A 115,343-nucleotide genomic window follows, 5' to 3' on the forward strand; every position below is an offset into this window, starting at 1 on the left:
AGTAAAGGTGTGGTGTTGGCACGGCTTGGCAAGGTTGAAAGCCGTGACGCGTCGGATGCATTGCGCGGTCAGCATTTATATGTTGACCGGGCGGCGTTACCGGATCTGGCAGATGATGAGATATATCATGCCGATCTGTTGGGGCTGGACGCGGTTCTGGAGGATGACAGCCTGCTTGGGCGCATTGATGCTATCCATGATTTTGGCGCTGGCAATGTGGTTGAAATCATACCACCACAAGGTTCAAGCATCATGTTGCCCTTCAGTGGATCGGCGCTGGTTAGGGTTGAACTGGATAAGCGACGTGTGATTCTGGCGCCTCCTGATGGGTTGCTTGACGGTGCCGAAGATGAAGCCGAAGATGGCGAGGCTGAGAAGGAAAATAACTGATGTCGGGAAACGAAATATCCGGGACAAAGTGGCAAGCGACAATCTTGACGCTGTTTCCAGATATGTTTCCAGGCCCTCTTGGACATTCTTTAGCAGGAAAATCGCTAAATGAAGGCATCTGGGGGCTAAAAACGCTGGACATTCGCGACTTTGCGCGCGATAAGCACCGGACTGTGGACGACACGCCTTTGGGTGGTGGTCTTGGTATGGTGTTAAAGCCAGATGTTGTTGATGCGGCCTTGCAGGCGGTAGCGGCAACGGCGGGACCGAGAATTTATCTGTCTCCGCGTGGCAAAATGCTGGATCAGGCGATGGTGCGTGATCTGGCGGCACAGCCCGGTGCGGTGTTTCTATGCGGCCGTTATGAAGGCGTCGATCAACGTGTTATCGATGCCCATGCGATGCAAGAAGTCAGTATCGGGGATTATATTTTGTCAGGTGGCGAAGTGGCCGCGCTGACAGTGATTGACGCAGTGGTGCGTCTGTTGCCTGGGGTTATGGGCAAAGCAGAAGGGCACCATGATGAAAGTTTTGAGACCGGGTTGCTGGAGCATTCGCATTTTACGCAACCTCGAGTCTGGAATGGCATCGAAGCACCAGAGATTCTGGGTTCGGGTCATCACCGCAGAATTGCCGAATGGCGGTTGGCGGAGGCAAAGAAAGAGACGCAGACGCGACGACCAGATTTGTGGAAACGCTATTTGGAGTTGCAAAGCAAGAGTAGTAAAGAGTAATGAAGCCTCACCTTTGAAGGTATGTCTTTGATGGCAAAGACGATGGCGTTAAATTGATAAGGGGAAACGACCGATGAATATCTTGGATCGTATTGGCAAAAAACAAATGGAAAAAGTGCTAGAGCAGCGCGAAATTCCCGAATTTGCACCTGGTGACACCGTCCGTGTTGACGTGAAAGTCATCGAGGGTAGCCGCGAGCGTATTCAGGCGTTTGAAGGCGTATGTATTGCGCGTAAAAGCGATGGTGTTGCCTCGTCCTTTACCATTCGCAAGCTGTCATATGGCGAAGGTGTCGAGCGTGTATTCCCGCTTTATGCCCCACAAGTCGCAGGCGTAACGGTTGTTCGTCGTGGCCGTGTGCGTCGTGCTAAGCTATATTATCTACGTGGACGTACTGGTAAAGCGGCGCGTATTGCTGAAAAAACAACCTATCGCGAGGCGTCTTCTTCCTGATTGGCTTGTCCGGTACGGGAAAACTCCTCGCCGGCAACCTATAAGGAACAAGACATGTCGGCTCCAAAAACGTTATTTGATAAAATCTGGGATGCGCATGTCGTGCATCAACAGGATGATGGCACGTGCCTGATTTATATTGACCGGCATCTTGTGCATGAAGTGACCAGCCCGCAAGCCTTTGAAGGTCTGCGCAATAATGGCCGCACTGTGCGTGCGCCGAATCGTACGCTGGCGGTTGCTGATCATAATATTCCGACCACCGATCGTTCCGAAGGCATTGCTGATGAGGAATCGCGGATTCAGGTGGAAGCGCTTGAGTCGAACGCGGCGGAATTCGGTGTTCCCTATTTTGGTATGAATGATATCCGTCAGGGTATCGTGCATGTCATTGGTCCCGAACAGGGCTTTACCCAGCCCGGCATGACCATTGTATGTGGTGACTCGCATACGGCAACGCATGGTGCTTTCGGGGCGCTGGCCTTTGGTATCGGCACCTCCGAGGTTGAGCATGTGCTGGCCACCCAGACATTGATCCAGAAGCCGGCGAAAAATATGCGAATCACGGTTGATGGCACGCTTGGTGCCGGTGTTACCGCCAAGGATGTTATCCTAGCCATTATCGGTAAATTGGGAACGGCTGGCGGAACCGGACATGTGATCGAATTCGCCGGATCGGTTATCCGTGGCCTGTCAATGGAAGGCCGGATGACGGTATGTAATATGGCTATCGAAGCAGGTGCCCGTGCCGGCATGATTGCGCCTGATGAAGCGACGTTTGACTATATCGCGGGCAAGCCAATGGCCCCGAAAGGTGACCTGTGGGACAAGGCTGTTGCCTATTGGCGCACTTTGCCATCGGATGAAGGCGCCCGCTATGATACCGAATTGGTGCTGGCTGCCGAAGATATTGGCCCGACAGTAACTTGGGGCACAAGCCCGGAAGATGCCTTGCCGATTGCTGGTGTCGTGCCCGATCCCGACGCCGAAAGTGACGCATCAAAGCGTGCGAAGATCGAACGCGCCATTGAATATATGGGACTGACAGCCGGACAGAAGCTGACGGAAATCAAAGTTGATACGGTGTTCATCGGTTCATGCACGAATAGCCGCATCGAAGATTTACGCGCTGCGGCACGCATTGCCGATGGGAGGGTTATTGCCGATGGCATGCGCGCCTTGGTTGTGCCGGGATCAGGGCTGGTCAAGGAACAGGCCGAAGCCGAAGGTCTGGACAAGATTTTTCAGGCGGCAGGTTTCGAATGGCGCGAACCAGGCTGTTCGATGTGTCTGGCGATGAATGCCGACAAACTGGCCGATGGCGAACGTTGTGCATCAACGTCAAACCGTAATTTTGAAGGCCGCCAGGGTCGTGGTGGACGGACGCATCTGGTGAGTCCAGAAATGGCTGTTGCGGCAGCGGTTACTGGCTATCTGACCGATGTCCGTGACATGGAAAGCTAGGGGAGACGAGCCAATGCAAAAATTTGACACACTGACCGGAATTGCGGCACCGCTTAATATTCTGAATGTCGATACCGATATGATTATCCCGAAGCAGTTTCTGAAAACGATCAAGCGGTCAGGTTTGGGCGTTAATCTTTTTGACGAGATGCGCTATACGCTGGACGGTGACGAGATCAGCGATTTTGTGCTGAATAAAGCGCCTTACCGTAATGCTGAAATTCTGGTGGCCGGTGATAATTTCGGCTGTGGTTCCAGCCGCGAACATGCGCCATGGGCATTGCTTGATTTTGGCATTCGCTGTGTGATTTCGACCAGCTTTGCCGATATCTTTTACAATAACTGTTTCAAGAATGGCGTGCTGCCAATCGTGGTTAGCGCTGACCAGCGCGACGCGCTGATGGCCGATGCATCGGATGTCGAAAATCCGGAATTGTCGGTTGATCTGGTGGAACAGACAATCAAACGCCCGAATGGGGTGACGATTGATTTCGATATCGATCCGTTTCGTAAGACATGCCTGCTGGAAGGGCTGGATGATATTGGCCTGACGCTGGAAAAAAGCAGCGCCATTGACAGTTATGAAAGTGAACGGCAAGCCAATCAACCTTGGTTGTAGATTAGGCTTGGCGTTTCGTCAGGCTAGACGCCACCATATGTAGCAAGAGGAAATATTATGGCATCTAATCGCAAAGTAATGGTGCTTCCGGGTGATGGTATCGGCCGTGAAGTGATGCAGGCCAATATGAAAATCATCGACTGGCTGGCGAAATATCGCTCGCTGGGCTTTGATCTATCCGAAGGCCTTGTTGGTGGTGCGGCCTATGATGCGCATGGCACTCCGCTGACCGATGAGACGCTGGCTGATTCAATGAGCGCTGATGCGGTGCTGTTTGGTGCTGTTGGTGGTCCGCAATATGACGATCTGGCATTCGAGTTGAAGCCCGAGCGCGGCTTGCTTCGGTTGCGCAAAGAGATGGATCTGTATGCGAATCTGCGTCCGGCGATTGTGTTTCCGGCTCTGGTTGATGCGTCATCGCTGAAACCCGATCTGGTATCAGGCCTTGATATCATGATTCTGCGCGAATTATGTGGCGGTTCGTATTTCGCCGAGCCACGCGGCATTGATGTGCGCGAAGATGGTAGCAAGCTTGGCTATGACACCAATGCCTATTCAACGCCGGAAATTGAACGTATTGGCCGTGTTGGCTTTGATCTGGCGCGCAAGCGTAATGGCCGTCTGACCTCGGTTGAAAAATCCAATGTCATGCATTCGGGCGTGCTATGGCGTGAAGTGATGATAAGATTGCATGGCGAAGAAGGTGAAGGTGTCGAGCTGTCGCATATGTATGCCGATAATTGCGCGATGCAGTTGGTACGCGCGCCAAAGCAGTTTGACGTGATCGTGACGGATAATCTGTTTGGCGATCTGTTGTCTGATTGTGCGGCGATGCTGACCGGTTCGCTAGGTATGTTGCCATCTGCATCGCTTGGCGATATTGATCCAGATACAGGCATTCCTGCGGCGATGTATGAGCCTGTGCATGGGTCAGCCCCAGATATTGCGGGTAAAGGCCTTGCCAATCCGCTAGCACAGTTCATGAGTTTTTCAATGATGCTACGGTACAGTTTTGGTCAGGCCGAAGAAGCCGATCTGCTGGAACAGGCGGTTAGCGATGCGCTGGCAGTCAAACGCACAGGCGATATCATGACGCCCGGTTGTGAACAGACTGGCACCGATGGCATGACCGCCGCGGTGATTGACGCCATGGATCGTCTAGCACGTTAATTGCTATATAATTTGACCTGAATTTGTCTGGCTTTGTCAAAGCCGGATTCGAGATATTAAGAGGATTTTGATATGGGATATAGAGTTGCCGTCGTTGGCGCCACTGGTGCTGTTGGACGTGAAATGCTGCAAACCCTTGCCGAGCGTAATTTCCCCGCCGACAAGGTCTATGCACTGGCATCGTCAAAATCGGTTGGCCGCGAATTGTCCTATGGTGAAGATGACATTGTGACAGTCGAAGCGCTGGATAAATTTGATTTTAGCACAGCTGATATCGCGCTGTTTTCGGCAGGTGGTGATACGTCAAAGGCCTATGCGCCAAAAGCAGGTGAAGCTGGTTGTATCGTGATTGATAATTCGTCAGCTTTTCGTATGGATGACGATGTGCCACTGATCGTGCCGGAGGTTAATCCCGACGCCATTGAAGGCACAACGGTAGCCAAGGGTGGCCGTAATATCATTGCCAATCCGAATTGTTCGACAGCACAGCTTGTGGTGGCGTTAAAGCCGCTACATGACGCATTTGGCGTGCGCCGTGTTGTGGTCTCAACCTATCAGGCAGTGTCAGGTGCCGGCCGTCCCGCAATGGATGAACTGTTCAATCAGACCAAGGGTATTTTTGTGAATGACGCGGTAAAACCCGAATTATTCACCAAGCAGATTGCCTTTAATGCAATTCCGCATATTGATGTGTTCATGGATGATGGCTTTACCAAAGAAGAATGGAAAATGAACGCCGAAACCAAGAAAATCTTGGATCCGTCAATTGATCTGGTCGCGCATTGCGTGCGGATTCCGGTCTTTATCGGCCATAGTGAAGCGGTCTTTATCGAAACCGACAAGCCGATCAGCGATAAATCGGCTCGGACGCTGTTGCGGGATGCACCGGGTGTGGTGGTGATTGATCATCGGGCCAATGAAGGCTATGTCACACCGCATGAAGCGGCTGGCGAAGATGCTGTTTATATCAGCCGGATCCGCAGTGATCCGACAGTCAAAAACGGCCTTGTTTTCTGGTGCGTTTCAGACAATCTGCGCAAAGGCGCAGCGTTGAATTCGGTGCAGATTGCCGAACTGGCTATCGAGCGCGGCATTTCCGGTCGCTAGGAAAACCCCGAACAGATGGTTCATCTGTGACGACGCATTTGGTCTATATAAATAAAGAGTATATCATCTAGCTGGTGGTTCTAAACAGATCCAGATTTTCCAGCAGTGCCAGCTCTTTTGGGTTGGGGCTTCGGGCAATCACGGCCTGGGCAAGATGGCTGGCGCGCGCGGTGGCATCGCTAAGAGGCACGCCCTGAACCAGCCCACCAGCCAGTAAGGATGTGAACAGATCACCACTGCCAGATATGCCAGCTAACCGTTTCTTATGTTGCCAGCTTTTATGGACTGAGCGCGTGATCAGAATGTCATGCACAAGATCATCATCATTGGTTATGCCAGTTGCGATAACGGCTGTCAGCCTCGCTTGCGATGCCAGCAGATGTTGTCCCGCCTTGATGGCGCTGTCACTGCCAGCAACGGGCATGCCTGATAGATAGGTAAGCTCGAACTGATTCGGGGTGATGATATCGGCCAGCGGTAGCAGCTGGTCAATCATCCGGTCAGCCAATGACTGATCGATATATAATGTATCGGCATCGCCTAGCACCAGATCACAGATATAGGTACCACTGGCCCCGGCAGCGCGCCAGTTGCTAATCAAGCTGGCGATATGGGCAATCTGATCGGCATGGCCAAGATAACCGCTGATGACAGCATCGATATCAGGGATAATATCGAGCGTCACCAGTCCATTCAGAATCGCGGCGATATGATCGGCTGGCGTCGCCTGACCGGCAAAGATACCATAACCTGGATGCGCGGCCAGCATGACGGTGTTTACGGCAAGCGGGTGAATGCCCATACTGGTCAGAACGGGCGTGGCAACACTATTGCCTACAAACCCATAGGTGACAGACGATTGAATTGATAAAATGCGCTTCATGAAGTGATCCTAGCGCTCATGATTGATCTAATGGCTACTTTATTTTGGATATGGTGTGAACTAATTCATTATGTCTATCGCTTTATAATTGACTAAAATAGGTGGGAAAACATATACCATCATAATTCCTAGTTAATGAGGCCTTTTATGTCAAAGCCGCGTCCCCTGTCGCCGCATTTACAAATCTATAAACCGCAGATGACATCGGTCTTGTCGATTTGTCACCGGGCTACAGGCGTTGTGCTGGCAACAGGAACCGGATTGGTGTGCCTGTGGCTGATCGCGCTGGCGCTTGGCGAAGACAGTTTTGCGCTGGCGACCATGATTATCCAGCATCCTTTGGGTCAATTTGTCCTATTCGGTTATTCGGCGGTTTTATTTTATCATGCTTGCAATGGCATTCGTCACCTGGCCTGGGATATGGGATATGGTCTGGAGATTCCGCAGGTATATGCGACTGGCCGTATTGTGCTTGCCGCGACGGTCATTCTGACTGGCATTTTCTGGTTTCTAGTGTAGGGCGAACCATAGCAATGGTAAAAAATTCAGACAAAACAATGCCAAGACCACGGGTTTCCGGATTGTCGCATTGGCGCTGGCAACGGATGAGCGCTGTCGCTGTTTTGATGTTGATGGCCTATTTTGTGTTTGTTGTGACACGGATTGGCACTTTGGATTATGCAGCGGCGCGCGCCTTTTTAGCAACGCCCTATCAGGCATTGGCGCTGGCATTGCTGGTTGTGATCGGGGTGTTTCATGGCACTTTGGGCGCCCATGTCGTTATTGAGGATTACGTACCCGTGAAATCTGGACGTCATGCTCTTATATTAACAGTGAGTATCATAATGGCGATTATTGCGGGGGCGAGTTTAATAGCGATTGCGTCAGTAGCCTTTTAGAAATGGGAAGCTATCTATATGCCTGATTATGAAATTGAAGATCATTATTACGATGTTGTTGTTGTTGGTGCCGGTGGTGCCGGATTGCGCGCTACGCTTGGGATGGCAACCGCTGGCCTAAAGACCGCCTGTATCAGTAAAGTGTTTCCGACGCGCTCGCATACAGTCGCGGCGCAAGGTGGTATCGGTGCGGCGCTTGATAATATGGGCGAAGGCGATAACTGGAAATATCACATGTATGATACGGTCAAAGGGTCGGACTGGCTTGGTGATCAGGATGCGATTGAATATATGTGCCGCAATGCCGCGCCTGCGGTGATCGAATTAGAGCATTATGGGGTACCGTTTTCACGTACCGAAGACGGTAATATCTATCAGCGTCCCTTTGGTGGTCATACGCTTGATTATGGAAAGAATATGGCGCGTCGTGCCTGTTCGGCAGCAGACCGTACCGGCCATGCTATTCTGCATACACTATATCAGCAATGTCTCAAGCATCAGGCGGCCTTTCACATCGAATATTTTGTGCTTGATCTGCTGATGAATGACGAAGGCGAATGTGCGGGCGTGATTGCTTTATGTATGGAAGATGGCAGTCTGCATCGGTTCTGGGGTCAGCAGACAGTGCTGGCAACAGGTGGTTATGGCCGCGTTTATTTCTCTTGTACGTCAGCGCATACATGCACCGGTGATGGCAATGCGATGGCACTGCGCGCCGGATTACCGCTACAGGATATGGAATTTGTCCAGTTTCACCCAACCGGTGTTTATGGTGCCGGTGTGCTTATTACCGAAGGTGCACGCGGCGAAGGTGGCTATCTGACCAATTCGGAAGGCGAACGTTTCATGGAGCGCTTTGCGCCGAATGCCAAGGATCTGGCAAGCCGTGATGTGGTAAGCCGGGCGATGACGATCGAGATCAATGAAGGGCGCGGTGTTGGCCCGAATAAAGACCATATCATGCTACATCTTGAGCATATCGATCCTGAAACATTGAATATGCGTCTGCCAGGTATCATGGAAACCGCGAAGATTTTCTGCGGTGTCGATATCACCAAAGAGCCGATACCGGTTCTGCCAACTGTGCATTATAATATGGGTGGTATTCCAACCAATTATAATGGCGAGGTTCTGGCCCCAACAGCCGATGATGAAAATCACGTCGTACCAGGTTTGATGGCTATTGGCGAAGCAGCCTGTGTTTCAGTGCATGGCGCCAATCGTCTAGGTACAAACTCACTGCTTGATATCATTGTGTTTGGCCGTGCCGCCGCAAAGCGCGCTGCCGAAACCATTACCCCCGGTGATGCGCCCCGCACGGCGCCGCAATCGGCAACTGACAAAGCGATTGCCCGCCTCGACAAGATGCGGCATGCCGATGGCGATGTGACCGCGGCCAGTATCCGGCTGGAAATGCAGCATGCCATGCAACGGCATGCGGCGGTGTTTCGTTCCAGCGAATCGCTGGCCGACGGGGTTGAGCGTATGGATGGTATCGCTGCGAAGATGGCCAAGATAGGCGTCAAGGACAAGTCGCTGATCTGGAACACCGATCTGATAGAGGCGCTGGAACTTGACAATCTCATAGGGCAGGCACTCGTGACCATCCGTTCGGCCGATCAACGGCAGGAATCACGCGGTGCACATGCTCATGAAGATTGGCCAGAGCGCGATGACGATAACTGGATGAAACATACGATTATGCGTCTTGACGAGCGCAATAAATCGGATCTGAGCTATCGTGGTGTCGTGATGAACACTTTGAGTAATGATGTGGCGCCAATTCCCCCTGCGCCGCGCGTATATTAGAGGCGTGATTGATGGCTGAATTTACCCTGCCTGCACATTCGAAAATAACCAAGGGCGAGGCCTATAAGGCGCCAGCTGATTCGAGTCGTGTCAAAACCTTTCAGATTTATCGCTGGTCGCCAGATGATGACCGCAATCCACGCATCGATAGCTTTGATATCGATCTGGATGATTGTGGGCCGATGGTGCTGGACGCGCTGATCAAGATCAAAAGTGAACATGATAGTAGCCTGACATTCCGGCGTTCATGCCGTGAAGGTATCTGTGGCTCATGTTCGATGAATATTGATGGCACCAATACTCTGGCCTGTCTGAAAAGTATCGATGATGTCAAAGATGATGTGAAAATCTATCCGCTACCGCATATGCCGGTGGTCAAGGATCTGGTACCGGATCTCAGCAATGCCTATCGGCAGTTGGCGTCAATCGAACCCTGGTTGAAAACCGACAAGACAGCCAGTGCAGATGGTGAACGCAAACAGTCTCAGGATGACCGCGAAAAGCTGGATGGTCTGTGGGAATGCGTGCTGTGCTTTAGCTGTTCGACAGCCTGTCCAAGCTATTGGTGGAATAGTGATGAATATCTGGGGCCAGCTGTTCTGTTGCAGGCCTATCGCTGGATTTCGGATAGCCGTGATGATTACAAGAAAGAACGCCTTGATGCGCTGGATGACAGCTTTGCTCTCTATCGGTGCCATACGATCATGAATTGTGCAAAGACCTGTCCGAAAGGTCTTAATCCCGGCAAGGCGATTGCCGGAATCAAAGGGGAAATGGCACGTCGGTAATGTCTGTACCGGTTTGCCGGTGACAGATATATCAATGTGACCATAACGGTGATGGCCGAGGTCAAACAACAACAGCATAGTCAGGCCATGCCCAGCAATATGGGGGTTTTGCCAAGCGTGGCATTGGATGCGCTGGTGGGCAAAGGCGATCTGCGTTTTGATGCCGGTCAGGCGGATGCGGCGCGGGCGCTGGATGATCTTGTTAGCCGGATTTCGTCATTTCAGACACCAAATCTGGGCCGCCGTCTTATGGGCCTATTTGACAAAACAACGCCAGTCATGCGTGGTCTTTATATTCATGGCGGTGTTGGGCGCGGTAAAACCATGCTGATGGATATGTTCTTTGATGCGCTTGATGTCGAAACCGACAGCACGTCGGGCGCGGCGGTGATGGGTAAATGGCGTCTGCATTTTCATGATTTCATGGTGCTGGCGCAGGATCTGATACACGCGGCACGTAAAACCAATCCGGATGCGCCGATAGAAGCGGTTGCCGATCAGCTGATCGCCCGCGGCAAAATTATCTGTTTTGACGAAATGGAAATACGCGATATTGCCGATGCGATGATTCTGGCGCGGTTATTTACCGCCCTGTTTGATCGTGGGGCGATTGTTGTTACCACCTCAAACCGGCATGCCGATGAACTGTATAAGAATGGTCTGCATCGTGACCGGTTTCTGCCGTTTATCGCTTTGCTGAAACAGCGTTGCGAGATGCTGGAAATCGGTGCTGGCACCGATTGGCGTGGTGCGCTTCTGGCTGGATTGCCAGCCTGGTTTCATCCCAATAATGAACGCGCGCGCGCGGCGCTGAATACATCTTTTGCGCAGGTCAGCGGGCATATGACGCCGCATGAAGAAATCGTGCGGGTTGCTGGCCGTGATATCGTGCTTGAGACCACCGCCGGTGATGTGGCGATGGTCAGTTTTGACGAACTTTGCGACAGGCCGTTGGCGGCGCGCGACTATCTGGCCATTGCAGGCCGCTTTACCGGCATTGTGATGCATGATGTGCCAGCTTTTACCGTCGATAATGAACATCTAGCACGTCGTTTTATGTGGTTGATCGATGCGCTATATGACCGTGGTCGCTTTTTTCTGGCCTCGTCTGCATTGGCGGTGGATAAGCTGTATAGCGGTGAAAAATGGCAATTTGAGTTTGCGCGAACACAGTCGCGACTTCGCGAAATGGCAGGTCGTGGCAAAAGCCATATTCCCGCTTCGGATTAACTTGGTTAGGTAGATAAACGATTGAACAAAAACACCGGATTAGGCTTGTGCAGGACATTATAATTCGGTAAACCCTCGCATATATCTGGTGATCGCCAAGCTTTGCACATTTGCGCTGGTGATTCGGTAAATACGCTCTGGAAATGGATGATACATCATGGCACGTAATAAAATCTCGTTAGTTGGTGCAGGCAATATTGGCGGTACGCTCGCGTTGCTGGCCGGATTAAAGGAGCTTGGCGATGTTATGCTGTTTGACATTGCCGAAGGTATGCCGCAGGGCAAGGCTCTTGATATCGCCCAGGCGAGCCCGATTGAAGGCTTTAACGCCAATGTAACAGGTTCAAATGATTATGCGGCATTGGCTGGAAGCGATGTTGTCATTGTCACCGCTGGTGTTGCCCGCAAGCCGGGCATGAGCCGTGACGATCTGATCGGGATTAATACGAATGTCATGAATCAGGTTGGCGCTGGCATCAAGGAGAATTGTCCAGATGCCTTCGTGATCTGTATTACCAACCCGCTTGATGTGATGGTCGGGGTGCTGCAAAAAGCATCGGGTCTGCCAACGTCAAAAATTGTCGGTATGGCCGGGGTTCTTGACTCGGCACGTTTCCGTTATTTTCTGGCTGAAGAATTTGCCGTGTCGGTCGAAGATGTCACAGCTTTCGTTCTGGGTGGCCATGGCGATACGATGGTGCCATTGGTGCGTTATTCGGCAGTTGCGGGTATTCCGGTGCCCGATCTTATCAAGATGGGCTGGTCAAGCGCCGAGAAGATTGACGAGATCGTTCAGCGCACCCGCGACGGTGGTGCCGAGATTGTCGGCTTGCTGAAAACAGGTTCTGCGTTCTATGCACCAGCTTCATCGGCGATTGAAATGGCGGATGCTTATTTGAAAGACAAAAAGCGTCTGTTGCCATGTGCTGCTTATGTTGATGGTGCCTATGGTCTGGACGGGCTGTATGTTGGTGTGCCGGTTATTCTGGGTGCCGGTGGTGTCGAGCGTATCGTTGAAATCGAATTGAATGAAGATGAACAGGCCATGTTTGACCGTTCAGTGTCCGCGGTACGGGCGCTAAACGAAATTGTGGCGAAACTCTAAGTGAAAAGGCGGGGCAAGTTCCCGCCCTTTTTTTTGAGTGTCCGAAATTAGGTCTTAATTAGGGATGTAAAAAATGAATATTCATGAACATCAGGCAAAACAGCTTCTTGGTGGTTTTGGTGTGCCAGTGCCACGTGGCAATGCGGTATTTTCCGTTGATGATGCCGTTAGTGCAGCAACTGAGCTTGGCGGTCCTGTCTATGTCGTTAAGGCGCAGATCCATGCTGGTGGGCGGGGCAAGGCCGGCGGCGTCAAAGTTGTAAAATCTGTCGATGCTGTCCGCGATGCGGCTGATGACATTCTGGGCAAGGTTCTGGTGACGCATCAGACTGGCCCCGAAGGTCGCGAAGTACGTCGGCTTTATGTTGAAGATGGCTGTGATATTGCCAGTGAATTATATATTTCCCTGCTGGTTGACCGCGCGAGTAGCCGCGTGACAATTATCGCATCAAGCGAAGGCGGCATGGATATCGAAGAGGTTGCCGCGAACCAGCCGGACAAGATTATTTCACTTGGCATCGATCCGGCAACAGGCTTGCAGCCGCATCATGTACGTCGCATTGCCCGTGTGCTGGGTCTTGAAGGCACAACAGCAAAGCAGTTACCAAGCTTTCTGGCATCACTTTACAAAGCCTTTGGTGATCTTGACGCCAGCCTGATCGAGATTAACCCGCTGGTGGTTACCGGTGCTGGCGATCTGCTGGCGCTTGATGCGAAAATGAGCTTTGACGATAATGCGCTTTACCGGCACAAGGATGTGCAGGAACTGCGTGACCTGACTGAAGAAGATCCAGCCGAAGTCAAAGCCTCCGAATTTGACCTCAACTATATCAAGCTTGATGGCGATATCGGTTGTATGGTCAATGGTGCAGGTCTGGCGATGGCGACGATGGATATCATCCAGCTTCATGGTGCTTCACCAGCCAATTTTCTGGATGTTGGCGGTGGTGCCACAACCGAAAAGGTCACCGAAGCGTTCAAGATCATTCTGACTGACGATAATGTGAAAGGTATTCTGGTGAATATCTTTGGCGGTATCATGCGCTGCGACATCATTGCCGAGGGTGTTGTGATGGCGGCGCGTAATCTGGGGCTGACCAAGCCGCTGGTTGTCCGGCTTGAAGGCACCAACGTAGCCGAAGGCAAAAAAATCATGGCCGAGTCAGGTCTTGATATCATTCCAGCCGATGATCTTGCGGATGCCGCCGCCAAGATTGTTGCAGCTATCAAATAAAGAGGCCGATATGTCAGTTCTTGTAAATAAAGATACACGCGTTATCTGCCAGGGTTTCACCGGAGCCCAGGGTACCTTTCATTCCGAACAGGCGATTGCCTATGGCACAAAGATGGTTGGCGGGGTAACACCCGGTAAAGGGGGGCAGACACATCTTGATCTGCCAGTCTTTAATTCGGTTGTCGAGGCGATGCGCGAAACCGAAGCTAACGCATCGGTTATCTATGTGCCGCCACCTTTTGCTGCGGATTCGATAATGGAAGCCATCGATGCTGGCATGCCCTTGATCGTCTGCATTACCGAAGGCATTCCCGTACTGGATATGGTCAAGGTAAAGCGGGCACTAGATGCCAGCAAAAGCCGCCTTATTGGCCCTAATTGTCCAGGCATCATCACCCCAGGTGAATGCAAAATCGGTATCATGCCAGGTCATATCCATAAACCGGGCAAGGTGGGTATCGTGTCACGTTCGGGCACGCTGACCTATGAAGCTGTGGCTCAGACAACAGCAGCCGGTCTTGGTCAGTCAACCTGTGTTGGCATTGGCGGTGATCCGGTTAATGGCACCAACTTTATCGATTGTCTGGAAATGTTTCTGGCGGATGACCAGACCGAAGCGATCGTGATGATTGGCGAAATTGGTGGTTCGGCCGAAGAAGATGCCGCCGCTTATTATATGGCGCAACCTAACCGGAAGCCGATTGCAGGCTTTATTGCTGGTCAGACAGCGCCTCCGGGGCGCCGGATGGGTCACGCTGGTGCGATTGTATCTGGTGGTAGCGGGGCTGCTGTTGACAAGATTGCGGCGATGGAAACTGCTGGTTTTGTGATGGCATCTTCGCCTGCCGCGCTTGGTGATGCTGTTATGACAGCGATTGGTAACCATTCTTCTTGAATATAAGTGAATAGTTTATACACTATGCCCCATAAACTGTGCCTATAAGCGATGGATAGACAGATATGCGTGATTCGGTAACCCCAAACCGTGACGAAGCCGATCATCAAAATGCTGATTCGCTAGATAGTAGTTTTCTATCTGGTGCCAATGCCACCTTTATTGCAGAAATGAGCGAAGCGTGGCGGCAAAATCCGCGCGGTGTCGATGCGTCATGGGCGCGTTATTTCGAACAGCTTGATGCGCTTGACGAGATTGAAGAAAAGGGGCCAAGCTGGGGCAATGGTTCAAGCCGTGTTGTCGGTGCCATTGATCCGGAGGCATCGATCAAGGCCGTGGCGGCGGCGCATAAGTCGAATGGCAATCTGAATGCCGGCAATATGCGGGCGGCGACGCTGGACTCATTGCGTGCCGTGATGTTGATCCGCGCCTATCGTATCCGCGGGCATCTGCTTGCCCAGCTTGATCCGCTAGCATTGGAAGAGCCGGAATTGCATCCAGAGCTTGATCCTGAAACCTATGGTTTTGGCGAAGATGACTGGGATCGCCCGATTTTCATCAATTATGTGCTGGGTCTGGAAACCGCAACCTTGCGCGAAATTATTGATGTGTTGCGCAAGACCTATTGCGGCACCATTGGCGTCGAATTCATGCATATTCAGGATCCTGCGCAAAAAGCCTGGATTCAGGAACGTATCGAAGCCATCGGCAACCGTACGGATTTCACCATCAAAGGTAAGCAGGCGATTTATGAACGTCTGGTCGATGCCGAAGAATTTGAACGCTATCTGCATAAGAAATATACTGGCACTAAACGTTTTGGCATGGATGGTGCCGAAGCGGTGATTCCGGCTATCGAACAAATTCTCAAGCGTGGCAACCAGCTTGGCCTTGGCGAAGCTGTTATCGGCATGGCGCATCGTGGCCGTCTGAATGTTCTGCATAATGTGCTGAGCAAGCCGTTTCGGGCGATCATTTCCGAATTTCTGGGCAATCCGGCAAATCCCGAAGATGTGGGTGGGTCGGGTGATGTGAAATATCACATGGGTGCATCGGCTGATCGCGTGTTCGATAATAGCCCGGTGCATCTGAGTCTGGCACCAAACCCATCACATCTGGAAATTGTTGATCCGGTTGTTGTTGGGCGGGTGCGGGCCAAACAGCAACAGCGTGATGACCATGACCGTACCGAAGTGCTGGGCATTCTTTTGCATGGTGATGCGGCCTTTGCCGGACAGGGCGTTGTTGGTGAAACCTTTGCCTTTTCGGATCTGCGTGGCTATCGCACCGGGGGCACGATCCATATCATTGTCAATAACCAGATCGGCTTTACCACCAGCCCGTCCTATTCACGTTCATCGCCATATCCGACTGATGTTGCTAAAATGGTGATGGCACCGATTTTTCATGTCAATGGTGATGATCCCGAAGCGGTTGTGCATACAGCACGGATCGCGATTGAATTCCGGCAGGCTTTCAATACCGACGTTGTTATTGATATGTTCTGCTATCGCCGCTTTGGCCATAATGAAGGAGATGAACCAGCCTTTACCCAGCCGCTTATGTATAAGGCGATTGGGCAGCATCCCTCGACACGTGATATCTATGCCCAGAAGCTGATAAGTGAAGGCGTGTTTGACAAAGCTGGTGCGCAAAAGGTCATTGATGACCGCATCAAGCATCTGGATGAAGAGTTTGAGGCTGGCACAAGCTATCGCCCGAATAAAGCCGATTGGCTTGAGGGTATGTGGTCTGGTATGCGCACGGCGCATGGCGATGTTCGCCGCGGCGAAACCGCTGTTGATATCGATGTGTTGCGCAAGCTTGGCGTCGATATGAACAAGGTTCCGGATCATATGCGGATCAATTCGAAATTGACGCGGATTCTGAAAGCGCGTGCTGACAATATCGAAAAAGGGTCTGGCATTGACTGGTCAACTGCCGAGCTTCTGGCCTTTGGTACCTTGATGCTGGAAGGCAATCCGGTGCGCCTATCCGGTCAGGATTCCTGCCGTGGTACTTTCAGCCAACGCCATTCAGTGCTGGTTGATCAGGATACCGAAGAACGCTTTGCGCCGCTGGCGTATTTGGCCGATGACCAGGCCCCGTTTGAAGTGATTGACTCACCATTATCCGAAGCCTCGGTGATGGGCTTTGAATATGGGTTTTCACAAGCCGAACCCAATGCGCTGGTCATGTGGGAAGCGCAGTTTGGTGATTTTGCCAATGGCGCGCAGGTTGTGGTTGATCAGTTCATTTCATCAGGCGAGGCCAAATGGCTACGGATGAGTGCGTTGGTTCTGTTGTTGCCGCATGGCTATGAAGGTCAGGGCCCAGAACATTCATCAGCGCGTCTTGAGCGCTATCTGCAACTATGTGCCGAGGATAATATGCAGGTGGTCAATTGCACGACACCGGCGAATTATTTTCATGTTCTGCGCCGCCAACTGAAACGTGATTTCCGCAAGCCGTTAGTGGTGATGACGCCAAAATCATTATTGCGTCATAAGGCCTGTGTGTCGGATTTGGCCGAAATGGCAAGTGGCACAAGTTTCCACCGTGTTCTTGATGAGCGTGATACCAAGGTCAAGCATGGTAAAGTCAAGCGGATCGTGATGTGTAGCGGCAAAGTCTATTATGATCTGGCCGCCGCCCGTGATGAAGCCAAGGCATGGGATATAGAAATTCTACGTCTGGAACAGCTATATCCGTTCCCGACAAAAGCCGTGATAGAAGCCTTGGAGGCTGTGCCAAACGCCAAGATCATATGGTGTCAGGAAGAACCCAAAAATATGGGTGGCTGGACATTCGTTCGTGATTTCATCGAAGAGGCGATGGAACAGGCTGGATCAAAGCAAAGCCGCCCGATCTATGCTGGACGTGCCGCTGCTGCGTCACCAGCGACAGGTAGCCTGTCACGACATAAGCTGGAACAGCAGACGCTAGTCGATGACGCACTTGGTTTTGATAAGCAAAGCGGCAGGGCCGCCGCAGAGTAAGTGAAGTGGCATCGTGTTGATGCCGATGCATATCCAATGCACCAAAGGAGGGTGCTTGTAATGGCAACCGATATTATTGTCCCGACTCTAGGCGAATCTGTTAGCGACGCAACGATTGCACGCTGGATCAAAAAAGCAGGTGATACGGTAGCCGCCGACGAACCCGTAGTTGAACTGGAGACCGATAAGGTGACGCTGGAAGTGCCCTCGCCTGTAGCTGGCAAGCTAAGCGAATTGGTCGTGGCTGAAGGTGATACGGTCGAAGTTGGCGCTGTATTGGCACGCGTTGAAGCCGGCAAAGGCGCACGCGCTGCCGCAGATAAAGCTGAGCCGGCAAAAGCCGAGCAAGCCAAGGCACCGGAAGCTAAAGCCGAAGCCATACCGGCAGATAAAGTCCCGACCGCATCCAAGGCCGATGCGCATCCGTTGTCGCCAGCCGTACGCCGCCTTGTTGAGGAAAATAATCTGAACCCGGCCAGCATTGTTGGTACGGGTGTTGATGGCCGTCTGACAAAAGCCGATGTGCTGGCGGCGATGAAAGCGCCAACGGCACCAACGGCACCAGCACAAGTAGCAAGCCAGACACCACGGCAAACACCGCGCGAGATTGATGCGGCGCGTGAAGAGCGTGTGCCGATGTCGAAATTGCGGCGGGTGATCGCAGGGCGTCTGAAAGAAGCACAGAATAACGCGGCGATGCTGACCACATTCAACGAAGTCGATATGACCGAACTTATGGCATTGCGGGCAAGTTACAGAACTGAATTTGAAAATACCCATCAGGTGCGGCTTGGCTTCATGGGTATGTTTGTGCAGGCGTCGGTTATGGCGTTGCGGGAATTTCCGGCGGTCAATGCCGAAATCGACGGTAACGATATCATCTATAAGAACTATTATAATATCGGTGTTGCTGTGGGCACGCCGCAAGGACTTGTGGTGCCAGTCATCAAAGGTGCCGAGGCGATGAATCTGGCTGAGGTTGAACGCACAATCGGTGATTTTGGCATGCGAGCACGTGACGGTAAGATTGCGCCAGACGATATGGCAGGTGGCACCTTTACCATATCGAATGGAGGTGTTTATGGATCTTTGATGTCGACACCAATTCTGAATCCGCCGCAAAGTGGAATATTGGGGATGCATAAAATTGAAAAGCGGGCGGTTGTGGTCGATGATGCCATCGTGATCAGACCAATGATGTATCTGGCGCTATCTTATGACCACCGGATCATTGACGGCCGTGAGGCGGTTTCATTTCTCGCCCGGGTTAAGGATCTGGTTGAGGATCCACGGCGTCTGTTGATTGGTGTTTAAAGGTTCCGATAATCCTGATCACGGGATGTTAGTTAAGGATAGATAATGACCGATAGTAATTTCGATCTGATTGTAATCGGCGCTGGACCAGGTGGCTATGTGGCATCCATTCGTGCCGCCCAGCTGGGCATGAATGTCGCCTGTATCGACCGGCGAGAAACGCTTGGTGGCACCTGTCTGAATGTTGGTTGTATTCCGTCAAAAGCGTTGCTGAACGCGTCAGAACATTATGCCAATGCGGCAGGTGATACGCTGGCTAATCTGGGTATTACGACGGGTGCTGTAAAACTTGATCTGGCTCAGATGATGGCATCAAAAGACAAGATTGTCGGCGATCTGACATCAGGCATCGATTTTCTGTTCAAGAAGAACAAGGTCACACGCCTTGTGGGTACGGCCCGCATTGATGGTGCTGGTGCGGTTACGATTACCTCGGGCAAGGATAAAGGTGCCTATAAAGCCGAGAATATTCTGATCGCGTCAGGTAGTCACCCTTCAAGCTTGCCCGGAATCGATATTGATGAAGACCGTATTGTCAGCTCGACAGGGGCTTTGGCGCTTGCCAAGGTGCCAAAGAAACTGGTTGTGATTGGGGCGGGTTATATCGGGCTGGAACTTGGCACCGTATGGGCGCGCTTGGGTGCCGAGGTTGAGGTGATCGAATTTCTGCCGCGTATCCTGCCAGGCATGGATTCGGAAATTGCCAAAAAATTCATGACCATTGCCAAAAAGCAAGGTCTGTCATTCAAGCTGAAAACGGCGGTAAAATCGGCCAAAGCCAGCAAGACTGGCGTGAGTTTGACGGTCGAACCTGCTGGTGGTGGTGATGCGGAAACAATCAAGGCTGATATCGCGCTGGTTTCTGTTGGACGCCATCCGGCGATTGACGGGCTTGGCGTTGATAAGATCAAGCTGGCGTTAAGCGAACGTGGCCGAATCAAAGTCGACGCCCGTTTTGAAACCAATATTGAAGGCATCTTTGCCATAGGTGACGTGATTGATGGGCCCATGCTGGCGCATAAAGCCGAAGAAGATGGTGTTGCCGCGGTTGAAATGATGGCTGGTAAGGCCGGGCATGTTGATTATGATCTGGTGCCAGGCATTGTCTATACGGCACCTGAAATCGCCACGCTTGGCAAAAGCGAAGATATGCTGAAAGAGGCTGGCATTGCCTATAAGGTTGGCAGTTTTCCATTTTCGGCCAATAGCCGTGCCCGCGCACAAGGGCATAGTGAGGGCTTTGTAAAGATTCTGGCGGATGCCGAAACGGATCGCGTTCTTGGCGTACATATTATCGGCCATGAGGCTGGTACGGTTATCCATGAATGCGCAACGGCAATGGCGTTCGGGGCATCATCCGAAGATATTGCCCGTACCTGTCATGGGCATCCGACGCTTAATGAAGCGGTCAAGGAAGCGGCACTGGCGGTTGATGGCCGCGCGATACATATGTAGTTCTGGCTATGCAAAGACCGGTTTTGATCTAGCGCAATTTGGCGCGTGGATGTGTTTCCTGATGCACTTTGACAAGATGCGCTTCATCAACATGCGTATAGAGTTGCGTTGTTGCCAAGCTGACATGGCCTAGTAACTGTTGTATGGCGCGTAAATCCCCTCCATTACCCAGCAGATGCGTCGCAAAGGCATGCCGCAAAGCGTGCGGCGTTACATGCGCTGGCAGATCAAGTTCGACCCGAAGCGATTCGACAAGTCGCTGTACCGCACGCGCGCCTAATGCGCCGCCGCGGCTGCTGACGAATAAGGGTTTGTCACTATCAAGGGCCAGGGGACACAGATCAATATATTCGTCCACCGCTTGGGCAGCGGCACGCAAAACCGGCACATCACGCATTTTGTTGCCTTTACCCATAATAGATAGCCAGTCGCCAAGTGGCGCGTCCTGACGCCGTAGGGATAATGCTTCGGAAATCCGCAAGCCGGCACCATAAAGCAGCATAAGCACGGCAAAATCACGCGCCTTGATCCAGTCATCGCCCCGACGCGCAAAAATCGCGGCAAGAAGTGCCTGTGCATCATCAACCGACAGGGATTTGGGCACGGTGCGTGGCGGGCGTGGCGCCCGAAGCCAGCTTAAGTCCGGCACATCAAGCAAATTCTGGCGGCTGGCAAAGCGCAAGAAGCTACGCAAGGCAGAGACGCGGCGGGCGATTGTCGTACGTGCCAGATCACGACCAGACATGCTGGCAATCCAACCCCGAAAAACGGTTCTGTTTGGACTGCTGGTCAATTTGTCGGGTTGAGTAGCAAGATAGCTTGTATAATCATCAAGGTCGGTTTCATAGGCGTCGATGGTATTGCGCCCATAGCGTTTTTCTTCGGCCAGCCATGCCAGCCATGCGGCACGATGCGCCGGCGTAATCATGAGCGATTGATCTCATATTCAAGCCGTGCTGCCATGGTCACTGCCAGCATTTCGGCCAGTAATATCAGCAGGTCAGTGCCCAGATTGGGCTGGAAACTGGTTTCGGTCTTGCCGCCAAGTGCCAGTACACAGCGTGACATGGGTTCGGCAAGTTGATCTGGAAGCCGGATAATCGCAACCGATGGCGCGCTCAGCTTTAAACCGGATTTTGCGGCTTCGCTAGGGTGGCCTAGAAACAATGATTGCCCTTCGAGGGCATCATTAATCACCTTGGCAGGCATAACGACGATATCGCTTTGCCTAGCAAATTGCAGCACGCTTTCACGCTCGATGAATAGACGACAAAACCGCAGATCAAAGATCGTCGGAAATTCCTGGGTGATGGCTTCGCACATGCCAGCGATGTCGGTGCTGGCCAGCAAAGCCAGCGTGGCGTGATGAAGACGCTGCCAATTGACCATATTTTCCGAGGCCACATGAAGCAAAGATTCATTCGCCTTGGACAGTCTTTGCGCTTCTTTGCGTGCCCGTGCGGCAATCGCTGGCGTTAAATCAACAATATTGACGCGATCCGGATCACCCGCATCAGCTTTCAGTGCAGACGCATGCTTATCCAGAAAATCCGGATTTTCGCTGAGAAAGCGTAAAACATCTTCGGCGGTGGGTTGATATCCGGATGAATCAGAAGGCATTATTTATACCCATATCTAGAGAATTGACTGACCTGTTCCCGCCCAGTCCGCCATGAACGCATCAAGCCCCTTGTCGGTAAGCGGGTGTTTATATAAAGCCCCCAGAATTTTTGGCGGGATCGTAACGACATCAGCACCCAATAAGGCGGCGTCAACCACATGCTGGGTGCTCCGCACCGAGGCCACAAGCACTTCGGTCTGCATATCGTAATTATTATAGATCGTGCAGATTTCCTCAATCAGCCCCATTCCATCAGCGCCCAGATCGTCAAGCCGTCCAACAAAAGGCGAAATAAAGGCAGCGCCTGCCTTGGCGGCAAGCAATGCCTGTCCGGGTGTGAAGCATAAGGTGACATTGACCTTGGTGCCAGCGTCGGCCAAAGCGCGACAGGTCATCAGGCCCGCTTCGGTAAGCGGTACCTTGACCGCGACATTCTTGGCAATAGCGGCCAGTTTCCGGCCTTCGGCCAGCATCGTGTCATGATCGGTGGCGGCGACTTCGGCGCTTACTGGTCCGTCGGTCATCTCACAGATTTCGGCAATGGTTTCGATGATATTGCGGCCAGATTTGGCAATCAACGACGGGTTGGTTGTGACACCATCAACAAAACCGGTTTTTATATAGGTTGCGATTTCCGCAACATCAGCGCTATCGAGAAAAATTTTCATCTGGTTTACCTTAAATACAATGAAAGCCTATCGCGATTTAGCTCTTGCGATTTGGCTGTTGTGACCGCAGTTTATCCCAAGGAAGGTTGCAAATCTATAACCATGATAAGCCTATGTTGAAAAGCCCCCATAATAGTGCAGACAAGAAGCGCCAGACGACTTGTATTTTGACATCGGAAACGGTGTCGGTTGCTGTTGCGGTGCCTATTGCTGGTGCCTATGACTATCTGCAGTCAAAGGGTACGCTGCAAGCAGCAGTTGCAGGTCAATCAGCGGCTGGAATTAGCCGTGGTACAATTGTGACAGTGCCTTTTGGTGGCCGGCTTGTGACAGGCATTGTCATGGGCGCAGGTGCTGGTGGCGTGGCACCGGAAAAATTGAAAGCCATTCATGCGGTGGCGCCACTTCCGACACTGAATGAGGCGTTTATCAGCTTTATAGAACGGGTTGCGGCGTGGACATTGGCACCTATCGGCGCGGTTGCAAAGATGGTGCTGAGTCAGCCACAAGCCTTACAAAGGCCGCCACAAACCACCCTGTTCACCCCCGCCAAGATCATGCCGGATGGAGTCCGTATCACCCCAGCGCGCCAGCAGGTGCTTGATGTGCTTGGCGATGCCGGGGCGATGACTGCTGCCGAACTGGCGCGCATCGCCAATGTAGGTAGCGGCGTGATCAGCGCGATGGCCAAAGCGGATATGCTGACTGCTATGCAGGTTTCGGCTGATCGCCCGCCACCGCCGCCGCAGACAGATCGCCCTAGTCTGACATTAACCGGTGAACAGCAAGCCGCCGCCGATATCATGGTGGCGGCCTGTGGCACGGGGTTTCACCCGTTTCTGCTTGATGGGGTCACTGGATCTGGCAAAACAGAAGTCTATTTCGAAGCGGTTAAAGCGGTACTTGATGCGGGCAAGCAGGTTCTCATTCTATTGCCGGAAATTGCCTTATCAAGCGGCTGGCGCTCACGGTTTGCGCGCCGGTTTGGCGTGGCGCCAGTCGAATGGCATTCGGATATTGGTAATAGCCAGAAACGCAAGGCATGGCGCTATGTGTTATCGGGCGAGGCGAAGCTGGTTGTTGGCGCGCGTTCGGCGCTGTTTCTGCCATTTTCCAATCTGGGCCTGATTATCGTCGATGAAGAACATGAACATGCCTATAAACAGGAAGATCAGACAATCTATCAGGCACGCGATATGGCTGTGGTGCGTGCGCATATTCAAAAATGCCCGATTATTCTGGCTTCGGCGACACCATCGCTGGAAAGTTGGGTGAATGCTGGCAAAACAGGTGAAACGCCGCGTTATCAGCATATTGGCTTGCCCAACCGGATCAAGGGAGCCGCCCTGCCAGCGATGAGCGCGATTGATTTACGCCAGACGCCGCCTGAGCGTGGTCGCTGGCTGGCACCACCGCTGGTCGAGGCGATTGCCACACGATTGGCGGCAGGCGAACAATCATTGCTGTTTTTGAACCGGCGTGGCTATGCCCCGCTAACCTTATGTGGCAGCTGCGGGCATAAATTAGTTTGTCCGAATTGTGATAGCTGGATGGTCGCGCATAAACTATCAGGCCAACTTCGGTGTCATCATTGTGGGCATCAGACCCGGCCAAGCAATCACTGTTCAGCCTGTGGTCAGGACGATACGATGCAGGCGTGCGGCCCCGGTGTCGAACGGCTTGCCGAGGAGGTGTTATGGCGGTTTCCCGATGCCCGTTTTGCCGTGCTATCAAGTGATACGGTCGGCACACCAAAGGCCGCGGACGCGTTTATCCAGTCGGTTATTGAGGGGGATGTCGATATTATCATTGGCACGCAAATGGTTGCCAAAGGGCATCATTTCCCCAATTTGACGCTGGTTGGTGTTGTTGATGCCGATCTGGGTCTGGCTGGCGGTGATCTGCGCGCTGCCGAACGAACGTTCCAGATGTTATCACAAGTGGCAGGCCGTGCTGGCCGCGAATCGCGCCCTGGCGAAGCAATGCTGCAGACGCTCGATCCCGAAAATCAGGTGCTTACCTGTTTGCTTGAGGGCAAGCGCGATGCGTTTCTGGCAATGGAGGCGCATGCGCGATCTTTGGCTGGCATGCCACCTTTCGGGCAGCTAGCGGCGCTGATTCTGTCGTCACATGATGAAAAACGGCTTCATGCGACGTTACGTCGCCTCGATCAGTCCAGACCGCATTTTACCGGTGTTGATATTTTTGGCCCGGCCATTGCCCCCATAGGGTTCCTGAAAGGGCGGCATCGGGGGCGGTTATTGATCCGCACCGATAGATCGGTTGATATTCAAGGAATTCTTCGCGATTGGCTGGCTGATTTTAAGCCAGATTCGGGAGTAAAACTGCACATTGATATTGATCCCTATAATTTTCTGTAAATGCGTTTTTGAAGCGATCGCGGTTTCTGGCCATGTGGTTTCTGTTTTGACGCATTTTTAGGCCGTTGAATGCTTGCGTTTCGGCTAGGGCTATGATAGCACCCAAGGCGTCGTCAAAAGTTGGTCGGGATGCCCCAACCGGCTGTAGGCACCAAAAGTTGTTCGTATCTTATCAGGATGAGGGTAAGTCTTTGAGTTTAGGCGCAACAGGTCTTGCAGGTCGTTACGCTGGTGCGCTTTATGCACTGGCAGATGATACCGGTAATTTAAATGAAATCGTGGCTGATCTAAATGATCTGGCCAAGCTTGTCGTTGAAAATGACGACATGAAAACGCTTATTTCATCGCCTGCCATTACCCGCAGTGAACAGCTGGCTGCTATCACCGCGGTTATGGAAAAGGCAGGTGCCAATGCGCTGACTATCAAATTCCTAAGTACGCTTGCCGAAAATGGCCGTCTCTATGTGCTTCCTGTAATTATTAGTGTGTTCCTTGATGAACATGCACGCCGCCAAGGTCAAATCTCGGCGGAGGTCGTTTCGGCTGTTGAACTTGATGCAAAGCGTAAGGCGAGTGTCGAAAAAGCAGTTGCCAGCCTGGCTGGTAGCGACAAATTATCGCTTTCAATGCGTGTTGATCCGTCCCTTATCGGGGGATTGGTTGTGCGGATTGGGTCTCAAATGATTGATACGTCAATCAAAACAAAACTTAGCAGGCTAGAAACAGCCATGAAGGGTGTAGCGTGATGGATATTCGTGCGGCTGAAATTTCAGCGATCCTCAAAGATCAAATTGCCAATTTCGGAAGTGAAGCCGAAGTTGCCGAAGTCGGCCGTGTGCTGTCAGTCGGAGACGGTATTGCCCGTGCGCATGGACTTGATGAGGTTCAGGCCGGTGAGATGGTCGAATTCGAAAGTGGTGTTAAAGGTATGGCACTTAACCTCGAATCGGACAATGTTGGTATTGTTATCTTTGGTGAGGACCGTTCCATTCGTGAAGGCGACGTCGTGCGCCGAACAGCGTCGATTGTAGATACGCCAACCGGACACGGTTTGCTTGGTCGTGTTGTCGATGCCCTTGGTAATCCGATTGATGGCAAAGGCCCATTGAAAGATGTCAAGCGTAGCCGCGTTGAGGTAAAAGCCCCCGGCATTATGCCGCGCCAGTCTGTGCATGAGCCTATGCAAACCGGTCTGAAAGCGATCGATAGCCTGATTCCTGTTGGTCGTGGCCAGCGCGAGCTGATTATTGGTGACCGTCAGACAGGTAAAACCGCAATCGCGATTGACGCCTTCATCAATCAGAAGTCAGTCAATGAAGCGGCTGGCAAAGATGACTCGAAGAAGCTGTTCTGTATCTATGTTGCTGTTGGCCAGAAGCGCTCAACCGTTGCGCAGATCGTGCGTTCGCTCGAAGAGCAAGGTGCGTTGGACTATACAATCGTTGTGGCTGCTACCGCGTCGGATCCGGCACCAATGCAGTTCCTTGCGCCTTATACAGCTTGTGCCATGGGTGAATATTTCCGTGATAACGGCATGCATGCCCTGGTTGTTTATGACGATTTGTCAAAGCAGGCGGTTGCCTATCGCCAGATGAGTTTGTTGCTTCGTCGCCCACCAGGACGTGAAGCCTATCCGGGTGACGTTTTCTATCTGCACTCACGTTTGCTTGAGCGTTCAGCCAAGCTGAATGAAAAGAACGGTTCAGGTTCACTGACAGCTTTGCCGGTCATTGAAACCCAGGCTGGTGACGTGTCTGCCTATATCCCTACCAATGTGATTTCGATCACGGATGGTCAGATTTTCCTTGAGACTGAATTGTTCTATAAGGGTATTCGTCCGGCTGTGAACGTTGGCCTGTCAGTTAGTCGTGTGGGTTCTGCCGCGCAGATCAAGGCGATGAAGCAGGTTGCCGGTTCGATCAAGCTTGAATTGGCGCAGTATCGTGAAATGGCCGCTTTTGCGCAGTTTGCTTCGGATATGGACGCTTCAACACGCGCTTTGCTTGCGCGTGGTGCCCGTCTGACCGAGCTTTTGAAGCAACCGCAATATAGCCCAATGCAGATTGAAGAACAGGTTGCTGTTATCTTTGCCGGTGTGAAAGGTTATCTGGATTCAATCGAGGTTTCTGATATCGGCCGCTTTGAAGCAGGTCTGCTTGACCATCTTCGCAGCACCGCATCAGATGTATTGAAAACCATTCAGCAAGAGCAAAAGCTATCTGACGACACCGAAGCCAAATTGGCGGCGGCAATCGAAGCCTTTCAGAAAAGCTTTTCATAAGCGTCGAACCTGAGACCCGAACGTAATACCCGTTGAGGGGGAGTTTAGCCGATGGCATCATTACAGGATCTGAAGACGCGAATCAAAAGTGTCAAGTCCACGCAAAAAATCACTGCCGCCATGAAAATGGTGGCGGCGGCGAAATTACGTCGGGCACAGGAATCTGCCGAAGCTGGACGTCCCTATGCGACACGTATGGGGCAGGTGATATCAAGTCTGGCGGCAAAAGCGAATAAGGAATCTGCGCCCGAATTGCTGGTTGGCAATGGAAAAGATCAGGTTCATCTGTTGGTTGTGATGTCTGCTGACCGTGGTCTTTGTGGCGGTTTTAATGGTTCGATCACACGGGCAACGCGTAATGAAGTCGCCCGACTTCGCAGTGAAAACAAGACCGTCAAATTATTTATGGTCGGCCGTAAATCTGCCGATGCTTTGCGTCGTGAACTTGGTGACATCTATATGGCGTCACTTGAAGGCATTCAGGGCACATCAGTGTCCTATGGTGACGCTGATTCAATCGGCCAGACCATCCGTGACGGATTTGAAGCTGGTGAATTTGACGTTTGTTCGATCATCTATAACAAGTTCAAAAGCGTGATCGCCCAAGAAGTTACGCATACACAGCTTATTCCAGCGCAGATCGACATGACCGAAGAAAGTGACACGCTGAGTGTCAGCTATGAATATGAGCCGGAAGAAGAAGAGCTTCTGAATGCGTTGCTTCCGCGTGGTATCTCTACGCAAATCTACAGCTCGTTGCTTGAATCATCAGCGTCCGAACTGGCCGCACGTATGACGGCAATGGATAACGCAACACGTAATGCTGGCGATCTGATTGACCGGCTTACATTGATTTATAACCGCACACGACAGGCGACGATCACCAAAGAACTGATCGAGATCATCTCGGGTGCTGAAGCTGTTTAAGCAGCTTTGTGAATATAGTGTGAAGACGCGTAACATATTTTGATTAGGAACAACCCGGTCGGGTAATGATGCCCAGATACGGATTTAGCCCGGAGTAACATAACCATGGCAACAAAATCAGTTGGTAAAGTCAGTCAGGTAATCGGCGCGGTCGTCGATGTGGTATTTGATGGTAGTCTGCCCGCAATCCAGAACGCGCTTGAGGTCGATAATAACGGCCAGCGCCTTGTTCTTGAGGTCGCACAGCATCTTGGCGAATCATCAGTCAGAACCATCGCGATGGACGCGACCGAAGGTTTGGTTCGTGGGGCCGCGGCAACCGATACAGGTGCCCCGATCACAGTGCCAGTTGGTCCGGAAACATTGGGACGTATTCTGAATGTTATTGGTGAGCCAGTTGACGAAGGCAAACCAGTTAAAGCAAAAAAATATTATCCAATTCACCGCGCTGCGCCGGATTATGTTGACCAGTCAACCGAAGCCGAAATTCTGGTTACCGGCATCAAGGTTGTTGATCTGCTCGCGCCTTATGCAAAGGGTGGTAAAATTGGTCTGTTCGGTGGTGCCGGTGTTGGTAAAACCGTCCTGATTATGGAATTGATCAATAACGTTGCGAAAGCACATGGCGGTTATTCAGTGTTTGCCGGTGTTGGCGAGCGCACACGTGAAGGAAATGACCTGTATCACGAGATGGTGGAATCAGGTGTTATCATGCCAGATGGCGAAGGCTCTAAAGCGGCGCTTGTTTATGGTCAAATGAATGAACCTCCAGGGGCGCGTTCTCGTGTGGCGCTGACAGGCCTGACATTGGCCGAATATTTCCGTGATGAAGAAGGCCAAGACGTGCTGTTCTTCGTTGATAATATTTTCCGTTTTACCCAGGCTGGTTCGGAGGTGTCTGCGCTACTTGGACGTATCCCATCGGCGGTGGGTTATCAGCCAACTTTGGCAACCGATATGGGAGCTTTGCAGGAGCGGATCACTACCACAAATAAAGGGTCGATCACTTCGGTTCAGGCGATTTATGTCCCTGCTGATGACCTGACTGACCCGGCACCTGCGGCGTCGTTCGCGCACCTTGATGCGACAACGGTTCTGTCACGTCAGATTGCCGAGCTTGGTATTTACCCTGCGGTTGACCCGCTTGATTCATCATCACGTATGCTGGATCCGCGGATTGTGGGTGATCATCACTATAGCATTGCCCGCCAGGTGCAAGAGGTGCTGCAGCAGTATAAGTCGCTACAGGACATCATCGCTATTCTGGGTATGGATGAATTGTCAGAAGAAGATAAGCTAACAGTTTATCGTGCGCGTAAAATCCAGCGCTTTCTGTCACAGCCATTCCACGTTGCCGAAGTCTTTACGGGTGCGCCAGGTAAATTGGTTAGCCTTGAAGATACGATCAGTGGCTTTGAAGGTATCATCAATGGTGATTACGATCATCTGCCAGAAGCTGCTTTCTATCTGGTTGGCACCATCGAAGAAGCCATCGAAAAAGGCAAGAAGCTGGCACAGGAAGCTGCCTAAATCAGGCATCATTTTGACCCTGTCATAAAGGAAACAGCGTTATGGCTGAGACAACACATCTAGAGCTGGTCACACCGGCGAAAATCATGGTGCAGATGGCAGCCGAAATGGTTGTTGCACCTGGATCAGAAGGCCTGTTTGGTGCCATGCCACGGCATGCACCAATGCTGGCCAATCTTGATCGAGGTGTTGTTGAAGTGCATGAAGGTGGCAAAATCATCAATCGCTATATGATTGATGGCGGCCTTGCTGATGTGTCTGGCGAAAGCGTGACGATTCTGGCCGAACGTGCCGAGGATCTTGATACTGCTGATGCAGCAAGGCTCAAGGAACGCGCCGCAAGCGCGCCTGAAGCAGAAGCTGATTTCCTGAATGCGGTGATTGCCGCGCTGTAAAGCTGTGGATACTGACGATTCAAAAAGGGCGCTATTGAGCGCCCTTTTGTGCATATAGTGCCAAACCAGATTAGGTCAGATCACCAAATTCAACCAAGATGCGTTCATATACCCCGCGTTTGAAGGGGACAGCCAGATCGATCAGTTCGGCCGCAGGCAGCCACCGCCATTCGCAGAATTCGGGTTCGGCTGTGGCAATATTGATATCAGCGTCACTGCCAGTAAAGCGCATCGCCATCCATTTCTGTTTCTGCCCTTTATATTTGCCTTGCCATAGGCGGTTCGCCAGTGGCAACGGAATATCATAATTCAGCCATTCGCTATGTTCTTTGATAAGTTCAGCGTCATTGGTACCGATCTCTTCACACATTTCACGCATGCAGGCGGCAATCGGTGTTTCGCCCGGGTCAATGCCGCCTTGGGGCATTTGCCAGGCTTCAGCACGGCTGTCAATGCGGCGTCCAGCAAAAACCTGACCATGTGGGTTAAGCAGGAAGATACCCACGCAGGGGCGATAAGGACGGTCATCATAGGCAGTTGTGATCTGGCTCATGAATTTGGCCTTAATACCGAGAAGGCGGATACACCCCGAATCAGATCAAGTGCACGGGCAAGCTGATAGTCGATTTCGTCCTGTTTGAACTTTTGCTCTGGCTGTGAGTCGGATGCGTCGGCTTCGTCATCTTCCTTACTATCTAACGCGCCTTTGAGATTTTCCTCGCGGGTGATGCCGCCTTCAAGCGTTTCAATCCGTGCCATGAGCACCTCGATATCAGGTTCGATGCCCTTGGCCTGAATCGAAATACCCGACGGTGTGTAATAGCGTGCTGTGGTCAGGCGCATGGCAGCGGTATTCGATACCGGAATTACCGATTGCACCGAGCCTTTACCAAATGAACGGGTGCCAAGAAGCAAGGCACGTTTGTGATCCTTTAGCGCGCCAGCAACAATCTCGGATGCCGAAGCCGATCCCGAATTAATGAGCACAACCATTGGCAGACCACGGGCGATATCACCTGAGGTGGCATAAACGCGGTTGCCCTTTTCGGGATCGCGGCCCCGTGTTGACACGATTTCCCCTTTTTCCAGAAAGGCATCGCTGACTGAAATAGCCTGATCCAGCAAACCACCAGGATTATTCCGAAGATCCAGAATCACACCTTTGAGGTTCCCGTCTTGCTGTTTGAACATATCATCAATGGCATCAATCAGGCCGGGGGTTGTCTGTTCGGAAAATGTGGTCAGGCGTACATAACCTATGCCATCAAAGATTTCATAACGCACCGATTTGATTTTGATTGAATCACGGATTAGCGACACATCGAACGGCTCGTCCTGAGCGCGTTGAACCTTGACTGTTACTTTAGACCCGATTTTGCCACGTAGCCGATCCACCGCATCGGATAGCGACATGCCAATAATCGATTCATCATCAACAGCAATGATATAATCTTCTGGCTGGATGCCCGCTTTGGCCGCAGGGGTGTCATCAATTGGTGACACGACTTTAACCATGCCGTTTTCCATAGTGATTTCGATGCCAAGGCCACCAAAACGGCCTTGCGTCTGCACCTTCATGGCGTTGAAATTATCAGCGTTCAGATAGGAAGAATGTGGGTCTAATGAGGTCAGCATGCCTTTGATAGCCGCTTCGATTAGATCGGTATCGTCCACCTCATCAACATAGCTCTCGCGCACGCGCTGGAAAATATCACCAAAAAGGCCAAGTTGTTGATAAACAGAATCATTCTTGTCAGCCCGCGCGGCGCTGAGCAGAGATACACCAAGGCCACCCGCGGCCATGACACCACAGATAAGCAGAATATACAGAAATCGGTGCTTTTTCTGGGTGCCAAAATTAGCGCGGCCAAAACTTGATCGTCCAGATCCTGCAGAATCAGAAAATAAAGGTCTTTGCATTATGCAAGCACTCCTAACCTATCGGTAAACAGCTCATTGGCCATAATGGCTGTATTTGTTATGCGTATATCGTGCCAGTCTGGCTCAGGCTATGCAAGCACAGCCACCTTTTAACGCATGCAATTATTTAGTAACAGAATAATATTAAGGTCGAAGCAAGGAATTCCCCGTCATCGCAGACGGCTGGGTAATACCCAGCATGGCCAGCAGACTAGGTGCCAGGTCTGCCAGCCGCCCATCTACCAGATTGGTGTCACTATCGCCATTTACAAGGATCAGCGGCACAAGATTCGTTGTGTGTGCTGTATGTGGTGAATTGGCTTCATCATCCCACATGATTTCACAATTGCCATGATCGGCGGTGACCAGCATTTGACCATGTTGTGCCCTAACCGCCTCGGCAAGTTTGCCTACACATTCATCGACGGTTTCAACCGCCTGAATGGCAGCGGCAAGATCACCTGTATGGCCAACCATATCCGGATTGGCAAAGTTGATGATAAGCAGATCATGCGCCTGTGTGCTCAAACTGTTCAAAGCTGTTTGCAGAACGCCTTCGGCGCTCATCTCAGGCTGCATATCATAGGTTGGAACGCTGGGTGATTGCACCATCTGGCGGTCTTCTTGCGGCAGGATGGTTTCTTTACCGCCATTAAAGAAAAAGGTCACATGCGGATATTTTTCAGTTTCGGCAAGGCGAAGCTGGCGCAAGCCAGCGGCGGCTACAACGGTGCCAAGCGTATCGTTAAGTTCGGTTGCCGGAAATAATGTGTCTACAAATTCATCAAGAGGTTCGGAATAGGATGACATGCCAATGGCCGATGCGATCATCGGAGGTCTGGCCGGAAAGTTGACAGTATCCGGTCTGAAAAAGGCATCAAGGATTTGGCGCGCACGATCAGTACGAAAATTCATCATGACAATGCCGTCACCATCATTCATGCCCGCATAGTCATCAATAACCGTCGCCGCAATAAATTCATCACTTTCGCCGCGATCATAGGCCTGTCTGATGGCGGCCATACTATCTGACGCCGGCGCATCGGCGCTCTGGCCATGGATTATGGCATTGAAAGCGGCCTCGGTGCGAGACCAGCGGTGATCGCGATCCATCGCATAATACCGGCCTATGACACTGGCCATGGTGACAGTGTCGGGCAGTTGTTCAAGAAAGGCCGGCATCGTATTGATCGCGGCCTTTGGTAGCACATCACGTCCATCGGTAAAGGCATGAACCGCGACTTTGACGCCGCGTGCGGCTAAGGCGTGGATAACGCACAGCGTATGGTCTTCATGCGCATGCACCCCGCCATCCGAAAGTAGCCCCATGATATGCGCGGTGCCGTCGGTTGCAATCAGCTGGTCGGCCAGTGCCATTAATTTGGGGTGGACGGCGAGTGATCCATCGGCTACGGCCGCACTGATACGGGGTAGGGTTTGCATGACAACACGCCCCGCACCAATATTCATATGCCCAACTTCCGAATTGCCAACCTGCCCATCGGGTAAGCCAACATCTATGCCCGAAGCTGCCACAAAGCTGTGTGGGCATGTGGACATAAGCTGATCAAAGACAGGAGTTTCGGCAAGCGCGACCGCATTATGCGATGGCTCAGGCCGATGCCCCCATCCATCCATGATGCATAGAACAACAGGGCTGTTATTTCCGTGATTTTCAGTCATAGAATTTTATAATCCTCTGATTGACTAAAGTATAGGCAGAAGCCATCAAATCTATGTGATCACCTCAACTTGGACGGTGATAAGGATGTCCACTCAAAATAGCTGTGGCGCGGTATAATTGTTCAGCAACCATCGCCCGAAACAGCATATGTGGCCAGATCGCTCGCCCAAAAGACAATGTTTTGTCAGCACGGGCCAATACAGCCGCACCATGGCCATCGGCACCACCAATGGCAAAACAGGCGCGTGAACGCCCTTCATCCTGCCAAAGTGATAAAAGATTCGCCAGTTCTTCGGATGAACAGTCGCGTCCCTTCGGATCAAAGGCCACAAGCGCCGCATCGGATGGTACATGTTTTAAAATACGGGCAGCTTCATCATCGCAACGCGCGGTGCCAGCTGGTAATTTTGAGTCGATCTCGCTGAGCTCGCCGCCAGCTGGTAGTCGGGCTAGCCATGCGCTGGTCAATGTGGCTTCTGGTGAAGTCCGGCCTTTGCCAACGGCAATAATATGCAACCGCATGATATATCCTGATCCTGATCAAGCAGGTGGGTTAGGCGTCGGCAGTTATGCGGACAATTTCTTCAACCCCGCCATCAGCCCACATACGCTCGATACCATAGAATTCGCGCACTTCGGGTCGGAACAGATGCACGATGACGTCATTGGCATCAAGCAAAACCCAGTCCGCCTGACGCATACCTTCAAGGCCGATGATATCAACATAGTTCTGTTTCAGTTTAAACTGCAGATGCTCAGCCATTGCCGCAACCTGTCGCGATGATGATCCGCTGGCCACGACCATGAAATCTGCCATGGCAGATTTACCTGCCAACGGGATGGTCTGAATATCAATAGCTTTGTCGTCGTTGAGGGAATCGGTAATGAGATTTAACACCTGATCGGCGTCTAATGAATGTTGCGCTTTAGAAATAGTATCTCTCCGTTATGACGTGCAAATTATATTATCTGGAATCCAGAGATTCATTATCCTCAGATATCATTGTACTACGTGGTTGATATTTGATCTAGTTTAATTAATGGCTAGCCGCCCAATGGGTATAGGCGCGATGACGGCACGCAGAGCCGTTGCCGAAGCCTTGTGCCGCTTACCTGCAATAAAGCACCAGCTAGCCCTGGCAAGGCGGCGTTGCGCCAATAGACCTGCCATGCGCGCTGGTTGTAGCCGTTGGGCTGGCAATTTGCGTCCAGCACTGATCGCCTGATAGGAAAAGCCCGGGCGGTCAATCACGGCCATGGGCATGAGTCTGCTGATCTCGCGGTAACGATACCAGGCGCTGAATTGTACCATATTATCGGCACCCATGATCCAAATAAACTGCGCATGTGGACAGGTTTGTTTTAACCATTTCAATGTATTATACGTAAGATGATCTGGCCGTTGTTCTTCTGGACTCAACACTTTGATCTGTGGATGATGTGCGGTGACTGTGCGGGCAAAATCACGCCTATGCGCCAGTGTCATCATCACATGACGATCTTTAAGTGGGTTTTGCGGTGTCACCAGCCACCATATCTGATCAAGACCAAGCGTGCGCAAGGCCAGCATGCTCATATGCAGATGGCCAGCATGCGCCGGATTGAATGAGCCGCCTAAAAGCCCTATTTTCAACCGTGTTTTGCTGTGAAAAATGGCCGGTAAGGGTGCTTTTGGAACTTCACGGACGTGTGTTGCCATGACCACGTACAATATATTTAAAGCTGGTAAGTTGCGCCGCGCCAACTGGGCCTCGTGCATGAAGACGCCCCGTGGCAATGCCAATTTCGGCACCCATGCCGAACTCACCACCATCGGCAAATTGGGTTGACGCATTCACCATCACGATCGCGCTATCGACACGCGCAAGAAAATGCTCGGCAGTGTCTGCATTTCCGGTGACAATGCTTTCGGTATGACCAGACCCATAGGTGCCAATATGAGCAATCGCGTCATCAACCGAATCGACAATTTTGACCGACAGGATGCTGTCCAGATATTCGGTGCGCCAGTCGGCTTCGGTGGCTTTGGTCATAGTGTCAACCAGATCACAAGATAATGCGTCACCGCGTAAGGCGCATCCGGCGTCGGTTAAGGCCGTGGCTATGCTGGGTAACATGCGGGTCGCAACATCACGGTGGATGAGCAGGGTTTCTGCCGCCCCGCATATGCCTGTTCGCCGCATTTTGGCATTGACGATGATCTGCTGTGCCATATCAAAATCAGCGTCAGCATCGACATAGACATGGCATATGCCTTCAAGATGCGCAAAGACGGGAACGCGCGCTTCGGATTGCACGCGCTCGACAAGCGAACGTCCCCCGCGTGGAATAATGACATCTATTTCACCTGCCGCGGCCAGCATCGCACCCACAATCGCACGATCAGCAGACGGTATCATCTGTACATTTGCGGCTGGCAGACCGGCACTTTCCAGCCCTTGAACCATCAGGCCAGCCAGCATGCTAGAGGTGAAATAGCTATCCGAACCACCCCGCAAAATGGCTGCATTGCCTGAAATCAGGCATAAAGCAGCAGCATCGACGGTTACATTAGGCCGTGATTCATAGATGATGCCGATAATGCCAAGTGGTGTAGCGACGCGTGCAATATCAAGCCCGTTTGGCTGTTGCCAGCGCGCCAGTTCACGCCCGATTGGATCATCAAGCGCGGCAATGGATTCGAGCCCGGCGGCCATCGCCTCGACGCGTTCGGCATTCATCGTCAACCGGTCGATAAAGGCAGCACTTATACTGTTTTCAGATGCCTTTTCAACATCTTTGCTGTTGGTTGTGATGATCGCGTCAGCATGTGCGCGGATCAATTCGGCGCTTTTCAGCAAGGCCGAACGGCGCGCATCATACGGGCTTTGGCCAAGCGTTTTTTGGGCGCGCCGAGCCGCTGTTACCAAGTCAGAGACAAGGGCTTTCGGGCTATCAAAATTATGCGACTGTTCGGTCATTATCGCATCTCCTCATCAGATGCTACGCCATTGTCGTTCATCACGATATTGTCAGCATGAATCAATTCATCACGACCACGATAGCCGAGAAGGGCTTCGATTTCACTGCTTTTATGCCCCTTGATACGGTCGGCATCATTGGCCGAATATGCCGAAAGCCCATGTCCGATGACAATACCATCACGGCTTTCAACAGCGATCAGATCACCGCGTTCAAAATTACCACCAATCGTGGTAACACCAGCAGGCAATAGTGAACGTCCCTGCCGCAAAGCTGTTATCGCGCCATCATCAATGACGAGCTTGCCTTTTGGTGACAAGGCACCCGCTATCCATTTTTTGCGTGCGGTTGGTGGTGATGCTTCGGCGGTAAAGATCGTATTGCGGGCGCCCGCGTCGATCGCGGTCAATGGGCGTGGATCGCGGCCATTACAAATAATCATGCTGCATCCGGCAGATGTGGCGATTCGCGCCGCTTCAAGCTTTGTGACCATGCCGCCAGACGCATAGCTGGCATTTGCGGTGCCAGCCATGTTCATGATATCAGGCGTGATGCTAGAGACCATGGCAATATGTTCTGCATTTTTGTCGTCATGTGGATTGACTGTATAAAGTCCATCAACATCGGACAACAGAACCAGCATATCGGCACCAAGCATCGCCGCGACGCGCGCGGCAAGACGGTCATTATCACCAAAGCGAATTTCAGCTGTGGCAACCGTATCATTTTCATTTACTACAGGTACAGCACCTAGCGACAGAAGCGCGGTTATCGTTGCACGGGCATTCAGATGTCGGCGACGAGTTTCGGTATCATCGGGGGACAGCAGAATTTGTGCTGTTTGGATATTATGGGTAGCAAGCGCCGTCATCCACGCATGTGCCAGCGTCACCTGACCAGCGGCGGCGGCGGCCTGTTTTTCCTCTAGCTGAAGCGTTTTCTGGCTAATGCCCAGATTTAGGCTACCAAGCGCAATAGCGCCGCTTGAGACAACGATAACTGAGGCGCCAGATGATTTTAGCGCGGCAATATCTTCGGAAATACCAGCCAGCCATGTCTGATTGATGGCGTTATTCTTATCATCGACAAGCAAGGCAGACCCCACCTTGATGACAACAATTCTGGCAGCTTTTAAGGCATCGATCGCCGTTTGCATATCATCAGATGCCATCGTGCCATTTTCTAGGGCGACCATGGCTCTACCTCTTGAGGTTTATTTTCTTCAAATGTGGCCTCTTCGATAATGCCAATAAGCGCGCGTAACACAGAGGTAACGCCTTCGCCGCTCACCGATGATAAAGGCAGGACGGTGCCAGCACCTTCGGCGCGCAAGGCGTCAGCTAGGTCTTCGGCATAATCTGGTGGTGTCGCATCAAGTTTGGTCAGTCCGACAATCTCGGGCTTATCATTCAGGCCGCCACCATATTCTTTGAGTTCGCGGCGAAGAATTTTCCAAGCTTCGATAGGGTCATCAGCTGTGGCATCAACCAGATGCAACAGAACGCGACATCTTTCAACATGCCCTAAAAAGCGGTGACCAAGGCCAGCACCTTCATGCGCGCCTTCGATAAGACCGGGAATATCAGCCATGACAAATTCTTTGGCATCGACAGCCACAACACCCAGATTAGGATGTAATGTGGTGAAAGGATAATCAGCGATTTTGGGCTTGGCGGCAGATACAGCTGCCAGAAATGTCGATTTACCAGCATTCGGCAAGCCAAGCAAACCAGCATCAGCAATAAGTTTCAGGCGAAGCCAGACCCACATTTCCTGACCAGGTTCGCCAGGCTGGGATTTCCGCGGTGCCCGATTGGTCGAGGATTTGAAAAAGGCGTTGCCTTTGCCGCCTGACCCACCTGTGGCAAGCACGATTTCCTGACCTTCTTCGGTCAGATCGGCAAGCACCGTCTGTTGATCGTCAGACAGAATCTGGGTGCCAACAGGCAAACGCATGATCACCGAATCACCGGAGGCACCGCTGCGATCACGGCCAGCACCCGGACGACCGGATTCAGCTTTGAAATGCTGTTGATAGCGATAATCGATAAGCGTATTCAGCCCGTTTACGGCGCGCGCAATAATATCGCCGCCCCGGCCACCATTGCCGCCATCGGGCCCGCCAAAAGGCACATGCGCCTCACGCCGGAAACTGACTGACCCGGGGCCGCCATGACCGGAACGCGCATAGATTTTTGCTTGATCCAGAAACTTCATCTGTCTAACCCGGGTTTCATCATTCACCTATCACCACAATTTATGACATTATCACCATATCTGTGGACTGTTTTGCGCTTTCATCCTGAAATGTATCAAAAGACAACAGGCTTAAAAAGCAACAGGGGAATAACTGATCCGTCATCCCCCTGCTAAATTTTGTGGCTGCCCATAGGCCAGCCTGTATCTGCTGGCTAGGCTATTCGGCAGCCTCAGCCATCGGCATGATATTCACAAACATCTTGCCACCAGATTTTTCCTTGAAAGCAACTTTACCGTCAGTCAGGGCGAACAAAGTATGGTCTTTACCCATACCAACATTTTCCCCAGCATTCACCTTGGTGCCACGCTGGCGTACGATGATGTTACCAGCCAGAACTGACTCGCCACCAAATTTCTTTACACCCAATCTGCGGCCAGCGGAGTCACGACCGTTTCTGGAACTACCACCTGCTTTTTTATGTGCCATCTTATTAACCCTTATCTGCCATGCGATGAAAACCGCATCTATATATTGGTTGGTTTAAACGTTATTTCTTTTTAGCCGCTGCCTTTTTCGGTGCTGCTTTCTTTGGTGCGGCGGCCGATGCCTTTTTTGCGGCTGCCTTTTTCGGGGCCGCCTTCTTTGGTGCGGCTTCAGCCTTTGGTGCAGCCTCAGCTTTAGGCGCGGCAGCTTTCTTTGGCGCAGCAGCCTTTTTCGCCGCCACTTTTGGTGCGGCCAGCTTTTTCGCATCTTCGGCAATATCGTTGATTTTTAGCAAGGTCAGATCTTGACGGTGACCTTGGGTGCGACGATGATTCTTACGACGCTTGCGGCGGAAAATAATGATCTTAGGGCCACGGGTCTGGCGCATCACTGTTGCGCTTACACCGGCACCTTCAACGTTTGGCGTACCAACTGTCACTTTATCACCATCACCAAGCATGATGATGTTGTCCAGAACGACCTGATCACCTTCTTCGGCGGCAATGCGCTCAACAAGAATGGTGTCATCTTTTGCAACGCGGTACTGCTTGCCGCCTGTCTTCACCAATGCATACATGGCGATAATCCTTATCTATCTTCATCTATCTTCATTATCGGTCACAGCTTACAATGCCGAAGGTACCAAATCGAAGAAACCTAAAAAGTGTCATTGTTTTGCCGGATGTTTCACCCAGCACAATCAGACACGCTAGCGTACAATGCTGTTGGCTGTGATTTACGACCCGATCCCATTGCGTCGCGGAATATAGCCCGTCCCCCCCGAATGTCAAGCCTGCATTGGCATTCGGCGTGATAGAATATGGCAAAGTCAGCCGCGGCAGAGAATTAAACCGATCTTAATCGCATCGATTTACGTACCGAATCGCCATTTGCACTATTTTACCCCTGTTTTGGTGCCTTATCCACCCGGAAATAGCCGGTCACGCGCCGGATCATAGGGATTGGCACCCATTTCGAGATGCAGAGCATCACCTTCATAGGGGTGGGCGCGCACCACATCCTCATTCAGTTCAACACCAAGGCCGGGGGTTTTGGGCGGAATCACATAGCCATCGTCCCATTGAAGGGGGGTTTTTAGCAGATCAGCATGAAAGCCATCCATTTTCTTGATTGATTCCAGAATCAGGAAATTTGGTGAGCAGGTGGCCAGCTGGATATTGGCGGCCGCAACAACAGGCCCGCAATATAGATGGGGCGCAATCTGGACGTAATGTGTTTCGGCCATGGCGGCTATTTTCTTGGCTTCAAGAATACCGCCAACGCGTCCTAGATTAGGTTGCAGAATGGCCGCCGCGCCGCTTTGCAGAACCCGGGCAAATTCAAATTTACTGCATAGGCGTTCCCCCGTAGCAATGGGTACCGAGGTGCCAGTGGCTACCTTTGCCATTTCTTCTGGCATATCCGGCGGGGTTGGTTCTTCGAACCATAAAGGGTCATAGGGCTCAAGTTTTTTGGCAAGACGGATGGCGCCAGCGGCGGTAAATTGGCCATGCGTGCCAAACAGCATATCGGCTTTATTGCCAATCGCATCACGAATCAGACGGCAGAAAGTTGCACTACGTTCCAGCGCATCCAGATCAGGCATGCGCCCGTCAAACGCCGTATATTGACCTGCCGGATCAAATTTCACCGCGGTGAAACCGTCTTTAACGGCTAGTGCCGCCGATTCGGCGCTGGCGATTGGATCTTGATAAAAATGCGCCGGATCCTGTCCTGTGGCCGGGTAAAGATAGGTGTAGCTGCGCAATCGTTCATTAACCATGCCGCCAAGCAGGTCATAAACCGGTTTATCGACCGCTTTGCCGATGATATCCCAACAGGCCATTTCCAGCCCGCTGACCACGCCTTGCATCGAAATATCCGGACGATGGGTAAAGCCCGACCCATGCGCCCGGCGCCAGAAACGTTCTATCTGAAACGGATCATTGCCATCCAGATAACGGGCGAAGACATCTTTGGCCATCGTACAGATAATCTCGGGGGCAAAACTGGCGGCATAAATCTCACCAACACCTTTGATCCCGCATGACGTTTCAAGCGATACAAAAATAAAATAACGCCCGCCAATAGATGGCGGCGGTGTGCCCACTATAAAGGTTTCGAGGGATGCAAGTTTCAACATCATCTCCCTTGGAATTGGGCGGGGTAACCTATGCCCAAATACTACTGTCAAACATCTTTAAAGCATGTGACGCCAGCTATGCTGACGCAAGTATGAATTTGGGTATGATAGAAGAAATAGCCATAAAGGAGCAAAATCATGTTTACGACGTTATTGAATATAGCACGGCGGCATATCATCTGGTTTGGCGCTTTTAAATTCGTGGCAGGTCTTGCGGTCGGATTTATGCTGGGGATTTATTTTCTGCCAATTCTGACCGCCGAGCAGGGGCTTGATGAACAAAGTCTGGCGGCGCGCCAGAACAGCGCCGAGCGCGTGGGTGTTTTCAGACGTGATCTGGCTGGGTCGGATGGGTTTCATTGGGGCGAAGGCCAGATCATGGTCAATGATACACATATCTGGCTTGATGGTGAGATCGCGCCCGGGCCCGATTACCGTTTGTATCTGACTCCGTCCTTTGTCGAAACCAAAGCGGATTTTCTGGCCATTAAAGATCAATCGGTGATGGTTAGCCCGATCAAGGCATATAAGAATTTCAGCGTTGATATTCCGGCTGGAATTACAGCTAGGTCTTATCCGGCAGTGCTGATATGGTGCGAGGCATTCGGCGCGTTTATCACCGCCGCCCAACTAGAATAGATGCGCCTTGCATGGATAGGATAGGTCCGGACAGCGGGGCATATGGTGGTGGTGGCTTTATGCAATAGGAAGTTAGATCCGTGTTACCATCACTTGCATCGCTTACATTACCGGCGTCAAACGCTATATCGCTGGATGCGGCTTTGGCTATTTACGAAGCGTTACGACCCATCATGCCCAAGGCGGCACCCGGAGCCCGGCGTATGGCGGATCGGCTGAGCGATATTCTGCCGCAATTCGACGCCTTGATTCTTGATGGTTTTGGGGTGATCAATGTGGGTGCTGATCCGGTCGATGGAATTCATGAATTTCTGGATCTGGCGGCTTCACATAATGTCACAATCATGGTGTTGACGAATGGCGCGACCTTGGAAACCGAGATGACAGCGCAGAAATATGCCAATTGGAATTTGCCGATTCGCCCGCATCATGTTGTGTCCAGTCGTAATGCCTTTATCCGTGATTTTCTGGAACCCGGCGGGTTTGGTCAGGTTGGCATCCTAAGCAAGCAGGCCAGTGCGCCGCCGCTTGCGGGGATGCTGTCACTTGCCGATTATGATGTGGGGGATGATGATTTCTGGGTGCAGGCCGATCATTTTGCCTTTCTTAGCGCCATGGACTGGCAAGAGGATGATCAGGCGCGGCTTGAAGCGGCTTTGCAAAAACGGCCCCGGCCTGTGCATATCGCCAATCCCGATGTGACATCGCCGCAATCGACATTTTATGCGCCGGAACCTGGCTATTGGGCAGCGCGGCTGATGCAGACATGCGATGTGCCTGTGCATTGGTATGGCAAGCCGCATCAGCCTGCTTATAATCTGGCCTTTGATGCGTTACGTATAGTCGCTGGTGGTGACATCCCACGGCATAAGGTTGGCATGGTTGGCGACAGTCTGCATACGGATATTCTGGGTGCCAGTGCGGCAGGTATGCAATCGATTTTGCTAACCAGCTATGGGCTATTCCGCGAAGGCGGGGCTTTGCAGGCGATTGAGAGAACCGGTATTTGCCCAGACTGGATAGTTGATAAGTTATGATCCACCATGATAGTCGAACAGACATGACAGCCACATAGACAGGTGATGACCATGAGCACAGTTAATACGTTACCGATTACGGATCGCCGGTTTCTTCTGCAAGGCCTCGACGTGATGGTGCGAATCGGGATTTATGATGCCGAAAGGCTGGCTCCGCAGCGTGTCATAATCGATGTTGAGCTGGTTCTTGATGCTGATTCTGCACCACAGGCCGATGATGTTAATGAAACGCTGAATTATGACCTGATCCGTAATACGGTGATGGACATTGTGAGCCGACAGCATTTTGATTTGCAGGAAACATTGGCGCGGGCGCTGTTTGATGATCTGGCATTGCTACCTGATGTGACTGGATTACGCGTGCGCACTGCCAAGCCCGATGCCTATGATGATTGCGAGACCATCGCCTATCAATTGTCCAGCTTTGACTGATCTGGTCTAGCCCAGACCAGCCATTTTTGGTTATTCTCTATCCATGCTTTGAGATGGCTTTGCTATCTATGTGGCTGGGATATGTCTTTGGGGCACTTTGCGTGGGCTGAAACATATAGAGATGAAACCGAATAGACCAATGTGAATCGGGAACAATCATGTATCGCGATACTGTCCAGATACAGTCATTTTATGACACCCCGCTAGGTGTCACCGTTACCCGTTTGCTTGATCCCTATATACGGCCATTCTGGGATAATCGTGCCGATGCCTATAACGCGGTTTTTGGCTATGGGCCGCCATTTCTGAACATGATTGACGACGCGGCAAAAGCCAAGGCGATTGCCCTGATGCCGGCTCGACATGGCGCGGTGATCTGGCCACAGACAGGCCAGGTGCGAACAATCCTTGGCAACGGGCATAATCTGCCCTTGCCGGATGTGCAGCTTGACCGGTTGATGCTGACACATGCTCTGGAATTCGATGATGATCCCGCGTGGCTTCTTGATGAATGCTGGCGGGTTCTCGATGGCGCTGGCAAGCTTCTGGTTATGGTGCCGAACCGGCGCGGTATCTGGACGCATCGTGAAACAACACCGCTAGGTCATGGTCGCCCCTTTTCACGTCGGCAGTTGGAAACAGCGCTGACGCAACATGGTTTTGAAGTGAATCATGTGCATCGTGTGGTTTTCATTCCGCCCATGCAACGCGGTCCACTTTTGCGCTTTGCCAGCACATGCGAACAATTTGGTCAGCGCTGCTGGCCAGCATTAGGAGCGATATTGCTTATCGAGGCCACGAAAATGCTCTATGCACCTGCTGGAAATACACGTAAAGTCGCTTCCGGAAAATCATCTGTCTTGCAGGTTCTGTCACCCTAGCCATACAGTGATGGTTGATGATCTAAATCCGGGGGTTAGCCCCTTTGTCGCATATGTATGGACAGTCAAATCTGGCCATTGGGAATGATGTTTATGACTGATAATCTTGACGATCTGCGCCATGAGATTGATACAGTGGACAACCGTATTCTTGAACTTATTGCGGCACGGATGGATTTATCCGACCGGGTGACTGCCGCAAAAGCAGGCAAAGCCGCTTTTCGTCCCGGACGTGAGGCGGCATTGATGCGGCGTCTTGCCAGCCAGCAGCCTGATATGTCTGGCGTGATTCTGCTTGGCATCTGGCGACAAATTCTGACCGCCAGCCTTAGCCGGCAAGATACAGACCTGCATTTTATAGTGCATACCGATGTCGCGCCAACAGCCGCCTGGCATATGGGCAGTGCCTTACAGGCAAGCTATGCGGATTCGATTGCTGATATTGCCGCACAATTTGCCGTTAAAAAGGCTCGTGGTGATATTCCCTATGCGCTGGTGCCAGCCGATAATACGCCTGCATTGGCAGCCTGGCTTTATAAAGATGACGCGGCCTATGTTATTGCCCGTACTCCGCTATTCGATATGGGAGCTGTGCCGCCAGCCTATATTATTGGCCCTGCTTTGCCCGATGCGTCAGGTGATGACATAACCCTGATAGGCGTGCTAAACCCCGACACTGGACATATGATCAAAAGCGAAGCTGGATATCATCCAGATGGCGTTGCAGATCATGCTGACGATGCGCGCATTCTGGGTATCTATGCACGATGAAAACAGACATTTTTAAAGATGAATCATGACAATTCTATATAATAAAGTGACGATTATCGGCCTTGGTCTGATTGGTGCTTCTATCGCCTTGGCCACCCGCCGTGCGGGTGTTGCCGGTCATATCACCGGATGTGATTCAGGTGACAATATTGCCGATGAGATTGCGTCGCTTGACCTTGTTGACAGTTTTGTGGCTGATGCAGGTGACGCTGTAAATGATGCCGATCTGGTGATTATGGCGGTGCCAGTTGGCGCGCTTGGCGCTCTGAGTGCCGCGATTATTCCGAAGATGAAGCCGGGCGCTGTACTGACTGACACAGGATCAACCAAACGTTCGGTCATGCGTGATGTTGCGCCCAATATTGCACCGCATATTCACTGGCTACCATCACATCCGATTGCGGGTACCGAACGGTCAGGCCCGTCGGCTGGTCATGCCACATTATTCGACGAACGCTATTGGATCATTCTGCCGCTTGATGTGCCTACGGATGTGGTTGACCATTTTGCCAGCTATATAGAGGCATTGGGGTCGATCAGCGAGCGTATGGAGCCGGATTATCATGACAAGGTGCTGGCCTTGACGTCGCATCTGCCGCATTTGATTGCCTATACGATTGTTGGTACGGCGGTTGATCTTGAAGGGCAGCTCAAAAATGACGTGATTCGCTTTTCAGCCTCGGGTTTTCGCGATTTCACCCGCATTGCGGCTTCGGATCCGGTGATGTGGCGTGATGTATTTCTGAATAACGACGAAGCCGTGCTTGAGATGCTTCAGCGGTTTTCCGAAGATCTGTCATTTCTGCAACGCGCGATTCGCTGGCAGGAAGGCGACAAGCTGGAAGAATTATTTACCCGGACACGTGAAATCAGACGCTCAATCATCGATGCCGGGCAAAGCTAGAGACGGATAATCTCGGCAACATATTTGGCATATTCACGGGTCAATAGACGGATAATCATCGGATCCTGCCACCAGCGTTCAACATCAAGCGCGTTCGGGCTAACTGCCCATTGGTGAATATCAACATTCGGTATCGCCCGGCTAAAGACAATTTCAGCACGTGGCATATGATAATTCGCCGTTACCAGGCGGATCGATTTCAGGCCGTTAAGATCAATCCATGCCCGCGCGGCCAAAGCATTGCCACGGGTGTCCAGCGCACCATATTCCAGCTCTACACAACAGAATAAAGCGCTAACCTGTTGATCATCGAGATTTAATTCCTGAACCAGAACGGCTTTATTGACGCCTTTGCCAACGCCCGAAATCAACACTTTATCGGTGGTACCGCTGACCAGCAGGTTCAAGCCTTCGACAAGACGTTGCTGTCCCCCTGTCGTCACCACAATGCCATCTGTGTGGTCAAGCTTGGTGAAATCGGTTTCGCCACGCGGTAATGTCAGAACGAAATGCTGAAATGACGCCAGCATAAAGGCCACAAGAATACAGATAACGGTTAGGGCGGTTTCGCGGTTGCGAAGCCTGCTAGCTAGCGACATGGATGTCTTTTTGTCTGACATATACCCATTACCCTTGGCTTTGAAACATATGATTACACCCAAGCCCTGATATCAATCATAGGACACCATCATAGCACTGGCGGCAGGTAATTACAAAATATGGCTTTGCTATGCGGCGATTTTTCGCCCCATTGGGTATCATGGGTGATGATCAGAATTCAGGAATTGATTCCTCGGCAAGATAGCTTTCAACCGTGCGTTTGGCACGCAGTTCATGTATCGCACCATCAAGAACCAGCACCTCGCCAGCTGGCGGGCGTGTATTATAGGCCGAGGCCATAACCGCGCCATAGGCGCCAGCAGACAAGACCGCCAGCAGATCATCGCTTGCCAGCGCGGGCATCATGCGGCCACGACCAATATAATCACCTGTTTCGCAAACTGGCCCAACAATGTCGGCTAGACCTATATCTGATCCAGCTGGTAAAACCGGCACGATTGAATGATGGGCTTCATAAAGCGTTGGGCGCAGCAGATCATTCATCGCCGCATCGACAATGACAAAGCGCTTATTATCCCCGTCCTTGATAAAGATAACTTTGGTCAGCAAAACGCCATTATTGGCAACGATCGCCCGCCCAGGCTCAAAGCCGAACTTGAAATCAGATTTGTTGAAAATGCGCGTTACCATCTCTCCATAGGCGGTGAAATCTGTCGGGGTGGCATGATCATAGTCAACACCAACCCCGCCGCCAAGATCAAGCACCGGCACTTCCAGCCCATCGGCGCGCAATGCCATACCCAGATCAAGCAAGGCTGTATAGGCCGTTTCGAAAGGGGCCATATCGCGTAATTGCGAGCCGATATGAACCGCCAGCCCCGATGGGGTAATATGCGGGTCTGCTGCCATCACACGATATAGGTCGGCGGCTTCGTTCTGGTCGGTTGAAATGCCAAATTTGGTATCACGTTGCCCAGTCGAAATTTTGGCGTGGGTTTTGGCGTTAACATCAACATTGACGCGCAAGGCAACAGGTGCCACAACGCCCATGGATTTGGCAACAGCGCTGATCATGGCAACTTCAGCTGGCGACTCGGCATTGATCTGGCCAATATTGGCGGCCAGAGCCTGTTCGATTTCAGCTTTGCTTTTGCCAACCCCCGAAAAGACGATATCCGATGCCGATATGCCTGCCGCCAGGGCGCGGCTGAGTTCGCCGCCTGAAACGATATCTGCGCCTGCTCCTTCATGTGCCAGCAAAGCCAGCACGCCAAGCGCCGAATTTGCTTTCATGGCAAAATGTACCTTGCCGTTTACCGGCGCGATGGCGGCGGCAAAATCACGATAGGCATCACGTATTCCAGCACCCGAATAGACATAAAGCGGGCTATCATAAGCGGCGGCAATCTGTGAAAGTGGCAGACCGTCAACAGCTAGCTCACCACTATCTAATCGGTTAAAGGCACACATATCTAATCCTCGCGCTTTTCAGTTTCGTGAGCGCAACACGCTTAGATGTTACAAAGATATTTATCTATTCGGTCGCAGTTTCGGTTTTTGCCGGCACATCCGAAGGACGATAGGGATCACCCCGCTTGCCACAAGCTGTCAGACCGGCAACAGCAAGAAATGTTACAAGACAGGTTATCATGAGTTTGTTCAACATGATGCGCTCCTTTATCTTTCAATAGCAAATCGTGACCGGGCATCGGCTATACGTGCTTTTACCTCAACCGGGGCCGTGCCACCAAAGCTGGTACGGGCGGCCACCGCGCTTTCGACGGTCAGAATACCCATGATATCAGCTTTGATCCGAGGTTCGACAGCTTGCATGTCTTCGAGGCTAAGTGCATCAAGATCGCATCCTTTTGCCGCCGCCAGCGCGACAATCGAACCGCTGGCATGATGCGCCTCGCGAAAGGGAAGCCCAAGTTCGCGCACCATATAATCGGCCAGATCGGTTGCGGTCGGAAAGCCCGTTGTCAGAGCATCGCGCATCGCATTCTTATTCGCGGTCATGTCACGCACCATGCCACTGGTGGCGGCAATGGCAATTGCCAGTGATTCGACAGCGTCAAAAACGCCTTCTTTATCTTCCTGCATATCCTTGCCATAGGCAAGGGGCAGACCTTTGAGAACGATCAGCAAGCCATTTAGCGACCCGATAATCCGTCCAGGCTTGGCGCGCACCAGTTCGGCGGCGTCGGGATTGCGCTTTTGCGGCATGATCGACGAGCCGGTGGTAAAGGCGTCGGACAGGCTGATGAAAGCGAAACGGTCAGATGACCAAATCACCATTTCTTCGGCTAGCCGTGACAGATGCACCGCGCAAATCGAAGCCGCGGCCAATAATTCCAGCGCAAAATCACGATCTGAAACCGCATCCATGGCGTTTGCCGCGGGCCGGTCAAAGCCAAGCAGTTCGGCAGTCTGGGCCCGGTCAATTGGAAATGACGTGCCAGCTAGTGCCGCCGCGCCTAATGGCGATTCATTGAGCCGCACCCGTGCATCGGCAAAGCGCCCACGATCACGACCTAGCATCTCAACATAAGCCATCAGGTGAAAACCAAATGTTACTGGCTGGGCGGTCTGTAAATGCGTAAAGCCGGGCATGATCGTGTTACAATGCTCATCGGCCTTATCGAGAAGTGACGCTTGCAAGGCTGCCAGCGCATCATCGAGCGCATCGATGCTGGCACGTACCCATAATTTAAAATCGGTGGCCACCTGATCATTACGCGAGCGTGCGGTATGCAACCGTCTTGCCGGTTCACCAATCAGGTCGGCAAGCCGGGATTCGATATTCATGTGAATATCTTCCAATGCCGCGGAAAATTCAAAGTCACCAGCTTCAATTTCGGTGATGATCTGGCTGAGCCCGTCATGAATGGCGGCACAATCAGCATCACTGATGATGCCGCATGCGGCCAGCATGGTTGCATGGGCTTTCGACCCATCAATATCCTGACGGTATAATTGCTTGTCATAGGCAATCGACGCATTGATATCCTGCATTAATTGCGATGGCCCTCTTGAGAAACGCCCACCCCAGATGCTAGACTTTGCCGCATCACCGACTGCTGTTGTGTCTTTTTTGCTCATTTCACTAACCAGATAGCTGTATCACCATGCTTTATACGCGGCTTTTGCCGAATTATCAGCCAAAAACATGCGCTAAAATGACAGCGTTGTCGCGCCGTCAGTTTGCCAGTGTCATTGGTGTCACATTGTTGGTGCCTTTTTTACCTGTTTCGGCTGGTGCAACGCCGATGCCGGATGTGCACCCCACCCCATCGATGCAGGCCAAGATTCTGGATGTTGAAGGACAAGCGTTCCAGATTAGCGACTTCAAGGGGATACCGGTTCTGGTGAATTTCTGGGCAACATGGTGCGCGCCCTGTATCGCCGAATTGCCAGCCTTGAATCAGGCGGCCATCAGCCTTGCCGACATCAATCTTGTCATTTTGCTGGTTTCGATTGATCGCGGCGGGCCAGACAAGGCGCTACCATTTTTGCAGGATCGTGGGATTGTCGAAACAGATGGCAAAGCCGGTATGCGTTTCGGGTTTGACCGTAAAGCAAATCTGCCGCGCGAAATGGGTGTTAGCGGGGTGCCAACCAGTTTTCTGTTATCTTCGGATCAGGCAAAAAGCTGGTTATTCAAAGGTCCATACGAATGGGATCAGCCAGAAATGCTGACCCACATTCGTTCATTGGTTGGTTAGCCCAGCTCTTTTTCGAGTTCAGGCACGGCATCGAACAGATCGGCTACCAAACCGAAGTCAGCAACCTGGAAAATAGGTGCTTCATCATCCTTGTTGATGGCGACAATCACCTTGCTGTCTTTCATGCCAGCCAGATGCTGTATCGCGCCGGAAATGCCAACAGCGACATATAGATCGGGTGCTACAACCTTGCCAGTCTGGCCAACCTGATAGTCATTTGGCACAAAGCCCGCATCAACAGCCGCACGCGAGGCACCAACAGCGGCCCCCAGCTTGTCGGCAACTTTTTCCAGCATGGCAAAATTAGACCCGTCCTGCATGCCGCGCCCACCCGAAATGACAATTGGTGCTGATGTCAGTTCCGGACGCTCGGAGCTGGAAAGCTCGGATTTGACATAGCTAGACAAGCCTGCATCTGCACCAGCGTCGATGGTTTCAATGGCCGCGCTACCGCCTGTGGCCGCGACCGCTTCAAAAGCAGTACTACGAACCGTGATAACCTTGGTAGCTTCGCTTGATGACACGGTTGCCAGCGCATTACCAGCATAGATCGGGCGCTGGAAAGTACTGTCATTTTCAACTTTGATAATATCGGAAATCTGCATCACATCCAGCATGGCAGCAACACGTGGCATGATGTTCTTGCCAGTTGTTGTGGCGGGTGACATCACATGTGAATAATCACCTGCAAGCTTGACGATAAGGGGTGCCAGATTTTCAGCTAGACCATGTGCATAGATAGCCTCATCAGAGACTAGAACCTTGTCAATGCCAGCAATCGTGGCGGCAGCCTTGGCAGCATCACCGCTGGCATCACCTGCCACCAGCATATGAATATCGCCACCAATTTGCTGCGCTGCCGCAACAGTGTTCAAAGTTGCGCCAGCTATCTGTCCGTCTTCATGTTCGCATAGAATAAGAATAGCCATGATTATATAACCTTTGCTTCATTTTTAAGTTTATCGACAAGTTCACCTACATCCGACACTTTGATACCCGCCGAACGGGTTTCAGGCTCTTCGACTTTGACGGTGGTTAGACGTGGGCTAACGTCAACACCAAGCTCTTCGACGCTGATGCTATCAAGCGGCTTTTTCTTGGCTTTCATAATATTAGGTAATGACGCGTAGCGCGGCTCATTCAGGCGCAGATCGACCGTCACAATCGCGGGCATGGCAATTTCCAGATGCTCAAGACCACCATCGACTTCGCGGATGATCTTGGCCTTGTCCCCACCAAGCTCAATGCCGGAAACGAATGTTCCTTGCGCCCAGCCAAGCAATGCGGCCAGCATCTGACCAGTCTGGTTGCAATCATCATCAATCGCTTGTTTGCCAACCAGCACCAATTCAGGGGCTTCTTTATCGACAATGGCTTTCAGAAGTTTGGCAACCGCCAGCGGTTCAACATCATGCGAGGCTTCGATATGGATGCCACGGTCAGCCCCCATGGCCAAAGCCGTACGGATGGTTTCCTGATTCTGGCTTGGGCCAATTGACACGGCAACAACTTCGGTGGCTGTGCCTGCTTCACGAAGACGCAATGCCTGTTCAACAGCAATTTCATCAAATGGATTCATTGCCATTTTGACATTAGCCAGCTCGACACCAGACTGGTCTGCTTTGACTCGCACCTTCACGTTATAGTCGATCACCCGTTTTACCGGTACCAATATTTTCATTCTATTTCTCCAGTTCGAAAACAAACCTAGCTAAGATTAGATGAGCCAAAACTAGACTGACTACCATAAAGAATCTGTCTAATTCTGCCCAGAATTTTGTCCGGGACGCCATAAAACGTCAGTCTTGCCATTTTCATTCAGCCGTCGCGCCAGAACAAACAGATGATCTGACAGACGATTGACATATTGCATGGCTGGCACATTGACAACTTCTTCGGCGGATAATTCGGTCATATGGCGTTCCGCACGGCGTACAACGGTACGTGCCAGATGCAACCATGCTGACGCGTTGCTACCCCCCGGCAGAATAAAGGAATTGAGCGGTTGCAGATCTGCATTCATCATATCAATCTCATCCTCCAGCCGCTGCACCTGTATTTCGGTGATCCGCAAGGCAGGCTGGTCGGTTTCTGGTGTGGCGATATCAGCACCCAGATCAAACAGATCATTTTGAATCCGTCCCAGCATGGCATCGGCCTCTTGCATGGCAGCATCTGCGGATGCGCCACAATGCAGACGCGCCAGACCAATAACCGAATTGGCTTCATCTACTTCGCCAAATGCCGAAGGTCTTCGGGCATGTTTGGATACGCGCATGCCATTGACCAGACTGGTGTCGCCGCCATCGCCTGTGCGTGTATAGATTTTGTTCAGTTTAACCATGGGAACCCCATATAATCTCTGGAAGATATATTATCAGCCGTTTGTTTTACGATACCACATGAGGCCAAGAATAATGATGAGCGCGAGGGCCTGAAAAATAATCCTGTAGCGCATGATGCGGTTTGAATTTTTAACATTATAATCACCACCGCGTGCCATTGTCATCACGCCCCATCCAAGAATAGCCGCAACAATCAGTAAAGCTGCGATTAAGATAATCTGATCAATCGACATGCTATTCCTGGCTCCTTAAAGAATAATGGGTCGCTAGTTGCTATATGTCAGCAATATCGACATTGAAACGCCGCGCCGCCGCAACAGCTGTATTACGCAAAAGACAGGCGATGGTCATCGGCCCAACACCGCCTGGTACAGGCGTGATCGCACCAGCCTTAGCGGCAGCCGAATCATAGTCAACATCACCAGTCAGGCGGAATTTACCTTCGCCGCGCTCGGGTGCTGCAACACGGTTAATGCCCACATCAATGACCGTCGCGCCTGGTTTGACATAATCACCATCAATCATTTCAGCACGGCCAACTGCCGCTACCAGAATGTCGGCACGCGCACAAACCTCTTTGAGATCCTTGGTACGCGAATGCGCGATCGTCACAGTGCAGCTTTCCTTTAGCAGTAACTGCGCCATTGGCTTGCCGACAATATTCGACCGGCCAACAACAACGGCATTCAGGCCTGACAGGCTGCCAAGCTGATCACGTAATAACAACAGACATCCATAAGGCGTGCAGGGCACCAGTGAATCCTGTCCAGTGGCCAGCAAACCGGCATTCACCACATGGAAACCGTCAACGTCTTTTTCCGGTGCCACGGCATTGATCACCGCATCTTCGTCAATCTGGTCAGGAAGCGGAAGCTGGACAAGGATGCCATCGACAGCGTCGTCGTTATTCATCTCTTCGATAAGTGCCAACAAAGTGGCCTGATCTGTATCAGCGTCAAGCCTATGTTCGATCGAGCGCATGCCTGCCGCCTCGGTGCGTTCGATTTTATTACGCACATAGACTTTGCTTGCTGAATTTTCACCAACAAGCACAACAGCAAGCGCCGGGGGACGGCCAATCGCATTCTTGATTTTGCTGGCTTCTACAGCAACGGTTTCAACCAGTTTTTCCGAAAATGCTTTTCCGTCGATGATCTTTGTTTCCATGGCTATTTATAACTCCCCTGTAAAATATATCTTATAATTATTGGTTATATATGGATATGCAGACGCAATTAAATAGATAGTGGTGCTAGGTCTAAGTGACGCAGGTGATTATGGCTTAGGCAAGGCTGTTGATAAGCAAATTTCGAATGAACTGCGCGGCTAAAAACAGCACAATCGGACTTAGGTCAATGCCCCCTATATCAGGTAAATAGCGGCGCACCTGACGCAAAATTGGTTCATGCAAACGCGCCAAGACATTGATGATCATGCGCACGGCAGGTTGCCATGGATTGATGATTTTAAACGCAATAAGCCAGCTCGACATAATGTAGGCCAGAAGCGTCCAAATATAGATATTTATGATCTGGTCGATAAGTATAATGACCGCATACATGCTGTTATCTCGCTTTATTCATTTATGTTCGCACTCTAAACCCAAGCGGTACGCGATTTCAATCCCAACATAGTATCAATAATCATACTTTAAATGAGCTTGCCCTTTTGATTATCAGTTGGTTTGACAAACACTGGCCGAGGGTTGAATTATTCTATTATACCCATAGATACAAAGATGATCTGTATTCGTGACAGATAGGAAACACCGCAAGGATTTGCAATTGTCTGAAAAACACCAAAATAACCCGCCTGAAAATGAACAGCATGCCGGTGCAGGCCGTGGACATAGCCAAAGACCTTTTCTTTTGATTGTTGGCATATTGTTATTTGCCGGATTGGCAGGCGGTATTTTCATGCTCGCCAATCGACAGGCAGAAACAAGCGGACTGGGATTTCCAGATTTTGAAGACTCGTCTTTCACACTGCTTGACCAGAACGCGCAGAAGGTTGCCAATGCCGATTTTGCAGGGCGTCCGATCGCATTGTTTTTTGGCTATAGTTATTGTCCGGATGTCTGTCCGATGACGCTAACCGTACTTGGCAGTGCGCTTGATGAGGTCAAAGCCGCCGGAATGTCTGGTGATGATTTACAAATACTGTTTATGACTGTTGATCCGGAACGTGACACGCCCGAACAGCTTGCCGCTTATCTCAGCCTGTTCGATATGAAGGTGACCGGACTAACAGGTGATAAAACGTCTGTTGCCAAAGCGCTTGGTAATTTTGGGGCCTATGCCCAGCAGGTCGAGACCAGTTCGGGTGATATTCTGTTTGATCATAGTTCGGCGGTATATCTGTATCGCGCGAATGGAAAATTCAAAGGTACGATCGTTTATAATGAGCCACACCGTTTTGTTGTCGAAAAGATAAAATCGATTCTAGAGTGAATCAACACTCAAAAAACATAATAAAATTAAATAGTTGACTAACTTTTCGTTCTGCCTTTCAATTTCCTGCGGAAGATAGGTTGAAAGATGGTGAATTATATTTCGTGCGCGCGATCATCTCATCACTATTTATATCAGCTTGTTATTATCTCGCCATTGGCATGATGGCTTTGACATCATATGCCGCCTGCGCTGCACCTGACTCGCAGTCATTAGAAGAACATAAAAACACGCATAGCCATGCTATCACGCATGTTCCTGCGCTATCGGATGAAGATATTTTATCTTACGCCGCTATGATCAGGCGCGTTTCTGACAAAGGTGCGGATGATGCCGCACTGTCATTGGCAAAAAGAGGCACGGAGCTGGTGCCTGAATCGGTGCTTTTGCGCATCATTCTGGCAAAACTTTACATTGACGCCAGACAATGCCGACGCGCTGTTCCGCATCTGACCTATGCGCATGATATAATGAATCGGCAATCAGAACGATTTGCCAACAGCCGTCACCGTCAGGTAATTGATCGCCTGCGGAAACTGTGCGCATCAACTATCCAGAATGTTGCTTTCATGTCGATGAAAGGGCAACGTTCGTCGTCTTTGCTTGACCGGCTTGGTGGTGACATTGTGCCAATTGACAAAGGGTCACTGTTTGATCGCTATTGTCAGGCGCTGGGATCTCTATGTGCGCATCATGGCCATGCTGACCTGAAGCAAGGTGATCGTGGCGGTACGTCAATCTGGCTTCATGTTGGCACGATGAGCCGAATTCGGAGCTATGACGTATGGACGCCTACACTCAGGACACATATTTTTCACAAGCTGAATAGCAAGCCGCATTACGGATTACGGGGTGCAAAAATACAGTTGGATATGAAGCGGCGTGTTGGTGATAAAAAACGATTTGATGCCAGCCTGTCAGCGCAATCAGCGATTGCCCAACAAGGTGCCGAAAGACCAAAGCAAGCCCATGAGGCATGGCGTATGGGCTTGACTCTGCGTCATTTCATGACCCAAAAAACAAATATAGGTACAGGCATAGCCCACATGCGAATCCAGCAGAATATGCGCCATAGCAAACGATTTGAGACGCGTCTGGAAATCGCCACCAAGGTCACAAACTATCTGCAAGCCGAAGCCAGCGTGATATGGACAAGAACATTGAGAAAAAGCGGGGCTTTATCATCGCTTGGCCGGGATGTGCATTGTGGCGTATCTCTGGATCTGACCCCATGGATATTTACTGGGTCAAGCATACGTCAGACAAAGACAGAGTTTGCCAGACCGCTGGCCTATTTACGTGAAGCCCATCAGGTCAGCCGTCGGGAGTTTGCTACGAATATTGGTGTTCATCTGACAAAGGATAAAACCTCACTGATTGACCTGCATTTCGTTCGTACCAAATCCGTATCACATTACAGTCCGGATCATTTCACCAACGATGCGGTAATTATCTATTTCCAGCATATTTTCTGAAAGATACCAGCAAATATATAAGTAAATTTATATTTATTTTATGGTTGAAAAACACTTGATTAGATAAAGCGCGGATCGCTTCCATAAAGATTATTCATGAGTACTATATACCTCGAACCAGACATTTATCTGGACGAAAATTTTGTAATATGCCGACGTGAGATCTGATGATGGGTTGATACTCGGCTGGAAGGAAATCCATCATGAGAATTCTATTTGGCTATGCGAATGGCGTATGTCGTGACTTTGTGCAGAATCACTTACTTGACGATCTTTCAAAAATTCAGGTCATGACCGCAAGCACACTTGGTCAATGTATCGAACTGACTGGTGACGCCAAAGACATAGATGTAGTGGCGCTGGATCTTAATATGCCGGATATGAAAGGCGTGCAGGGGCTGTCGCGGATGCGGGGGGCGTTACCGAATGAAGTGCCTGTCGCGCTGATGGGTCACACGCTTGACCCTCAACAGATGCGCGACGCTTTACGCCTGGGTGCCGCTGGGTTTTTACCTTATTCAATGACATCGGATGCTTTGCTTAGCGCGTTACGCCTGATGGCCAGTGGCGAAATTTTTATTCCGGTGAGTGTCGCCGAACATGTTCAGATCGCCAAGCCATCCACTGCTAAAGACACATTCCTTAGCAAGCGCGAACGTGAAGTGCTGGATGGTTTGCTGTCTGGACATTCAAACAAGCAAATTGCCGAACGGATTGGTCTCAGCGAAGTGACCATCAAATATCATCTTAAAAGCCTGCGCTCAAAACTGGGTGCCCGCAACCGAACGCATGCGGCTTTGCGCGCCATCGAACTGGGTATCGGATAGCCGCGATCATCTATCGATCTTCGTTTCACTTCGACCGGATGATGCTTGATATAAGCCGCGATCATCTATCGATCTTCGTTTCACTTCGACCGGATGATGCTTGATATAAGCCGCGATCATCTATCGATCTTCGTTTCACTTCGACCGGATGATGCTTAACGATTCTGCCGGTTTTCGATCAGATCATCTACAACGGCTGGATCAGTCAATGTTGATGTGTCACCAAGCTGGTCAAATTCATTTGCCGCAATTTTTCGCAATATCCGCCGCATAATCTTGCCTGACCGCGTTTTGGGTAATTGCGGTGCCCATTGCAACAAGTCAGGGGTTGCGATCGGCCCAATTTCTTTGCGCGTCCATTGACGTAATTCGGCAAGCAAAGCGTCGCTGGCCTCAATACCAGCGACCAATGTGACATAGGCATATATGCCCTGTCCCTTAATATCATGTGGATAGCCAACCACCGCTGCCTCGGCGACATGTTGATGCGCGACCAAGGCAGACTCGATCTCGGCGGTGCCCATACGATGCCCCGAAACATTCAGAACATCATCGACACGTCCGGTGATCCAGTAATAGCCATCTTCATCACGCCGGGCGCCATCACCAGTGAAATAGCGGCCGGGGAACGTGGTGAAATAGGTTTCAATAAAACGCTGATGATCACCATAAACCGTCCGCATCTGGCCTGGCCATGAATGATCGATACACAGATTGCCCTCGACAGCACCGTCCAGCGGATTATTGTCGCCATCGACCAACACCGGCTTGACCCCAAAGAAAGGCCGGGTTGCCGATCCGGGTTTGGTGGCCGTTGCGCCAGGCAAAGGCGTAATCATGATGCCGCCGGTTTCGGTCTGCCACCATGTATCGACAATTGGACAGCGTTTTTCACCAACCACCTCGTGATACCACATCCAGGCTTCGGGATTGATCGGCTCGCCCACGGTGCCTAGCAGGCGAAGTGATGAGCGATCACATGTCTTGACGGGGGCATCACCTTCACGCATCAAGGCGCGGATAGCGGTTGGCGCGGTATAGAAAATATTGACCTTGTGCTTTTCGACAACCTGCCAGAAGCGTGAACTGTCAGGATAGGTAGGCACGCCCTCGAACATTAGCGAAACGGCACCATTCGCCAGTGGTCCATATACGATATAGCTATGACCCGTCACCCAGCCAACATCGGCCGTGCACCAGTAGATTTCATTATCATGATAATCAAATACATAATGATGCGTCATCGAGGCATAGACCATATAGCCACCGGTTGTATGTAAAACCCCTTTGGGTTTGCCTGTTGATCCCGATGTATAGAGAATGAACATCGGATCTTCGGCATTCATTTCTTCGGGTGGGCAATCAGCCGCTGCCACTTGCATCGCTTCATGGTACCAGACATCACGGCCTTCAACCCAGGCAATGTTGCCGCCCGTGCGCTTGACCACAATGCAGGATGTGCAGTCAGGACAATTTGCCAGCGCCGCATCCGTATTGGCTTTAAGCGGAATAGGCTTGCCACCACGAACACCTTCATCGGCGGTGATTACCATATTCGAATCGCAATCCTGAATTCGGCCGGCTAGCGCATCTGGCGAAAATCCGCCAAACACAACCGAATGTACCGCGCCAATGCGTACACAGGCAAGCATCGCCACGGTGGCTTCGGGGATCATCGGCATATAGATGGTTATGCGATCACCTTTTTTGGCGCCGTTTGCTTTGAGCACATTGGCAAATTTGCAGACCTCTTCATGCAGTTCGCGATATGAGATATGCCGGTGATCATTCGGATCGTCGCCTTCCCAAATGATCGCAGTCTGATCGCCGCGGCTTTGTAAATGCCGGTCAAGACAGTTGACCGATGCGTTCAAAGTGCCATCAGCATACCAGTTGATATGCAGATTACCGGCATCATAGGAAACATCACTGACCTGACTATAGGGTTTTATCCAGTCGATACGCTTGCCATGCTCATCCCAGAACGCATCCGGATCGGCAATCGACGCCTCATATAGGGCTTTATATTGTGCGTCATCCGCATGTGCCTGTGTTGCCAGTTCCTGACTTGGCGTGAAAACTGAATCTGCGTCCATTGACCTCTCCATCGTCGGCGTTAGCCTGTTTAGTTCAGCCTATTAACTGGAAGGCGTGATGGCAAGGCTGAGATGCACAGAATTTGTGGCTTAAAGGTCAGGAAGCGTTTCACCACGGGCAAGAGCATCAATAAGGGCTTCGGCATCGTCGCGGTTGGTAACGCTCAGAACCTGGTGACAAATGCGCATTGCAAAGCCAGCACGTGCGAGTGAGCCAAGATGCCGGTTGCGTAAAACCTGAGGATCGGTTGTGCTGGATGTTGTTGTAAAAACCCCAAGCCGCCGCCGCTGTGCAAACCGGAAAGCGGCCAGCAATTCGCCATCTTCGACATGTTCGTCGGCTTCATCAATGGCGGCATCAATATCGTCATTAGTGATGTCATGCTGGCGCAAACGTTGCCGAATGACGCGAGCCGAACGACCCTGATTACGCTGGCTGCGCGCTTGACTACGGGCATAGACATCATCCTGCACATATCCAAATTCGGCGCATTGGGCGATGGTTTCGGCAATCGCGGCGTCGATATCGGCAGCATCGGCATCGGCAAGTTTGCGCGTCGCAAAACGTGCCAGCACCTGACCCAGCCGGTGCTGGGATGTGGCATAGCGGCCAAGATAATGCACAGCTTTATTCATAAGCCGTTTTTTAATCCTGGTTTGATCCATATTGCCATATCGCTATCTGCTGGTTGTATCGAGCACGGTTGCTATCGAGACCGGCACTAGTCTATGCCGAAACCATGCCGATGCCAAACTAGATGTCAATTGCCATAGTGGGTTTCTAGGCATTGCGCTTTTGCATCGCTGTGCTTATTTTGGCGGCATGAACAAAATGGCCAAAAACAAGCGGACGCTGGATCAAGCGGCACTTTCATCATCGGATACGGATAAGCTATCGGACGAAATGACGGATAGCTATATCATACGACCGGTCAAAATCGGCAAACTCAACGCTATTGGCATGTATACTTTGTATATGCGCGAAGTGCGGCGCTTCATGAAAATTCTGATGCAAACGCTGATTGCGCCGGTCATGACATCGGTTTTGTTTCTGATGGTGTTTGCCGTGGCGGTGGGTGATCGTGCCAATCTGACTGTTGGTGTTGATTTTGTAACCTTTCTTACCCCCGGGCTGGTGATGATGAATTTGTTGCAGAATGCCTTTGCCAACACCTCTTCATCACTTGTCGTTGGCAAGGTGCAAGGCACGATCGTTGATGTGCTGATGCCGCCGCTTGGCGCTGGTGAAGTGCTGGCTGCCATGTCATTAGCTGGGGTGACGCGGGGTGTCATGGTTGGCGCGGTGACAGCATGCGCGTTGGTCATATTGGGCGGGGGCAGCTTGCCAAATGCGCCATTTACAGCTTTGTTATTCATGTTTCTGGGGGCTTTGGTGATGGCCTTTGCCGGAATTCTGGCAGGAATATGGGCCAATAAATTTGACGAGATGGCGGCGATCACTAATTTTGTTATTCAGCCATTGGCCTTTCTGTCAGGAACATTTTATTCGATCAACCGTTTGCCAGCCCCCTTTGATACGATCGCGGCGCTGAATCCGGTATTTTACGCGATTGACGGGTTTCGCTTTGGCATGATCGGGGTGGCTGACCGGCCGTTGCTAACAGGCATTATATGTCTTGTTAGCCTCAATCTGGTGCTGGGTATTTTATGTTACCGGGCACTGAAATCAGGCTATCGTTTGAAAAGCTAGTCACACATCGTATCGAAAATGTTATAAGAGCGCTGATTGATGCTCTGCCTGGGTACCAAAATAGATAAGGATAAAATCTAATGGCCGAAACACGTAATCAGAATGACGGCATTTTGCCTGTACAAGCGCTTCGCGCCGCGGCAGATGCGGGGATTATTCTTTCGGGTGACAATGATTTTATCGATGGCCAGCTGCAACCGGCCAGCCTTGATTTGCGGCTTGGTGCCGAGGCCTGGCGTGTACAGGCGTCGTTCTTGCCGGGCGCCGATAGTACGGTAGCACAGAAGCTGGACAAATTCGCCATGCATAAGATCGATCTGAGCGCTGGTGCGGTGCTGGAACGTGGCTGCGTTTATATCGTCAAATTACAGGAGTCACTGGCGCTTAGTGCGGATCTGTCTGCCATGGCGAATCCGAAAAGCTCGACTGGTCGACTGGATATTTTCACCCGTCTGATTACCGATAATGCGCTGGAATTCGAAACGGTCAGCAAAGGGTATCATGGCCCGCTTTATGCTGAAATCTCGCCGCGCACTTTTTCGGTTTTGGTACGGGCTGGATCGCGGTTGTCGCAATTGCGTCTGCGCCGTGGTGAACCCCATATTTCGGATGATATGATGCAGGATCTGCAACGCAAGGTTGGGCTTGTGCATGGCACCGATGCGCCGGATATCCGTGATGGTATTGCTTTGTCGGTCAATCTGGCACCAGACACACAAAGCGGCATGATCGGCTGGCGTGCGCGTAAACATGCAGGGCTGATCGATATTGATGCGCCTGCCAGTGTTTCGGTTAATGAATTCTGGGAACAGCTGACACCTGACGATCTGACAGCTGGTGGGCTGGTGCTGAATCCGGATGAATTCTACATTCTGGCAAGTCGTGAATTTGTAACTGTGCCCAAAGATCATGCTGCTGAAATGCGGGCTTATGATACACGAGTTGGTGAATTCCGTGCCCATTATGCTGGCTTTTTTGACCCCGGATTTGGCGTTGCCGAGATTGGCGCGACACCTACGCGGGCGGTGCTGGAAGTACGCTCGCATGATGTGCCTTTTCTGATCGAGCAAGATCAGACAGTCTGCCGTCTTGTTTATGAACCCATGAGCGCGATACCTGAAACCCTTTATGGCAGTGGTGGAAGTGGATCAAACTATCAGTCACAGGGTTTGCGCTTGGCAAAACATTTCATTCAGGACTGATCGCCTCGCTAAACGCTTAGTTTCTTGACATTTCGGGGGAAAATGCGGATTGTCAGCGTAATTTAGAGTGTTACCGCTTTATATATTTATCCACCTTCGACAGCGTTTCGGGGGTGGTTTGCTTTTGGGGTGTGTTTACAAGAACAGGGATGTATTTGCATAGCCTAGCTGAGATTGATGCCCACTAGAATTTTGACCATAATGATGAATGAATGATGACAAATTACGCCGAAAGCAGTGCTGTTATGAACACCTACGGACGCACCGAAATAGCGTTCGTGCGCGGTGATGGCTGCTGGCTGGAAAGTGATGACGGTACGCGTTATCTTGATTGTGCAAGTGGCATAGCGGTCAATACGCTTGGCCATGCACATCCCGGGCTGGTGGCGGCATTACAGGCACAAGCTGGCAAATTATGGCATACATCCAATCTGTACCGGATTCCGGGTCAGGAAGCGGTGGCAAAAAAACTGGCATCACTGTCAGGGCTGGATCAGGTTTTTTTCTGTAATTCAGGTGCCGAGGCGACCGAAGCATCGGTGAAGATCGCACGCCGCGCCGCGCATGAGGCAGGCATGCCCGAACGAATGACCATTCTGTGTTCGTCAGGTGCGTTTCATGGCCGGACATTGGGTATGCTGGCGGCAACTGACCGTCCAGCCTTTCGGACTGGATTTGGCCCTATGCCGGCTGGGTTCGAGCATGTTTCATTTGGTAATCTGAATAGTCTGCGCGCGGCAATGGGCCCGCATGTAGCGGCAATCATGATCGAAGCCGTACAGGGTGAAGGCGGTGCTAAACAAGTGCCAAGCGACTATATGGCCGAAGCCAGAGCCGCGGCGGATGAATTCGGCGCGTTGATTATTGCCGATGAAGTGCAGGCAGGTATTGGCCGGACAGGTCATATGTTCTCGTTTCAAGAATCGGGCATCAAGCCGGATATTGTTGCGCTTGCCAAAGGGCTTGCAGGTGGTTTTCCCGTTGGTGCCGTGATCGCCAGTGAAAAAGTGGGTAATGCGATGACGCCGGGAACGCATGGATCAACCTTTGGCGGTAATCCACTGGCAATGGCAGCCGCAGAGGTAGTGCTGGACGAATTGTCAAAGCCGGGTTTTCTTGCTGATGTGCAACGGCGGGCGGCGCTGTTGGATAAGGGGCTGCGCGATCTGCAGAATAGCTATCCGCATATGATTAAGGAATTACGTGGACGTGGTTTTCTGCGCGGTATCAATTTTGCCGATGATTATAATGTTGCGACGATCATGGTGGGCTTGCGTGCACAGCATGTTCTGGCGGTACCTGCGGCGGAAAACACCTTGCGGCTATTACCGCCGTTGATTATCAGCGAAAATGAAATCGATATTGCGCTAGGCGCGCTGGCCCATATTTTTGAAACTCATAAGGCGTGAAACCAAGGCCAGAAGACCTAACAGCATCTGGGCGGTTGGTTGAACAGGATTTAGATAATGCGACATTTTCTGGATATACGTGATTTTAATGCCGATACACTGTCAGCTATTCTTGAACAGGCTGCCAGTTTAAAGGCTGACCGCAAAGCAGGTTCGGCATCTGCCAAGCCGCTTGCGGGTAAATCGGTGGCGATGATTTTTGAAAAGCCGTCAACACGCACACGCGTATCTTTTGAGGTGGGCATCACCGAGCTTGGCGGTACGCCATTGATTCTATCGGCCAGTGATTTGCAGGTTGGTCGCGGCGAAAGCGTTGCTGACACAGCCAAGGTATTGTCACGTTATGTTGATGCAATCATGATCCGCTGTTTCAAGCATGACATGCTGATGACCTTGGCTGAACATGCCACTGTGCCAGTTATCAATGCGTTGACCGAATGGTCGCACCCATGCCAGATCATGGCTGATTTGCAAACCATGATTGAACGGCATGGACCACTTGCTGGCCAGTCTGTGGCCTGGCTTGGTGATGGTAATAATGTGGCTACCAGCTGGATCGAGGCGGCGGCGGTGTTCGGCTTTAAATTGAATATCGCCTGCCCCGATGGGTACGCGCCTTCAAGCAAGTTACTGGCATGGGCCCGCGCACAAGGTGCTGATATCACGCTGACGGATGATGCCATGGAAGCGGCCAAGGATGTGCAAACAATTGTTACCGATGTCTGGATTTCAATGGGGGATGATGAAGGCACGCGTGCCGAAGATTTTGCCCCCTATCAGGTCAATGCCACGATTATGGCGGCGGCGGCGGGTGATGCAATTTTCATGCATTGTCTGCCTGCTATTCGCGGTATGGAAGTCACTGCCGATGTTATTGATGGGCATCAGTCTGTTGTCTTTGACGAAGCCGAAAACCGTCTGCATGCGCAAAAGGCGATCCTGGCATGGTGCGTGGGTGGTAACTGATTTAATTGCTTAAATGGTTGGATTATATCGAGCCGGAAGAGACAGTGTAATGGATGTTGTTGTGAATGATAATCTTCGGCCAGATGCGCAGGTTCTGCCGTTTTATCTTGCTGAAGAAGAAACCGGAACGCCGCTTGTTCGTGGCCGTATCGCGTCGGTAGGCCATGTGGCCAGCACAATTCTGGCGCGGCATGATTATCCGCAGGATATTGCTTTGCTGCAGGCCGAAGCGCTGGCGATGACCGCCTGTTTGTCGAGTACGTTAAAATTTGCCGGTATCTTTACGTTGCAAGCCAAAGGTGATGGCCGCGTGCGCACCCTATTTGCCGATATCACCGAAACAGGTGCCATGCGTGGCTATACCGCTTTTGACGAAGATTCTGCGTTGGTTATGCCCGCGCAGGGCATATCAAATCTGCCGCAGATTATGGGTGGGGGCTATATGGCATTCACTGTTGATGAGGGGGCTACTGGCGGCCGTTATCAGGGCATTGTTGAACTTGATGGGCCTGAATTGCGCGATGCGGCAATGGCATGGTTTGCCAATTCCGAACAATTGGAAACAGCTGTGACAAGTACATCTGGACAGGGTGATGATGGCTGGCAGGCAACCGCCATGATGATACAACGCGTCGCTAGCGAAGGTGGTAAAAAGCCAAGCAAGGCTGATATTGAGCTGCATGATGATGTCTGGCACACGGCAAAAACATTGATGGCATCGGTCAAGCAAACCGAATTGCTGGATGCTGAAATCACACCAGAGCAACTTGTGTTTCGTCTGTTCAATACATTGTCGCCACATGTCGCACCAGCGCGCCGCGTGGTCGATGAATGCCGCTGTAACATTGAAAAGGTCGAGGCAATCCTCAAACAGCTTAAGCCCGAAGAGGCCGATGACCTGCTTGATGATGACGGCAAAATCCGGGTGACATGCGAGTTCTGTAAAACCGAACGACGTTTTGGCACGGACGTGCTGGCTGGTTAATGTGCTGATGTCAGGTCTAAATCCGCCTGTGATCACCTGCTACGATCACCTGCTGCGACCACCTAAAAGTACATTTAATCTTTAACTTAATCTTTAACTGGCGCATTCTTTAAGTGCTTGTTCGTAATCGGAGTGATGATGATGCAAAAATTGTCCCTGCTTTTCAGCCTTGTTGCGCTGATCTTTCTTGGCGCATGCGGGGCAACGACGACTATGGTGTCGGCACCGCCGCAATTTGAAGCCGATAGTTATCAGCCCCTGCGTATGAATGCGCGGCGCATGGAAATTATTGAAAACTGGCAGATGCCTATCGAAGCACCCTATATTGGTTATCTTGCCAATCCAGCCCCATCAAATGTGGTAATTGACTGGGCGTCACATGTATTGATGCCTGCTGGGGGTAGCGGTGAATTGGTGCTTGATATTTCGCGGGCGTCCTTAACCCGCACCAAGCTGGCACGTTCGGCTGGGTTGAACAGCCTGATTACAGATGAACAGGAAAGTAAAATCGAAGCACATATCGAAGCCCGCCTGATCTGGTTACAGCCAGTTGGCGGGTTCCAGGGTATGATTGAATTGTCGGCGCGTCATTCGGTAACGATTCCTGAATCATCCACCGCCAACGAGCTTGATATTGCGGTGCAAGAGGCTCTGCTTGCCGCGGTGAATTTGCTCGACACACAAGCGCGTGAAGAAGTCGCCAAAATCCCGAATATCACGGTACCCTAAACCAGTAACATATGGTCTTGCAGGCGTTCTGGCTGGATGATGCTTGATAGTGCGCGATCATCTATCGATCTTCGTTACACTTCGACCGGATGATGCTTGATAGTGCGCGATCATCTATCGATCTTCGTTACACTTCGACCGGATGATGCTTGATAGTGCGCGATCATCTATCGATCTTCGTTACACTTCGACCGGATGATGCTTGATAGTGCGCGATCATCTATCGATCTTCGTTACACTTCGACCGGATGATGCTTTACCGCCGCCAGAATCCAGGGTTGAGCATGACAAGAACGGTAAATAATTCCAGTCGGCCAAGCAGCATGCCAAACGACATGACCCATTTTGCGGGATCAGGCAACAGGGCAAAATTACCTTCGGCACCAATCAGATTGCCAAGCCCGGGCCCGACATTGCTGATTGATGTTGCCGCGCCAGATAAGGCGGTGATGAAATCCAGCCCCATCATGCCCAGCAAAATAGCCAGAATGACAAAACATAAAATATAGACATAGAAAAACGCCATCACCGAATCCATGACCTCGCTGGAAACCGGTTTGCGGTTATAATAGGCAAGCACAACACCATGCGGACGTAACAGGCGGCTGATCTGGACGCGCGCAGTTGTCGCGAGCACCTGTAGCCTGAATACCTTGATGCCGCAGGTTGTCGATCCGCCACATCCGCCGATGAACATGGCGATCAGTAACATTGTTGATGCAAACCCACCCCAAGCTGAAAAATTGGCACTGCCAAAGCCGGTGCCAGTCAGGATTGAAATTGTGTTGAAACTGGATTCACGGATCGCATGGGCGATCTTGTATCCACCAGCTGACAGGTGCCAGGCCAATAAGGCCACAAGTCCAATCAGCAGAATAAAGAACCATCTGACTTGTGGGTCATTTACCAGATTGCGCCAGCCACCACGAACTATTGCCAGATAATGCGCAAAGGGCAGACTGCCAACAATCATGCCGGCAATGACAATCCATTCGATGGTAACCGAATCAAACGCCCCAATTGAGGCTGTCCGCGTTGAATAGCCCCCGGTTGCCAAGGTTGTCATGGCATGGGTAAGCGCGTCAAATATGCCCATACCCGCCGCCGCTAGCATGATTGTCCATGCCGCTGTCAGGCCGGCATAAACCAGCCCGATGCCACCTGCCAACTGGGCAGCGCGGGGCACAACCTTGTCAGCGCGCTCATAGGATTCGGTGCGGAATAACTGCATGCCGCCAACTGACAGCATCGGCAATACCGCCATCGCCATCACAATGATGCCAACGCCGCCCAGCCATTGCAAAAGCGCCCGCCACATCAGAATGCCTGGTGGTGCCATCTCAATATATTGTAATACGGTCGAACCCGTTGTGGTGATCCCCGATACCGACTCAAATAGCGCATCTGTAGGGCTAAGTTGTAATTCGCTAAACATGAAGGGAAGTGACCCGAAAACACCAATCAGCATCCAAGAGCCATTGGTCAGCAAAAACGCCTGGCGCAACCCAAGATCAAGCGGTTCACGCTGTGACGTTGCCAGCCAAGTGGTGACACCGAAGAAAGCGGTGAATAAGGATGAAACGGCAAAAACCTGCCAGTCGCCAGACCCAAAATACAGATCGACACACATCGGGATTAGCATGGTCGCTGCCAGAATGGTGGTCAAAAGGCCCAGAATGTTCAAAACAGGTGAAAATTGCATAATGGTTGCGGGTTAAATCCCGACCCTTTGTCGCTAGCATGGCGCGCCTAACGCCTGTTGATCCTGAAACTGTAAATCAAAGCTGCTTTCTAATGCGCTTATATATGCCGAAATCAATACTAGAAAGCAATATTTTTCCCTGTAGGCTTGCCGCCTGGCTTTATGGCGATAGGGTTTCTGGCCATCAACGCGTCGGTATATCAGATCTGCTCATGCTTGGGAAAGCAGGGCTTGAATAATGCGTAAAGACAAGGTATGTATCGGCTGTTCTTTGGGCATTATCCGTGCAATCAAGCACGTTGACCAAGAGCTTCAAACATGAACTTCACAATGCGGTGCGGACATTCGTCTGCACGCTTTGTAACTAACAAATTGTTTATATTCATAAACCATAACGGTTTTGATTCAGTTTTCACAAAGGAGATCTCAATGCAGGCGAATAATTTTGCAGGTAAGACTATTGGTTTAATGGTGGCTAGCGGTTTTGATGAGGATCAGTTTATCGCCATCCAACGCGCAATGCTTGCAAAGACTGCCAAATTGAAGATCATTTCACGTGATGCCGGTCTGACTAATTCTTGGAACGGAACCGGGTGGGGCATGTCCTATCCTGTGGACAGCACACTCTCGACAACGCTCGCCATTGATTATGATGCGCTGATCATCCCAACAGGCGCCCGCCATGTTGATACGCTGATGAATGAAGTGCATGCGAAGCGCGTCCTACGCGCCTTTTTACGTGAAGGTATGCCGGTCATGATGCAGGGTGAAGCGATAAGACTGCTTGATCTTGTCGAAGACCACGCCGCACGTTCAATCGATGCGAAAGACGAAAATGCCGAGGTCGCGGTAGATAAAAATCTGGTTCAGATTCCGCTTGCCGTAAAACTTGAATCAGGCCTAGAAAAGTTGAATGTGGTCATGGTAGCATCTGCGGACGAAAGTCAGGCAGCCTAGTTTTCAGTCTGTCGTTTATATTAGGTCACAGATAACGAGCCATAGACTTGGGGCAGACGCAGTGAAGTCAAAGCTATCAAATGCCTCGGTTGCTATGCCCTCGCCATGTATCTCTATTTGCCAGATGGATCCGCAGGCCGATATCTGTCTTGGTTGTTACCGTACAAGGCAAGAAATCGCCAGCTGGAGCCGTATGGATGCAGAGGCGCAACGTGACTTGCTTGACACTCTGAATGAGCGTCGTGCAGCAAAAACCGGTATCCGCCGACGCCCTACACGGCGTCGAACGATTGCTGGTGAAAGATAAACCGAGACAGAATATGTCATCAAAATTTCATGATATGCTCGCTGAACGTTCGTATCTAATTGCAGATGGTGCGACAGGTACAAATCTGTTTGGACGTGGCCTTGAAACAGGCTATCCGCCTGAATTATGGAATGTTGAACGTCCCGATGACATTCTCTGGTTGCATGATAGTTTTCTGCAAGCCGGTTCGAATCTTATCCTGACCAATTCCTTTGGCGGCACATCCTTCCGTTTGAAATTACATGATGCACAAGACCGGGTTGAAGAGCTCAATCACGCGGCGGCGGTTAATGCTGTGACAGCAGTGACGAATCATCGGGATAAAACGGGCATTGATGCGATTGTGGCGGGGTCAATTGGCCCCACGGGTGAATTATTCGAACCGCTTGGCGCGTTGACCCCGGATTCCGCATGTGAGGCATTCACAAAACAGGCATCTGCGCTTTCCGAAGGCGGGGTTGATATGTTGTGGGTGGAGACCATGTCGTCCACCGAAGAAGTCGATGCTGCGGTCACGGCTGCCAAAACAACGGGCTTGCCAGTTGCGGTTACCATGACCTTTGACACGGCCAGCCGTACCATGATGGGCATCACGCCCCAGCAATTTGCCGAACAGGCGGTTGCGCTTGGCGTCGATGTGCTGGGCGCAAATTGTGGCATAGGGCCAGCCGAATTGATGCATTCGATGACCGGTATGACGGCGACCGCCTTAGCGGCCAATATCCCGATGGTGGCCAAAGGCAATTGCGGGATTCCTGCCTATGTGGAAGGGGCGATCCATTATCATGGCACCCCCGAATTAATGGCCAGCTATGCCCTGTTTGCCCGCGATGCCGGCATCAGCATTATTGGGGGCTGTTGTGGTACGACGCCAGCGCATGTGGCCGCCATGAGCGCGGCTTTGGCGTCGCGTCCCGCGGGTGTGCTTGATGAGGATGATATGCAGGCGGTGCTTGGCACGCCATGGGCAGATGTGCAGACCTCATCCGATGCCACTGACGATGGTGCTGGCGGGCGTCGTGGCCGCCGTGGCCGGCGCCGCAGTTAGCAATTTTTTTCAATTTTTCTATATTTTCCCTCTATTTTGCCTGATATGGACGTGATTATCGCATATCACAGCGAAATTGCGTGAAAGCTGGTTGCGTCAGGCAGTCATAATTTGCATACTCGCCCCGATTTTAGCCGGGGATGACCGGTCGTTTTTGGAGCTTCACTTATGCATATTTACCGCACCCATACCTGCGCTGCCTTAACCGAGGCCGCGGTCGGCGAAAAAGTTCGTATTTCCGGCTGGATCAATCGCAAGCGCGATCATGGCCAACTTGTATTTATCGATGTGCGCGATCATTATGGTTTGACGCAATGTGTTGCCGATTCTTCGGATGCCAGTTTTGCCATTGTCGAGGCGACACGTCTTGAGTCGGTTGTGACTATCACAGGCGAGGTTGTGCGGCGTAGCGACGACACCATCAACACCGCATTGCCAACAGGTCATATCGAAGTGCGCATCGAAAGCTTTGAGGTGCAGTCAGCGGCAGATACATTGCCTTTACAAGTCAATTCGGATGAAGATTCAGGCGAGGAAACACGGCTACGCTATCGGTACCTTGATTTGCGCCGTAGCCGCCCGCATGCCAATATCATGTTGCGCGCGCAGATTATCCAATCGATCCGCGCCCGTATGGTTGATCAGGGCTTTACCGAATTTCAAACCCCCATTTTGACCGCATCGTCACCCGAAGGGGCGCGTGATTTTCTGGTGCCTGCACGTTTGCATCCGGGCAAGTTCTATGCGCTACCGCAAGCCCCGCAGCAGTTCAAGCAGCTGATTATGGTGTCGGGTTTTGATCGCTATTTCCAGATTGCGCCTTGTTTCCGCGATGAAGATAGCCGCGCCGATCGAAGCCCGGGCGAATTCTATCAGCTCGATCTGGAGATGAGCTTTGTCGAACAGCAGGACGTTTTTAATGCTGTCGAGCCTGTCATTCGTGGTGTTTTTGAAGAATTTTCAGACAAAGATTGCGGCGAAGACTGGGTGCATATCCCGTTTGCCGAGTCGATGCTGAAATATGGTAATGACAAGCCCGATTTGCGGATTCCGTTCGAAATCAGCGATGTGACCGAAATTTTCCGTGACTCTGGATTCTCGATTTTTGCCAAGAATATTGAAAAAGGTGCGGTTGTGCGCGCTGTGCCGGGGCCAAAATGTGGTAGCCGTGCTATCGCTGACCGGATGAATAGCTGGGCACAAGGCGAAGGCGCACCAGGTATGGGGTATATTATCTATGGTGAAGGCGAAGCGCGCGGTCCGGTGGCCAAGGCATTAGGTGCCGAGAAAGCCGAAGAAATACGTGTGCAGGTGGGCGCCGAAGATGGCGATGCGGTGTTCTTTGCCTGTGCCGAGCCGGATGCGGCTGCAAGCCTAGCTGGTCGCGCACGGGTGAAAATTGGTCAGGATCAGAAGCTGATCGATGAAAGCGTGTTCCGTTTCGCCTGGATTGTTGATTTCCCGATGTTTGAAAAAGATGAAGTGACTGGCAAGATCGACTTTTCGCATAATCCGTTTTCAATGCCACAAGGCGGTATGCAGGCGTTGTTGGAGATGAACCCGCTGGATATCAAGGCATGGCAATATGACCTTGTTTGTAATGGCGTTGAATTATCATCTGGGGCAATCCGGAATCATCTGCCCGAGGTCATGTATAAAGCTTTTGAAATCGCTGGTTATGACAACAGCGTTGTCGATGACAAGTTTCCCGCCATGATCAATGCGTTTCGGTTTGGCGCGCCACCGCATGGTGGTATCGCCCCAGGTATCGACCGGATGGTGATGCTCATTGCCGACGAGCCGAATATCCGCGAGGTTATTCTGTTCCCGATGAATGGTAAGGCTGAAGATCTGATGATGGCGGCACCGTCCGAGGTTGACGATGCAGCGTTAAATGAGCTGCATATCCGGCGTGCGCCAGTGCCCAAAAAATCTGGCTAATTATGCGCTGTCTGGTTCTTGCCGGTTCCGTGCAATAGCCACAGAACGCTGGCAAGCAAGACCACGGCGCCTGCTTGATGAAGTCCGCCTAGCCATACTGGCACGCCATTGAGCAAGGTGAAAATACCAAGGATGAATTGGGCACTGATGCTAGCTAGCACCATATAAGCCCGAACTCGAAATGCGGGTATGACTTGTGCGCGTAGGGCCAATGCTATTACGGCAACAAGAGTCAGTGCCGCAAGCCAGCGATGATGGAACTGCGCCGATGCCGGATTTTCAAAAGCATCACGCCAGCCTTCGTCACCATATTCGACCGGCACCAGCCCGTCGCCCATAAGCGGATATTCGTTATAAAGCAGGCCAGCATCCATGCCAGCGACCAACGCGCCGGCAAGGATAGTAATGGCAACCATGATCAAACTGCCCAGCCCATGCCCCGATGGTCGCTGCGACTGGCCATCGCGCAGATCAAGCGCGACCCAGATCAGCAAACTGAAAATAAGCAAAGCCATACCAAGATGCGTGGCGAGCCGATATTGCGATACAGTGGCATCCTGTGACAGGCCGGATTTGACCATCCACCAGCCAATCACGCCCTGCGATCCACCAAGCACTAATAATATAAGCAGGCGGCGACCATAGCCAGCAGGTATCATCTGTTTTGCCGCAAACCATAGCAGTGGCACAGCAAAGGCGACGCCCAGTAAACGTCCCCATAAACGGTGAAAATATTCCCAGAAGAAAATGAGTTTGAAGCCTGCCATATCAAGGCCGAAATTAATCTTGTCATATTCAGGCGATTGCTTGTAAAGCGCATAAACACGATTCCATTCAGCCTCGCTGAGCGGCGGCAATGTACCCATCAGTGGCCGCCATTCAACCATCGACAGGCCGCTACCGGTCAAACGCGTAATGCCGCCAATCACCACCATAATTGCGACCAGCGCAGCCATAAGCAAAAGCCATAATGCAACTATATTCTGGGACTTTTGGGTGGCATGCGCCGACCAGAATGAGGACAGATTTGTAGTCACTACTTTACTCCAGACATAGCAGCCGCCTAAAGCCGCATTGTAATTACCCCTAAGCACGGCTTATAGCATCCCATGCGACCAGATTAAATGGTCGCATTGCCGCAGGGGTATTTAGGGTGATGACTATGTTTCAATCACAATCAAATTTTCAGAAATATTTACTGCTAAACTGAGTATAATGAAATTATATTTTTTTGAACGTGTTATTTCATTTAAATATCACAAAAATTTACTAATTATGGTGATAGGAAACTGTCTGGTTGGGCAGTAAAGCTATGGAAGCTGAACAATGGCATCATATTTTCCGATCTTTGTTGATGTACAGAGCGTTTCACCTTTGGTGATTGGCGATAGTGATGTGCTGACATCCAAAATACGGTTACTGTCAAAAATGGCACCTATTATTGATGTTGTTTCCAGCTCGTCATCTGTGGTGGAAACATTGGCCAGCGCTGATCAGATAAATGTGCTTGCTGGCGTGACCGCGCATGATGATGCGGTGCTTTCGATGATGGCTGGTCGGCCTTTGGTGATTATCGAGACCGGTGATCCGGCGCGTAATAAGGTGCTTGCCCAGCATGCACGATCGCTTGGGGTGCCGGTGAATGTGCCGGACACCATTTCCCTATGCAGTTTTTTTCTGGGTTCGATTGTCGATCGTTCACCTGTCATTGTGGCGATTTCCACTTCGGGGTTGGCACCGGTTCTGGCACAGCATATCCGCGCACGGATCGAAGATATGCTGGCACCAGCAACAGGCAGGTTGGCGCATTATCTGTTCCGGCTTCGTGACCGGATGAAACATTTTCCACATGCCATGCGTCGCGGCTTGCAACATCAGATTTTAAAAGGGCAAATTGCCCAATATGTCATGGCGGGTAAAGCGACGGTGGCTGATAATGCCATCATGCATATGCTTGGCAATGTTTCGTCATCACAAGACCGGTCACATGCCGAAAAGGTGCGGATACAAATTGTTGATGCGGGTGCAGGCGCCAAGGGACTGTTATCCCTGGATGCGGCAGAGGCTATCCGTCATGCCGATAGTATTTTTTACGATCATCTGGTGTTGGACGAGGTGCTTGATCTGGCACGGCGCGAGGCCAAACTGACACTCTGCCAGATTGTTCACTATGCCAACGGTCAGCTAAAAGGCGGCCAACATAAAGACGATATGTCAATGGCATCATTGCTTGGCAAGCTGAAGGCGGCATCTAAAACCAATGACCGTATTGTCTATCTGGCAGGGGGTGATCCGCGCCATACGCGCACGGCTGATTTCATGCTCAAAGCGCTTGGTGATCATGGCCTTGCTGGCCAGCATATCACCTCGGCGGCAACGCCGCGTGCGCCGTCCTATACGGCACCAAGACCCGCCATTAATGCCAGTGACATTGTACAGCTGGGCGTGATTAACAACCCCAATAACGATCTGCGAGAAGGTGCCTGAAATGTCAAAAACCCCTGATATGTCAAAAACTGATGATATTATTCTAACCGCAAACCGGCTTGATGATGGTGTTGTGCTATGGATGACAAACAAGCTGGACTGGACAGTTAACCGCAGCAAAGCCGCGATGTTTGATGCAAAGAGCGCCCCCCTTGCCACAGCCCGCGCCGAACAGGATGTGGCCGCAAACCGGATAGTTTCGCTCTATACTATTGCGGTGAATGGCAAGGCAGACCAGTCAGCGCGTGAGACAATTCGCGCTGCTAGAGGTCCGTCCATCATCCCCCCTGCGGATAGGCCAGCCTGTGCCCCTGTTCCGTTAGGCAGATTCTTTCATCCATCTATAAAAGGAGCGCCGCATGTATCGCTACGATCAGCTTGACCGAAATTTTGTCAAAGCGCGGGCGCTACAATTCCGTAATCAGGTCGAACGCCGACTGGCGGGAGCGTTAAGCGAGGATGAATTCAAACCTTTGCGGTTACAGAATGGTCTGTATTTGCAACTTCATGCCTATATGTTGCGGGTCGCAATTCCCTATGGGGTTATGAGCGCACAACAGCTTCGTGGTCTAGCTGGAATCGCTCGTGATTTTGATCGCGGCTTTGGCCATTTTACCACCCGGCAGAATATCCAGTTTAACTGGATCAAGCTTGTGGAAACGCCTGATATTCTGGATCGGCTAGCCAGCTTTGATATGCATGCGATTCAAACCTCGGGCAATTGCATCCGCAATGTCACTTCGGATCCATTTGCCGGTGCGGCGGCTGACGAGTTGGAAGATCCGCGTGGCTGGTGTGAAATCATCCGGCAATGGTCAACCTTGCATCCCGAATTTGCCTTTTTGCCGCGTAAATTCAAGATCGCCGTATCAGCAGGCGCGACAGATCGCGCCGCCACCGGCTTTCATGATATCGGCTTGCGGATGGTCAAAAATACCGATGGCCAGATTGGCTTTCGGGTGCTGGTTGGCGGCGGACAGGGGCGCACCCCACGTGTGGCCCAGCAGATCGCCGCCTTTCTGCCAAAGCATCATTTACTATCCTATCTCGAGGCAATTCTGCGTGTCTATAATCAGGCCGGGCGCCGCGACAATATCTATAAGGCGCGAATCAAGATACTGGTCGAAGCTATGGGAATCGATGCTTTTCGCGATGCAGTTGCGGCTGAGTGGGACAAAATCCGCAATAGTGCTATCGAACTGCCCGACGCCGAGCGTGATCGGATTCTTGCCCATTTTGCACCTGTCGATCTACCGCCATTCCCTGCGCGTGATTATATGGACGATATCACGCGTCGCCGGCAAACTGACCGTGCTTTTGACCAGTGGATGACGCGTAATATTACGGCCCATTGGCATCCTGATTATTGTGCGGTCATGATCAGCCTGAAAGCGATTGACCGTCCGCCTGGTGATGCCTCGGCGCATGAGATGGAAGCCATAGCCGATATTGCCGAAACCTATGGTCAGGACGAAATTCGCGCAACTTATGAACAGAATCTGATTATCCCGCATATGGCTAAACAGCATCTACCAGCAATATATGACCGGCTTGCCGCGCTTGACCTTGCTGGCGCTGAGGCTGGATTGATTGGCGATATGATCGCCTGTCCGGGACTGGATTACTGTAATCTTGCCAATGCGCGGTCTTTGCCATTGGCTGATAAGATTTTCCGGCGTTTTGATGATGCTGACCGGCGCGCTGATATTGGGGCGTTACGCCTAAATATATCCGGATGTATTAATGCCTGCGGGCATCATCATGCGGCGGATATCGGCATATTGGGTGTCAATAAAAAGGGTGTTGAACATTATCAGATCACGCTTGGCGGACGGGCTGGTGAGGCGGCCGCAATCGGCAGCATTATGGGGCCGTCTTTTGAAGAGGCTGATGTGCCTGCCGCGATCGAACGTATCGTCGATACCTATATGGATTTACGGCATGACAGTGAAACATTTGCCGATAGTCTGATCCGACTTGGAACCGCACCGTTCAAGGAATCGCTTTATGCGTGACGATGCTATCCAGACCCAGACCCAGCTATTTGATCTTGCCCATGGTACAGTGATTGACGCGGCAGATCGGCGTGTTGCCGATTATAGAATCGCTACTGGTGACAGCTTGGCAGATGAGTCCATATATGCGGCGCTTAGCATAGATAGTGTGGTCGAAATCAGGTTTGACAAATTTTCAGATGGGCGTGGATTTACCTATGCCCGGCGCATATCTGAGGCTGGGCTTGCTGGCGTACTTGTGGCCAGCGGTCATGTGATTGCCGATCAGGCCGATTATTTGCGCCGCTGTGGCTTCACCCATGCTGACATCCCCATATCAAAAATAGATGACTGGCAGGCCGCCTTATCAGCCATTCCAGCCCATTTTCAGCATATGACAAATTCTCCACGTAGCCGTATGGCTGCCTCAACTATGCGCCGCAAATAGGGCAATCATTTTTTTAGTCATTTTTTCCCCACATTGCTTGACAAGTTGTTGCAGGGAGCCCACATAGCATTGATTAAGGGCTAGCACTCGCGATGGGTGAGTGCTAGTGACACTTTTATTTGCATAACGGAGGAGAGAAAGGCATGAAATTCAGGCCCCTTCACGACCGCGTCGTTGTACAGCGGATTGAATCGGAAGAAAAGACTGCAGGCGGAATCATTATTCCAGATACAGCCAAAGAAAAGCCAATGGAAGGCAAGGTTATTGCCGCCGGAGCTGGCGCGCGAGACGAGACTGGCAAAGTTCAGCCGCTTGACGTTAAAGCTGGCGACTCTGTGCTGTTTGGCAAATGGTCAGGCACCGAAGTCAAAATCGACGGTCAGGATTATCTGATCATGAAAGAATCCGACATCATGGGTGTTATCGAATAGATCGTCCCCTTAAAGTCTAAAGAGAAGGAATACAGAAAATGGCTGCTAAAGAAGTCAAATTCGGATCAGAAGCTAGAACAAAGATGCTCGAAGGTGTCGATATCCTAGCGAACGCCGTTAAAGTCACATTGGGTCCAAAAGGCCGCAACGTGGTTTTGGAAAAGTCTTTTGGCGCACCACGGATCACCAAAGACGGTGTGACAGTTGCTAAAGACATCGAATTGAAAGACAGATTCCAGAATATGGGCGCACAGATGGTGCGTGAAGTGGCGTCAAAAGCGAATGACGTCGCTGGTGACGGAACAACAACCGCAACCGTTCTGGCGCAAAGCATTGCCCAGGAAGGCGCAAAAGCTGTTGCATCTGGCATGAACCCAATGGATCTGAAACGTGGCATCGACATGGCTGTCGAGGCTGTTGTTGAAAAGATCGTTGCAGGTTCAAAGACCATTTCAACATCTGACGAAGTGGCTCAGGTTGGAACCATTTCAGCCAATGGTGAAGAAGAAATCGGTAAGATGATTGCCGAAGCCATGGAGCGTGTTGGTAATGAAGGTGTGATCACCGTTGAAGAAGCCAAAAGCCTCGACACCGAATTGGATGTTGTTGAAGGTATGCAGTTCGACCGTGGTTACCTGTCACCTTATTTTGTGACAGATGCCGAGAAAATGCGCGCCGTCCTTGAAGAGCCGTATATTCTGCTACACGAAAAGAAACTTTCCAATCTACAGGACATGCTGCCTATTCTGGAAAAAGTTGTCCAGTCAAGCCGTCCATTGTTGATCATCGCCGAAGATATCGAAGGCGAAGCTTTGGCAACTTTGGTTGTTAACCGTCTTCGTGGTGGCCTGAAGGTTGCTGCGGTCAAGGCACCTGGTTTCGGTGATCGCCGCAAAGCCATGATGGAAGACCTTGCCATTCTAACGAACGGCACTGTCGTATCAGAAGAAGTTGGTATTGCGCTTGATAGCCTGACACTCGAAATGCTGGGTTCTGCCAAGCGCGTCGAGATCACCAAAGACGAAACAACAATCGTTGATGGTTCTGGTGACAAGACCGAAATCGACGCACGTTGTAACCAGATTCGTGCCCAGGCTGAAGAAAGCACATCAGATTATGACCGTGAGAAGATGCAAGAGCGTTTGGCCAAATTGGCTGGTGGTGTTGCTGTGATCAAGGTTGGCGGTGCTACTGAAGTCGAAGTGAAAGAGCGTAAAGACCGTGTTGACGATGCAATGCACGCAACCCGTGCTGCGGTTCAAGAAGGTATCGTCCCTGGCGGCGGTGTTGCGCTTGTTCGTGCATCAGTGGTTCTTGATGGCTTGAAGCCAGCTAACCGTGATCAGGAAGTTGGCATCAATATCGTTCGCCGCGCATTGCAGGCTCCGGCCCGTAATATTGCGGAAAACGCTGGTGCTGAAGGTTCGGTTATCGTTGGCAAGCTCATGGAAAGCAACGATCCAAACATGGGTTACGATGCCAAGAATAACGAATATACCGACATGATCAAAGCTGGTGTTATCGATCCGACTAAAGTGGTTCGTTCGGCTTTGCAAAATGCGGCATCTGTTGCTGGCCTGCTGGTTACAACCGAAGCTATGGTTGCTGAAAAGCCAGAGCCAAAAGATCCAATGCCAGCTGCCCCTGATATGGGCGGCATGGGCGGTATGGGTGGCATGGGCTTCTAAAGTCAGTCATCTATGTTACGAATATCAGACCGGAGGGTGGTAACGCCCTCCGGTTTTTGTTTGGGGTAACCTAGGCCGCAGATTGATAGGGGTTATTGGCGTCAGCGACCCGCCTGATTTTGATCTGGTTTTGCGATGCCTGTGGTGTGACCAACGCACTTAGTTCTGTAATACCATATGATAACGTGATGCTAAGTTGATCGCGCGCTATTTGGCGCAATGTCATGTCCTGTGTTGGTTCAATTGGGCATTCATCACGCTCCCACCGTCCCACTGACTGTGTATCGCGATGAAGCAGTTTAGCCAATTGCGCCTGTGTCATACCTATTTCTGTGCGCAGAAAGCGAATTTCAGCGCCGCTTAGTGCGCCACTTTGGTTTATCAGCCCTTCGGCAATCGCTCTATGAAGCATGCCAACAGCGGGTATCTGGATGATCTTTTCACCGTCATCATCGACTATATCAAAGTCGGCATCGGCAACGATGACATTATCCAGCCCGCATTCGGTATAGTGATAATCTTGTGTATTCATTTTTTACTCCAACATCCCTGATGGATTTCGCATGGGGTACTCATCTTTCCAAAATATCGTGATAAATTTTATCATCTTTGTGTCAAAATCTGGAACGATCACAACGACTAAACTCCGGTTATGTGAATTAGGGGTTTTGCCTTCGACCTTATATTTCCAGAATCCATCTTGCGATGATTTTTCAGCATCATCATAAACATATCCAAATTTCAAAAGATATCTGACATCAGCAACAATCAAATTTCGTTTCGCAAGTTGTTCCTTAAAATGAACTCGCTGTATCCAAGTCGTAAGATCATTTGCTGCCAACTTCCAAACCATCTTGGTTGCGCGCGCTGGGGTAAGTGCCGTGGGTTTCGTCATCAATAGCTTCTGCGTATGATTTCATGGGCTAAACACCAGCATTATAATCAAATAAAAGTATCATGGTGATATATATCATGATGATATATAGAAGCAATTAGAATGCTGTGTCAAGCCTATTTAAAACGATGGCGAGCGCAACGTAGTTTACCGCTTGGCTAAATTATTAATTGTCACTCTCCCAAAAAATCCCTGGTGCGGGCGATCGCTTCGGCAAGGCCGACACGCTGCACCTCGACATCGGGTGGAAAGGCTGTCGTCAGGCGGGTTGGCAGGCGGCTATCGAGCATCACGAAAACACCGCGATCAGTATCTCGGCGAATCAGGCGGCCAAAGGCCTGACGCAACTTCAATCGTGCCAGTCGTTCAGTCCAGGCATCGCGGCCTTGCCATTTGGCACGCGCCTGAAATAACAGGTCACTGCGTGGCCACGGCATGCGGTCAAACACGATCATCCGCAATGCCGCCCCGGGGACATCAATGCCATCGCGCACGGCATCAGTACCTAGCAGACATGATTCGGCCTCTTCGCGGAACATCTGCAACAGGGTTTGCAAATTCATCTTGTCTATATGCTGGGCATAGAGGGGCAGACCTGCCGCTTCCAGCCGTGCCAATAGGTCTGGATGCACGGCTTTTAGGCGCCGCACTGCTGTAAACAGCCCCAAGGCACCGCCGCCTGATGCCTGCATCAAGCCCGCCATTGCCGCCGCCGTTGCCGAGGGGCGGTCACGCACCACATCATTGACGACAAAAATACGTGTCTGATTGGCATAATCAAAGGGCGAGCTGAAAGCTGCCCGCAATGTCGGATGTGCCAGATGTGCCGCCCCCGTCAGCGCCAAGGCCGAAGCCCAGCCGTCGGCGGCAACCGTATTGTCACGCGCACTGTCTTTTGTCGCGGCTTCCTTTTCGGCTTGGCTGCGTTTGGGCTGGGCGTAATCCTGCAAGGTTGCCGACGTGATCGCCACCCCATGTGCCCCATCCAGCACCTCAGCGGTAAAGGGAATGGTAGGATCAAGCCAATGGCGGGCATAGCCAACATCACGATCCTGACCTTCGATCCGGTCAATCTGCAACCAGTCAACAAAGCCATCACGTTGGCCATCGCGCACATCACCCAGCATCAGCTGCCAGGCATTAACCGGCCCTGCCGCGCGTAGCTCTAAACCGCGAATGGCGCCCTCGATCCGCGCGCGTGCAGCGCTGTCCAGCTCATCGACTTTATCATCAAGCAAGGCTTTGAGTCGTTTTGCCAGATTGTTAAGCGGCACCAGCAGATGGTGCAGTCGATCGGCAAATTCATTGGCCGATGTTAATAAATCATCCGACGCTGGATGTAGTTCACTTTGCAGATCATATTGGCTTTCGGGGTCAGCCGCGCGCGCATATAGGCTGTTGCGCACATGCATGAAAAAGGCCTCGGCTGGTCCCATTGGTTGAAAAGCGGATAAACGCTTCTGCCAGCCCTGACCAGGCAGGTCACGGGCAAATTCAAGGGCGGCTTCGAGATCGGCTTTTGCCGCATCGTCGCCCGCAATCAGATCTTCAAGCCGACGTTTCAATCCACGTGCACGCCCCCGTCGTCCATCTTCAGCACCACGAATCCAATGTCGTAATTCGGCTGTTTCACCAGCGCTTAGATAGGCCGAAAAGGCACTATCAGCCGCGTCAAATACGTGATGCCCCTCATCAAATACATAGCGTGTAGGCCGCCGCCGGTCATCATTGCTGGCATAGGCGGCATGGATCATAACCAGCGCATGATTGGTGACAACAATATCGGCACGTTTGGCGCTGCGGGTCGATTTTTCAACAAAGCATTTGTTATAATGCGCACAGGCGGCATGCACGCATTCACCGCGCCGGTCAGCCAGACCAACCGTCTGTGCGCGTCCTAGCAGATCCATTAGCCATGCGGGAAAGCTGGCACCTGTCAGATCGCCGTCACTTGTTGCCCCTGCCCAACGCGCCATCAAGCCCAAAGCGGTGGCGTTACGTGGTTGCCCCGGCATTGTCCCTAGGGCTTCTTCCAGATTAAGTAGGCATAGATAATTTTCCCGGCCTTTGCGCAAGACAACCTTTTGTGCATGCGTTTCGGCATTCGGATATAGTCGCGTCAGCTCTGCCGCTATCTGATGTTGAAGCGTACGTGTATAGGTCGAAATCCATACGGCGGCGCCATTTTTTTCTGCCCATAGGGATGCAGGTGCCAGATAGCCTAATGTCTTGCCTGTACCAGTGCCCGCTTCGGCAAGCACCAATGTTGGTGCTGGTCCGGCATCTGGCCGGTCAAAGCTGGCGGCGATGGCGGCGGCATAATCGGACTGGCTTTCACGCATTTCTGCGCTATGTCCGAGCATATCCTGAAGCCGTTCGCGGGCGGCATCTGGCAAAACAGGTTGCGTGCCGGGATCGATCTGTGGCGTGTAATCGGTATATTCGGGTAGACGGTTCCAGATCGCTGCATTGCGTCCGTCGGGTGGCTCTGGCTTCTGGGGTGCTAGGCCTAGATGCGATAGCACAATAGGCCCCCATGTCCAGCCGCCAGCTGTCATCATGGCAGCAATTTCACCCGCTTCCTTTCGCGCTGGTGGCGGCGCGCCGGCCAGTTCATCAAGCAGCATAAAGGCAATCTGCGGCAAAAGCGCCGCCATGGCGTCACCGCTTTGTGGCCGTGCTAGCCCCAATTGCGAGGCCAGCCCGACAGGTGTTGGCAGACAGAAACGCGCAGGCCGCACAAAGGCGAATAATTCCATGATATCAAGCGCACGGGCGATGTCTGTGCCTGCCCGGGCGCTACTCCACCGACGATGGCATAATAGCACTGTTTTTTGGCCAAGCTTATGGCTTAACGCGGTGCGATCCAACTCGGCAATCTCGCCATTCTCCGAAATCCAGATCAGATGTGATCCATGCGGATAGAACACAGGCGCACTGTGTAATTCGGGAATTTCATTGGGATTTGACGAGAAGATATCCTGCATGACTCTATTGATATAGACCGCCACGCCAGTACAATCTAGCCTCGTGGGGGTAGATAGGCGTGAAAACCGCATTTTATCCCATTGTCAGGCATTGTGATCGCGCTTGACCTTACCCAAGGCTTTGCCTAGCTTGGCGACAGTTTGATTGCGTCCTCACATTGCTGGCGACGCTATGTTAAAAAGAGCATCTGATGACGAATGTGAATGAAATGATGGATATTGCCCGCAATGCCAAAGCCTGGCCGTTTGCCGAAGCCGTGATGCTGGCGAAGCGGTTGGATAAAATGGGCGGCCCCAAAAAGGACAGCGTCATTTTTGAAACTGGTTATGGCCCATCTGGCCTGCCGCATATAGGCACTTTTGGCGAGGTGGTTCGTACCAGCATGGTGCGACATGCTTTTGAAACACTTACAGGAGCCACAACCCGCCTGATTTGCTTTTCCGATGACCTTGATGGGTTTCGCAAGATTCCCGATAATATTCCGAATCCCGAACAGCTGACGCCATATCTGCACATGCCGCTGACCAAGGTGAAAGACCCATTTGGCACAGCGTCATCCTTTGGGGCGCATAATAATGAGGCCTTACAGGCGTTTCTTGATTCATTCGGGTTTGACTATGAATTTGTCAGTTCGACCGACTGTTATACATCCGGCATGTTTGACGATGCGCTACGTGATATGCTGGCGCATTATGATGATATCATGAAGATCATGTTGCCAACATTGGGGGCAGAACGTCAAGCCACCTACAGCCCGTTCTTTCCGATCTGCCCGGACACTGGCCGCGTGCTACAAGCCAAGGTGATTGCCCAGGATGTGGCCAATGACAGCATTACCTATCTGCATCCAGAAACAGGCGAAGAGAAAACAAGTCTGGTGACAGGTGGCCATTGTAAATTGCAGTGGAAATGTGACTGGGCGATGCGCTGGTATGCGTTGGGTGTCGATTATGAAATGAATGGCAAGGATCTGACTGATTCGGTCACGCAATCATCCAAGATTGTGCGTGCCCTTGGTGCCATACCGCCTGCCGGTCTGACCTATGAACTGTTTCTGGATGCGAATGGTGAAAAGATTTCAAAGTCGAAAGGCAATGGTCTGTCGATTGACGAGTGGCTTCGTTACGGCAGTCCAGAAGCATTGTCATTATTCATGTATGCCCAGCCAAAACGCGCGAAACGCCTGCATTTTGATGTGATCCCAAAGACCGTTGATGAATATTACCAGCATCTTGGCAAGATCACCGAACAGGATGTCGCGGCGCAGATTGAAAATCCAGTCTGGCATATTCATAGTGGTGTGCCAGAAGCCGCCACCCTGCCGCTGACCTTTACCTTGCTGTTGAATCTGGCGGCGGTGTGCCACGCCGAGGATTCATCAGTGGTGTGGGCTTATGTAAGCGACTATGCCGAAGGGGTCAGTGCTGATACACATCCGGCTCTTGACCGGATGATCGACTATGCGGTGAATTATTATCAGGATCTGGTTAGGCCAACAAAAACCTATCGTCTGCCTAGCGCGGCCGAAAGCGTACATCTTCAAACACTGGCCGATGCCATTCGGGATTTGCCAGATGATGCGCCTGCCGAAGATATCCAGTCGGCGGTCTATGCAACGGGTAAACAGGCTGAATATGAAAATCTGCGTAGCTGGTTTGTTTGTCTTTACGAAGTTTTGCTTGGCCAATCAGAAGGGCCACGCATGGGTTCATTTTTTGCGCTTTATGGACGTGATAAATCGTTACAGCTTATCAATGATGCGCTGGCTGGCACATTGGCTGGCACACCAGCGGATCAGACATCAGCAGGGGACGCCCATTGATCTGGCGTCTTGCCGCATCTGCCGCCCGTCTATTGCCACCTGAAGCGGCGCATGTAGCGGCGGTCAAAACATTACAAGCCAATATTGGCCCACGCCCGCATGTGCCGTCTTTGCCCGTGTCGCTTGCAGGTCTAGATTTTGCCAACCCATTAGGTGTTGCGGCAGGCTTTGATAAAAATGCGGCCTGTTACAAGGGCGCGATGGGACTGGGTTTTGGTCATGTCGAGGTCGGGACTATCACCCCGCTTGCCCAGCCCGGAAATCCAAAGCCACGTGTGTTTCGGTTATCCAAGGATGCGGCGGTTATTAACCGCTATGGGTTTAACAGTCAGGGTATGGAGGTTGCGGCGGCGAATCTGGCGCGCGTGCGTGACTATACGGGCATTTTGGGCGTAAATGTCGGTGCAAATAAGACCAGTCCAAACCCCACCGATGATTATCGGGTTGCGGTTGCCTGTCTTGCGCGCTTTGCCGATTATGTGACCTTGAATATTTCCTCGCCCAATACGCCGGGCTTGCGTGATTTGCAAACCCAGCAACATCTGGCCGCCTTGCTTGATGCGGCGCGGACAGGCATGCAGGAAGCCGGTGTAACACGCCCGCTTTTTTTGAAAATCGCCCCTGATCTTGAACAGGCTGATCTAGAGTTGATTGTCGATCACTGCGTATCGGCCGGGGTACATGGTATTATTGCGACCAATACCACAATAAGCCGCCCTGATAGTTTGCGAGACCGACAGGCATCACAGACTGGCGGCCTTTCCGGACAGCCATTATTCACCATGGCGACGGATATCTTGTCGCGAATCGTTCAGCTTGGTAAGGGCCGCATAGGCGTTATTGGTGTTGGCGGCGTCGCGCATGGATGGCAGGCCTATGCCAAAATTCTGGTTGGTGCCGATCTTGTCCAGCTTTATTCAGGGCTGGCACTGGACGGGCCCTTGATTGCAAGCCGTATTTTGCATGAACTTGCCATCTTGCTAGACAAGGATGGCGTCAGCACCGTTGGCGCAATATGTGGGACAATACCTGATCCACAAGCTGCTATCAGACACGCTTTTCGTTGCGCGCAAACCGGTTGAAGGCTGACCTTAGATTATCACTTATCACATGATTGATAGGGCTTTTTGCAGTCTTTGGTGCTGATAGAATGGCAGGCTCAGACTGTTGTTTTTTCGATCTATTTTCATATGAGGTCGCCAAAAGCCTGAAATAGAATAACGTGACAATCCGCATTGACGAGGCAAGGCTGGAAAATTGCCGGCGTTTATCAATTTCCTGGCAAAAAGAGTCCAGATCAATTGATTCGCGCCGCAGAATATCTGAAATACAATCCCAGATATAGGGTTCCAGAACAATTGTGGTGCGTAGATGTGCTAGTCGTATATTTCGTTTTTGTCGCTTTTGTATCATGTGATCTCACCATTTTTGCCCATTTGGATTATTTCTTTGAATAATTTTAGACTAAAAGGATTAATAAAAAGCTAAGCGCGGCAATCAAAATATCCTTTAGCGAATGGGACTGATTTGTTTTGACACTTGACGTTAGAGCATAGCTAGCCTATACCCACGCATCACTTCGGCGTGATCATGCACGTCGGTTTGACCTTTTTGAAAAATACCGAGGCTTATCATGGCTAAACGCTGTCAAATCACTGGTAAAACCGTTATGGCTGGCAACAATGTCAGTCACGCTAACAACCGCACGCGCCGCCGGTTCCTTCCGAACCTTCAGCAGGCCAGCATGCAAAGCGAAATCCTTGATCGCAAAATCAGTCTGCGTATTTCAACCAGTGCCATCCGTACGGTTGAAAAGCATGGCGGTATTGATGCGTTTTTGATGCAGGCACGTAATTCTGAACTGGCTGATGAGGCGCGTTCGCTAAAACGCGAAATGATGGCCGTTCAAGCCAAGTCATAGTTTCGATCTTCATATCAAATAAAACCCCGCTTCTGGCGGGGTTTTTTTTGGGTCTATATTTATATAAACTGGTTAAGCAACTTTTTTACCGCGCCGTATTGTGTCTTCGTCAAATAGGTCGGTAAGCTGTCCAACAACGGCACCACCAAGCTGATCAACATCAGTAATTGTGACCGCACGCCGATAATAGCGGGTAACGTCATGTCCGATGCCGATAGCCAGCAATTCAATAGGCGACCGCCCTTCAATATAGGCAATGACCTCGCGCAGGTGCCGTTCCAGATAACTGCCGCTATTAACCGACAAGGTGGAATCATCAACCGGGGCGCCATCGGAAATGACCAGCATGATTCGGCGGTCTTCGTTGCGGCCAAGCAAACGCTCATGCGCCCATAACAGGGCTTCGCCATCGATATTTTCTTTCAGAATGCCTTCACGCAACATCAGCCCCAGTGATTTACGCGCGCGCCGCCATGGCACATCGGCTGGCTTATAAATAATATGGCGCAGATCATTCAGGCGGCCTGGTGCGGCTGGTTTGCCAGCCTGTTGCCATAATTCGCGTGACTGGCCCCCTTTCCATGCGCGTGTGGTAAAGCCAAGAATTTCGACCTTTACACCACAGCGTTCGAGGGTGCGTGCCAGAATATCGGCGGTGACGGCGGCAATCGTGATGGGACGCCCGCGCATTGATCCGGAATTATCCAGCAACAAGGTCACAACCGTATCGCGGAATTTGGTATCTTGTTCCTGCTTATAGGATAGGGCGCTCAAAGGCTGGGTTACAACCCGATGTAATTTCGCCGCATCCAGAATGCCTTCTTCAAGATCAAAATCCCAAGACCGGTTCTGATGTGCCATCAATTTACGCTGTAGCCGGTTGGCCAGTTTGCCAACCACCGATGTCACATTTTCCATATGGCGGTCTAGCATTGTACGAAGACGATCAAGTTCTTCCGGATCGCACAGGTCGGCAGCTGAAACAATTTCGTCAAACTTGGTTTCAAATGTACGGTAGCTATCATCGGCAGTGCCGCGATTGGCATTATGACCAGTCATATCTGAATTTGGTGAATCGCCATCGGACATGCCTTCTTCGGCGCCGTCGGCTTCGCCCATTTCGCCTTCTTGCGACGAACCGGAATCGCCCGCATCATCCATGGACTGGCTATCGTCACCTTCGGATTGGTCTTCGCCAACAGCCGACTGCTCGCCATCCTGATCGCTCTGGCTGTCCCCACTATCATCCTCATCACTACCTTCGTCGGCGTCATCATCCGGATTTGAAGACGCATCACCAAGATCGGTTTCTAAAGCCCCGATCAGGCGCCGTGAGATTTCGGCAAACTGGCTTTGATCATCAATATTGGCTTCTAGTTGATCCAGCAGATCACCAGCCCGTGATTTTACCCATGGGCGCCATAAATCCATCACCATAGATAGAGTCTGTGGCGGCGGCGCGCCGGTCAACTCTTCGCGCAGTAACAGGCGTACAACTTCGGCGATACCCGCTTCATCAGCGCTGCCTGGCGCTTCGATCTGGCGGGTTTCATATCGTTGGTTCAAGGCGGCGGTTAGATTGGCACCAACGCCAGCAAGATCGTTCGCACCAATGGCTTCGACGCGGGCGCGCTCGGCTGATTCGAAAATAGCGCGTGCGCCATCAGGATTCGGACAATGTTTCTTATGTGTCTTTGGATCATGATGGGCAATCCACAAAGCCGCACCATCGGCAGCCCCCCGCAAGCTTGCTTTCTGGGCGGCGGTGGCTGTTGGGGGCAAGGCGGGCAGGCGCACATCATCCGTGCCGACATGCGTATCAGTGCCTGCATAGGTAACCTGACATTCCTTGACACCTGCCACCGCCCGCAAGGCTGCTGCATTGGATTTCAGGAATTGGGCTTCCTTGTCAAATTTGGGATCGTGATCTGGCATGATGCGTCCTGACTATTGGATCCATGAGCGATAGGAAAAAGAACTAGCTTGCATTGGCCTGACGGACAGGCGCTTCAGGCAAATCAATGCCAAAGCAACGCTGATAATATTCGGCCACGGTAGGACGCTCAATTTCATCACATTTATTCAAAAAGCTCAGCCGGAACGCCAGTGTCATATCGCCAAAAATGCTTGTATTCTCGGCCCAGGTGATCACCGTACGTGGCGACATAACTGTCGATAGATCGCCTGACATAAAGCCCTTGCGGGTCAGGTCGGCCATGCGCACCATCTTGTTCAGTGTTTCACTGCCTTTGGCATCAGCATATTCGGGTAATTTGGCTTTGACGATGCCGACTTCATCATCATGTGGCAGATAGTTCAATGTCGAGACAATCGACCAGCGATCCATCTGCCCCTGATTGATCTGCTGGGTGCCATGATAAAGACCAGTTGTATCACCTAGGCCAACGGTATTGGCGGTAGCGAAAAGGCGAAAATTAGGATGTGGATGAATCACCTTGTTACTGTCCAGCAAGGTCAGCTTGCCATCAACTTCCAGCACCCGCTGAATCACGAACATCACATCGGCACGGCCAGCATCATATTCGTCAAATACAAGCGCCACTGGATTCTGTAATGCCCAAGGCAGAATACCCTCGCGGAATTCGGTGACCTGTTTGCCATCGCGAAGCACAATCGCGTCTTTACCAATGAGATCAATCCGGCTTATATGGCTGTCCAGATTGATGCGGATACATGGCCAGTTCAGCCGTGCGGCAACCTGTTCGATATGGGTTGATTTACCCGTACCATGATAGCCCTGAATCATGACCCGACGGTTAAAACCAAAACCAGCCAGAATGGCTAGCGTCGTATCTGTATCAAATTGATAGGTTTCATCCTTGACCGGCACATAGTCCGATCCTTGGCTAAATGCCGGAACCTGCATGTCAACATCGATACCGAACACATCACGCGCATTCACAGTGATATCTGGCGCAGCTAGGGGATGTGCAGATGCAGACACGATTTTTGACTCATTTGACATGGCGGGATTCACTCCTGGGCAAAATAATGGGGTCTTTATTGTGCGGCGGGTTTGCCGCTACTTTCAATAGATTTACAAATAAGCGCATAGGCCAGATTAATATCTTTTAGCCGTTCTTCGGCACCCGCGTCACCCCTATTTTTATCAGGGTGATTTTGTTTGGCTAATTGCTTGTATTGACGCTTTACGATTTCAATATCATCAATGGGCTCTAATTGCATCACTCGCCATGCCTGTCTTTCTTCCTTGCTGAGCTGGCGCGTGGTTTTGGTGCCATCACGATTTTCAAAATCGAACAACCCCATAACATCATCAAACACCTGATCCGAAGGCTGGCCAGTGGCAAATTTCCAGCTTGGGCGCTCCCATGTTGTGGCGTGGCGGATTTCGGCTTCGAGCGCTGCCCCTTGCAAACCTTCATAATAATTCCAGGCCCGGTTATAGGCGCGCACATGATCCAGACAGAACCAGATATAATCACGCAAGGCGTTGCGTGATTTCGGGGCCCGGTGAATGCCTTCTTGCATACAGCTGTCTGCCGCACATTGCCGTGTATGTGCAGACTCATCATCGTCAGGCAGATTGATATCTGGTATAGAGGATCGTGTCATAATAGTATCCAGTATAAACCAACAAAACCGCCAATCAAGGCATCCCCCTCATTGGAGATAACACATGACCAAAGCCGAGGCTATAGCTGCTAAATTGAAAACTGCTTTGCAGACTGATTTTATCGAAGTTTTAGACGTCAGTCATGAACATGCGGGACATGGCGGCTGGCGCGAAGGTGGTGAAACACATTTCAAACTAACCATCACGTCGCCGCAATTTAACGGAAAAAGCCGTGTGCAACAGCATCGAATGGTTAACAATCTGCTTGCCGATGAGCTGGCAAACGGAATTCACGCGCTGGAAATGCATCTGTCAGCTAGCTAGCCGTTCTCCACCTTATGGCGCCGTATCATCGGCATAGCCAACACAACTGTTGCGCAAGGCTGCATTTGCGCGTTGTGTATCTTTGTCACTGAGCTGTCCGGTTTCACGACGCTGACGGGCTTCTTCGCCATAACGGGTTTGAAAGGCGATTGTTGCTACGGGCCCCATCAGTTCGGTGATATGCGTACAGCCATGCCGACCACCAATTGCGGCCATCATCCGGCGACGCCATCCGGGGCCAATCTGCAAACCAGCCAGATCGGCAAACACATCATTTGCTACCGGACAGATTTCATAAGGGCCTGCCAGCGTCACCGCTTCGGCTGATTGGATGACCATATCATTATTGATGGTGATTCGGACATGCATGTGATGCACAGGCTGGTCGGGTGTTACCATGCCGCGAAAATCACTAGGGAAAGAATAGGTCTTGTGATCGGTCAGTTCGGCCTCGATATCATATAGCCCGTCGGTACGTAAAAACCCGTTCACGGTGATTTTGCGTTGATGCCGTTTTTCGCGCGCAACAGGTGCACTTAGAGCTGTGGGGCGTTTGCCGTCATAAATTGATGTCATGGCATCACCTATATTGGTTTAATGTGACCATAGCCGCAGACTAGTGATCCGGTTGCCATCACGTTTGACCACACGGAAACGAATATTGTGAAACCGGAATTCCTGTCCAGGCATTGGGATTGTGCGGCTTTCAAACAGCACAAGTCCGGCCAATGTCGAGGCGTCTTCATCTGGCAATTGCCAGCCAAGCGCACGGTTCAGATCGCGGATTGTAACACTGCCATCGACCAGCCATGACCCATCGGCCTGCGGGGTCAGGCCAGGCAGGTCGATATCATGCTCGTCATCAATGTCACCAACGATTTCTTCCAGAATATCTTCCAGCGTGACAATGCCACGAAAATCGCCATATTCGTCAACCACAACAGCAAAATGTTCGCGCCGGCTCCGGAATGACTGCAACTGGTCAAACAACAAGGTTGTTTCGGGAATAAAATAGGCTGGGCTAGCAATATCCTGGACAAATTTGTTGCCATTGCCGTTTTCACTCACATTTTCACCAAGATGGCCGATTGAGCGCAGCAGGTCCTTTACATGCAAAACGCCGATAATATTGTCTGATGTGCCGGCAAAGACCGGATGGCGTGTATGTGGTGATTCCAGAACCCGGCGTAAAATATCATCAAGATCATCTTCGGCATTGATCATGTTGACACTACCACGGTGCGTCATGATCTGTTCGACGGTCAATTCGTTCAGATCAAGGATCGACGACAGCATCGCCTGGGTTTCACGATCATCATCGTCACCATCAGCGCCATGCAGTTCGATCAGTCCCCTTAACTCCTCTTCACGATCTGTATCCTCATCCGATCTGGCGCGGATTGTTATTGACGCAAGCCAGCGAATGGCAAGCGCCAGCGGGCTTAATGCCAGCACCACAATGCGGATCACTGGTGCGATGGTCAGCGCATAACGGTCAGCATAGGTCAGGGCATATGTCTTTGGCATCACTTCGGCAAACACAACCAACAGTACAGTCATGGTTATTGTTGCCCAAAGCAGGCCAGCCTCACCATAAAGGGTGATGAAAAGGGATGTAGCAATCGCCGATGCAAGCACATTGACCGCGTTATTACCAATCAGGATCGCCCCGATCAGACCTTCACGATCTGCCCGCAAAGATTCAACAATTTTTGCATTCTTATTGCCTTTGGTTGCCAGCTGGCGCATCCGCGCATCCGAGGCGGCGGTCAAGGCGGTCTCGGCGCTGGAAAAGAATGCTGAAGCTAGAATCAGAATTACAATCAAGGCCGAGATAGTCCATAAACTATCGCTCATCACGGTATGCCTACTCCAATAAGGCTAAAACGGTTTCGGGCGGTACATCACCACTGACAAAAGCATCGCCAATCGATCTTACAAGAACAAAATGCATAGTGCCATCTTTGACCTTTTTATCATGTTTCATATGGCCAAGCAGGGTGTCTGCTGATGCACGTCCGGCTGGCAGATTTGATAATCCGCTTGGCAATCCGCTTGCTTCCAGCAAGGCTTTGCACCGGCCGGCATCCTGTCCATTACAAATATTAAGCGCAACTGACAGGTCAAAAGCAAGCCCCATACCAGCCGCAACAGCCTCGCCATGGAGCAATCGGCCATCATATTTGGCTTCAGCTTCAAAGGCGTGGGCAAAGGTATGCCCCAAATTCAGCAGGGCGCGTTGACCAGCTTCGCGTTCATCGGCTTCGACAATACGCGCTTTGGCGGCGCAAGATGTATAGACAGCATGCGCAATCGCCGCATCATCAAGCGCCAGCACATTTTGACCATTGGCCTCTAACCATTCGAAAAAGTCACGGTCGCCAAGCAAGCCATATTTAATCACTTCGGCAAAACCGGCGCACAGTTCACGTGGTGGCAGGCTAGCCAGAAGCGCCGTATCGGCAAGCACGGCTTTAGGCTGGTAAAACGCACCGATCAGATTTTTGCCTTTGGCCGCATTGACACCGGTTTTGCCACCAACCGAGCTATCGACCTGTGCCAGAAGCGATGTTGGGATCTGCACAAAATCGACGCCGCGCAACAGGCTGGCAGCTGCAAAGCCGGCCAGATCACCGATGACGCCGCCACCAAAAGCAATGAGCAGAACAGACCGATCGACGCCAAGCGCCAGTATATCATCAAGCAACCGCGCCAGCACCGACATCGACTTGCTGGTTTCGCCAGCTGGTACGGTCAAAGCGTCAATTTTGCGCGCCGTTTTGGTCAGGCTTGTCTGAAGCGAAGCAAGATGCAAAGCGGCAACCTGTTCGTCACTGATAATGACAATATGCCGGTCAGCGGCAATCGGGCCCAGAATATCGCCTGCTTGCGCCAGCAACCCAGGTCCGATGACGATGTTATAAGCGCGGTCACCAAGGCCAACTGTAAGCTGTGAGAGATTCTGCATATCGACCCTATGCGCCCTTAGATGTGCTTGAGATGGTTGACGTGTTAATGATGGCCAGCTTGTCGGCAATGGCATTCATGACTTTGGAAGCCGCTTGCCGTTTACTCAGGCCGTCAGTGTTCACATGCAGATGTGCCTGCTCGTAAAAAGGTGTCCTGACCTCATTCAGACGGGTCAGAATTTCAATGGGCGTTTCATTGCCTTGCTTCTGGCTATGTTTGTTATGCAAAAGTGGACGGCTATCTACATTGCCGATCCGGGACAATAAAGTTTCGGGTTTGGCTTTCAACCAGACAACCAGCGCTTTATCGCGCAATAATGACGCTGTGTCTGGTTGGCAAAAGGCACCGCCACCAGTGGCAATGACGGCGGGGGTGCCGCCAAGCAAAATCTCGATTTCACGATATTCCATTTCCCGGAATTTGTTCTCGCCCGCAAGATCAAAAATATCCGCAACGGTCACACCGGCCGCACGTTCGATGGCGGTATCGCTATCGGCAAACGGTATCTGGAACATCGCCGCCAGATTGCGCCCAACCATTGATTTACCGCATCCCATCAAACCGACCAGAGCGATAGGCCGTGTGATTGGGGGGCCGTTATAATTTTGCGTCAACGATCCTGCCATATTCTGCGGCTTTTGCACTTTTTGTTCCATAGTCTTTATTATACGCCCAGTTCTCGTCGAGGGGAATAGGCCAAGCATAGCGACAGCATCAGCTCTATCATTGGCTTTTAATGACATAGTTTTCCTGCATATGCAGGTCAAAAGTACAATAGGGTAGAAAATTTGCCCTATTAACGACATAATCTGGCAATACATACCTTATTACTGGATACCGGATTATAGGATATCGGGTTGTGGGAACAGTGAGCAGACAGTCTTACCCATGGGTTGGAGATAATATGATACGAATTGCTATTTTTTTGATTTTCTTCATCGGACTGGCGTCAGCCGGATTGATTGCCCTGTCAGGCTGGCAGATTCCGGCACCAACAGTTGTTGTTAATAAGGTTATTCCGAATGAAAATCTTCCGAAATAGTCAGTCTGTCGCGACGATAGGGATGCTGGTTGCGTTGACCTTATCGATGACGTCTTTGGCGTCACTGCAAGCCTTGGCGCAGGATAATAATAGCGCCAGTTCACCCAAGCCGTTAGATCTGATTTCGCTTGGCACCCCATCGACGCTGGCTGGCGATAATGAAAGTGAAGTCATTATTTATGACCCGTCACAAACATTATCAGATGGTGCTGATATGGGGGTTGCGCGTGCACCGTCATTAACTGTTGATGCTGATAGCCGGAATGTCTCAAGCCCTGTGACCGCGCAAGTGGACGAGCAAATGGATGTCATGGTGACGCAAGATACCACCGCCGACACCACAAAAGATGCCCCGCTTGATGCCGAAATTCAGACCTTGGCCGAAATTCAGACCTTGGCCGAAATTCAGACCTTGGAAAGTACCAGCGCTGCCTATGGCAGTGCCAAGCTTGGTCGGCGCAAGATTTCCGATATTGGGCTGGCTGCGATTGGCGTCAGTGATACAGCCCGCCAGAATAGTACCCTCGATAGTTTGATCTGGCGCGGGACACCAGCCAAAAACGCTGCCTTTCTGCTTGAAAATGGGGCTGTCGCCAACCAGTCACCAAGCTTATCGGCTTTGGCCTATGATGTTGTGGCCCGACAGTCAGTGCCGCCAATGGGTGCAAATATGATCGCTGGCGATCTGGTACGTGCGCGTTTGGCATGGCTGGCGCGCGCAGGCCGTTCAGACGATCTGGCCGTGCTTGTCGAACAGCTACCCGATAATGAAAAATGGGCAAGCTGGAAACGCTGGCTTGTCGAACACCATCTTATGAGCCGGCGTGATGATATTGCCTGTGCCACGGTGGCGGCGCAGATTGTGATAACGCTGGATCCATTCTGGCATCAGGCGAAAGTTATCTGTGATGCGGTTCAGGGCGATATGAGTTCGGCGCGCTTTGCCGCTGACGTGCTGGCGGCGACTGGCATGGGTGATCCGACCTTTATGGGTCTGGTTGACGAGTTATTTACTGGGACTGTGTTTGAGGATATCGATCCGACAACGCTGGATACAATTCACATTGTTCTGATGGAGGCTCTGCACCGTCCGATCCCGATTGAAGGGATCGCCATCATGCCACCACAAATGGCACAGACGATCACCTCGCTTCGTTATCTAAGCGATGATGCGCGAATGGTTTCGACCTATGACGGGTTGCAACGGGGTCTTGTGTCGCCGCGCGAAGCGGGTAAATTATGGCGCAGTGCTGGTGATAGTGAAGATAACCCGCAATCAGCTTTGGCCCGTCTTGATAGCGAGGTTAGTGCGCTGACCTCGGCAATGGCATGGCGTGCGCTTGATGTTGATGAAAGCAACGCGGTTTTTGGCTTGATCGTGGCGGCGATGAAACGCGAGATTGCGGCGGGCAATGGCAGTCTGATGTTACCACTTTATGCCGAGCTTGCCATCAATGCGCTTGAAGTGATGCAATCTCAAACCGCAGTCATGACACCGGTTGATGCGGTTTTGGACAATAATGCCACGCTGACATCGCCCGGGGCGAATGACAATGCGAGTATGACTGGTAATGCGGCTGTTACTGTGCCAACCGTAACAATGCCTGATGAAGCCGTGCTGGCTGATATTGATGTTCTGTTGGCCTTGGCTGATCCGGCAACGGTGCCTGCGATACTTGAGGCTAGCAATCCGATAGCCGATCATATTCGTACCTTGCTGACATTGAATGCAGGCGATGTATGGGATGCTGATACAATGCAGATGCTCGATACATGGCATCTGCAACCGCTTTTGCACGCCGCCGGCATAAACGCGCCGGATATATCCTGGTTTGATCTGCTCCAAAGTGGCACACATTCATCTTATAACCGCGAAAAACTATCGCCTGTTCTGTTACGTGCCTGTGGTGAAGCGGCCGCAAAGAAACGGGTTGCCGAAACCATCCTGCTGGCAAGCTGGTTGCTACAATCGACAGATTTCACCAATATTGATCCGGCTGATGCTGGCCTTGTGATCCAGCATTTGCGAGATGTTGGGCAGGATACAGTTGCGATGCGTCTGATGCGTGAAATTGCTAGGGCGCATCTTATGGCGCAATTTGTGGCTGGTGAACAGGATGCAGATGCAGGCTGATCAATATTCCAGACCATAGGGTGTGAAGCATAGGCATCCGGATAATAAGCGGGGTGACTTGTTGGATAAAACCGCATTAATCAATCCTGAAGATAACATTCATATCGAGGGATTTTTGCAGGCGTTATCGGCTGACCGTGCGTCGGCGGCGAATACGCTGGCGGCCTATCGGCGTGATTTGAATGATGTCGCGACTATTATGCAGGGGATTGATAAAACATTACATAATGCAACCGTTGATGATCTGCGACAGGCTATTCACGCTTGGCATCTGCGCCGTTTGTCGGCACGTTCGGTTGCACGGCGGCTTAGTGCCTTGCGGCAGTTCATGGGCTGGCTGGTCGAAGATAATATCCGCATCGATAATCCGATGCGCTGGATCGACAGCCCGTCGGTACCAGCACCAGCGCCCAAAAGCCTGACTGAAGCCGAGGTGATTGCCTTATTGAAAGCGGCAAATGCCCTTGAACCTGAGGCGGCGGCGGTACGGGCGCGAGCTATTCTGGAAATATTTTATGCCACCGGCTTGCGGGTCAGCGAAGTCGTCAAGCTTCAGGTTGCCCAATTCCGGCGGAATCCCGAAAGCCTGCTGGTGACAGGCAAAGGTGGCCGTGAACGTGTGGTGCCGCTGGGGGATGCGGCCAAAACCGCGGTACAATATTGGATCGAGATACGGGATCGCCATGCGGCGGCACTGATGTCGGATTATCTATTTCCAATGGGGGATGGGCCAATGACGCGTCACCAATTTGCCAGCTTGTTGAAATCACTGGCACTGGCTGCCGGAATCAACCCCGATCGGGTTAGTCCGCATGTGCTACGCCATTCCTTTGCAACACATATGCTCAATCGAGGTGCTGATTTGCGAAGTCTGCAAACGCTACTTGGTCATGCTGACATTACAACCACACAGATTTATACGGCGACACGCCCCGACCGGCTTGCTGGTCTGGTGGCTAGCGCACATCCCCTTGCCACAAAGACGCAAGATAGTTAATATATAAACGTACTTTTTAGGATTCATATATGCGACATTTTCTTGATTTTGAAAAACCTATTGCCAGCCTTGAAGGCAAGGTTGAAGAACTCCGCCATATGACGACTGATGGCAACATTAATATCGCTGACGAAATCGGCAAGTTACAAACCCGTATCGAGCGTGAACTCAAGCAGACATACGAAAAGCTGGGTGCCTGGGAAAAGGTGCAGGTTGCACGGCATCCTGAACGCCCGAAAGTGCGTGGTATTGTCGATCAATTATTCGAAGATTTCACGCCGCTTGCTGGTGACCGTAACTATGCCGAAGATCATGCTGTGATTGCAGGTATGGCGCGTTTCCGTGGCCAGTCGGTCATGGTTATGGGTACCGAAAAAGGCAGCACAACCGAAGAACGTATCAAATGTAATTTCGGTATGGTGCGCCCTGAGGGATATCGCAAAGCAACCCGCCTGATGGAACTTGCTGGCCGCTTTGGTTTGCCGGTTCTAAGCTTTATTGATACGGCTGGTGCCTATCCCGGGCGTGGTGCCGAAGAACGGGGTCAGGCCGAAGCGATCGCAACATCGATCCGCTCCTGTATGCGTCTGCCAACCCCAATGGTAGCGGCGATCATCGGCGAGGGTGGTTCTGGTGGTGCCATTGCGCTGGCGGCGGGCAATCGCGTTGTCATGTTTGAACATGCGATCTATTGCCTGATTTCACCCGAAGGGTGTGCGTCGATCCTGTGGCGTAGTGGCGAACATGCAAAGGATGCGGCCGAAGCACTGCGAATTACATCGGATTATATGCAAAAGCTAGGTGTTGTTGATGATGTTGTAACCGAACCGCTTGGCGGTGCGCATCGTGATCAAGTTGCTGCGATTACGGCATTGGGTGACGCGTTCGAAAAACAGCTTAAATCAATGGCTGGGATGAGCAGCAAAGACTTAATCGCTGATCGAGCACAAAAATATATGCAGATGGGCGATAAAGGTCTCGCCTAAGCATTTTTTCGCTGGAATTAAGATAGCTGGACTAGCTAAGCGTGGTCGGCTTTAAGATAGGATGCGTTGTGATCGCGGGGATGGCCTTGCGCGCTGACTCAATCTGGCTTTGATCGATATCGGCGATAATGACATCTTCACCATCCTGTGCCTCGGCGACTATTTCGCCCCATGGTGCCACAATCAAACTGTGACCATAGGTGACGCGGCCATCGGCATGCGTGCCCATCTGCCCGGGTGCCACCACATAACAGCCTGTTTCAATCGCCCGCGCGCGTAACAGAATATGCCAGTGTGCCTTGCCGCTATTCTGGGTAAAGGCGGCGGGCACCATCAACACATCAGCGCCATCACGCGCCAATTGGCGATATAGATGCGGAAAGCGCAGATCATAACAGATCGTCATGCCGATGTTCAGATCATCGACTTGCGCCAAAACCGGCTGATCGCCAGCCTGAAAATAGGCAGATTCTTCATAAACCTGTCCGTCGGCAACATTGGCGTCAAACATATGTATCTTGTCATAGATCGCGGTAATGGCACCGCTTGGATCAATTAAATGCCCACGATTAACCAGATGACTTTGATTAACCAAATGACTTTGATTCATAGGGCTTTTGCCATCGGCTGTCCGCATCAGCATCGACCCGACAAGCAGCCATATTTTATGTGTGGCGGCCTGTGCCTGAAGGCGTTTGAGGCTGGCACTATCGTGGGTATGTTCGGCAAGCTGGAACAAAGCCTCACGATTTGTGGGCAGAAAGCTGGCCGCTTCTGGTAAGCATACCATGTCCGCCTGTTTGGCAACGGCCTGTGCAATCAGCGTTTCGATGACTGGAAAGGTCACATCGGCAGTAGCACCAGCACAATATTGCAAGGCGGCGATACGCATTTTACGACCCAAGCTTGAGCAATTTATCGAGGTGGCCTGCCCGATCGAGGGCAAAAATTTCGTCCGAATCACCTATATGTTCATCATCGACGAAAATCTGTGGTGAGGTGGTGCGGCCTCCGGATCGCTTTGTCATTTCGCCGCGCAAGTCACTGTTCAGCGATACATCGATCTGTTCAAATGGAACATTCTTGGCTTGCAGTAGCCGTAACGCGCGGGCGCAATAGCCACATCCCATCTGTGTATAAATTTCAATTTTGGCCATCTGCTTGTGCCCCTATAATCATAAACAAAACAATGCACGTACGTTGTTTCAGGTTACGCGCGCAATTACCAGACCACATATTGACCCAGCACCAGCCATTTGCAAGGTTTTTGCCGCTTCGAACAAGGTTGCGCCGGTGGTCATGACATCATCGATCAGCATGATTGGGCGATTGGCAAGCGCCGGTTTCTGATGTGCTGGCACGGCAAAGGCACCGCGCACATTATCAATGCGTTGCTGCCGGTTTTTACCTGCCTGACTGGGTGTGTTGCGCTGACGGATCAGCAAAGAGGGCGCAAAATTGTCCGGTGCCATATAGCGCGCCAACTCGGCTGACTGGTTGTAGCGGCGCCGGAAATAGCGGCGTCGTTCTAATGGGATTGGAATCACAAGCTGATTTGGCTCTGATAATTCATCGAAGAACCGCCGCACAAGCCGTGCTAGTAAAGGGGTAAGATGCAGGGCATCAGCATGTTTATAGCGGATGACGAGAGTGCTGGCGATATCATCATAGCGGCAGGCGGCACGGATGCTGGCAAGTGGTGGTGGTGCGACCCAGCATCTGGCGCATCGTGTATCGGGCAAAGCATAGGGAAGTGGACGGCCACAACAACTGCAAAAAGGTGTCGAAATTTGTTCCAGCCGTTGCCAGCAAGCGGCGCATAGACCAGCACCTTCGCAAAATGTCCGACAATGGGGACAGAGATGCGGCAATAATATGTTGGCTAGCTGGTTGAACCAGATATTCAAATACCCAGAATCCATCAAGCCCCCCGTAACTTGTTTTCCTGTAACTTATATTCCCGTCATTAGCCTATAGGATTAATATGAATATCTGGTTAATGCGGCCATCGGTAAAGGTAATAGGGTTGCAGTTCTGGCCGAAGCCATTACATCAAAGGCATGAACCAGCCGATGCCCATCCTGTTCGACAAAGCCAGCCTGCGCCATCATCGTGATCGCGCCGCCGCCAGCTATGCTGATTTTTCCTTTTTAAAAGAGGAAGCGGCGATCCGCGTGATTGACCGGCTTGAACTCGTGCGTCGTGATTTTGATCTATGTCTCGATTTTGGCTGTCATGATGGTGTGCTATCGCGGCATCTTGCCAAGCTGGGAAAAACCGGCACGGTTATTCATGCGGATTTATCGCCAAAATTTGCCAGCAATGCGCTGGCGCATGGAGCAGCGATTGCCTGTGATATAGACAGAGTGCCGTTTAGGCCAAGCAGCTTTGACGCGGTGTTTTCCTGTCTGACGATGCATTGGGTTGATGATCTGCCAGGCGTCATGGCGCAAATGCGCGCGGCGCTTAAACCGGATGGGCTGTTATTGATCAGCATGCTTGGTGGCAACAGCCTGACCGAGTTACGAAGCGCATTGGCCGCGGCAGAAAGTGAAATTGATGGCGGCTTGAGCCCGCGTTGTGCGCCGATGGCGGATATCCGCGATATCGGTGGCTTGCTGGGGCGGGCAGGTCTGGCATTGCCGGTTGCCGATAGTGATCGTCTGACGATCACCTATCCGAACATGTTCCGCTTGATGGCTGATCTGCGCGGGATGGGTGAACAGAATGCCTTGATGGATCGTCTGCGCAGGCCAACCAGCCGTGCTTTATTTATGCGCGCGGCCGAAATTTATCAGGCCGAATATGGTCATGATGATGGCACTATTCCGGCTAGTTTCGAAATCATTACGCTGACCGGCTGGGCACCGCATGAAAGCCAGCAAAAACCAATGCGCCCGGGCAGTGCCACGCATCGATTAGCTGATATGCTAAATAGTGAAGAACAGGATCCAGAGGCCGGGTGATTATAAAAGATCCTGTAACACCGGAATTAACGGGATATCGGCAGGCGGCATCGGATAATCACGAAGCTGGTTTGGCCGCACCCATTTCAGGGCACCCCCTTCGACAGGACGCGGACGCCCATGCCAGCGGCGACACGCAAACAGCATCATCAATAGATGGAAATCATCATAGGCATGGCTGGCAAAGCTGAGCGGGGCCAGACATGATTCGCTGGTGTTGATATCAAGTTCTTCCTGCAATTCACGGATCAGGGCGGCTTCGGGGCTTTCGCCCGATTCGATTTTACCGCCGGGAAATTCCCATAGCCCGCCCATGCTTTTATGTGCCGGACGTTGCGCCAGCAATATACGTCCATCAGTATCAATCAGCGCCACCGCACTGACCAACACAAGTGGTAGCTGGGGATTAGCTTCGGTAGTCGGCATTGATCGAAATATATCCATGCGTTAAATCACAGGTATATACCCGTGCGGTGCCCGAACCCGTGCCAACAGAGACAGCAATATCAATGTTCTGCCCCTGCATATGGGTAGCAACGGGCGTTTCGTCAAAATTTTCGACACGTTGACCTGCCAGCGCAACATCAAAGCCACCAATGCGGACGCCGATGACATTTTGATCAATGCCTATACCAGCTTTGCCAACCGCCATGACAATGCGCCCCCAATTGGCATCACATCCTGCGACAGCTGTTTTGACGAGTGGTGAATTGGCGACAGACATGCCTATTTTATAGGCATCTGAGTCGTTGTCAGCGCCTAGAATATCGATTGTTATTAATTTCTGGGTACCTTCGCCATCACGCACGATCTGCTTGGCTAGATCAAGCATCACTGTTTTTATCGCGTGATAAAGGTGATTGAAATCAGTGTGTGCTTCGCTGGTTATTTCATCATTGCCGGCAACGCCGGTGGCAATGGCAAAGACACTGTCATTGGTTGATGTGTCGCTATCGACGGTGATCGCGTTAAAGCTTTGCGCGTTAGCGCGGCGCAGAATATGAAGCAACATATCAGGGCTGATCGCGGCATCGGTTGCGATATAACCAAGCATCGTTGCCATATCGGGTGCGATCATGCCCGAACCTTTGGCAATGCCGCAAATAGTGACCTGTTTGCCATCAAGCTGGCAGGTGCTGGTCGCGCCTTTGGCAAAGGTGTCGGTGGTCATGATGGCTTTGGCGGCATCATGCCAGCTGGCTTTGTCATCGGCTAATAGATGCGGGATCTGGGCGGCCAGACAATCAGTATCTAGGGGCTCGCCAATAACACCGGTAGATGCCAGCAGAATGGCATCTTTATCGATATGACCAGCCTTAGCCAGCGCATCGGCTGTGGCCATGGTGGCAAGATGTCCCTTGCTACCAGTAAAGGCATTGGCATTACCGGCATTGGTCAGAATTGCGGCTGGGCGGCTCTGGCATAGGGCTTGTGCCAGCCGATCCTGACACCATTGCACCGGCGCGGCTGCTGTATCACTTTGGGTAAACAGACCGGCAAAATGGCTATCTGCTATGCTCCGCATCAACAGCATATCGTCGCGCCCCTGATATTTCATTCCACTGGCTGCGGTTGCCAGTGATAGGCCGCCAATTGGCGGCATGTCTGGAAAACTATCAGGTGCCAACGGAGAAATGGACATGCAGACTCGCCTTTGAAAAAGCGCGCCGAAAGGGCGCACCTGAATGTTGTTACTGCGCTTTGGTCTGTACTTCGGTACGGACATCTTCAAAGCTACGTAATTCGATAGTCTGATCGGCACGCAGGCTTTCTATTACGCGACCAAGATGCTGGCGTGACAGACTGTTGACAAGCTGGTCGCGCATGGCGTCGAAGGATGGCGCAGGCTTAACAGCCTTTTCGCTGACTTTAATCACATGCCAGCCAAATTGGGTCTGTACCGGCTTAGCCGAAAAACCGCCAGCAGGAAGCGCGAAAGCGGCGGTTTCAAACGCGGGCACCATCTGGCCACGGCCAAAGGTGCCAAGCTCGCCACCATTCGGGCCGCTTGGGCCAGTTGATTTTTCTTTTGCGATTTCGGCAAAATCAGCACCATCATTCAAACTTTTGATGATGGCAACAGCGTCATCTTCGGCGGCAACCAGAATATGTGACGCGGTGATCTGTTCACGCGATGCTTCATCAGCGACAAAGGTATCATAAGCCTGTTGCAAGGCTTCATCTGTCATCTTTTCACGCACTGTGACGGCTAGCCAAGCTTCGGCCAAGATGCGCTCACTAGCCAGCTTCATGGCATCTTGAACAAGCGGGTCATCGGCAAGCTTTGCCGCCTCGCCAGCCTTGGCAGCCAGCTTGGTATCGATGATATCGGCTACAATATCGCCAAAATAGTCCTGCATCGGCTTGTTGCGATATTCTGGGGGTAATCCTTCGGCTGCCTGCATGACCTGATCGAGCCAGATTGTTTCACCATTGACAGTGGCAACTGAAATACGGCTTTCAGCATGTGCCATAGTGGCAAAGATAAGCATCAAAATCGCACAAAATGAACGGAGAATAACTTGCATTGAACAGACCTTCTGAGTGTTTTTTTAAACTTGGGGCTAATAGCTTTTACAAACCATAGACATCCTAACCGAAAAAAGCGTTGTAAGCCGCACGGTCAGGCTAACACAAACAGTGTTACCCAAGGCAGGAAGATACTGCAAGCATAGCTTTGCAGCCACATGATTCTAATTGATCTATAAAGGGCGTTCTGATTGACAAAACGGCTGTCTATGCCTATGTCCATGAGTGTGCGAAAGAGCCTGGTTTAGGTCTCGTGCCTATTTTAGAACAGCCGCCTGGCTGGAGGATTTTAGATGTTAGGTTCATTGGCAAAAAGCCTGTTTGGTAACTCGAATGATCGTGCAGTGAAGCGCTTCATGCCGCAGATTGAAGCGGTTAATGCGCTTGAGACAAGTTTTGAAGATTTGGATGATGCGGGCCTAAAAGCCAAGGCACAAGATTTGCGCACCCAGGTCGAAGCTGGTACCGATAAAGAAAGTTTGCTTGCCGAGGCGTTTGCACTGGTGCGCGAAGCGGCAAAACGTGCCCTTGGCCAACGTCATTTTGATGTTCAGCTCATGGGTGGCATAGCGCTCCATAATGGCCAGATTGCCGAAATGAAAACAGGTGAAGGTAAAACGCTTGTTGCGACCTTGGCGAGTTTTTTGAATGCGCTTGATGGTAAGGGCGTGCATGTTGTTACGGTTAATGATTATCTGGCATCGCGTGACGCTGCTTGGATGGGCAAGGTTTATGAAAAGCTAGGTCTCAGCGTTGGTTGTATTGTTGCCGGTATGGATGACGATGCGCGCCGTGCTGCCTATCATGCTGATATTACTTATGGCACCAACAATGAGTTTGGCTTTGATTATTTGCGCGATAATCTGAAATTCCGGCTTGAGGACATGGTTCAGCGTGACCATCACTTTGCCATTGTTGACGAGGTTGACTCGATCCTGATTGATGAAGCACGAACCCCGCTGATTATTTCGGGGCCAGCCGAAACCAATATCGCGCTCTACACAATCGCAGATGCGATCATCCCGGATTTGATCGAAACCGATTTTGACCTTGATGAAAAAGGTAATTCTGTCTCGCTAACCGAAGATGGTATCGAACATGCCGAAGTGTTGTTGAAGGCGGCAGGCGCATTCGAAGAAGGCACATTATACGATATCAACAATGTTGGCTTGCTTCACCATGTCAATCAGGCGTTAAGAGCGCATAAGCTGTTTCAGCTTGATACGCATTACATGTTGAAAGGTGGCCTGGTGGTCATCATTGATGAATTCACCGGACGCGCGATGGATGGCCGCCGCTTTTCCGATGGCTTGCATCAGGCGATTGAAGCTAAAGAAAAAGTTGAAATTCAGGCTGAAAATCAAACTCTTGCATCGGTTACATTCCAGAATTATTTCCGCATGTATGAAAAGCTGGCTGGCATGACTGGCACAGCTTTGACCGAGGCAGGCGAATTTTCCGAAATCTATAATCTGGATGTGACCGCGATACCGACCAATCGCGATATACAGCGTATCGATCATGACGACGAAGTCTATCGCACCGGTGAAGAACGCGACGCCGCCGTGATTGATCTGATCATTGATTGCCAGACGCGCGGCCAACCCGTTCTGGTTGGTACCATCAGCATCGAAAAATCCGAGTCTCTATCGAAAGTTCTGACCAGCAAAAAAATCAAGCATCAGGTTCTGAATGCGCGCTTTCATGAAGAAGAAGCTAGGATTATCGCACAGGCAGGTGTGCCGGGCGCGGTAACGATTGCTACGAATATGGCAGGTCGTGGAACCGATATCCAGCTTGGTGGCAATCTGGAAATGCGGATCGCTGCCGAGGTCAAACCCGATAGCGCCAAAGCCGATAAAGACACGGCGGCGATCACCGCCGAGGTTGAAACGCTGAAAGCCGAGGCGCTTGCTGCTGGCGGTCTTTATGTGATCTGTACCGAGCGGCATGAATCACGGCGGATTGACAATCAGCTTCGTGGCCGTACGGGTCGTCAAGGTGATCCGGGCGCGTCAAAATTCTTTTTGTCTTTGCAGGATGATCTGATGCGTATTTTCGGATCTGAAAAGCTGGATGGGATGCTGCAAAAGCTGGGGCTTGAAGAAGGCGAAGCGATCATTCACCCCTGGATCAATAAAGCGGTTGAAAAAGCCCAGACCAAAGTCGAAGCGCGCAATTTTGAAATTCGTAAACAGCTGTTGAAATATGATGATGTGATGAATGATCAGCGCAGCGTTATTTTTGACCAGCGCAAGGAAATCATGCGGGCTGCCGATGTGCAGGACACTGTCAGCGATATGCGGCGTGAGGCGGTTGCGACGATTGTCGCCAATGCCATTCCGCAAGGAAGCTATCACGATCAATGGGATGCCGATCAGATGGCCGCCGACGCCCAGCGGGTGCTTGGCCTGACCGTGCCTGCGGCAGACTGGTTCAAAGAAGATGGCATTGCCGATCCCGAAATCGAAGAACGCCTAATCGAAGAAGCTGATAAATATATGGCTGAAAAAGCTGTTCGGCTTGGCCCAGACGTTATGCGGATGGCAGAAAAATCGCTACTGCTTCAGGTGCTGGATCAGCAATGGAAAGAGCATTTACTGCGTCTCGATCAGCTACGACAGGGTATCTCGCTACGTGCTTATGCGCAAAAGGATCCGCTGAATGAATATAAGCGTGAAGCTTTTGATATGTTTGAACAGTTGCTTTCAGGCCTACGTGAAACCACAACGATGGTGCTGGCGCATGTCGAATTACGCCAACCAGACGAAGATAGCGAAGCCCAGACCCAGGCGGCGCCAGCTGTAGCTACGGGCAATACGCCGTCTTCACAAACATCTATGCCATCAGGGAAAGTGGCACGAAATGCCCCTTGTCCGTGTGGTTCGGGTAAAAAATATAAACATTGCCATGGCAAGATTTAATCAGGCTAGAATAGAGTATGAATGTCATCGGATTGCCTTTGATCTATGCGAGGTCAAGTGAATGATAAAATATCAACTGATATGTGAAAATGCACACAGCTTTGAAGGCTGGTTCCAGAATGCCGGCGCCTATGATGATCAAAAAGCGTCGGGTGATATTGCATGTCCTGTTTGCGAAATCACATCTGTTAAAAAGGCACTCATGACGCCGAGCCTGGCTAGCCCGAAAATGCGCAAAACGCCAACCCCGCTTCCCCCGACGATTGACGATGCAATCAAGACAGATATTCCGGTGCCAAAAGCCGGAACAGGCAAGCCAGCTGTAGAGTCGGGAACGTCTTTGAGCATGTCGGCGGCTGTGAAAAGCCCGGTACAATCGTCTGCAAAACCACCTGAAAGAATATCAGAAAAGGCCGTTGAACAGATGGCCGAAATGATGTCCGAGCTGCGCCAGCTACAACGCAAAGTTCGCAGTGAGTGCCGTGATGTTGGCAATGACTTTGCCGAGGAAGCCCGTAAGATGCATTATGGCGAAGCTGAACCAGAAGGCATTTATGGCCATGCGACAGCCAAAGAACGTGCCGAGCTTGACGATGAAGGCATTGATATTGTTGAGTTACCTTTATTGCCGCTGGATAACTAAAACCAACACCGGCTAAAGGCATGTGAAGCCCTATAGTGACTAATATCTGCTATCCGCTATTAGATTTAGTGTGCATCCAGCTACCGCTGATTCCATAATTGATTGCCAGACTTGCAACCTGGCTGAATCCACCGGGGCGTGGGGCAAAGCCAGTCGCGTCATCCAGTAAAATGCCGACCGCGGCGAATTCGGATCGCAATTCGGCAGGTTTGACGAATTTTTTTGGATCATGTGTGCCTGCCGGTACGACGCGCACAATATATTCGAGCGCATATTTGGCCAAGGCAATCGCGGGCAAGGTACGGTTGATCGTTGTCAGCACTATTACCCCGTTTTCGGCAAGCATATCGGCGATGGCGGCAACAAACATCTGCCGGTCAGCGACATGTTCAATCACTTCTGAGGCATAGATCACATCGAAAGTGGCACCACTTGCGGCCAAGTCCTCGGCGCTTTGGCAGTGATAGGTGATATCCAGCCCACTGGCTTTGGCATGTGTGCGGGCGGCGTCAATAGCCGGGCTTGTTACATCAATGCCAGTGACAATGCCGCCAAGGCGCGCCATCGGTTCGGCCAGCAAGCCGCCACCACAGCCAATATCAAGAATACGTAAATTCTGCAGGGGTGCTTGCTCAGGTAACGTGCCTTTGACACGGCGAATGGCATCGGTGATATAATCCACACGGATCGGCGTAAAGCTATGCAAAGGGCGCATCGGCCCTTTCATATCCCACCATTTGTCAGACAAAGCGGCAAAGGTATCTATTTCTTTTTGATCAACTGTGGACTGCATGGACTTGCCCCGAAGCGAAGTAGTCGTTAAGACTGCGGTGAAATAATCAATTATTAGCTAGATAGCATACATCAATGGCACGTATTGTTCAAAAATTCGGCGGCACCTCGGTAGGGGATCTGGATCGCATCCGTAATGTCGCCAAAAAAGTAAAAACCGAAGTCGATGCTGGCCATGAGGTTGCCGTCGTTGTGTCTGCTATGTCTGGCACCACAAATCAGCTTGTGCAATGGGCATCCGAAATTGGCCCCATGCATGATGCGCGGGAATATGACACGATCGTCGCAACAGGCGAACAGGTCACCGTTGGTCTGTTATCGATTGCGTTACAGAATATTGGCGTTGATGCGCGCTCTTGGCTTGGCTGGCAAATTCCGATCAGAACCGATAATCTGCATGGATCAGCCCGTATAGACGATATTGACAGTTCGAAAATGCGCGAAAGGCTGGCGCAAGGTCAGGTCGCCGTTGTTGCCGGATTTCAGGGTATTGGACCTGATGGCCGGATCACAACGCTTGGTCGTGGTGGCTCGGATACATCGGCGGTGGCACTGGCGGCGGCGCTTGATGCAGATCGCTGTGATATCTATACGGATGTTGACGGGGTTTATACGACCGATCCGCGAATCGCGCCAAAAGCAAAAAAATTAGACAGCATTACCTTTGAAGAAATGCTTGAAATGGCCTCTTTGGGGGCAAAAGTACTCCAAACACGCTCGGTGGCTATGGCTATGCGCCATAACGTTAATTTGCAGGTTCGGTCCAGCTTTTCCGATCTGCCGGGCACATTTGTTGTTGATGAGGATACAGTCATGGAAAAAGAAACTATAAGTGGTATTGCCTATTCACCGGATGAAGCAAAAATCACCATTATCGGCCTGCCCGATGAGCCTGGCATTGCGGCTAGCGTTTTTGGTGAACTCGCGCAGAATCATGTGAATGTCGATATGATTGTGCAAAGCGCATCTAGTCAAAGTCAGCGTACCGATATTACCTTTTCACTGGGACAAGCCGATTTAAATAAAGCTGTTGAAATAATTGAAAAAAATAAAAGTGCTCTGAAATATGATGGGATTGATTCATCAGAAAATGTGACCAAAATTTCAGTCGTTGGTATGGCGATGCGGTCCCAGCCTGGTGTTGCTAAAACGATGTTCGAAACACTTGCCGAAAAAGGGATTAACCTTGCCGTCATCTCAACATCAGAGATCAAAATATCCGTTCTGATAGATTCGGAATATACCGAACTGGCTGTGCGTAGTTTGCATTCTGCATTTGGTCTCGATGACGACAGTTAACAGCTTTACTATTGACATCTTCAGGATAGATAGTTGGCGTGTGAAACCGTATTTTTGGGTCAGCATTAGAGTGTAACGGCAAGATTCTAATGCGCTTTTTATAATCTGAAACATCTTTTTGTTGGACATATGGACTTTTTATGTTCATTTTATCTAATGTAAACCTAAACGACAGGTTGTGCGTATGGTAGACAGTAATATTACAGAAATTAGCGAAACGTCTTTGGCCAACACGCTTTTGACTATTGGCGTTCAACTGCGCGCTGCCCGCAAGGAAGCTGGACGCAGTGTTGCTGATATCGCAAATCAACTTCGAATCAATGTAGGCTATTTGAACGCCATCGAAAAGGGCGACCTTGAAGCGTTGCCCTCATCGACTTACGTAGCCGGTTTTCTGCGCAGTTATGGTAATCTTGTTGGGTTTGACGGTAATGATCTGGCGCGTACCTATCTAGGGCGTGTTGATGATGCTGACCGTCAGCCAACCTATTCATTTCCGCAGAATAATGTAAAGCCACAGCGCTCGGGTGCATTAATCGCATCAATCACAGTCGTTCTTGCGGTTGCTGGTTATGTTGGCTGGTACTGGACTGAAACCAAATCGGACAAGTCTAACGATGGCTCAGCCATTGTGGCAACAGCACCGGTGATGCCTGATTCTGGCCCAGGAGTGGCGGGTATTGGCACGCCCGCTGTTATTGAGCCGGATGGCACCGCACAAACGGTCTTTGCCGAAGGGCAGGATGCAAAACTGTTGAACGTTGATGGTGATGCGCCAAAGCCTGCAATAGATGCGCCGACAGTAATCGAGCCTGTTGCAGATGTGATGACGCCTGAAATGCCGAAAATCAAAAATAACACCGTTGCCGCTAATATGGACGTGGTGGCTGATCCGGTTGTTGTGGTGTCAGACTCTGATGAAACGGCTATCGATGGCGAAACCCCGATCGTTGATATAGACACGCCAGATACGCAGATGGCATCAAATAGTGTGCCTGCCCTATCACCTGCACCATCAGACGATGGGCGTGCGATCTTGCTTGAAGATGATCCGAACAACGTAACCCAGAGTTCGGCAGTCGCTAATCAGCGTGATCCGATGCAGGAAATTACAATCCGCGCAACAGGGTCTAGCTGGGTCGAAATCATCCGTAATAATGGCGAAGAAGTCATGACACAGCTTATGCGTGAAGGTGATATCTATGTCGTTGATGGTGCGGAAAATCTGTATCTTTCAACAGGTAATGCTGGTGGTATCGAATTCATCATCACAGGCGACGATGCAATTTCGGCTGGTTCTATTGGTGAAATTGTTCGTGATCTTCCCCTTACTGTCGATAAGCTACGCGCCCGCCTCTAGGCTGGTGCCTGTAATCTACATATGTGATCTAAGAGGGTTGCGCCGTTTCAGAGGTGCCATACCATCTGTATGTGCGGACTTGCCACTGGTATTGAGCGGGCTAAACGGCTATAGACATAACGGAGTTTGATTACTGAACCGTATGCCTATGCGTGTATAGGTGTTTACTTTTGCTGGAGCCATATTTTGTCTAGTGCCTATCGTCCATATCGTTCGATTGATCGCCGCTTATGCCGTCAGATTATGGTTGGCAATGTGCCGGTTGGTGGTGATGCGCCAATCTCGGTACAAACCATGACAAATAGTCTGACTACGGACATTGCCGCGACTCGGGCGCAGATTGATGCCGCCGCCGAAGCAGGCGCCGATATTGTGCGTGTGTCCTGTCCTGACGAGGCCAGCACCGTTGCCTTGAAAGAAATTTGTGCGGGTAGCCCGGTACCGATTGTCGCAGATATTCATTTCCATTATCGCCGTGCTATCGAAGCCGCCGCCGCGGGTGCTGCCTGTCTGCGGATCAATCCCGGCAATATCGGCAAGCAAGATCGTGTGCGCGAGGTTATCAAGGCGGCGCGTGATCATGGTTGTTCAATGCGGATTGGCGTGAATGCGGGTTCGCTGGAAAAGCATTTACTGGACAAATATGCCGAACCTTGTCCTGAAGCGCTGGTTGAATCGGCACTCGATCATGCACGTATTTTACAGGATAATGATTTTCACGAATTTAAAATCTCGGTCAAAGCATCAGATGTATTTCTGGCTGTTGCTGCCTATCAGCAACTTGCCGATGCGATTGACTGTCCACTCCACATCGGCATTACCGAAGCTGGTGGATTGCGGGCGGGCACGATAAAATCGGCTATTGGGTTAGGTAATCTGTTATGGGCTGGCATTGGTGATACAATCCGTGTGTCATTGTCAGCCGATCCAACCGAAGAGGTCAAAGCGGCATATGAAATGCTGAAATCGCTTGGCCTTAGGCGGCGTGGGGTCACGGTGATTTCATGCCCATCCTGCGCGCGTCAGCAATTCGACGTTATCAAGACTGTCGAAGTGATCGAAGATAGGCTTGCGCATATTGATCTACCCATCTCGGTATCGATAATTGGTTGTGTTGTGAATGGCCCTGGCGAGGCGCGTGAAACGGATATCGGCCTGACTGGTGGCGGCAAAGACACGCATCAGATTTATGTCTCGGGCATGGCTGACCATCGTTTGTCGAATGGTGATATTGTCGAACATGTAGTCGAAATGGTCGAGGCGAAAGCCGAAGCTATCCGCGTCGCGCAGAAAGCCGAGGCGGCTGAAACAGCCGATAAAGAATTGCCTAAAAAGATGAAAGCCTGAGCCATGTCGAAACTGCAACCTGTTCGAGGCACGTCTGATCTTTTGCCCGCCGATATGGCTGGACATCGATTTGTTGTCGATCATGCGCGGGCGGCCAGTGCGCAATATGGCTTTCAGGAAATGGCGACGCCGATTTTCGAATTTACCGATGTGTTTTCAAAGCCCCTTGGCACCAGTAGTGACGTGGTGACAAAGGAAACCTATTCATTTGAAGATCGCGGCGGTGAGCAGATTACCTTGCGTCCGGAAAATACGGCTGGTGTTGTCCGTGCCATGATTTCGGGAGGGCTGACACAAAGCCTGCCTTTGAAATTTTTCTATGCAGGACCCATGTTCCGTTATGAGCGCCCGCAAAAAGGACGGATGCGTCAGTTTCACCAGATTGGCATCGAATATCTGGGCCCAACCGATGCGCTGGCCGATGCTGAAATCATTGCCTGTGGGGCGCGGGTGCTGGCCGATATTGGTGTATTGGATAAATGTGTTTTGCATCTCAATTCACTTGGTGATACTGAAAGCCGCCTTACCTATCGTGCAGCGCTTGTTGACTATCTTGGCGGGCATAAAGACGCTTTGTCCGATGACAGCAAGCAAAGGCTTGCGGTGAATCCGCTTCGTATTCTGGATTCAAAAGATAAGGGTGATCGCGAAATCATCGTCGCTGCGCCGCGATTGCAGGATCATCTGAATGATCTTTCCAAAGCGCATTTTGAAACACTGACCACTGCGCTTGATGCGGCTAAAATCGCCTGGCAGTTCGATCCGCTTCTTGTGCGTGGACTGGATTATTATTGCCATACAGCCTTTGAATTTATAACCGATGCGCTGGGGGCACAAGGCACTGTTCTTGGTGGTGGTCGTTATGATGGCCTGTCTGAAATGCTTGGCGGCCCTGCCATTGCGGGTGTTGGGTGGGCTGGTGGTATTGAACGCCTCGCGATGCTGGCGGCGGGTGGCACGGTTGTGGTTCCACAATTAGCTGTTGTGTCGGCGGATAGCGAAAGCGATCACCATGCTTTTCAACTTGCTGAAAGCCTTCGAGACGCTGGCTTTAGCGTTGATTTGCCTACAGCAGGCAATATGGGCAAGAAAATGAAAAAGCTAGATAAAGCCGGTATCAAAATCGCCATTATTTTGGGCGGTGATGAAGTCGAACGTGGTGTTGTGCAACTTCGCAACCTTGCCGATGGATCGCAGGATGAAGTGACTCGTGATGCGCTTGTTAAGGCACTGTCTTTAATTATCGCTCCTACAGATAATTTCAATGAATAGTGCAATAGGTAAGGGATAAGGGTATGAGCCTCGACTCGACCATGGATAAGGTGTTGGCGCGCCGCACCGAAGTGGAAAATATTCTGAATGATGCGGCGTCACTCTCGGTTGACGAGATGGCAAATTTTGCCCGCGAGCTATCCGAATTACGCCCTGTTTGTGAACAGATTGAACTTGTTCAGCGTTTGACAAGCGAACTGTCTGATGCCGAAGTGATGGTTGGTGAAGCTGGTGATGATCCGGATATGCTGGAAATGGCGCGCCTTGAAATGCAGGAGCTGCAGGCGCAAATTCCAGACGAACAGCAAAAACTGCAATTATTGCTTTTGCCCAAAGACCGTGATGATGCGCGTAACGCTATTCTTGAAGTGCGGGCAGGCACTGGCGGTGATGAAGCGGCGTTGTTCGCATCGGATCTATTTGGTATGTATCAACGGTTTTCGGCCAAATATGGCTGGAAATTCGAAGTGATGGAAGTGTCTGAAACAGGTATTGGTGGCTATAAAGAAGCTACGGCAACGATCACCGGATCGGATGTCTTTGCGCGGCTGAAATTTGAATCTGGTGTGCATCGGGTGCAACGCGTGCCCGAAACTGAAACGGGTGGGCGTATTCATACATCGGCAGCCACTGTGGCGGTGTT

Annotated in this window: 114 protein-coding genes (2 of these 114 cut by a window edge); 66 read left to right on the forward strand and 48 right to left on the reverse strand. The window is 51.3% G+C overall.

Going from position 1 to position 115,343, the window contains the following annotated elements:
* The 7 genes from rimM to SAR116_RS09380 all read left to right on the forward strand — a co-directional run.
* Positions 1-390 carry the 3' portion of a ribosome maturation factor RimM gene (rimM, locus tag SAR116_RS09350; RefSeq protein ID WP_013046688.1) on the forward strand. The gene continues 183 nt to the left of window position 1, outside the view, so 390 of the gene's 573 nt are visible here — the last part of the coding sequence; its start codon lies off the left edge, out of view; its stop codon occupies positions 388-390.
* Positions 390-1,124, forward strand: a complete 735-nt coding sequence (gene trmD, locus SAR116_RS09355; protein ID WP_013046689.1) for a tRNA (guanosine(37)-N1)-methyltransferase TrmD — start codon at positions 390-392, stop codon at positions 1,122-1,124. Before rimM ends, trmD begins: the two co-directional genes overlap by 1 nt.
* A 73-nt stretch (positions 1,125-1,197) precedes the next feature.
* Positions 1,198-1,578: a 50S ribosomal protein L19 gene (gene rplS, locus SAR116_RS09360; RefSeq protein WP_013046690.1), complete on the forward strand. Its 381-nt coding sequence runs from the start codon at positions 1,198-1,200 to the stop codon at positions 1,576-1,578.
* A gap of 54 nt (positions 1,579-1,632) precedes the next feature.
* Positions 1,633-3,042 (forward strand): 3-isopropylmalate dehydratase large subunit, encoded by a 1,410-nt coding sequence (leuC, locus tag SAR116_RS09365; RefSeq protein ID WP_013046691.1) that lies wholly within the window; start codon positions 1,633-1,635, stop codon positions 3,040-3,042.
* Between the two features lie 13 nt (positions 3,043-3,055).
* Positions 3,056-3,661 carry a 3-isopropylmalate dehydratase small subunit gene (gene leuD, locus SAR116_RS09370; protein WP_013046692.1) on the forward strand — a complete coding sequence of 202 codons (606 nt, stop codon included), beginning with the start codon at positions 3,056-3,058 and terminating at the stop codon, positions 3,659-3,661.
* Positions 3,662-3,718: 57 nt separating this feature from the next.
* Positions 3,719-4,831 carry a 3-isopropylmalate dehydrogenase gene (gene leuB, locus SAR116_RS09375; RefSeq protein ID WP_013046693.1) on the forward strand — a complete coding sequence of 371 codons (1,113 nt, stop codon included), beginning with the start codon at positions 3,719-3,721 and terminating at the stop codon, positions 4,829-4,831.
* A gap of 72 nt (positions 4,832-4,903) precedes the next feature.
* A complete protein-coding gene (locus SAR116_RS09380; RefSeq protein ID WP_013046694.1) occupies positions 4,904-5,938 on the forward strand; it encodes an aspartate-semialdehyde dehydrogenase in 1,035 nt (344 codons plus the stop codon).
* Positions 5,939-6,005: 67 nt separating this feature from the next.
* Here SAR116_RS09380 and pdxY read toward each other — a convergent pair whose 3' ends face one another.
* On the reverse strand, positions 6,006-6,821 hold the full coding sequence (pdxY, locus tag SAR116_RS09385) for a pyridoxal kinase (RefSeq protein ID WP_013046695.1): 816 nt from the start codon (positions 6,819-6,821) through the stop codon (positions 6,006-6,008).
* 147 nt (positions 6,822-6,968) lie between these two features.
* Here pdxY and sdhC point away from each other — a divergent pair, with 147 nt between their 5' ends.
* From sdhC to lpdA, 11 genes are all read left to right on the forward strand, one after another.
* The gene (sdhC, locus tag SAR116_RS09390) at positions 6,969-7,340 is read left to right on the forward strand and encodes a succinate dehydrogenase, cytochrome b556 subunit (protein ID WP_013046696.1); all 372 of its coding nucleotides are present in this window, start codon (positions 6,969-6,971) and stop codon (positions 7,338-7,340) included.
* A gap of 14 nt (positions 7,341-7,354) precedes the next feature.
* Entirely contained in the window at positions 7,355-7,720 is a 366-nt protein-coding gene (gene sdhD / locus SAR116_RS09395; protein WP_013046697.1) for a succinate dehydrogenase, hydrophobic membrane anchor protein, read from the forward strand.
* Between the two features lie 18 nt (positions 7,721-7,738).
* A complete protein-coding gene (gene sdhA / locus SAR116_RS09400; protein WP_013046698.1) occupies positions 7,739-9,529 on the forward strand; it encodes a succinate dehydrogenase flavoprotein subunit in 1,791 nt (596 codons plus the stop codon).
* Between the two features lie 11 nt (positions 9,530-9,540).
* Positions 9,541-10,317, forward strand: a complete 777-nt coding sequence (gene sdhB / locus SAR116_RS09405) for a succinate dehydrogenase iron-sulfur subunit (RefSeq protein ID WP_013046699.1) — start codon at positions 9,541-9,543, stop codon at positions 10,315-10,317.
* Positions 10,318-10,353: 36 nt separating this feature from the next.
* On the forward strand, positions 10,354-11,547 hold the full coding sequence (zapE, locus tag SAR116_RS09410; protein ID WP_148212288.1) for a cell division protein ZapE: 1,194 nt from the start codon (positions 10,354-10,356) through the stop codon (positions 11,545-11,547).
* 157 nt (positions 11,548-11,704) lie between these two features.
* On the forward strand, positions 11,705-12,652 hold the full coding sequence (gene mdh / locus SAR116_RS09415; RefSeq protein WP_013046701.1) for a malate dehydrogenase: 948 nt from the start codon (positions 11,705-11,707) through the stop codon (positions 12,650-12,652).
* Positions 12,653-12,725: 73 nt separating this feature from the next.
* Positions 12,726-13,886, forward strand: coding sequence for an ADP-forming succinate--CoA ligase subunit beta (gene sucC, locus SAR116_RS09420; RefSeq protein ID WP_013046702.1), 1,161 nt, complete (start codon positions 12,726-12,728; stop codon positions 13,884-13,886).
* 10 nt (positions 13,887-13,896) lie between these two features.
* Positions 13,897-14,781, forward strand: coding sequence for a succinate--CoA ligase subunit alpha (sucD, locus tag SAR116_RS09425; RefSeq protein ID WP_041861374.1), 885 nt, complete (start codon positions 13,897-13,899; stop codon positions 14,779-14,781).
* Positions 14,782-14,846: 65 nt separating this feature from the next.
* Positions 14,847-17,780, forward strand: coding sequence for a 2-oxoglutarate dehydrogenase E1 component (locus SAR116_RS09430; RefSeq protein ID WP_013046704.1), 2,934 nt, complete (start codon positions 14,847-14,849; stop codon positions 17,778-17,780).
* 60 nt (positions 17,781-17,840) lie between these two features.
* Positions 17,841-19,094 carry a 2-oxoglutarate dehydrogenase complex dihydrolipoyllysine-residue succinyltransferase gene (odhB, locus tag SAR116_RS09435; protein ID WP_013046705.1) on the forward strand — a complete coding sequence of 418 codons (1,254 nt, stop codon included), beginning with the start codon at positions 17,841-17,843 and terminating at the stop codon, positions 19,092-19,094.
* Positions 19,095-19,139: 45 nt separating this feature from the next.
* Positions 19,140-20,549, forward strand: a complete 1,410-nt coding sequence (gene lpdA / locus SAR116_RS09440) for a dihydrolipoyl dehydrogenase (protein WP_013046706.1) — start codon at positions 19,140-19,142, stop codon at positions 20,547-20,549.
* Between the two features lie 28 nt (positions 20,550-20,577).
* On the opposite strand, the gene SAR116_RS09445 is transcribed toward lpdA, so the two are convergent.
* Genes SAR116_RS09445 through fsa form a run of 3 tightly spaced genes read right to left on the reverse strand, consistent with a single transcriptional unit; the run spans position 20,578 to position 22,838 of the window.
* Complete coding sequence (locus tag SAR116_RS09445) at positions 20,578-21,477, reverse strand: tyrosine recombinase XerC (RefSeq protein ID WP_013046707.1); 900 nt, start codon at positions 21,475-21,477, stop codon at positions 20,578-20,580.
* Positions 21,474-22,169 (reverse strand): DUF484 family protein, encoded by a 696-nt coding sequence (locus tag SAR116_RS09450; protein WP_013046708.1) that lies wholly within the window; start codon positions 22,167-22,169, stop codon positions 21,474-21,476. Before SAR116_RS09450 ends, SAR116_RS09445 begins: the two co-directional genes overlap by 4 nt.
* 15 nt (positions 22,170-22,184) lie before the next feature.
* A complete protein-coding gene (gene fsa / locus SAR116_RS09455; RefSeq protein WP_013046709.1) occupies positions 22,185-22,838 on the reverse strand; it encodes a fructose-6-phosphate aldolase in 654 nt (217 codons plus the stop codon).
* A 113-nt stretch (positions 22,839-22,951) separates the two neighbouring features.
* Between fsa and SAR116_RS09460 the strand changes: the two genes are divergently transcribed.
* The 6 genes from SAR116_RS09460 (at position 22,952) to atpC (ending at position 30,352) form a co-directional block, all read left to right on the forward strand.
* Complete coding sequence (locus SAR116_RS09460; protein ID WP_013046710.1) at positions 22,952-25,219, forward strand: primosomal protein N'; 2,268 nt, start codon at positions 22,952-22,954, stop codon at positions 25,217-25,219.
* Between the two features lie 92 nt (positions 25,220-25,311).
* Positions 25,312-25,965, forward strand: coding sequence for a F0F1 ATP synthase subunit delta (locus SAR116_RS09465; RefSeq protein ID WP_013046711.1), 654 nt, complete (start codon positions 25,312-25,314; stop codon positions 25,963-25,965).
* Positions 25,965-27,500 carry a F0F1 ATP synthase subunit alpha gene (gene atpA / locus SAR116_RS09470; RefSeq protein WP_013046712.1) on the forward strand — a complete coding sequence of 512 codons (1,536 nt, stop codon included), beginning with the start codon at positions 25,965-25,967 and terminating at the stop codon, positions 27,498-27,500. Before SAR116_RS09465 ends, atpA begins: the two co-directional genes overlap by 1 nt.
* Before the next feature lie 51 nt (positions 27,501-27,551).
* A complete protein-coding gene (locus tag SAR116_RS09475; protein ID WP_013046713.1) occupies positions 27,552-28,427 on the forward strand; it encodes a F0F1 ATP synthase subunit gamma in 876 nt (291 codons plus the stop codon).
* 105 nt (positions 28,428-28,532) lie between these two features.
* Entirely contained in the window at positions 28,533-29,957 is a 1,425-nt protein-coding gene (gene atpD / locus SAR116_RS09480; protein WP_013046714.1) for a F0F1 ATP synthase subunit beta, read from the forward strand.
* A gap of 41 nt (positions 29,958-29,998) precedes the next feature.
* Complete coding sequence (gene atpC, locus SAR116_RS09485) at positions 29,999-30,352, forward strand: ATP synthase F1 subunit epsilon (protein WP_013046715.1); 354 nt, start codon at positions 29,999-30,001, stop codon at positions 30,350-30,352.
* Positions 30,353-30,422: 70 nt separating this feature from the next.
* Here the strand turns inward: atpC and SAR116_RS09490 are convergent, their stop codons facing one another.
* The 12 genes from SAR116_RS09490 to SAR116_RS09545 form a co-directional block, all read right to left on the reverse strand.
* Positions 30,423-30,905, reverse strand: a complete 483-nt coding sequence (locus SAR116_RS09490; protein ID WP_013046716.1) for an RNA pyrophosphohydrolase — start codon at positions 30,903-30,905, stop codon at positions 30,423-30,425.
* On the reverse strand, positions 30,902-32,272 hold the full coding sequence (locus SAR116_RS09495) for a S41 family peptidase (protein WP_013046717.1): 1,371 nt from the start codon (positions 32,270-32,272) through the stop codon (positions 30,902-30,904). The genes SAR116_RS09490 and SAR116_RS09495 overlap by 4 nt, the downstream gene beginning before the upstream one ends.
* A gap of 144 nt (positions 32,273-32,416) precedes the next feature.
* The gene (gene gpmI, locus SAR116_RS09500; RefSeq protein WP_013046718.1) at positions 32,417-33,955 is read right to left on the reverse strand and encodes a 2,3-bisphosphoglycerate-independent phosphoglycerate mutase; all 1,539 of its coding nucleotides are present in this window, start codon (positions 33,953-33,955) and stop codon (positions 32,417-32,419) included.
* Positions 33,956-34,019: 64 nt separating this feature from the next.
* Positions 34,020-34,478, reverse strand: coding sequence for a 23S rRNA (pseudouridine(1915)-N(3))-methyltransferase RlmH (locus SAR116_RS09505; RefSeq protein WP_013046719.1), 459 nt, complete (start codon positions 34,476-34,478; stop codon positions 34,020-34,022).
* Between the two features lie 31 nt (positions 34,479-34,509).
* Positions 34,510-34,854 (reverse strand): ribosome silencing factor, encoded by a 345-nt coding sequence (rsfS, locus tag SAR116_RS09510; protein WP_238531142.1) that lies wholly within the window; start codon positions 34,852-34,854, stop codon positions 34,510-34,512.
* A gap of 135 nt (positions 34,855-34,989) precedes the next feature.
* Positions 34,990-35,655, reverse strand: coding sequence for a nicotinate-nucleotide adenylyltransferase (locus SAR116_RS09515; protein WP_049757518.1), 666 nt, complete (start codon positions 35,653-35,655; stop codon positions 34,990-34,992).
* Entirely contained in the window at positions 35,636-36,916 is a 1,281-nt protein-coding gene (locus tag SAR116_RS09520) for a glutamate-5-semialdehyde dehydrogenase (RefSeq protein WP_013046722.1), read from the reverse strand. The genes SAR116_RS09515 and SAR116_RS09520 overlap by 20 nt, the downstream gene beginning before the upstream one ends.
* Positions 36,916-38,112: a glutamate 5-kinase gene (gene proB, locus SAR116_RS09525; RefSeq protein WP_013046723.1), complete on the reverse strand. Its 1,197-nt coding sequence runs from the start codon at positions 38,110-38,112 to the stop codon at positions 36,916-36,918. Before proB ends, SAR116_RS09520 begins: the two co-directional genes overlap by 1 nt.
* On the reverse strand, positions 38,100-39,134 hold the full coding sequence (gene obgE, locus SAR116_RS09530; RefSeq protein WP_013046724.1) for a GTPase ObgE: 1,035 nt from the start codon (positions 39,132-39,134) through the stop codon (positions 38,100-38,102). The genes proB and obgE overlap by 13 nt, the downstream gene beginning before the upstream one ends.
* A 199-nt stretch (positions 39,135-39,333) precedes the next feature.
* Positions 39,334-39,603, reverse strand: a complete 270-nt coding sequence (gene rpmA / locus SAR116_RS09535) for a 50S ribosomal protein L27 (RefSeq protein ID WP_013046725.1) — start codon at positions 39,601-39,603, stop codon at positions 39,334-39,336.
* Between the two features lie 61 nt (positions 39,604-39,664).
* Positions 39,665-40,177 carry a 50S ribosomal protein L21 gene (gene rplU / locus SAR116_RS09540; protein ID WP_013046726.1) on the reverse strand — a complete coding sequence of 171 codons (513 nt, stop codon included), beginning with the start codon at positions 40,175-40,177 and terminating at the stop codon, positions 39,665-39,667.
* Between the two features lie 342 nt (positions 40,178-40,519).
* Complete coding sequence (locus SAR116_RS09545) at positions 40,520-41,740, reverse strand: mandelate racemase/muconate lactonizing enzyme family protein (RefSeq protein WP_041861381.1); 1,221 nt, start codon at positions 41,738-41,740, stop codon at positions 40,520-40,522.
* A gap of 141 nt (positions 41,741-41,881) precedes the next feature.
* On the opposite strand from SAR116_RS09545, the gene SAR116_RS09550 reads away from it, so the two are divergent.
* The 6 genes from SAR116_RS09550 (at position 41,882) to SAR116_RS09575 (ending at position 46,407) form a co-directional block, all read left to right on the forward strand.
* Positions 41,882-42,382, forward strand: a complete 501-nt coding sequence (locus SAR116_RS09550; protein ID WP_013046729.1) for a DM13 domain-containing protein — start codon at positions 41,882-41,884, stop codon at positions 42,380-42,382.
* Between the two features lie 80 nt (positions 42,383-42,462).
* Complete coding sequence (locus tag SAR116_RS13325; protein WP_013046730.1) at positions 42,463-43,419, forward strand: HAD-IIA family hydrolase; 957 nt, start codon at positions 42,463-42,465, stop codon at positions 43,417-43,419.
* A gap of 51 nt (positions 43,420-43,470) precedes the next feature.
* The gene (locus tag SAR116_RS09560; protein WP_013046731.1) at positions 43,471-43,851 is read left to right on the forward strand and encodes a dihydroneopterin aldolase; all 381 of its coding nucleotides are present in this window, start codon (positions 43,471-43,473) and stop codon (positions 43,849-43,851) included.
* 158 nt (positions 43,852-44,009) lie between these two features.
* Positions 44,010-44,732 carry a class I SAM-dependent methyltransferase gene (locus SAR116_RS09565; RefSeq protein WP_013046732.1) on the forward strand — a complete coding sequence of 241 codons (723 nt, stop codon included), beginning with the start codon at positions 44,010-44,012 and terminating at the stop codon, positions 44,730-44,732.
* A gap of 93 nt (positions 44,733-44,825) precedes the next feature.
* On the forward strand, positions 44,826-45,503 hold the full coding sequence (locus tag SAR116_RS09570; RefSeq protein ID WP_013046733.1) for a chorismate mutase: 678 nt from the start codon (positions 44,826-44,828) through the stop codon (positions 45,501-45,503).
* Between the two features lie 25 nt (positions 45,504-45,528).
* Positions 45,529-46,407, forward strand: a complete 879-nt coding sequence (locus SAR116_RS09575; RefSeq protein ID WP_013046734.1) for a prephenate/arogenate dehydrogenase family protein — start codon at positions 45,529-45,531, stop codon at positions 46,405-46,407.
* Here the strand turns inward: SAR116_RS09575 and SAR116_RS09580 are convergent.
* The 4 genes from SAR116_RS09580 to argH all read right to left on the reverse strand — a co-directional run bounded on the left by SAR116_RS09580 (position 46,404) and on the right by argH (position 50,070).
* On the reverse strand, positions 46,404-47,027 hold the full coding sequence (locus SAR116_RS09580) for a YdcF family protein (protein ID WP_013046735.1): 624 nt from the start codon (positions 47,025-47,027) through the stop codon (positions 46,404-46,406). The genes SAR116_RS09575 and SAR116_RS09580 overlap by 4 nt on opposite strands.
* Positions 47,028-47,178: 151 nt before the next feature.
* Positions 47,179-48,438 carry a diaminopimelate decarboxylase gene (gene lysA / locus SAR116_RS09585; protein ID WP_013046736.1) on the reverse strand — a complete coding sequence of 420 codons (1,260 nt, stop codon included), beginning with the start codon at positions 48,436-48,438 and terminating at the stop codon, positions 47,179-47,181.
* A 64-nt stretch (positions 48,439-48,502) separates the two neighbouring features.
* Positions 48,503-48,634, reverse strand: a complete 132-nt coding sequence (gene lptM / locus SAR116_RS13885) for an LPS translocon maturation chaperone LptM (RefSeq protein WP_274378514.1) — start codon at positions 48,632-48,634, stop codon at positions 48,503-48,505.
* An 11-nt stretch (positions 48,635-48,645) separates the two neighbouring features.
* Positions 48,646-50,070 (reverse strand): argininosuccinate lyase, encoded by a 1,425-nt coding sequence (gene argH / locus SAR116_RS09590; protein WP_013046737.1) that lies wholly within the window; start codon positions 50,068-50,070, stop codon positions 48,646-48,648.
* Between the two features lie 77 nt (positions 50,071-50,147).
* Here argH and SAR116_RS13330 point away from each other — a divergent pair, with 77 nt between their 5' ends.
* The gene (locus SAR116_RS13330; RefSeq protein ID WP_190275436.1) at positions 50,148-50,693 is read left to right on the forward strand and encodes a TlpA disulfide reductase family protein; all 546 of its coding nucleotides are present in this window, start codon (positions 50,148-50,150) and stop codon (positions 50,691-50,693) included.
* Here the strand turns inward: SAR116_RS13330 and SAR116_RS09600 are convergent.
* From SAR116_RS09600 to SAR116_RS09625, 6 genes are all read right to left on the reverse strand, one after another.
* Positions 50,690-51,622, reverse strand: a complete 933-nt coding sequence (locus SAR116_RS09600; RefSeq protein ID WP_013046739.1) for an electron transfer flavoprotein subunit alpha/FixB family protein — start codon at positions 51,620-51,622, stop codon at positions 50,690-50,692. The genes SAR116_RS13330 and SAR116_RS09600 overlap by 4 nt on opposite strands.
* 2 nt (positions 51,623-51,624) lie before the next feature.
* Positions 51,625-52,374: an electron transfer flavoprotein subunit beta/FixA family protein gene (locus SAR116_RS09605; protein WP_013046740.1), complete on the reverse strand. Its 750-nt coding sequence runs from the start codon at positions 52,372-52,374 to the stop codon at positions 51,625-51,627.
* A gap of 78 nt (positions 52,375-52,452) precedes the next feature.
* Positions 52,453-53,037 (reverse strand): cob(I)yrinic acid a,c-diamide adenosyltransferase, encoded by a 585-nt coding sequence (locus SAR116_RS09610; protein WP_013046741.1) that lies wholly within the window; start codon positions 53,035-53,037, stop codon positions 52,453-52,455.
* A 33-nt stretch (positions 53,038-53,070) separates the two neighbouring features.
* Positions 53,071-53,271, reverse strand: coding sequence for a twin transmembrane helix small protein (locus SAR116_RS09615; protein ID WP_013046742.1), 201 nt, complete (start codon positions 53,269-53,271; stop codon positions 53,071-53,073).
* 40 nt (positions 53,272-53,311) lie between these two features.
* Complete coding sequence (folD, locus tag SAR116_RS09620; protein ID WP_013046743.1) at positions 53,312-54,205, reverse strand: bifunctional methylenetetrahydrofolate dehydrogenase/methenyltetrahydrofolate cyclohydrolase FolD; 894 nt, start codon at positions 54,203-54,205, stop codon at positions 53,312-53,314.
* A gap of 115 nt (positions 54,206-54,320) precedes the next feature.
* Positions 54,321-54,599 (reverse strand): YggT family protein, encoded by a 279-nt coding sequence (locus tag SAR116_RS09625; RefSeq protein WP_013046744.1) that lies wholly within the window; start codon positions 54,597-54,599, stop codon positions 54,321-54,323.
* A gap of 223 nt (positions 54,600-54,822) precedes the next feature.
* Here SAR116_RS09625 and SAR116_RS13335 point away from each other — a divergent pair, with 223 nt between their 5' ends.
* From SAR116_RS13335 to SAR116_RS09640, 3 genes are all read left to right on the forward strand, one after another.
* Positions 54,823-55,488 (forward strand): SCO family protein, encoded by a 666-nt coding sequence (locus SAR116_RS13335; RefSeq protein WP_013046745.1) that lies wholly within the window; start codon positions 54,823-54,825, stop codon positions 55,486-55,488.
* Positions 55,489-55,568: 80 nt separating this feature from the next.
* Positions 55,569-56,963 (forward strand): hypothetical protein, encoded by a 1,395-nt coding sequence (locus tag SAR116_RS09635; protein WP_041860897.1) that lies wholly within the window; start codon positions 55,569-55,571, stop codon positions 56,961-56,963.
* A gap of 203 nt (positions 56,964-57,166) precedes the next feature.
* Entirely contained in the window at positions 57,167-57,790 is a 624-nt protein-coding gene (locus SAR116_RS09640) for a LuxR C-terminal-related transcriptional regulator (RefSeq protein ID WP_013046747.1), read from the forward strand.
* A gap of 155 nt (positions 57,791-57,945) precedes the next feature.
* Here SAR116_RS09640 and acs read toward each other — a convergent pair whose 3' ends face one another.
* On the reverse strand, positions 57,946-59,886 hold the full coding sequence (gene acs, locus SAR116_RS09645; protein ID WP_013046748.1) for an acetate--CoA ligase: 1,941 nt from the start codon (positions 59,884-59,886) through the stop codon (positions 57,946-57,948).
* A 90-nt stretch (positions 59,887-59,976) separates the two neighbouring features.
* Positions 59,977-60,522, reverse strand: coding sequence for a regulatory protein RecX (locus tag SAR116_RS13340; RefSeq protein ID WP_190275437.1), 546 nt, complete (start codon positions 60,520-60,522; stop codon positions 59,977-59,979).
* A 31-nt stretch (positions 60,523-60,553) separates the two neighbouring features.
* On the opposite strand from SAR116_RS13340, the gene SAR116_RS09655 reads away from it, so the two are divergent.
* The 6 genes from SAR116_RS09655 to SAR116_RS09680 all read left to right on the forward strand — a co-directional run bounded on the left by SAR116_RS09655 (position 60,554) and on the right by SAR116_RS09680 (position 66,888).
* A complete protein-coding gene (locus SAR116_RS09655) occupies positions 60,554-61,597 on the forward strand; it encodes an ABC transporter permease (protein ID WP_013046750.1) in 1,044 nt (347 codons plus the stop codon).
* A gap of 80 nt (positions 61,598-61,677) precedes the next feature.
* Positions 61,678-62,799, forward strand: coding sequence for a 2'-deoxycytidine 5'-triphosphate deaminase (locus SAR116_RS09660; RefSeq protein WP_013046751.1), 1,122 nt, complete (start codon positions 61,678-61,680; stop codon positions 62,797-62,799).
* A gap of 212 nt (positions 62,800-63,011) precedes the next feature.
* Entirely contained in the window at positions 63,012-64,208 is a 1,197-nt protein-coding gene (locus SAR116_RS09665) for an aspartate aminotransferase family protein (protein ID WP_013046752.1), read from the forward strand.
* Between the two features lie 57 nt (positions 64,209-64,265).
* On the forward strand, positions 64,266-65,174 hold the full coding sequence (gene argF / locus SAR116_RS09670) for an ornithine carbamoyltransferase (protein WP_013046753.1): 909 nt from the start codon (positions 64,266-64,268) through the stop codon (positions 65,172-65,174).
* Positions 65,175-65,235: 61 nt separating this feature from the next.
* On the forward strand, positions 65,236-66,159 hold the full coding sequence (hslO, locus tag SAR116_RS09675; RefSeq protein ID WP_190275438.1) for an Hsp33 family molecular chaperone HslO: 924 nt from the start codon (positions 65,236-65,238) through the stop codon (positions 66,157-66,159).
* A gap of 135 nt (positions 66,160-66,294) precedes the next feature.
* Positions 66,295-66,888, forward strand: a complete 594-nt coding sequence (locus SAR116_RS09680) for a hypothetical protein (protein ID WP_190275439.1) — start codon at positions 66,295-66,297, stop codon at positions 66,886-66,888.
* 256 nt (positions 66,889-67,144) lie between these two features.
* Here the strand turns inward: SAR116_RS09680 and SAR116_RS09685 are convergent, their stop codons facing one another.
* Positions 67,145-68,590, reverse strand: coding sequence for a TrkH family potassium uptake protein (locus SAR116_RS09685; protein WP_013046756.1), 1,446 nt, complete (start codon positions 68,588-68,590; stop codon positions 67,145-67,147).
* Between the two features lie 429 nt (positions 68,591-69,019).
* Here SAR116_RS09685 and SAR116_RS09695 point away from each other — a divergent pair, with 429 nt between their 5' ends.
* The 4 genes from SAR116_RS09695 (at position 69,020) to aspS (ending at position 72,843) form a co-directional block, all read left to right on the forward strand.
* The gene (locus SAR116_RS09695; RefSeq protein WP_013046758.1) at positions 69,020-69,547 is read left to right on the forward strand and encodes a DJ-1/PfpI family protein; all 528 of its coding nucleotides are present in this window, start codon (positions 69,020-69,022) and stop codon (positions 69,545-69,547) included.
* A gap of 61 nt (positions 69,548-69,608) precedes the next feature.
* Positions 69,609-69,854, forward strand: a complete 246-nt coding sequence (locus SAR116_RS13505; protein WP_238531144.1) for a DUF1289 domain-containing protein — start codon at positions 69,609-69,611, stop codon at positions 69,852-69,854.
* 13 nt (positions 69,855-69,867) lie between these two features.
* Positions 69,868-70,902 carry a betaine--homocysteine S-methyltransferase gene (gene bmt / locus SAR116_RS09705; RefSeq protein ID WP_041860899.1) on the forward strand — a complete coding sequence of 345 codons (1,035 nt, stop codon included), beginning with the start codon at positions 69,868-69,870 and terminating at the stop codon, positions 70,900-70,902.
* Positions 70,903-71,070: 168 nt separating this feature from the next.
* Positions 71,071-72,843, forward strand: coding sequence for an aspartate--tRNA ligase (aspS, locus tag SAR116_RS09710; RefSeq protein ID WP_013046760.1), 1,773 nt, complete (start codon positions 71,071-71,073; stop codon positions 72,841-72,843).
* Here aspS and SAR116_RS09715 read toward each other — a convergent pair.
* Positions 72,840-73,880 carry a COX15/CtaA family protein gene (locus SAR116_RS09715; RefSeq protein WP_238531145.1) on the reverse strand — a complete coding sequence of 347 codons (1,041 nt, stop codon included), beginning with the start codon at positions 73,878-73,880 and terminating at the stop codon, positions 72,840-72,842. The genes aspS and SAR116_RS09715 overlap by 4 nt on opposite strands.
* Positions 73,881-74,169: 289 nt before the next feature.
* On the opposite strand from SAR116_RS09715, the gene SAR116_RS09720 reads away from it, so the two are divergent.
* From SAR116_RS09720 to groL, 6 genes are all read left to right on the forward strand, one after another.
* Entirely contained in the window at positions 74,170-75,330 is a 1,161-nt protein-coding gene (locus SAR116_RS09720) for a siroheme synthase domain-containing protein (protein ID WP_013046762.1), read from the forward strand.
* A gap of 1 nt (position 75,331) precedes the next feature.
* Positions 75,332-75,712: a DUF2849 domain-containing protein gene (locus tag SAR116_RS09725; RefSeq protein WP_013046763.1), complete on the forward strand. Its 381-nt coding sequence runs from the start codon at positions 75,332-75,334 to the stop codon at positions 75,710-75,712.
* Positions 75,690-77,345 carry a nitrite/sulfite reductase gene (locus SAR116_RS09730; protein WP_013046764.1) on the forward strand — a complete coding sequence of 552 codons (1,656 nt, stop codon included), beginning with the start codon at positions 75,690-75,692 and terminating at the stop codon, positions 77,343-77,345. The genes SAR116_RS09725 and SAR116_RS09730 overlap by 23 nt, the downstream gene beginning before the upstream one ends.
* Positions 77,338-77,772 carry a DUF934 domain-containing protein gene (locus tag SAR116_RS09735; RefSeq protein WP_013046765.1) on the forward strand — a complete coding sequence of 145 codons (435 nt, stop codon included), beginning with the start codon at positions 77,338-77,340 and terminating at the stop codon, positions 77,770-77,772. Before SAR116_RS09730 ends, SAR116_RS09735 begins: the two co-directional genes overlap by 8 nt.
* Before the next feature lie 143 nt (positions 77,773-77,915).
* On the forward strand, positions 77,916-78,203 hold the full coding sequence (gene groES, locus SAR116_RS09740) for a co-chaperone GroES (protein ID WP_013046766.1): 288 nt from the start codon (positions 77,916-77,918) through the stop codon (positions 78,201-78,203).
* A gap of 38 nt (positions 78,204-78,241) precedes the next feature.
* Positions 78,242-79,891 (forward strand): chaperonin GroEL, encoded by a 1,650-nt coding sequence (groL, locus tag SAR116_RS09745; protein WP_013046767.1) that lies wholly within the window; start codon positions 78,242-78,244, stop codon positions 79,889-79,891.
* Positions 79,892-79,961: 70 nt separating this feature from the next.
* Here the strand turns inward: groL and SAR116_RS09750 are convergent, their stop codons facing one another.
* The 3 genes from SAR116_RS09750 to SAR116_RS09760 all read right to left on the reverse strand — a co-directional run bounded on the left by SAR116_RS09750 (position 79,962) and on the right by SAR116_RS09760 (position 83,845).
* Entirely contained in the window at positions 79,962-80,423 is a 462-nt protein-coding gene (locus SAR116_RS09750) for a transcriptional regulator (protein WP_013046768.1), read from the reverse strand.
* Between the two features lie 3 nt (positions 80,424-80,426).
* Positions 80,427-80,786 (reverse strand): DUF4258 domain-containing protein, encoded by a 360-nt coding sequence (locus SAR116_RS09755; RefSeq protein WP_013046769.1) that lies wholly within the window; start codon positions 80,784-80,786, stop codon positions 80,427-80,429.
* A 173-nt stretch (positions 80,787-80,959) separates the two neighbouring features.
* Positions 80,960-83,845 (reverse strand): ATP-dependent DNA helicase, encoded by a 2,886-nt coding sequence (locus SAR116_RS09760; protein WP_013046770.1) that lies wholly within the window; start codon positions 83,843-83,845, stop codon positions 80,960-80,962.
* A gap of 119 nt (positions 83,846-83,964) precedes the next feature.
* On the opposite strand from SAR116_RS09760, the gene SAR116_RS09765 reads away from it, so the two are divergent.
* Complete coding sequence (locus SAR116_RS09765; protein ID WP_049757524.1) at positions 83,965-85,596, forward strand: lysine--tRNA ligase; 1,632 nt, start codon at positions 83,965-83,967, stop codon at positions 85,594-85,596.
* Complete coding sequence (locus SAR116_RS09770; RefSeq protein WP_013046772.1) at positions 85,593-86,678, forward strand: quinone-dependent dihydroorotate dehydrogenase; 1,086 nt, start codon at positions 85,593-85,595, stop codon at positions 86,676-86,678. The genes SAR116_RS09765 and SAR116_RS09770 overlap by 4 nt, the downstream gene beginning before the upstream one ends.
* On the opposite strand, the gene SAR116_RS09775 is transcribed toward SAR116_RS09770, so the two are convergent.
* Positions 86,644-87,009, reverse strand: a complete 366-nt coding sequence (locus tag SAR116_RS09775) for a ribbon-helix-helix domain-containing protein (RefSeq protein ID WP_013046773.1) — start codon at positions 87,007-87,009, stop codon at positions 86,644-86,646. The genes SAR116_RS09770 and SAR116_RS09775 overlap by 35 nt on opposite strands.
* A 220-nt stretch (positions 87,010-87,229) precedes the next feature.
* Here SAR116_RS09775 and rpmB point away from each other — a divergent pair, with 220 nt between their 5' ends.
* Complete coding sequence (gene rpmB / locus SAR116_RS09780) at positions 87,230-87,517, forward strand: 50S ribosomal protein L28 (RefSeq protein WP_013046775.1); 288 nt, start codon at positions 87,230-87,232, stop codon at positions 87,515-87,517.
* A gap of 72 nt (positions 87,518-87,589) precedes the next feature.
* On the opposite strand, the gene cobT is transcribed toward rpmB, so the two are convergent.
* From cobT to SAR116_RS09795, 3 genes are read right to left on the reverse strand one after another with little or no spacing between them, the layout of a single operon-like run.
* On the reverse strand, positions 87,590-89,452 hold the full coding sequence (gene cobT / locus SAR116_RS09785) for a cobaltochelatase subunit CobT (RefSeq protein WP_013046776.1): 1,863 nt from the start codon (positions 89,450-89,452) through the stop codon (positions 87,590-87,592).
* A 43-nt stretch (positions 89,453-89,495) separates the two neighbouring features.
* The gene (gene cobS / locus SAR116_RS09790) at positions 89,496-90,503 is read right to left on the reverse strand and encodes a cobaltochelatase subunit CobS (protein ID WP_013046777.1); all 1,008 of its coding nucleotides are present in this window, start codon (positions 90,501-90,503) and stop codon (positions 89,496-89,498) included.
* Between the two features lie 35 nt (positions 90,504-90,538).
* Entirely contained in the window at positions 90,539-91,114 is a 576-nt protein-coding gene (locus SAR116_RS09795) for a J domain-containing protein (protein ID WP_013046778.1), read from the reverse strand.
* Between the two features lie 64 nt (positions 91,115-91,178).
* Here SAR116_RS09795 and SAR116_RS09800 point away from each other — a divergent pair, with 64 nt between their 5' ends.
* Positions 91,179-91,439: a BolA family protein gene (locus SAR116_RS09800; protein WP_013046779.1), complete on the forward strand. Its 261-nt coding sequence runs from the start codon at positions 91,179-91,181 to the stop codon at positions 91,437-91,439.
* A gap of 12 nt (positions 91,440-91,451) precedes the next feature.
* On the opposite strand, the gene SAR116_RS09805 is transcribed toward SAR116_RS09800, so the two are convergent.
* From SAR116_RS09805 to SAR116_RS09820, 4 genes are read right to left on the reverse strand one after another with little or no spacing between them, the layout of a single operon-like run.
* Positions 91,452-92,015, reverse strand: coding sequence for a DUF2889 domain-containing protein (locus SAR116_RS09805; RefSeq protein ID WP_013046780.1), 564 nt, complete (start codon positions 92,013-92,015; stop codon positions 91,452-91,454).
* Between the two features lie 18 nt (positions 92,016-92,033).
* Positions 92,034-93,296: an HlyC/CorC family transporter gene (locus SAR116_RS09810; RefSeq protein ID WP_041860901.1), complete on the reverse strand. Its 1,263-nt coding sequence runs from the start codon at positions 93,294-93,296 to the stop codon at positions 92,034-92,036.
* 10 nt (positions 93,297-93,306) lie between these two features.
* Positions 93,307-94,407, reverse strand: coding sequence for a 3-dehydroquinate synthase (aroB, locus tag SAR116_RS09815; protein ID WP_013046782.1), 1,101 nt, complete (start codon positions 94,405-94,407; stop codon positions 93,307-93,309).
* Positions 94,408-94,414: 7 nt separating this feature from the next.
* Positions 94,415-95,152, reverse strand: coding sequence for a shikimate kinase (locus SAR116_RS09820; protein WP_013046783.1), 738 nt, complete (start codon positions 95,150-95,152; stop codon positions 94,415-94,417).
* Between the two features lie 161 nt (positions 95,153-95,313).
* Between SAR116_RS09820 and SAR116_RS13750 the strand changes: the two genes are divergently transcribed.
* The 4 genes from SAR116_RS13750 to SAR116_RS09835 all read left to right on the forward strand — a co-directional run bounded on the left by SAR116_RS13750 (position 95,314) and on the right by SAR116_RS09835 (position 99,568).
* A complete protein-coding gene (locus tag SAR116_RS13750; RefSeq protein ID WP_190275440.1) occupies positions 95,314-95,451 on the forward strand; it encodes a hypothetical protein in 138 nt (45 codons plus the stop codon).
* Entirely contained in the window at positions 95,432-97,585 is a 2,154-nt protein-coding gene (locus SAR116_RS09825) for a hypothetical protein (RefSeq protein WP_013046784.1), read from the forward strand. The genes SAR116_RS13750 and SAR116_RS09825 overlap by 20 nt, the downstream gene beginning before the upstream one ends.
* Positions 97,586-97,646: 61 nt before the next feature.
* Complete coding sequence (locus tag SAR116_RS09830) at positions 97,647-98,582, forward strand: tyrosine recombinase (protein WP_013046785.1); 936 nt, start codon at positions 97,647-97,649, stop codon at positions 98,580-98,582.
* A gap of 29 nt (positions 98,583-98,611) precedes the next feature.
* Entirely contained in the window at positions 98,612-99,568 is a 957-nt protein-coding gene (locus SAR116_RS09835) for an acetyl-CoA carboxylase carboxyltransferase subunit alpha (protein WP_013046786.1), read from the forward strand.
* A 31-nt stretch (positions 99,569-99,599) separates the two neighbouring features.
* Here SAR116_RS09835 and SAR116_RS09840 read toward each other — a convergent pair whose 3' ends face one another.
* The 3 genes from SAR116_RS09840 to SAR116_RS09850 are packed head-to-tail and all read right to left on the reverse strand — an operon-like array spanning position 99,600 to position 101,490.
* Positions 99,600-100,460 carry a carbon-nitrogen hydrolase family protein gene (locus SAR116_RS09840; RefSeq protein WP_013046787.1) on the reverse strand — a complete coding sequence of 287 codons (861 nt, stop codon included), beginning with the start codon at positions 100,458-100,460 and terminating at the stop codon, positions 99,600-99,602.
* A gap of 1 nt (position 100,461) precedes the next feature.
* Entirely contained in the window at positions 100,462-100,725 is a 264-nt protein-coding gene (gene grxC, locus SAR116_RS09845) for a glutaredoxin 3 (RefSeq protein WP_013046788.1), read from the reverse strand.
* A gap of 48 nt (positions 100,726-100,773) precedes the next feature.
* Entirely contained in the window at positions 100,774-101,490 is a 717-nt protein-coding gene (locus SAR116_RS09850) for a ComF family protein (protein ID WP_013046789.1), read from the reverse strand.
* Between the two features lie 150 nt (positions 101,491-101,640).
* Between SAR116_RS09850 and SAR116_RS09855 the strand changes: the two genes are divergently transcribed.
* Positions 101,641-102,534, forward strand: coding sequence for a methyltransferase domain-containing protein (locus SAR116_RS09855; RefSeq protein WP_238531146.1), 894 nt, complete (start codon positions 101,641-101,643; stop codon positions 102,532-102,534).
* Here SAR116_RS09855 and SAR116_RS09860 read toward each other — a convergent pair whose 3' ends face one another.
* Genes SAR116_RS09860 through SAR116_RS09870 form a run of 3 tightly spaced genes read right to left on the reverse strand, consistent with a single transcriptional unit; the run spans position 102,535 to position 105,062 of the window.
* A complete protein-coding gene (locus tag SAR116_RS09860; protein ID WP_049757525.1) occupies positions 102,535-102,960 on the reverse strand; it encodes a (deoxy)nucleoside triphosphate pyrophosphohydrolase in 426 nt (141 codons plus the stop codon).
* Positions 102,941-104,176 carry a bifunctional glutamate N-acetyltransferase/amino-acid acetyltransferase ArgJ gene (gene argJ, locus SAR116_RS09865; RefSeq protein ID WP_041860903.1) on the reverse strand — a complete coding sequence of 412 codons (1,236 nt, stop codon included), beginning with the start codon at positions 104,174-104,176 and terminating at the stop codon, positions 102,941-102,943. The genes SAR116_RS09860 and argJ overlap by 20 nt, the downstream gene beginning before the upstream one ends.
* Before the next feature lie 49 nt (positions 104,177-104,225).
* Complete coding sequence (locus SAR116_RS09870; RefSeq protein ID WP_013046793.1) at positions 104,226-105,062, reverse strand: peptidylprolyl isomerase; 837 nt, start codon at positions 105,060-105,062, stop codon at positions 104,226-104,228.
* Positions 105,063-105,356: 294 nt separating this feature from the next.
* Between SAR116_RS09870 and secA the strand changes: the two genes are divergently transcribed.
* Both secA and SAR116_RS09880 read left to right on the forward strand, forming a co-directional pair.
* Positions 105,357-107,987, forward strand: a complete 2,631-nt coding sequence (secA, locus tag SAR116_RS09875; RefSeq protein WP_013046794.1) for a preprotein translocase subunit SecA — start codon at positions 105,357-105,359, stop codon at positions 107,985-107,987.
* A gap of 61 nt (positions 107,988-108,048) precedes the next feature.
* Complete coding sequence (locus SAR116_RS09880; protein ID WP_013046795.1) at positions 108,049-108,630, forward strand: DUF1178 family protein; 582 nt, start codon at positions 108,049-108,051, stop codon at positions 108,628-108,630.
* 49 nt (positions 108,631-108,679) lie between these two features.
* On the opposite strand, the gene ubiG is transcribed toward SAR116_RS09880, so the two are convergent.
* Entirely contained in the window at positions 108,680-109,423 is a 744-nt protein-coding gene (ubiG, locus tag SAR116_RS09885) for a bifunctional 2-polyprenyl-6-hydroxyphenol methylase/3-demethylubiquinol 3-O-methyltransferase UbiG (RefSeq protein WP_013046796.1), read from the reverse strand.
* Between the two features lie 74 nt (positions 109,424-109,497).
* On the opposite strand from ubiG, the gene SAR116_RS09890 reads away from it, so the two are divergent.
* The 5 genes from SAR116_RS09890 to prfA form a co-directional block, all read left to right on the forward strand.
* A complete protein-coding gene (locus SAR116_RS09890) occupies positions 109,498-110,721 on the forward strand; it encodes an aspartate kinase (RefSeq protein WP_013046797.1) in 1,224 nt (407 codons plus the stop codon).
* A gap of 184 nt (positions 110,722-110,905) precedes the next feature.
* Positions 110,906-112,081, forward strand: a complete 1,176-nt coding sequence (locus SAR116_RS09895) for a helix-turn-helix domain-containing protein (protein WP_013046798.1) — start codon at positions 110,906-110,908, stop codon at positions 112,079-112,081.
* A gap of 243 nt (positions 112,082-112,324) precedes the next feature.
* Complete coding sequence (gene ispG, locus SAR116_RS09900; RefSeq protein WP_049757526.1) at positions 112,325-113,428, forward strand: flavodoxin-dependent (E)-4-hydroxy-3-methylbut-2-enyl-diphosphate synthase; 1,104 nt, start codon at positions 112,325-112,327, stop codon at positions 113,426-113,428.
* 3 nt (positions 113,429-113,431) lie between these two features.
* Entirely contained in the window at positions 113,432-114,700 is a 1,269-nt protein-coding gene (gene hisS, locus SAR116_RS09905; protein ID WP_013046800.1) for a histidine--tRNA ligase, read from the forward strand.
* 23 nt (positions 114,701-114,723) lie between these two features.
* A protein-coding gene (gene prfA / locus SAR116_RS09910) for a peptide chain release factor 1 (protein WP_013046801.1) crosses the window boundary here: on the forward strand, positions 114,724-115,343 show its 5' portion. It continues 457 nt past the right edge of the window; only the first 620 of its 1,077 coding nucleotides appear in the window; the start codon lies at positions 114,724-114,726; its stop codon lies beyond the right edge, outside the window.

Source organism: Candidatus Puniceispirillum marinum IMCC1322 (assembly GCF_000024465.1).
In the GTDB taxonomy this organism is placed as follows: domain Bacteria; phylum Pseudomonadota; class Alphaproteobacteria; order Puniceispirillales; family Puniceispirillaceae; genus Puniceispirillum; species Puniceispirillum marinum.

Coding starts and splice junctions, on each gene's coding strand:
- SAR116_RS09730 (WP_013046764.1), top strand. CDS start 75,690: ATGTATCGCTACGATCAGCTTGACCGAAATTTTGTCAAAGCGCGGGCG.
- lysA (WP_013046736.1), bottom strand. CDS start 48,438: ATGTGTGCCTTTAACCGATTAGATAGTGGTGAGCTAGCTGTTGACGGT.
- SAR116_RS09820 (WP_013046783.1), bottom strand. CDS start 95,152: ATGTCATTAAAAGCCAATGATAGAGCTGATGCTGTCGCTATGCTTGGC.
- argF (WP_013046753.1), top strand. CDS start 64,266: ATGCGACATTTTCTGGATATACGTGATTTTAATGCCGATACACTGTCA.
- cobT (WP_013046776.1), bottom strand. CDS start 89,452: ATGCCAGATCACGATCCCAAATTTGACAAGGAAGCCCAATTCCTGAAA.
- SAR116_RS09600 (WP_013046739.1), bottom strand. CDS start 51,622: ATGGCTATTCTTATTCTATGCGAACATGAAGACGGACAGATAGCTGGC.
- rpmA (WP_013046725.1), bottom strand. CDS start 39,603: ATGGCACATAAAAAAGCAGGTGGTAGTTCCAGAAACGGTCGTGACTCC.
- aspS (WP_013046760.1), top strand. CDS start 71,071: ATGCATATTTACCGCACCCATACCTGCGCTGCCTTAACCGAGGCCGCG.
- SAR116_RS09380 (WP_013046694.1), top strand. CDS start 4,904: ATGGGATATAGAGTTGCCGTCGTTGGCGCCACTGGTGCTGTTGGACGT.
- SAR116_RS09575 (WP_013046734.1), top strand. CDS start 45,529: ATGACAATTCTATATAATAAAGTGACGATTATCGGCCTTGGTCTGATT.
- SAR116_RS09450 (WP_013046708.1), bottom strand. CDS start 22,169: ATGCCTTCTGATTCATCCGGATATCAACCCACCGCCGAAGATGTTTTA.
- obgE (WP_013046724.1), bottom strand. CDS start 39,134: ATGAAGTTTCTGGATCAAGCAAAAATCTATGCGCGTTCCGGTCATGGC.
- SAR116_RS09520 (WP_013046722.1), bottom strand. CDS start 36,916: ATGACCGAACAGTCGCATAATTTTGATAGCCCGAAAGCCCTTGTCTCT.
- SAR116_RS09490 (WP_013046716.1), bottom strand. CDS start 30,905: ATGAGCCAGATCACAACTGCCTATGATGACCGTCCTTATCGCCCCTGC.
- SAR116_RS09660 (WP_013046751.1), top strand. CDS start 61,678: ATGGCCGAAACACGTAATCAGAATGACGGCATTTTGCCTGTACAAGCG.
- bmt (WP_041860899.1), top strand. CDS start 69,868: ATGTCATCAAAATTTCATGATATGCTCGCTGAACGTTCGTATCTAATT.
- SAR116_RS09625 (WP_013046744.1), bottom strand. CDS start 54,599: ATGTATGCGGTCATTATACTTATCGACCAGATCATAAATATCTATATT.
- sdhC (WP_013046696.1), top strand. CDS start 6,969: ATGTCAAAGCCGCGTCCCCTGTCGCCGCATTTACAAATCTATAAACCG.
- SAR116_RS09615 (WP_013046742.1), bottom strand. CDS start 53,271: ATGTCGATTGATCAGATTATCTTAATCGCAGCTTTACTGATTGTTGCG.
- sdhA (WP_013046698.1), top strand. CDS start 7,739: ATGCCTGATTATGAAATTGAAGATCATTATTACGATGTTGTTGTTGTT.
- lpdA (WP_013046706.1), top strand. CDS start 19,140: ATGACCGATAGTAATTTCGATCTGATTGTAATCGGCGCTGGACCAGGT.
- SAR116_RS09855 (WP_238531146.1), top strand. CDS start 101,641: ATGCCCATCCTGTTCGACAAAGCCAGCCTGCGCCATCATCGTGATCGC.
- SAR116_RS09680 (WP_190275439.1), top strand. CDS start 66,295: ATGATGATGCAAAAATTGTCCCTGCTTTTCAGCCTTGTTGCGCTGATC.
- SAR116_RS09835 (WP_013046786.1), top strand. CDS start 98,612: ATGCGACATTTTCTTGATTTTGAAAAACCTATTGCCAGCCTTGAAGGC.
- SAR116_RS09805 (WP_013046780.1), bottom strand. CDS start 92,015: ATGACATCAATTTATGACGGCAAACGCCCCACAGCTCTAAGTGCACCT.
- mdh (WP_013046701.1), top strand. CDS start 11,705: ATGGCACGTAATAAAATCTCGTTAGTTGGTGCAGGCAATATTGGCGGT.
- SAR116_RS09825 (WP_013046784.1), top strand. CDS start 95,432: ATGAAAATCTTCCGAAATAGTCAGTCTGTCGCGACGATAGGGATGCTG.
- SAR116_RS09775 (WP_013046773.1), bottom strand. CDS start 87,009: ATGATACAAAAGCGACAAAAACGAAATATACGACTAGCACATCTACGC.
- rpmB (WP_013046775.1), top strand. CDS start 87,230: ATGGCTAAACGCTGTCAAATCACTGGTAAAACCGTTATGGCTGGCAAC.
- acs (WP_013046748.1), bottom strand. CDS start 59,886: ATGGACGCAGATTCAGTTTTCACGCCAAGTCAGGAACTGGCAACACAG.
- SAR116_RS13340 (WP_190275437.1), bottom strand. CDS start 60,522: ATGAATAAAGCTGTGCATTATCTTGGCCGCTATGCCACATCCCAGCAC.
- SAR116_RS09760 (WP_013046770.1), bottom strand. CDS start 83,845: ATGCGGTTTTCACGCCTATCTACCCCCACGAGGCTAGATTGTACTGGC.
- SAR116_RS09725 (WP_013046763.1), top strand. CDS start 75,332: ATGTCAAAAACCCCTGATATGTCAAAAACTGATGATATTATTCTAACC.
- pdxY (WP_013046695.1), bottom strand. CDS start 6,821: ATGAAGCGCATTTTATCAATTCAATCGTCTGTCACCTATGGGTTTGTA.
- SAR116_RS09640 (WP_013046747.1), top strand. CDS start 57,167: ATGAGAATTCTATTTGGCTATGCGAATGGCGTATGTCGTGACTTTGTG.
- sdhD (WP_013046697.1), top strand. CDS start 7,355: ATGGTAAAAAATTCAGACAAAACAATGCCAAGACCACGGGTTTCCGGA.
- SAR116_RS09550 (WP_013046729.1), top strand. CDS start 41,882: ATGTTTACGACGTTATTGAATATAGCACGGCGGCATATCATCTGGTTT.
- SAR116_RS09560 (WP_013046731.1), top strand. CDS start 43,471: ATGAGCACAGTTAATACGTTACCGATTACGGATCGCCGGTTTCTTCTG.
- SAR116_RS09465 (WP_013046711.1), top strand. CDS start 25,312: ATGATAGCACCCAAGGCGTCGTCAAAAGTTGGTCGGGATGCCCCAACC.
- argJ (WP_041860903.1), bottom strand. CDS start 104,176: ATGTCCATTTCTCCGTTGGCACCTGATAGTTTTCCAGACATGCCGCCA.
- SAR116_RS09800 (WP_013046779.1), top strand. CDS start 91,179: ATGACCAAAGCCGAGGCTATAGCTGCTAAATTGAAAACTGCTTTGCAG.
- fsa (WP_013046709.1), bottom strand. CDS start 22,838: ATGAAAATTTTTCTCGATAGCGCTGATGTTGCGGAAATCGCAACCTAT.
- SAR116_RS09840 (WP_013046787.1), bottom strand. CDS start 100,460: ATGCGTATCGCCGCCTTGCAATATTGTGCTGGTGCTACTGCCGATGTG.
- SAR116_RS09515 (WP_049757518.1), bottom strand. CDS start 35,655: ATGGCAACACACGTCCGTGAAGTTCCAAAAGCACCCTTACCGGCCATT.
- proB (WP_013046723.1), bottom strand. CDS start 38,112: ATGGTCGCCCTAGAAAATGGCACGATGGCATCTGATGATATGCAAACG.
- SAR116_RS09685 (WP_013046756.1), bottom strand. CDS start 68,590: ATGCAATTTTCACCTGTTTTGAACATTCTGGGCCTTTTGACCACCATT.
- ubiG (WP_013046796.1), bottom strand. CDS start 109,423: ATGCAGTCCACAGTTGATCAAAAAGAAATAGATACCTTTGCCGCTTTG.
- sdhB (WP_013046699.1), top strand. CDS start 9,541: ATGGCTGAATTTACCCTGCCTGCACATTCGAAAATAACCAAGGGCGAG.
- SAR116_RS09665 (WP_013046752.1), top strand. CDS start 63,012: ATGATGACAAATTACGCCGAAAGCAGTGCTGTTATGAACACCTACGGA.
- rplS (WP_013046690.1), top strand. CDS start 1,198: ATGAATATCTTGGATCGTATTGGCAAAAAACAAATGGAAAAAGTGCTA.
- SAR116_RS09565 (WP_013046732.1), top strand. CDS start 44,010: ATGTATCGCGATACTGTCCAGATACAGTCATTTTATGACACCCCGCTA.
- SAR116_RS09735 (WP_013046765.1), top strand. CDS start 77,338: ATGCGTGACGATGCTATCCAGACCCAGACCCAGCTATTTGATCTTGCC.
- sucC (WP_013046702.1), top strand. CDS start 12,726: ATGAATATTCATGAACATCAGGCAAAACAGCTTCTTGGTGGTTTTGGT.
- SAR116_RS09755 (WP_013046769.1), bottom strand. CDS start 80,786: ATGACGAAACCCACGGCACTTACCCCAGCGCGCGCAACCAAGATGGTT.
- atpC (WP_013046715.1), top strand. CDS start 29,999: ATGGCTGAGACAACACATCTAGAGCTGGTCACACCGGCGAAAATCATG.
- SAR116_RS09860 (WP_049757525.1), bottom strand. CDS start 102,960: ATGCCGACTACCGAAGCTAATCCCCAGCTACCACTTGTGTTGGTCAGT.
- SAR116_RS09765 (WP_049757524.1), top strand. CDS start 83,965: ATGACGAATGTGAATGAAATGATGGATATTGCCCGCAATGCCAAAGCC.
- SAR116_RS09810 (WP_041860901.1), bottom strand. CDS start 93,296: ATGAGCGATAGTTTATGGACTATCTCGGCCTTGATTGTAATTCTGATT.
- SAR116_RS09870 (WP_013046793.1), bottom strand. CDS start 105,062: ATGCAAGTTATTCTCCGTTCATTTTGTGCGATTTTGATGCTTATCTTT.
- SAR116_RS09795 (WP_013046778.1), bottom strand. CDS start 91,114: ATGACACGATCCTCTATACCAGATATCAATCTGCCTGACGATGATGAG.
- leuB (WP_013046693.1), top strand. CDS start 3,719: ATGGCATCTAATCGCAAAGTAATGGTGCTTCCGGGTGATGGTATCGGC.
- SAR116_RS09475 (WP_013046713.1), top strand. CDS start 27,552: ATGGCATCATTACAGGATCTGAAGACGCGAATCAAAAGTGTCAAGTCC.
- atpA (WP_013046712.1), top strand. CDS start 25,965: ATGGATATTCGTGCGGCTGAAATTTCAGCGATCCTCAAAGATCAAATT.
- secA (WP_013046794.1), top strand. CDS start 105,357: ATGTTAGGTTCATTGGCAAAAAGCCTGTTTGGTAACTCGAATGATCGT.
- SAR116_RS09890 (WP_013046797.1), top strand. CDS start 109,498: ATGGCACGTATTGTTCAAAAATTCGGCGGCACCTCGGTAGGGGATCTG.
- cobS (WP_013046777.1), bottom strand. CDS start 90,503: ATGTCAAATGAGTCAAAAATCGTGTCTGCATCTGCACATCCCCTAGCT.
- SAR116_RS09430 (WP_013046704.1), top strand. CDS start 14,847: ATGCGTGATTCGGTAACCCCAAACCGTGACGAAGCCGATCATCAAAAT.
- aroB (WP_013046782.1), bottom strand. CDS start 94,407: ATGCAGAATCTCTCACAGCTTACAGTTGGCCTTGGTGACCGCGCTTAT.
- groL (WP_013046767.1), top strand. CDS start 78,242: ATGGCTGCTAAAGAAGTCAAATTCGGATCAGAAGCTAGAACAAAGATG.
- SAR116_RS09750 (WP_013046768.1), bottom strand. CDS start 80,423: ATGAATACACAAGATTATCACTATACCGAATGCGGGCTGGATAATGTC.
- SAR116_RS09445 (WP_013046707.1), bottom strand. CDS start 21,477: ATGATTACGCCGGCGCATCGTGCCGCATGGCTGGCATGGCTGGCCGAA.
- SAR116_RS13750 (WP_190275440.1), top strand. CDS start 95,314: ATGATACGAATTGCTATTTTTTTGATTTTCTTCATCGGACTGGCGTCA.
- atpD (WP_013046714.1), top strand. CDS start 28,533: ATGGCAACAAAATCAGTTGGTAAAGTCAGTCAGGTAATCGGCGCGGTC.
- hisS (WP_013046800.1), top strand. CDS start 113,432: ATGTCGAAACTGCAACCTGTTCGAGGCACGTCTGATCTTTTGCCCGCC.
- SAR116_RS09495 (WP_013046717.1), bottom strand. CDS start 32,272: ATGCAAAGACCTTTATTTTCTGATTCTGCAGGATCTGGACGATCAAGT.
- gpmI (WP_013046718.1), bottom strand. CDS start 33,955: ATGACTGAAAATCACGGAAATAACAGCCCTGTTGTTCTATGCATCATG.
- leuD (WP_013046692.1), top strand. CDS start 3,056: ATGCAAAAATTTGACACACTGACCGGAATTGCGGCACCGCTTAATATT.
- rplU (WP_013046726.1), bottom strand. CDS start 40,177: ATGTATGCATTGGTGAAGACAGGCGGCAAGCAGTACCGCGTTGCAAAA.
- SAR116_RS09895 (WP_013046798.1), top strand. CDS start 110,906: ATGGTAGACAGTAATATTACAGAAATTAGCGAAACGTCTTTGGCCAAC.
- grxC (WP_013046788.1), bottom strand. CDS start 100,725: ATGGCCAAAATTGAAATTTATACACAGATGGGATGTGGCTATTGCGCC.
- ispG (WP_049757526.1), top strand. CDS start 112,325: ATGGTTGGCAATGTGCCGGTTGGTGGTGATGCGCCAATCTCGGTACAA.
- SAR116_RS09610 (WP_013046741.1), bottom strand. CDS start 53,037: ATGGTTAAACTGAACAAAATCTATACACGCACAGGCGATGGCGGCGAC.
- lptM (WP_274378514.1), bottom strand. CDS start 48,634: ATGTTGAACAAACTCATGATAACCTGTCTTGTAACATTTCTTGCTGTT.
- sucD (WP_041861374.1), top strand. CDS start 13,897: ATGTCAGTTCTTGTAAATAAAGATACACGCGTTATCTGCCAGGGTTTC.
- SAR116_RS09570 (WP_013046733.1), top strand. CDS start 44,826: ATGACTGATAATCTTGACGATCTGCGCCATGAGATTGATACAGTGGAC.
- odhB (WP_013046705.1), top strand. CDS start 17,841: ATGGCAACCGATATTATTGTCCCGACTCTAGGCGAATCTGTTAGCGAC.
- SAR116_RS09505 (WP_013046719.1), bottom strand. CDS start 34,478: ATGCGGTTGCATATTATTGCCGTTGGCAAAGGCCGGACTTCACCAGAA.
- SAR116_RS13330 (WP_190275436.1), top strand. CDS start 50,148: ATGACAGCGTTGTCGCGCCGTCAGTTTGCCAGTGTCATTGGTGTCACA.
- SAR116_RS09605 (WP_013046740.1), bottom strand. CDS start 52,374: ATGAAAATATTGGTACCGGTAAAACGGGTGATCGACTATAACGTGAAG.
- trmD (WP_013046689.1), top strand. CDS start 390: ATGTCGGGAAACGAAATATCCGGGACAAAGTGGCAAGCGACAATCTTG.
- SAR116_RS09880 (WP_013046795.1), top strand. CDS start 108,049: ATGATAAAATATCAACTGATATGTGAAAATGCACACAGCTTTGAAGGC.
- SAR116_RS09580 (WP_013046735.1), bottom strand. CDS start 47,027: ATGTCAGACAAAAAGACATCCATGTCGCTAGCTAGCAGGCTTCGCAAC.
- SAR116_RS09850 (WP_013046789.1), bottom strand. CDS start 101,490: ATGGATTCTGGGTATTTGAATATCTGGTTCAACCAGCTAGCCAACATA.
- SAR116_RS09695 (WP_013046758.1), top strand. CDS start 69,020: ATGCAGGCGAATAATTTTGCAGGTAAGACTATTGGTTTAATGGTGGCT.
- folD (WP_013046743.1), bottom strand. CDS start 54,205: ATGGAAACAAAGATCATCGACGGAAAAGCATTTTCGGAAAAACTGGTT.
- groES (WP_013046766.1), top strand. CDS start 77,916: ATGAAATTCAGGCCCCTTCACGACCGCGTCGTTGTACAGCGGATTGAA.
- argH (WP_013046737.1), bottom strand. CDS start 50,070: ATGAGCAAAAAAGACACAACAGCAGTCGGTGATGCGGCAAAGTCTAGC.
- leuC (WP_013046691.1), top strand. CDS start 1,633: ATGTCGGCTCCAAAAACGTTATTTGATAAAATCTGGGATGCGCATGTC.
- SAR116_RS09460 (WP_013046710.1), top strand. CDS start 22,952: ATGTTGAAAAGCCCCCATAATAGTGCAGACAAGAAGCGCCAGACGACT.
- SAR116_RS09720 (WP_013046762.1), top strand. CDS start 74,170: ATGGCATCATATTTTCCGATCTTTGTTGATGTACAGAGCGTTTCACCT.